This window comes from Paenarthrobacter sp. AB444 (assembly GCF_028736865.1).
GTDB classification, from domain to species: domain Bacteria; phylum Actinomycetota; class Actinomycetes; order Actinomycetales; family Micrococcaceae; genus Arthrobacter; species Arthrobacter nicotinovorans_B.
Map to the genome: position 1 here is coordinate 1 of NZ_JAQZBY010000013.1, position 115,343 is coordinate 115,343.

Here is a 115,343-nt window from a genome sequence, read left to right on the forward strand (position 1 = left end):
CCCCCCACCAAACGGGGGGGGGCCGACGTCGTTAAGCCGTGGTTGTTAGTCCTCGATGGTCGCGATGACAGCGCCGGCCGCTACCGTTTCACCGGGGGCTGCGGAGAGGCCCCGGACGGTACCGGACTTGTGTGCCGTGAGGGGCTGCTCCATCTTCATGGCTTCGAGAACCACGATCAGGTCGCCCTCGGCCACCACGTCACCGTCGGAGGCGGCCACCTTGACGATGGTGCCCTGCATCGGAGAGGTCAGGGCGTCGCCGCCGGCGGCAGCAGCTGCGGCACCGGCCGAGCGGGAGCGCTTCTTCGATTTGCCCGCCTTGGCGCCCGTACCGGTGGAGGCAGTGGCGACGCCGGCACCCAGGCCGGAGGGCAGGACCACCTCAAGGCGCTTGCCTCCAACCTCGACGACGACGCGCTGGCGCTCACCGGCGTCGGGCGTTTCAGCGTTGGCGCCGGCGGCGGACCAGGCGGGGATGCTGTTGACGAATTCCGTTTCAATCCAGCGGGTGTGGACCTGGAAGGGCCCCTCCGCAGGAGCAAATGCGGGATCCGTGACAACGGCGAGGTCGAAGGGAATGACTGTGGGGATGCCCTCAACCACCATCTCCTCAAGTGCGCGGCGGGAACGCTGGAGCGCCTGCTCGCGGGTAGCTCCGGTGACGATCAGCTTGGAGAGCATGGAGTCGAAGTTGCCGCTGATGATATCGCCCTGCTCGACGCCGGAATCGACGCGGACGCCGGGGCCGGTCGGGTTCTTCAGCGTGCTGATGGTGCCCGGTGCCGGCATGAAGTTGCGGCCCGGGTCCTCGCCGGTGATGCGGAATTCGAAGGAGTGGCCACGGACCTCGGGGTCGTCGTAGCCGAGCGCCTCACCGCGGGCGATGCGGAACTGTTCGCGGACGAGGTCGATCCCGGTGACTTCCTCGGAGACGCAGTGCTCCACCTGCAGGCGGGTGTTGACCTCGAGGAAAGAGATGGTGCCGTCCTGGCCCACCAGGAATTCGCAGGTACCGGCGCCGAGGTAGTTGGCTTCCTTCAGGATGGCCTTGGAGGACTCGTAGAGGCGCTTGTTCTGTTCTTCGCTCAAGTACGGGGCCGGAGCTTCTTCAACCAGCTTCTGGTTGCGGCGCTGCAGCGAGCAGTCGCGGGTGGACACGACCACAACGTTGCCGAAGGAGTCCGCCAAGCACTGGGTTTCGACGTGCCGGGGGGCGTCCAGGAAGCGTTCGATGAAGCATTCGCCGCGACCGAAGGCTGCTGTGGCTTCACGGACGGCGGACTCGTAAAGCTCCGGGATCTCGTCCATGGTGCGCGCCACCTTGATGCCGCGGCCACCGCCACCGAACGCGGCCTTGATGGCAACGGGGAGGCCGAATTCCTCGGCAAACTTGAGGATCTCGTCCGCGTCCTTGACGGGGTCGGCTGTGCCGGGGACCAGGGGTGCGCCGACCTTCTCGGCGATGTGGCGGGCCTGGACCTTGTCACCCAGGGCCGAGATGGCCTCGGGGGAGGGGCCGATCCAGGTGATTCCCGCGTCAATGACCTTAGCGGCGAATTCGGCATTTTCGGCCAGGAAGCCGTATCCGGGGTGGATGGCGTCAGCACCCGACTGCTTGGCGACATCGATGATCTTGTCCATCACCAGGTAGGACTCTGCGGCCGTGTTGCCGCCCAAAGCGTAGGCCTCGTCCGCGAGGCGGACGTGCAGGGCATCGCGGTCCGGGTCCGCGTACACGGCCACGGAGGCAATGCCTTCGTCCCGGGCGGCTCGGATGATGCGGACCGCGATTTCGCCGCGGTTGGCAATCAAGACCTTGGTAAGAGGGCTGGAAATGGGCTGCGCCGGGTTAGCTGACAAGTTGTTGACTCCTTCTGTCCTTCAGGGAGCCTAGCGTGATTGTGAGGGTTCCGCCCATATTGATAGGGGATTCCGTGTGTGAACGGCCGTTCCTTTGTAGGTTTGCTACAAAGTGTTCTCCTGGGTTTCCGAGGCCCACAGTTCCGTGACGCTCACCTTCGCGTGGACCAGCAGGTCCCGGAGGGTGGAGATGGAAAGCCCGACGACGGCGTGCGGGTCGCCGTCGACCTTGCGGATGAAGGCCCCGCCCAAGCCGTCGATGGTGAAGGAACCGGCACAGTGGAGCGGTTCCCCGGTGGCGATGTACGCATCGATTTCCTTTTCGGACATTTCGGCGAAGTGCACTTCCGCACTCGAGACGGCACCCAAGGTGGCGCCTGTGCCCTCGGCCGGCTCGTCGTCGTCGACCTCTGCGGCAGTCTCCCGGCAGTCCACCAGCCAGTGCCCCGTGTGGAGGATGCCCTTGGAGCCGCTCATGCGCAGCATGCGCTCCTTCGCGACGTCGGCGGTGTAGGGCTTGCCGTGGGACTCGCCGTCGAACTCGAAGACGGAATCGCAACCGATCACCAACGAGCCCTCCGCTTCGGGAAGGGCGGCAACGGCCTCTGCCTTGGCCCGGGCCAGCAGCAGCGCGGTGTCGTGTGCATCGGTGACGCCGTACCTGGCCTGGACCGCGTCCTCATCCACGTCCGAGACCACGATGTCGTGCGCGATGCCCGCTTCCATGAGGAGCTTGGTGCGGGCGGGGGACTGGGAAGCAAGGATCAATCGGGTCACGCCCTCCAGCCTAATACGGACGCCCTCTCACATCCCTACGGCTTCCGGCCAACCCTCTCTCACATCCCACCCCCAAATGCCGGACGCTCTCTCACATCCCACCCACAAACGGCCGACGCTCTCTCACTTTCGTGGAGAGAGTGAGAGAGCGTCGGTGGGTTATGCCCGGGGATGTGAGAGAGCGTCGGTGGGTTATGCCCGGGGATGTGAGAGAGCGTCTAGTGGACCAGTTCCTCGGAACCGGTCTTCGAACGGTCGCTGCGCTCCAGCTTCGCGCCCTCAACATCCACGTCCGGGAGGATCCGGCCCAGCCACTTCGGCAGCCACCAGGCCTTCTCGCCGAGCAGGTACATGATGGCGGGCACGATCGTCATGCGGACCACGAAAGCGTCGATGAGCACGCCGAACGCCATCGCGAAGCCGAGCGGCCGGACCATGGTCAGGTGGCTGAAAATGAAGCCGGAGAACACGCTGACCATGATGATCGCGGCCGCCGTCACCACTGCGGCTGCGTGGCTGAAGCCCGTGCGGACGGCGTGCTTGGCGGACTCGCCATGCATGAAGGACTCCCGCATGCCGGAGGTGATGAACACCTGGTAGTCCATGGCAAGGCCGAACAGCACGCCGATCAGGATGATGGGCAGGAAGCTCAGGACCGCGCCCGGGTTCGCGACATCGAAGACGGATCCCAGCCAACCCCACTGGTACACGGCTACCACGGCACCGAACGCGGCGGCCAGCGAGAGCAGGAACCCGCCGGTCGCCAGCAGCGGCACGACGATAGAGCGGAACACCAGCAGGAGCAGGATCAAGGAAAGCCCCACCACAATGGCCAAGTACGGCGGCAAGGCAGCGCCCAGCTTTGCGGAGACATCGATGTTGCCGGCAGTCTGTCCGGTCAGGCCGATGGTGACGCCGAGGTCGTCCTGTATGGCCTTGCCCTTGGCGCGAAGATCAGAGACTACTTGGACGGTACCGGCGCTGGCAGGGCCCTCCTTCGGAATGACCTGGAAGACGGCGGTACGGAAGTCGTCGCTGATGGCCACGGGGACCGCCGCTGTCACGTTCTGCACACTGCGGAGCTGCCCGGCGACGTCGTACTGCTTGTTCTTGGCATCGTTCTCGTTGAGGCCCTCGGGGAATTCGGCCACCACGATGATCGGGCCGGTCATGCCTTCGCCGAAGCTGCTGCGGGTGAGGTCGTAGGCCTTGTACGCCTGCGAATCTACGGGTTCCGAACCGCCGTCGGGCAGTGCCAGCCGCAACTGCGAAGCGGGCAGCGCCAAAGCGCCCAACAGCACGACGCTCGCTATGAGGGAAACCCACGGATGCCGCGTCACCAGGCCACCCCAGCCACGGCTGCTGCGCTTTTCGTCACGCTCGCGGTCCGCGGCTTCGTGCCCCGGCTCGGCGTTGTGCTTGGAGGCCTTCGCCCAAGCCCGCTTGGAGATGAGCCTGCGGCCGATCAACCCCAGGACGGCAGGCGTCAGGGTCAAAGCGACGACGACGGCGACCCCGACTGTCGCTGCGGCGGCAACACCCATGACGGCAAGGAAGGGCAAGCCCGGCACTACCAGGGCAGCCAGCGCGATGATGACCGTGAGGCCGGCGAACAGCACAGCGTTGCCCGAAGTGCCCGTTGCGAGGGCTGCGGATTCTTCCCCGTCCATCCCGGCCAGCAGTTGGGTCCGGTGACGGTTGACGATGAAGAGGGAGTAGTCGATTCCCACCGCGAGGCCGAGCATCAGCGCAAGCATGGGGGAGATGGAGCTCATATCGATCACGCTGGTGAGGGCGAAGGTCCCGCCGACACCCACAGCCACGCCGATCAGGGCCATCAGGAGAGGCAGGCCTGCGGCGATCAGAGTGCCGAGCATGAGGATCAGGACCAGGGCCGCAACCGCGACGCCGACAATTTCAGCGATGCCGAAAATCTCCGAGACGTCCTCGGTGATCTCCTTGCTCGCGTAGGCAGTGACGCCGGCCGAGGACACGCCGTGGACGATCTCCTGGACTTCTTCCCGGACCGCGGGATCCACGGCATTGATGGAGGTCTTGAACTGGACCTGGGCCACAGCGGCCTTGTTGTCGCTGGAGACGAAGCGCAGCCCTTCGGAGGCCTCGGCCTGACGCTTGCCGAGTGCGAGTTTGACGGCGCCCTCGGCAGCTTCCTTGTCTCCGGCGTCGAGCTTTTCCTTGGTCGCGGCCAGCTGGGCGCGCTGCGCACCCAACTGGGCGTCAATCTGGGCGGGCGTGAGGCCGGAAGCGGCAAGCTGCTGTTCGGCGGCGGCGAGCTGGGCTTCGCCGGCAGTGAGCTGAGCGCGTCCGGCGTCCAGCTGGGCTTTGCCTTCGGCTGCCTGGGCCTCGCCCGCGGCGATGTCACCGGCTGCCTTGTCCAGTTGTTCCTGCGTTGTGAAGGGGTTCACCGTGGACTGGACGTCGGGGATGCTCTTCAGTTTCTCGAGCGCTGCGCCGACGGCATCCTTCTTCGCCTGGTCAAAACCGGAATCTCCGGCGTCGAAGACCACACTGGCGGAACCGCCGGACGCGTCCGGCAGGGCTTCTTTGAGCTTGTCAGCCATCCGCTGCGTCTCCGTGCCGGGGATGGTGAAGTTGTTGGACATGGTGCCGTGGAAGACGGCGGCAGAGCCGCCTACGGCCACCAGCACCGCGAGCCATATGGAGATGACCAGCCAGCGGCGGCGATACGAAAATTTGCCGAGGCGGTAGAGGAACGAAGCCATGTCAGAACCGATCTGTGGTGGAAGGAACGGGTGCGGTTTGAGCGGAAGCGCCCGACGACGGCGCGAAGCCGCCTCCCAGCAGCCCCATCGCGTCGATGAGGTGCTGGCGTAGGACGGCGAGTGATTCGGGGGAGAGGTCGGGTCCGCGCTCGGCGAACCAGACGTTCATGGCTGCTTTGCCACAGGAAATGACGGAGCCCGCCAGTGCATGCAGGTAGAGTTCGCTGACGCCTGCGCCCAGCCTGTAGCGGGCGGCGTCGATGATCTGCTCGGTGCAGTGGTCCCAGGCTTCGAGCTCGGAGCGGGCCAGGGAACGGTTGTCCTGGGTCAGGCTGAACAGCTCGGCCATGGGGGCAACGGACATGGGGTCGGCGAGGGCCATCAGCGCGGCTTGGGCGGATTCAAGGATCGACTCCTCCGCTGGCCGCAGCCGGAACTGCTCCAACGCCCGGTCCATGAAGCCGTCCGCGACGGAGGCGAGGGCAGCCTCGAGGCTGGGGAAGTAGTTGAAGAAGGTGCGCCGGGAAACACCTGCGCTGGCGGCTATGTCCTCGACGGTGAAGTTCCCGGCCCCTTTGCTGCGCAGGAGATCCAGGGCTGCGCCGGCAATGGAGCTGCGGGTGGCGGCCTTGTTGAGTTCGCGCCGTGAAGGAGTGCTCTGCCCGGTTGATGGGAGCGCAGAGCCTTGCTCCTGGCTGCTTGTGGAAGTCACATACTTACACTAAGTGCAACTTTGCACTGTGCGCAAACTGATTTTTCATGCATACAAAAAATCCCGCCCTCGCCCGTTCTCCTCACCGAAGAACGGCAGGGAGAGCGGGCGAAAGCGGGACCAGCGGACGGAAGGAGGATCAGAACTGCTGCGGCGGGGCCGGAGGTGCTTGCTGGACCGGCGGCGCGGGTGCCGGCTGGGCTGCCTGCTGGCCGGCGTTCTGTCCTGCGTTCCTGGTCAGGTAGATCGACTGTCCGGTGGCACCGGGCTCGCCCTCGCCCAAAGGAAGTACGTAGACGGCCGTTCCATAGGCGCACACTTCGGTCCAGTTGGTGCCCATTTCGGAGGTGTCGAAACGCATGGCAACAATGGCGTTGGCGCCGCGCTGCTGTGCTTCGTTGACCATGCGCGCCATGACTTCCTGGCGGCTTTCGTAGAGCGCGCGGGTCATTTCGGGCAGCTCGCCGCCGCCCAGTGAGCGGAAACCGGCGAGCATCTGTGAGCCGATGTCCCGCGATCGGACGGTCAGGCCCATGACTTCGCCGAAGACGGCGTCAATACGGTGGCCCGGGATTTCATTGGAGGTGACGATCAACATGGTCAGAGCCTATCCAGCTTTCGAGCATTAACGGGGAAATCCCCCGGGGAGAACTCCCCAGGGGATCAACACCGTTCACAGTCGGCTGGAGCTAGGCTTTGGCGCCGGCCAACTCGCGCTCGTCGGCTTCGGCAGCTGCCTTGTCGGCAGCGTACTCGTCGGCGAACGCCGCACCGTTGCGCGGTGCGTTGTACAAGGACTCGTCCAGGATGCCCTGACGCTTGGCGACAATCGCAGGAACCAGTGCCTGGCCGGCCACGTTGACCGCGGTGCGGCCCATGTCCAGGATGGGGTCGATGGCCAGCAGGAGGCCGACGCCGGCCAACGGCAGTCCCAGCGTGGACAGGGTCAGCGTGAGCATGACCACGGCGCCGGTGGTGCCTGCGGTAGCGGCGGAGCCGAGGACCGAGACCAGCACGATCAGCAAGTACTGGCTGAAGTCCAGGTTGATGCCGAAGAACTGTGCCACGAAGATCGCCGCAACAGCTGGGTAGATCGCTGCGCAGCCATCCATCTTGGTGGTGGCACCCAGCGGCACGGCGAAGGAAGCGTAGCCCGAGGGAACGCCGAGGTTCCGTTCAGTGACGCGCTGCGTGAGCGGCAGCGTGCCGATGGAGGAACGGGAGACGAAGGCCAGCTGGACGGCAGGCCAGACGCCGGAGAAGTACTGCTTGATCGACAGGCCGTGAGCACGGACCAGGATCGGGTAGAGCACGAAGAGGACCAGGGCCAGGCCGATGTAGATGGCAGCCGTGAACTTGCCCAGGGAACCGATGGTGTCCCAGCCGTAGATCGCAACGGCGTTGCCGATCAGGCCGATGGTTCCCAGCGGGGCGATACGGATGATCCACCACAGGACCTTCTGGATGACGGCCAGCGCGGATGCGTTGAACGTCAGGAATGCCTCAGCCTGCTTGCCCACCTTGAGGGCGGCAATTCCGACGGCGATCGCAATCACCAGGATCTGGAGGACGTTGAAGCTGACGGACGTGCTCACCGTGGTGGCAGCGTTGGCGCTTTCCGTGACAGTGGAGCTCGCGCCCAGGCCCAGGAAGTTCTTCGGGAACAAGCCGATCAGGAAGGCCCACCAGTCACCGGTCTTGCCTGCGTATTCGGCCTTCTGGGTGATGCCGGTAGCAGCGCCCGGCTGCAGGAGCACGCCGAGGCCAATACCGATCAGCACGGAAACGAGGGAGGTGATGGCAAACCAGAGCAGGGTGTTCCATGCCAGGCGCGCTGCGTTGGAAACCTGGCGAAGGTTCGCGATGGAGCTCACCACGGCGGTGAAAATCAAAGGAACGACGGCGGTCTGCAGCAACGAGACGTAGCTGGAGCCGATCGTTTGGAGGGTTGCGCCGAGGCCGTTGGGGGCAGCCTTGGTGCTGCCCGTGTACTTGGCGATGAGGCCAAGAACCAGGCCGACAATGAGGGCAGCGATGATCTGGACGCCGAAGGAACCGGCCCACTTGGGGAGCCGGAAGCCGGTCTTTCCAGCTGAAGGTGATGTTTGGATTGAGGTGCTCACCGGAACACGGTAGGTGCTTGCCAAATAACATAGCGAACGGACGTTGAGAAATGTTACGTGCGCATATGTTATTCCCTGTGCGTTTGTGACGCTGCTCTCGGGCATACACCGGTGACGAGGGTGGGCGGCGGCGACGTTGATGTCGTCCGCACCCCGTAGCGCCGATCGCACCCGTAACCGCTGGTGCATTTCGCGGCTAGGGGTGCGAAGGCAACGCCGAAGGGGTGCGCCTGGCGGGAGTGGGCGCGCCCCCGGCCGGGGGCGCACCCAAGCGGGCTAACCCAGCAACGCCCTCCGCAGCACGTCCAGACCTACCGAGCCGATGTTCAGGGCTTTGCTGTGGAAGGACTTGAGGTCGAAGTCCTCCCGCCCCTCGAGATCTGTCCTGATCTGTTCCCAGAGACGTTGGCCTACCTTGTAGGAAGGTGCCTGTCCCGGCCAACCGAGGTAACGGGCGAATTCGAACTGAAGCTGCCCCTCGCTGATATCAAGGTTGGCTTTGAGGAAATCGAAGCCCTTCTCCGGGGTCCAGGTGCCGGAGCCCCAGCGTTCGGGGATGGGCAATTCCAAGTGGACTCCGATGTCGAAGACCACGCGCGCCGCACGCATGCGCTGGCCGTCCAGCATGCCCATGTGGTCGCCCGGGTCCTTGAGGTAGCCCAGTTCAAGCATGAGCTGTTCGGCATACAGGGCCCACCCTTCGCCGTGGCCGGAGACCCAGCAGACGTTGCGGCGCCAGTTGTTCAGCAGCTCGCGGCGATAAGTTGCCGTCGCCACCTGCAGGTGGTGTCCCGGGACGCCCTCGTGGAACACGGTGGTGGTCTCGGACCAGGTGGTGAAAGTGTCTTCGCCAGCGGGCACCGACCACCACATCCGGCCGGGCCGTGAGAAGTCGTCCGAGGGGCCGGTGTAATAGATGCCGCCCTCATCGGTGGGGGCAATCATGCATTCAAGGGTCCGCATGACGTCCGGGATGTCGAAGTGGACGTCCGCCAGTTCGGACACGGCGCGGTCGGAGAGTTCCTGCATCCAGGCCTTCAGGGCGTCGGTGCCCTTGATCTGCCGTGCGGGATCGTTGTTGAGGATGCTCTTGGCTTCCTCGATCGAAGCGCCTGGCTTGATCTGACCGGCAACCTTTTCCTGCTCGCCGATGAGCCGGTCCAGTTCCTGCACGCCCCAGGCATACGTCTCTTCCAGGTCCACCTCTGCACCGAGGAATGACCGGGAGGCAAGGGCGTAGCGCTCACGTCCAACAGAATCCTTTTCGGGGGCCACCGGGAGGAGCTCGTCCCGCAGGAAGGCGCCCAAGGCGCTGTACGCCGAACGCGCGGCGGCTGTTCCGGCGTCGAGCTTGTCCTGGACCCCGGCCGGCAGCGGCGCGTCGCCAATCCGGGCATTGGCGGCGAGCTTGGCGAAGAAGCCGTCCTCGGCGGCATAGCGGCTGGTCTGCTCGATGACGATGCGGACTTGCCGGGCAGCGGAGACTTTTCCGGAGTCGGCAGCTGCGCGCAGTGATGAAATATACCCCTCGATCGCGCCCGGTACATTGGCGGCGCGACCGGCGATGTGCTCCCACTGTTCTGCCGTGTCGGTAGGCATGAGGTCGAAAATGGCCCGGATGTCCTGGGCCGGGGAAGCGATGTTGTTCAGGTCCGCCGCGTCCCAGCCGGAGGCGTGGATCTCCAGGTCCAGGCCCAGGCGCTCGCGCATCGCATCAAGGGTCACGGCGTCGGTTTCGTCCGCGGGCGCAAGGGCAGCCAAGGACTCCAGGGCGTCCCGTGCAGCCTGGGCGTGGGCTGCCGCCCCGGCCGGGGAGTAGTCCTGGTACTCCGTTTCGTGGCCAGGCAGCCCAAGCGTCGTGGCGAAGCTGGGATTGAGTTCGATCAGCTTTTCTGTGTACGCGTCAGCGACGGCGTCGATGGCAGACTTCGGGCGTACGGGGGTGTTTGCAGTAGTCACCCACAGAGCCTAACCGTGACGAACGCCACGTGAAAGGGTTGTTGAACTTATCCGCAACGTGCCGCGGAAAATCAGCCCCGGCTGCGCCTCCATGCGCCCGGACCCGGAGTGGGGTCAAGACGCAACTGCTGGCGACGCACCCAGTGCCTGACGTTCGGCTTGGATGGCGCCGTTTCCGGCGGGGAACCAAGGGAAACCACGACGGCGGCAATCGCCGCGAGCTCTTCGGCTGTCGGTTCGCCCTTGACCACCGAGAACAGGGGCTGCGCCGGCTCGTCGGCCGGAGAAGGGGTCTGCGCGGCGGTCACAGCGGGATGTTTCCGTGCTTCTTGGTGGGCAGGCTGGCTCGCTTGTCACGCAGGGCGCGCAGGCCACGGATAATCTGCAAGCGGGTATCCGAAGGTGCAATGACAGCGTCAACATAACCGAGCTCAGCGGCCTGGTACGGGTTGAGGAGTTCTTCCTCGTAGCCCTGGATGATCTCCGCACGGCGGGCCTCGACGTCCCCGCCGGCCTCGGCCACGGCTGCCAGATCGCGGCGGTACAGGATGTTCACGGCACCCTGGGCACCCATGACGCCGATTTGGGCGGTGGGCCACGCGAGGTTGAGGTCGGCACCGAGCTTCTTGGAACCCATCACGATGTACGCTCCGCCGTAGGCCTTGCGGGTGATGACGGTGAGCTTGGGAACAGTAGCCTCGGCGTAGGCGTACAGAAGCTTGGCGCCACGGCGGATGATGCCCTGGAACTCCTGGTCCTTGCCGGGGAGGAAGCCGGGGACGTCAACCAGGGTGATGATGGGGATGTTGAAGGCGTCGCAGTGGCGGACGAAGCGGGCGGCCTTTTCCGACGCCGAGATGTCCAGCGTTCCTGCGAACTGCATGGGTTGGTTGGCCACGATGCCAACGGTGTGCCCTTCAACGCGGCCGTAGCCAATAATGACGTTGGGGGCATACAGCGACTGCATTTCCAGGAAGTGTGCGTCGTCCACGATCTGCTCAATGACCTTGCGCATGTCATAAGGCTGGTTGGCCGAATCCGGAATCAACGTATCCAGGGCGAGGTCGTCGTCGTCGAGTTCCAACTCCTGGTCGTGCTCCACGACGGGAGCCTCGGAGAGGTTGTTGGACGGCAGGAAGTCAAGGAGTTCACGGACGAACTCGATTGCATCGGCTTCATCGGATGCCAGGTACGTGGACGTGCCGGTGGTGGCGTTGTGCTGGCGTGCCCCGCCCAGGGTTTCCATGTCCACGTCTTCGCCGGTGACGGTCTTGATGACGTCCGGGCCGGTGATGAACATGTGGGAGGTCTTGTCCACCATCACCACATAGTCGGTCAGGGCGGGGGAGTAAGCGGCGCCGCCGGCACAGGGGCCCATGATGAGGGAGATCTGCGGGACCACGCCGGAGGCGTGGACATTGTTGCGGAAGATGTCCGCGAACATGGCCAAGGAGGCGACGCCTTCCTGGATTCGTGCGCCGCCGCCGTCGTTGATGCCGACAACCGGGCAGCCGTTACGGAGGGCGAATTCCTGGACCTTGACGATCTTTTCGCCGTTGACCTGGCTCAGGGAGCCGCCGTAGACGCTGAAGTCCTGGCTGTAGATGGCAACCAGGCGGCCGTCCACGGTGCCGTATCCGGAGACTACGCCATCGCCCAGGGGCTTCTTCTTTTCCATGCCGAAAGCGGTGGAACGGTGGACGGCAAGGGCGTCGAACTCGACAAACGAATCGGGGTCGACCAAGAGGTCGATGCGCTCACGGGCGGTGTTCTTTCCGCGTGCGTGCTGCTTTTCGATCGCTTCCGGGCCGGAAGGCTGCTCTGCCCGTGCCTGGCGGTCGCGGAAGTCGGCAATCTTTCCCGCTGTCGTTGTCAGATCGTGGCTCATCAAGTGTCTCCGGCTCTGTAGCTGATATTCGCTGGCGCAGTCCTGAGTGCGGACAAGTAGCTGACTTAAGTAGCTTCCGTACAAAGAACAGGCCCCGCAGGCCAGTCTAGTGACGCGTTTGCCGCGAACCGCTGTAGAAACCCTACAATTTTCCGCGTCGTAGCCAAATCGGCCGCTATGTTACCCGTCAGTAACATAGTTGGGTTAGAGTGTCCCCATGACTTCAAGCAACGATGCTTCCAGCACACTTTCCCAAAGCGGCAGCCCCTACGTCGCCAAGGGTTCGCTCAAAGGCAGGACCATCCTGATGTCAGGCGGCAGCCGCGGCATCGGCCTGGCCATCGCCACCCGCGCCGCACGCGATGGCGCCAACATTGTCCTCATGGCCAAGACCGGGGATCCGCACCCGAAACTCGAGGGGACCGTCTTCACTGCGGCAGAACAGCTGGTCGCCGCAGGCGGGCAGGCCTTGCCGCTGGTCGGGGACGTCCGCAACGACGATGACGTCGCCGCCGCGGTTGCCGCCGCCGTCGAGCGTTTCGGGGGCATCGACGTCGTGGTCAACAACGCCTCGGCCATCGACCTGTCCCGCACCGACGCCGTAGACATGAAGCGCTACGACCTCATGCAGGACATCAACGTCCGCGGCACCTTCCTGTTGTCGAAGATGTCGTTGCCGGCGCTCCGGGAGTCAGGGAATGGCCACATCCTGACGCTCTCCCCGCCGCTGAACCTCGACCCCAAGTGGGCGGGCATGCACTTGGCCTACACCATGGCCAAGTACGGGATGAGCCTGACTACCCTGGGACTCGCCGAAGAGTTGAAGGACGACGGCGTGTCGGTCAACTCGCTGTGGCCGTGTACCTTGATCGACACCGCTGCGATCCGGAACATGCCAGGTGGCCGGCAGGTGGTCCAGGCCGCACGCGGACCGGAAATCATGGCCGACGCGGCCCATGCAGTGTTGACGGGTTCAGGGGCCACAGGGAACTTCTACACCGATGAAGAAGTCCTGCGCGCGGCCGGCGTCACTGATTTCGCCCCCTACAGCCTGGGTGCTCCGGAAGACCGCCTGGTGCCGGACATCTTCCTCTAAGCCTATTAACGGGTTCTTTTCAGGGCAGCGGGCCTTTCCGGACGGCGCAACTGGATAGGATTCAGCTATGGATGCCGAACAGCCAAGCAACAGCGAACCGCAGGTACCCTCCGAGGACGTGGAACGGCCCGCGCTGGATCGCGAATTGTTGCAGCAGCCGGACTTCCTGTCCGCCACCGGCATCCCGCAGTTGGAAATCGTCGACTCGACCGGCTCCACCAATGCGGACCTCATCCGTGCCGTGACCGTTGAGCCGAAAAAGTGGGGCGATCTCGCCGTACTGACGGCCGAACACCAGACGGCGGCGCGCGGACGCCTGGACCGGCACTGGGAAGCGCCCGAACGGTCGGCAGTATCGGTCTCCATCGTGCTGCGGCCCGTCACATCCCAGGGCATGCCGGTTCCTACCCAGAGCTACTCGTGGTTGTCACTGCTGGCAGCAGTCGCCTTGCGCGAAGCGTTGCAGGAAACGGCCGGGGTGACTGCCGAGATCAAGTGGCCCAATGATGTCCTGGTCAAGGGCCGGAAGATCGCAGGCATCCTTGCCCAGATGACGCCCCTCGGGGACGGCTCCGTGCCGGCAGTGGTCCTGGGTGTCGGCCTTAACGTCTCCCTCGCCGAGGACGAGCTGCCGGTTCCGACGGCGACGTCCCTCGCCGTCGAAGGGGCCACGACGACGGACCGCACCGCGCTGCTGAAAAGCTACCTTTCGCGTTTTGCCCGGTTGTACCGCAGTTTCTGCAATTCCGAGGGAGACCCTGCCGCGGGTTTGGCCGGCGGAGCCTCGCTGCACAAACGGGTTGAATCGGCCATGGTCACCCTGGGGCGGGAAGTCCGGGCGCATCTGCCCGGCGATCTCGAGCTGGTGGGGCACGCCTCCCGCCTGGACGAGCACGGCTCCTTGCTGGTGGTTGACCATGGCGGCAGGGAGCACGTCATCACTGCCGGCGATGTGGTGCACCTGCGTGCCACAGAAAGCGGTTATGCGTAAAGAGTTGCTTCCGGGGGAGCAGGTCATCACCATCACGCGTCAACAGGCCCGCTCCCTCTTCTTTCCCGTGCTGGCCTTCATCGTTGTTCCTGCCGTCGCTGCGTATGCGTGCGCGTGGATCGTCAAAGGCAACGCGCAGCGCCTGATTCCTTTTATCTCGTCGGAGTGGACGCCTTGGCTCTTGGGTGCGTGTGTTGTGCTGGCGGTGTGGTTTCTGGCGGCGTACAGCCTCAAGCGCGTCCTGAAGTGGCGGTCCGTCCGGTACATCCTGACCAGCCGGCGCATACTTGCCAGATACGGAATGTTCCGGCGCAAAGATTGGCAGGTATCCCTGGCGTCCATCCGCAATGTGGGAGTCCACCAAAGCCTGATCCAACGGTCATTGCACTCAGGGAATATATCCTTGGATACCGGGCACTCCGGAGCAGCGTTGCTGACCGATGTCCCTGAGGCAGGCAAATTCAGGGGTTTCATTCTTGACGCGATGGACGAACTCCCGCAAGGTGAGCCTTTTGAGGGCCAAGTGCTGGACGACTATGAAGAATTGCCCTGGGAATTGAGAGAAGGTGGATGGGATGAGCGTTGAGGATCAGCAGTCCGGCGAGGACCTGGACCAGGAGTTCGACGCCGCACCCGAACCTTCGGACGCCGCAGCGGACACTCCAGAGGACGACGACACCGAGCCGGGCCCCGTCCGGACGGGCGTGCCGACCGGTCCTCCGACTGGCGTGATGTCGGCGGAGCGGCTCGCCATCAAAGCCTTGGAATCGAAACTGCTGGGCGGCGAACGCAAGCTTCGGCGCCGTGAGGTGGCTGCCGGCGCGGGCGTGTCCATCCTGTCCGCCCGCAAGGTGTGGCGGGCACTGGGTTTCCCGAACTTCAACGATGAGGACGTGGCGTTCACCGAGCGCGACCAAGCAGCGCTGTCCCGCATCCTGGACCTGGTGCGGGCGGGCCTGCTGACCGAAGAAGCCGCCATCTCCGTGACCCGGTCCATTGGCCAGATGACGGACCGCATGGTGGTCTGGCAGATCGAGGCCCTGGTGGAAGACATGGTCTCTGAGCAGGGCATTCCGGACGCCGTGGCCCGCAAGCAATTGGTGGGCCGCTTGCCGTCCCTGGTGGACTCCCTCGAAGAGATCCTCGTCTACTCCTACCGCAGACAGCTTAATGCCGGCATCCAGCGGCTGGCCGTGCGCGCCGAGGCCGGGCTGCAGGCCAGCGAAGAAGGCCGTGAAGGTGACGAGGACGATTCTCCGCTGCCCTTGGCGCGCGCCGTCGGTTTTGCCGACCTCGTCTCGTACACCAGCCTTTCGCGGCGCATGAACGAAAAAACGCTGGCCCAGCTGGTGCAGCGCTTCGAGAACAAGTGTGCCGAAATCATCTCCGTTGGCGGTGGTCGACTGGTCAAGACCGTGGGCGATGAAGTGCTGTACATTGCCGAGACCCCGGCTGCCGGGGCCGAGATTTCCCTCGCTTTGGCACAGGCCTTCACTGAAGACGAGATCCTGCCCCAGTGCCGCGTGTCCATGGTGTGGGGGCGCATCCTCTCGCGTCTTGGCGACATTTACGGACCCACGGTGAACCTGGCCGCGCGCCTGACAACGCTGGCCCAGCCGGGCACGGTCCTGGTCGACGCCATGACCGCTGCCGCCCTGGGGCAGGACGACCGCTTCGTGCTGGTGCCGCAGAAGTCGGAGAACGTGCGCGGCTTTGGCGAGATCCACCCGGTCATGCTGGCCCGGGGCCGCGGCAAGGGCCTGGTCCTGGACTAAACGGCTCAACGCCCCGGAAAGCCCAACCTCCCTTTAAGTGTTGCGCGCGTCCTGCCCCATGTTGCGCGGCCTTGGCTAATCGATGGATTAACCCGGTACTCTTAGCTTGTTTGTGTCGTGATGGCCGGAGTTCGGTGCTGGCTGCCTATTAGTGGGGAATGTGGATGGCTCTGACCGATGGGTCCGGGAATCGCCGTGTCAAGATTCGTCGGCGGAAGATCATCACGGCTACCGCTTTCACAGCCGCCGCCGCGGTCCTGGTGACCGGCGCGATCCTCTACCCAGGGTTCAAGACCACCGAAGTGGACCTCAACGACGGCGGCGTCTGGGTGGTCAGCAAGTCCAAGGGTGCGGCCGGCCGGCTCAACTATCCGTCCAAGTCCCTGGACGGCGCCGTCACCCCGGCGAGCAAAGACTTCGACATCCTGCAGCAGGCCAGCGACGTTTTCATCGACGATGCCGACGGCGCCACCATCAACCCGGTCAGCGCAGCCAACATGCGCCTGGGTGGTGACCAAAAGCTTCCGGGATCGGCCGAGGTCAGCTTCGGCAACCGGGTTTTGGCGGTCACTGACACTTCCAAAGGCAAAGTCTGGGCACTCACGGCAGGATCAGTGGGCGGGTTCAGTGACGAATCCGAACCCGTGCTGGAGCAGTCCACCGGCATCGTCTCGGTGGTTGGCGTAGACGACACCATTCACACCGTGGACCCCGAAACCGGGAGCCTGACGGACACCAAGGTCGATGCCAACGGCCAGTCGGTGGACTCGCAGGTCCGCAAGGATGACGCCTTGAAAGCTCCGGGTGAGCTGCAGCTGACGGCAGTGGGGGACAAAGCGGTGGTCCTCAACGAGGCCACGGGGAACATCGTCCTGCCCGGTGGAGCGACGGTCCATCTGGACGACGCCCGGGACGCCAACCTGCAGCAAAGTGGACCCGCTGCGGATTTCGTGGCCATTGCCACCACCAAAGCACTCTTGCTCCAGCCCCTCGATGGAAGCACAGCCAGGACCATCTCCGCCGAGGGCCAAGGTGTTCCTGCTGCACCTGTCCACTTGGGCAGCTGCACGTACGGGGCGTGGTCCGGGGCCAACAAGTATCTCCGCGAATGCAGCAACCAGGCTGACAGCCGCCGCGCCGACGTGCCCAAGGCGAGCGCGTCGCCGTCGTACGTTTTCCGGGTCAACCGCGATCTCGTGGTCCTCAACGACGTCAACTCCGGCAACGTCTGGATGGTGAACCAGAACATGCAGCTGGTCAACAACTGGGACGACGTCATCCCGCCGGAGCAAACATCGGACGACGCCGACAAGGACTCCGCCGATGAAGTCCAGCAGACGGTCCTCCCGGACCGCAGCAAACCGAACACTCCACCGGTCGCGAAACCGGACGCCTATGGCGTCCGGGCGGGCAAAACGACCCTCCTGCCGGTGCTGGACAACGACGCCGACTCCGACGGCGATGTCCTGACCGTTTCTGCCGACCAAGCGCTGAAATCCGGGGCGCTGGCGCCCGTCTACGGTGGGACGGGCTTCCAGATCACTGTTCCTCCCGGTCAGTCCGGAACGGAATCGTTCAAGTACTCGGTGGATGACGGCCGCGGGGGTACTGCTTCGACGAACGTGGACCTCAGGATCGTTCCGCCGGGTGAAAATGCCCCTCCCCAACAAAAGCCCAACAGGAACAACGCCCTGGTGGTGCAGACCGGCAAAATCGCCAACCAGTACATCCTCACCGACTGGATCGACCCCGACGGCGATGACCTCTTCGCCGTGGCGGCCAGCAGCAGCGACCCCGCGGACCAGGTCCGGATCCGGCCCGATGGGCTGTTGACGTTCCAGGACTCCGGCGCGGGCCCGGGCAAGAAAACCATCTCAGTTACGGTTTCCGACGGCACGCTGAGCACCGAAGGCCGGATCAGCGTCGACGTCCGCGCCCCGGGAGCCCTGCCGCCCATCGCGAATGCCGACCACGTGGTGGCGGTCGCCGGCCAGGACACGGTGATCGCTCCGCTGAAGAACGACTCCGACCCCCAGGGCGGCACCCTGCGTCTTGCCCAAGCACAGCCGGACGAGCAAGCGACGGCAGTGATAGGTCCGGACCAGCAGACGTTCACGTTCAACTCCACCAGCGTCGGCCCGCACTATGTCACGTACATGGTCACCAACGGCCCGGCGAGTGCGCAGCAGTTGGTACGCGTCGACGTCGTGTCCGGCAGCAACGATGGCGCTCCTGTCGCGGTCCGGGACATAGCGCTTCTGCCCAGCGGTGGCAGCACGGTGGTGGACGTGCTGGGCAATGACTCCGACCCCGCCGGCGGCGTGCTGGTGGTCCAATCCGTGACGGCAGCCGACGGACTTCCTGTCTCGGTGGCGGTCCTTGACCACTCGGTCGTCAAGATCACCGATATCCATGCCACGGGCCAGCTGTCCTTGAAGTACACGATTTCCAATGGCAAGGCCTCGGCCACGGGTGACATTTCCGTGCAAGTGGTCCCGGCCCCCAGCAAACTCCAGGCACCGCAAGCCAAGCCCGACGAAGTGTCAGTGCGGGTGGGCGACGTGGTCACCATCCCCGTGCTGGCAAATGATTCCGATCCCAACGGTGGCGAACTGAAGCTCGATCCCGTCCTGGCCCAGCAGCCGGACGCCGCCGACGGAAGGATGTTCATCGCGGGGAACTACCTGCGCTTTATCGCGGGCGAGGTGCCCAAGACGGTGTATGCGATCTACAAGGTCAGCAACTCCTCGGGACAGACCGATTCGCAGCAGGTGACCATCCGCATCCGCGCACGTGATGACGCCACCAACACCCGGCCCGAGCCCCGTAACCTGACGGCCCGGGTTGTGGCGGGCATGACCGTCAAGATCCCGGTTCCGTTGGATGGCATCGATGCCGACGGCGACTCCGTGCAGCTTATCGGCGTGGACAAGGCGCCGGCCATGGGCACCGCAGTGGTGCGGGACGGCTACATTGAGTTCACGGCCGGGGGAAAGTCCGCTGGCACGGATACCTTCAGCTACCGGGTCCGGGACCGCATTGGCGCCGAAAACACGGGAACCGTGATTGTGGGCATCGCTCCGGCAGAGGCAAACAACCAAAAGCCGATCGCCGTCGACGACGCCGTTGATGTCCGCCCTGGCCGCCGCATCGCGGTGGACGCCTTGAAGAACGACTCCGATCCCGATGGCGACCCCATCGCCCTGGTCAATTCCTTCGAAGCCAACCCCGGCCTTCAGGTGGAGGCTGCCTCCGGCAAGGTCCTGCTGACCGCACCCGGAGCAGCCGGTGTCGAGAGCATCAGTTACCGGATCCAGGACGACAAGAAGGCCGAAGCCAGCGCTGTGGTCCGGGTCCAGACAAGCCCGACGGCGCCCCTCCACGTGCCGATTGCCGTGGACGACCACGTCACGCTGGCTGAGACGCTGGGCAAGACAGCTGTCGACGTTCCGGTCCTGAAGAACGACTCGGATCCGGACGGTGTGGCTGAAGACCTCACGATCACGTTGCCGGACGCGAACCCGAACGCACGCGTCGGTACCTCGGGCAACGTAGTGGTGACCCTCGGTCCGCAGGATCAGCTCATTCCGTACACCGTCACTGACATCGATGGTCAGTCCGCGACGGCGGTGATGTGGATTCCGGGCCAGGGCCTCCAATACCCGACGTTGGCCAAGACGGACCCGGTGGAGGTCATGTCCGGCAAGGACGTCACCTTGTCGCTGCAGGAGTATGTCCGCGTCCGGGATGGCCGCCAGGCACGCATCACCGTGGCAGACAAGATCCGTGTGCAGGGTGGAGATCCCACCAACGTCATCGCCGGCGATGGAAACGCGTTGCGCTATGCTGCGCAGGCCGATTACGTCGGTCCTGGTTCCATCACCTTTGAGGTCACCGATGGTTCCGGCCCGGATGATCCCCAAGGGCTGAAATCCACGCTGACCATCATGACCAAGGTGATCCCGGACCCCAACGCCAACCACCCGCCCACCTTCAGTGGCGCTTCGGTAGAGGCACCCAAGGGGGAGACCACCGACGTCGAGCTGGCCAACCTGGCCAAGGACGTGGACGAGCGCGACCAAGGCAACCTCAAGTTCGAGCTCGACGGGGAACAACCAACTGGTTTCCAGGCCAAGGTTGAAGGCTCCGTCCTCAAGATCAGCCCCGATCTTTCCCTCAACCCCGGTGCCGTGGGTACTTTCCCGCTCAAGGTCACCGACGGCCGTTCCGACGCCGTACGGGCAACCGTGACCGCCACCGTTGTCTCGTCCAACCGGCCGCGCCCGGTGGCGAACGACGACTCCGTGGACAAAGCCAACGCAGGCCGCGCGGAAACCGTCAATGTCCTCTCCAATGACTTCAACCCCTTTAGCGATGCTCCGTTGACCATCGAAAACGCTGCTGTGGAAACGGGATCTGCCGCCGGTCAGCCGACGGTCTCCGGTGACTCGATCACCGTCACCCCGGCCGACGGTTTCAAGGGTGTGATGGTGGTCCGCTACACCGTGCTGGATAAGACCAAGGACCCCTCAAGGCAGGCCACGGGCCGTGTCCGTATCACGGTGCGTGACAAGCCGGACGCTCCGTCGGCACCGGTTGCCACGGATGTACGGAGCCGGACCGCTGTGCTGAAGTGGACACCGCCGTCGGACAATGGCGCAGCCATCACCAAGTACACGGTGAAGGCGGCAGGCTTCGAGCAGGTGTGCCCCACCACCACCTGCACCCTGTCCGGGTTGACCAACAACGTGAAATACGTGTTCACCGTGTTCGCCACGAATGAGGTAGGCGATTCGCCGGCATCAGCGGCATCCAACGAGATCAAGCCGGATGAGAAGCCGTCACCTCCCGATGCCCCCGCCGTCAAGGCGGGCGATAAGAACATGGCCATCACCTGGACTCCTGCCAAGACGGAGGGGTCCCCGGTGAAGCACTACAACCTGGAAATCTCGCCGCCTCCCGCCAACGGCATTGCCGTGAAGAACGAGGTCACAGGCCTCAGCTATACCTGGCCCGGCCTCACCAACGGCGTGAAGTACAAGGTACGGGCCCAGGCAGTGAACGACCTGGGCCCCTCGGACTGGGGCATGTACTCCCTTGAGGACAACCCGGCAGGTCTTCCGGGTGCCCCCGCTGCACCCACCACCGCTGTGGTGCAGTCCGTGGGAACCCAGAACCAGCTTCGTGCCGACTGGACCGAGCCGGACACCAACGGTGATCCGATCAAGGCGTACTACGTCACCATGAACGGCGGTAACGGTGTCACCCAAACACAGACCGTTGCCGGCAGCGTACGGTCGGCCACCTTCACCGCGAACAACTCCGAAGCCGCGTACACCTTCACAGTGCAGGCCGAGAACAAGGCAGGCAAGGGTGGCGTCAGCCCTGCCTCGGCACCTAGGCGTGCCACCGGCAAACTCGGAACAGTCAGCAACGTCACCGCAACTCCGGCCAACACCGGAGCGGCCGGCAAGCAAGTGACCATCAATTTCTCTGCGCTCACTCCGGCCCAGCGAAACGGATCCACCCAGGGCGAAGTCAGCTACCGCTACAACGCCAGCACCGGCCAGTCCGGCCCTATCACCCCGGGCCAAACGGTGGGTGGATTCGCCAACGGGCAGGCCACCTCCATCACGGTGACAGCAGTCTCGTCTGTGGCTCCCAGCTCGGATGCGAGCGCCCCGGCCAGCACCACACCGTACGGTTCTCCGGGTACGCCGTCGGCATCAGGTACCAATGGGGGCCAGAACCAGACGACCCTGACCCTGAACTGGTCCTCGCCTTCCACAGCGAGCAACGACGTTGCTGCCACCAAGATCAGGATCACCGGCGGCGGGACGGACACCGGGTGGATCAACGAATCCGCCTCCGGCAGCCGGGTGGTGAACACCGGCGGTTACAACCAGACACGCACCATTGAAGTCCAAACGTTCAACTCGGTGGGCCAGGGTGGGCCGGTTGCTTCTGCAAGTGCCCAAAGTGGACCGCAGAAGACGTCGTGGGACGCTACGCTGCCGGCCGGCAGTTTCCGTACCTGTACGGACACAGCGGCATCCGGACAGACGTCCTGGGACCCGAACACACCGGGCCACCGCTGTGACGGCGTGGTCTATGGCGCCCCGTGGCAGTACGAGTCAAACGGTTCCTTTACGGTCAATTGCTACATCAACCGCAGTACGCCGTACCTGAACTACGCTGCCTGGTACCGCCTGACCAGTGGGCCGAACGCAGGCCGCTACATCGCGCAGGGCAACACCACCCTGGGCGATCCCGGACCCCACCAGATTCCGCAATGCTGAGGCCATCAGCCGCCCGGTGCCGGGAAGTTGTCCCCATCGCGTCCCACGGCGGCAGCACTGTACGCTGCCATAGCCAATGGAGAGCCCGCTCGCGGTTTTCCTTGGCTGGCCGTGGGGCGCGTGGGATAGTCTTAGGGACTGAAAATTCCGCCGCCGTTCGGGGGTACTGCGGATTGTACGGCTGCCGGCAAGTGCCGGTCGGCTTGGAAGCCACGTGGGGGCGGCTTAAAACAAAGGGAATTCTGGGGCTGTGACAACTTTCTTCGGCAAGCTGGGGCTGAAAAAGCGTCAAAACAAGAGAATCATTACGGGCACCGCTGCGACTGCGGCTGGCGCTGTGCTGATCGCCGGGGCTGTGTTGTACCCGGGTTTCAAGACCACGGAGGTGGACTTGAACGACGGCGGTGTGTGGGTTGTGAGCAAAACCAAGAACGCCGTCGGTCGGTTGAACTATCCCTCCCGTGTCCTTGATGGCGCGGTGACGCCTGCCACCACCACGTTCGATGTCCTGCAGCACGAGGGCAACGTCTTCGTCGATGACGAGTCCGGCTCGACCATCAACCAGGTCTCTGCGGCGAACCTGAAGCTCGGTGGCGACAAGCAGCTCCCGTCGTCGTCACAAGTGAGCTACGGTTCCACCGTCCTCTCCGTGACGGACCCTGCCCGCGGCAAGGTGTGGGCGCTTTCTCCCTCGACTGTCAACGGCTTTGATGAGGAGGGAACTGAACCCGTTTTGACCGGGGACCAGGGATTGGTCTCAGCGGTCGGCACGGACAACCGCATCTACACGGCAGACCCCGGCAAGGGCGAAATCTCGGTCATCACTGTTGACGCCGACGGCCAGCGCACCAATTACGAGGTCACCAAGGTTGACGAGCTCAAAGGAGTGGGTGATCTCCAGCTTTCCGTGGTGGGGGACAAGCCTGTGGTCCTGGACGCGGCCTCCGGCAACCTGTTCCTTCCTGGTGGCCGCAGGCTGCAGCTGCAGGATGCCCGGGAAGCAAAACTCCAGCAGACCAGCGAGGACAGCAGCTACGTGGCAATCGCCACCCGCAAGGCACTGCTGAAGCAGCCGTTGGACGGCTCCACTGCCGCAACGGTCAACGCTGACGGTGAGGGCGTCCCCGCAGCTCCCGTCCAGGTCAGCAAGTGCGTCCACGCCGCCTGGGCCGGCGCCAACAAATACCTCCGCGACTGCGACAACGACGCCGACGACAAGAAGAACGACGTCCCCAAGGCCAGTGCCTCGCCGAGCTATGTCTTCCGCGTCAACCGCGACCTCGTGGTGCTCAACGACGTGAACTCGGGCAGCGTCTGGCTGGTCAACCAGAACATGCAGCTGGTCAACAACTGGGACGATGTTGTCCCGCCCAAGAACCAGTCCGATGACCAGGACCAGGAGTCCGCGGACAACAACACCATCAACGTCCTGCCGGACCGCACCAAGCCAAACCGTCCACCGGAAACCAAGCCGGACGAATTCGGTGTCCGCCCCGGCCGCACCTCCATTTTGAGCGTCCTGGACAACGATTCAGACCCCGACGGCGACGTCCTCACCGCGTCCGTGGGAGCCAACGGCCCCAAACTGGGCACTTTGGAAAACATTTACGGCGGCTCCGCCTTCCAGATCAAGGTGCCCGCCGATGCCAAACCGGGAACGGAAGTCTTCGACTACAACGCCGCGGACGGACGCAGCCTCTCCGCGGGCGGCAAGGTCACCCTCCATGTAGTGGCCCCCGAAGAGAACAAGCCTCCGTTCTTCAAACGCGGCGAGCCCACCACCATGGTCGTGGAACAGGGAAAGTCGGTCAGCCAGAACATCCTGACCGACTGGATGGACCCTGACGGCGACGACCTGGTCCTGTTGGACGCCAAGACCGACAACGACCAGGACCAGGTGAAGGTGCGCCGGGACGGCCTGCTGACGTACCAGGATTCCGGGGCCGCGCCGGGCAAGAAGAACGTCACCATCACCGTGTGGGACGGCCGCGCCACCACCACCGGACGCATTGTGGTCAACGTGCAGCCCCCGGGTGCCCTGGCGCCGGTGGTCAACGCCGACCACGTGACAGCCGTGGTGGGCCAGGACCTGGTCATCGCACCGTTGAAGAACGACGTCGATCCCAACGGCGGCGCATTGCGCGTGGCCCACGTCGAGGCCGCCGGACCGGCCGAACTCGGTCCTGTGACCGACGGCGGCACCTTCACGTTCCGGAGCACCACACCTGGGCCGATCTACTTGACGTACATCGCCAGCAACGGCCCGCAAAGCAGCCAGGGGCTCATCCGGGTCGATGTGGAATCCGGCAAGGATGCAGGGGCGCCCGTTGCCGTCCATGACGTAGCGCTGCTGCCCGTGGGTGGAAGCGTCCTGGTGGATCCGCTGGCCAATGACTCAGATCCCTCCGGCGGCGTGCTGGTACTGCAATCGGTAACTGTTCCGGATGGTTCGTCCGCTTCCGTCAGCGTGATCGACCACAGTGTCCTTCGGGTCACGGACGTGCTCGGCTCCAAGGATCCCTTCGTCTTCAGCTACACCATGTCCAATGGCCGCGCCTCAGCCACCGGCACGGTGGGCGTCGTGCCGGTGCCGGCCCCCGCCGTCGTGGAAGCTCCGCAACCGAAACCGGACGAAGTGAACGTGCGTGTCAACGACGTCGTCACCATACCGGTCCTGGACAACGACACCCATCCTCAGGGTGAAGAGTTGTCCGTGGACCCCGTCCTGGCGCAGAACATTGCCGCAGAAGACGGAAAGGCGTTCATCTCGGAGAAGACCCTGCGCTTCATCGCGGGCCCCACGCCCAAGACAGTGCGTGCCATCTACAACGCCGTTGATCCGCAGGGCCAGAAGAGCGCGGCCGCGGTGACCATCCATATCCTTCCGCTCGAAGGCACCCAGAACTCGCGGCCGCAACCGAAGAACCTGACGGCGCGCGTTGTGGCCGGCGGCAGCGTCCGGATTCCGGTTCCGCTGGACGGCATCGATCCCGACGGCGATTCCGTCCAGCTCACCGGCATCGATAGCACTCCCACCATGGGAACCGCGACGGCGGGGAGCAGCTTCATCGACTTCGTCGCCGCCGGTGACGGCGCGGGTACGGATACGTTCCGCTACAAGGTGATTGACCGCCAGGGCGCGGTCAACACCGGAACGGTGACGGTCGGCGTCGCTCCCCGCGGGGACAACAACCAGAAACCGGCTCCCGTCGATGACGAAGTGAAGGTACGGCCTGGCCGGCAGATCGCGGTCGATGCCATCGCCAACGACACCGACCCCGACGGTGACATCATCCGCATCCTCTCGGACAGCCTCGAAGCCGATGCCGGCCTGGACGCCCACGTCAGCAAGACCAGTGGACGCGTCCTGGTGACGGCGCCGGCCGCGGAAGGCACCGTGAACGTCCGCTACTCCGTGGCAGATGACCGTGACGCAGTGGGACAAGCCAGCATCCGCGTGGTGGTCAAGAACGACATCCCGCTCCAGGCACCGATTGCCCGTGACGACCGCGTGACCTCGGCCCAGACGCTCGGGAAAACCGCCGTGGATGTTCCCGTGCTCAAGAACGATGAGGACCCCGACGGCGTGGGGGAGAACCTCAAAGTCAGCACCGAGGTGACCACTGCTCGTCCCGGGCCGGACGGCAATGTGATCGTCGAGCTCACGGAACAACCGCAGCTGGTTCCTTACACGGTGGAAGACGTGGATGGCCAGAAGTCCACAGCCATCATCTGGGTTCCAGGCATCGGCCAGCAGGTCCCCACCCTTGCCAAGGACGAGGTCATTGAGCTGGTTTCGGGCCAGTCGGTAACGGTCGACCTCGCCGAATGGGTGAAGGTCCGCGACGGCCGCTCACCCCGGCTGACACAGACCGACCGCATCAAGCTCATCGGCGCCGACGGAGCAGATCCCGTGGCCAACGGCGGTACCGGTCTGAAGTACACCGCCGGAGCCGAGTACGTCGGTCCGGGCTCGATAAGTTTCGAAGTGACTGACGGCACGGGTCCGGACGATCCCAACGGACTGAAGTCCACCTTGAGCATCCGGACCAAGGTGTTGCCGGACCCCAACAAGAACAACCCGCCTGTCCTTCTCGGCAGCGATCTTGACGTTCCGAAGGGTGATTCCGCGAGCCTGGATCTGGGGAAACTGACCTCCGATCCTGACGCGGACGATGTCCAGAACATGAACTATGAGCTGACAGGGGGAGCCACGGGAGGCTTCAAGGTCTCCATCGAAGGGAAGACCCTCAAGGCCTCCGCGGACGACTCCGTCCAGATCGGACAGTCAGGCACGGTGCAGGTGAAGGCCAAGGATCGCCGCGGGCTAGAAGCCGTGGCCACCTACAAGCTTTCGCTCTCGGCCTCCAACCGTCCCAAGCCCGTGGCGAACGACGACGCCGAGCCGGACGCGCAGTCCGGCAAGCCCGTCACGGTCAACGTCCTGGCCAATGACTCGAACCCGTTCCCGGACACGCCGTTGAAGATCGTTTCGGCCGTCACGGAGACCGGCCAGGGCACGGCCGAGCCGGGTGGTGACAGCGTTACTGTCACTCCTGCTGGTGGTTTCACCGGCACCATGGTTGTCGCGTACACAGTGCAGGACAAGACGGGCGAGCTCTCCCGCTATGCCACGGCCCGTATCCGTTTGACCGTCAAGGACAAGCCGGCGGCGCCCAGTACACCCCTGGCCCAGAGTGTGGGCGACCAAACGGCATTGCTCACCTGGAACGCCCCGGCTGACCGTGGTGCGCCCATCACCAAGTACACGGTGTACGGCGAGAACGGCTTCAAGCAGGATTGCCCCGCCAACACCTGTACGCTGACTGGCCTTACCAACAACGTGAAGTACCACTTCGCCGTCACGGCAACGAACGCCATCAACGAATCAGAGCGTTCCCCGGTCTCGGCCGAGGTCCGTCCTGACGTCAAGCCGGACACCCCCGTGGCTCCCACGTTGAAGTTCGGCGACAAGCAGCTTTCCGTCGCCTGGGTTCCCCCGGCGAGCAAGGGTTCTCCCATCAAGTCCTACGATCTTGAGATTTCGCCTGCCCCGGCAGGTCAGAATCCCCAGATCCAGAACCTGACGGGCAACAGCCACGTGTGGACCGGCCTGACCAACGGCGTGGCCTACAAGGTCCGGGTCCTGGCCCGCAACGACGCCAAGGAACCGTCGGAGTGGAGCACCTACTCGGCCGCGGAGACTCCTGCCGGAGTTCCGGCGACACCTGCTGCCCCGTCCGTCGCGGGCGCCGGGTCCGTGGGCAGCCAGAGCCAGTTGCAGGTCAGCTGGGCGGCCCCGAACAACAATGGCGACGCCGTGTCCAGCTACACGCTCACCACGTACCGTGGCGGCGCGGTGGTTGGTTCCCAGGCAGTGGCAGCTACCTCCCAGAACGTGACAGTGGACAACTCGGAAGCGGACTACTCATTCACGGTCTCGGCCACCAATAAGGCCGGCGTCAGTGGCGTGAGCCAGCAGTCCAACGCCATTCGTGCCGCCGGCAAGCCTGGAATGGTGGGTGCACCCTCGGCAGCACTGGTGGAGACCAACGCCGACGGCGGCAAGATCCGTGTCGCGTTCAACCCGCTCTCCGCGGCGGAACGCAACGGTGCCAACGCCAACGAGATCAGCTACCGCTACGCCCTGACCTCCGGCTCGGGCACCGGTGCGATCCCTGCAGGTGGCGGGGTTGTGGCAGCTCCCAACGGCGCCGACACAGCGGTGGTCGTGTGGGCCATTTCCTCCCGGAACCCAACGCCCGGTGACCGGAGCCCGGCGTCGAACACCGTGAATCCCTACGGCCTTGCCTACGCTCCGACTGTTACCGGCAGCAAGAGCAGCGGGGTAGGGGACAAGACGGTGTCTTGGACCTGGAACGCTCCCAACGGCAACGGCCGGCCGGTTACCGGCTACCAGTACAGCCTCGACGGCGGGGCGTGGCAGAACACCGACCAGCGGAGTTTCTCCAAGACTGTCGGCTTCAGCGAAACGCACACCCTGCAGGTTCGCGCCGTCAGCGGGGGACAGGCAGGACGTGTGGGCAGCGACACCTCGCGCAGCGGTGCCGAGCCGCCACCGCCGCAGCCTCCGGCAGGCGAGGTCAGGGCCCACAACAACACGTGCCCCGGCCAGCCTGGAAGACCGGACACTTACAACCCGAGCGGCCCGAGCTGCGGCGTTGGCTGGGTCTCCAACTCGGAAGGGTGGTTGAACGTCAACTGCACCAAGGACATCTACAACAACGGCACGCCGTGGTACCGCGTCACCGAGGGCAGCCACCCGGGCTGGTACGTGAAGTCCACCACCGTGGATCTGCGCGGAACCAAGCCCGGCGGTTGCTAACCTCTCCGGTCGGCACCAACAACAACTTCATCCCAACACCCCAACACAAGGAACAGGATCAACCGATGACCATGACAAGCGAGCAGGCCGCGTGGTTTGCAGAAACGTTCGAGAAGCTCGTTGCCAACGTGGGCCAGGCCGTCCTGGGCAAGGAACACGTCATCCGGCTGACCTTCACCGCGATGCTGGCAGAGGGCCACGTCCTCTTCGAGGACGCACCGGGCACCGGTAAGACTTCGCTGGCCCGGGCCTTGGCCGCTACGGTCCAGGGTTCGCACAACCGCATCCAGTTCACCCCCGACCTCCTGCCGTCCGATGTCACCGGTGTGACCATCTACGACCAGAAGACGCAGAAGTTCGAGTTCCATAAGGGTCCGGTCTTCAGCAACATCGTCCTGGCCGATGAAATCAACCGAGCCTCACCGAAGACCCAGTCCGCCCTGCTGGAGGTCATGGAGGAGTCCCGCGTGACCGTGGACGGAACCACCTACGAGGCCGGACGGCCGTTCATGGTGCTGGCAACGCAGAACCCGATCGAGCAGGCCGGTACGTACCGTCTTCCGGAAGCCCAGCTGGACCGCTTCCTGATCAAGACCTCCATCGGCTACCCGGACCATGCTTCCACCGTGCGCCTGCTGGGCGGCTCCAACCTGAAGGACCGCTCAAAGGACCTTGCTGCCCTGATCACCACCCAGGCCGTGGCCGACATGGCAGATCTCGCGGCGACAACCCACGTGGACACCGCGGTGCTCGAGTACATTTCGCGGCTCTGCGAGGAGACCCGCAACGCCTCCGAAACCCGGTTGGGTGTTTCGGTTCGTGGTGCCCTTGCCATGGTCCGTGCCGCCAAGGTGTGGGCAGCCGGACAGGGCAGGAACTTCGTGCTGCCGGACGACGTCAAGGAACTGGCACCGGTGGTGTGGACGCACCGTCTGGTCATGGACCCTGAGGCTGAATTCTCGGGCGCCACACCCGAGGTCGTGCTCGCGCGTGTCCTCTCTGAAGTGGCTGCCCCGCAGCAACGCGCCACGGCCTAAGCCAACACAGTCCCGGCGTTTCCCTTCCTCGCACCAGTTCGAACAAAGGCCCCCACATGTCCTCCAGCAAACCCCTGAGCCGGGCTGCTGATTCGCTTAAGCGCGCCACGTCAGCACTTGGCGGCACCCTGCGCTCCGCGCGTGGTTCCGGCAACGACGCGGGCAGACGCCCGGGCAGCCCTAAAAGGCCCGGCAATACCAGGAAACTGCACCCCGCGGCCGTGTGGGCCGAGGCCGCCGGAGCAGCGGGGGAGATCCTCGCTCCGGCGTGGGAGAAATTCCGCGCCCTCTGGCTGCGCTATGCCTGGCCGGTCCTCTCCGTTGTCAGCCTGCTCGGCTGGGTGGTTCTGGCGGCATCGATCGGGCTCTGGTGGGCAGGACAGGCGTGGGGCTGGCAGGAAGCGAAGTCCGCGGCGTTGGTGGCATTCCTGCTGTTCCTGCTGGCCATCGGCTTTATTGTGGGCCGATCGGCGTACGGCGTGGTCCTGGACCTGGCCCGCACCCGCGTGGCCGTAGGCGATGATGCGGTGGGAAGCATTGCGGTCTCCAACGTCTCGGCACGCCCGTTGCTGCCAGCAGCGCTGGAGTTGCCTGTCGGTGCCAACACGGCCGTGTTCCACCTGCCCCGCATGAAGCCCGCACAGGTGCACGAGGACCTTTTCACCATCCCGACGGCCCGCCGCGCCGTCATCGTCGTCGGACCCGTGCGCTCGGTGCGCGCCGACCCGCTCCACCTGCTGCGCCGGCGCGTGCTCTGGACCGAACCCGTGGACCTGTTCGTGCACCCGCGGACCGTGGCGCTGGGCGGCTCAGCGGCCGGCTTCATCCGCGACCTTGAGGGCATGCCCACCACTGAACTTTCCAGTGCCGATGTTTCGTTCCACGCCCTTCGCGATTATGTGCCCGGCGATGACCGGCGGCACATCCACTGGAAGACCACGGCCCGTACCAACAAGCTCATGGTCCGCCAGTTCGAGGAAACGCGCCGGGCCCACCTCGCTATTGCCCTGTCGATCAACACCGATGAGTACGATTCCGAAGCGGAATTCGAAATGGCCATCTCGGTGGCCGGGTCCATTGGCCGCCAGGCGATCAGCGAACAGCGCGACCTCGATGTCCTGACCCAAAAAGGTCCGCTGCGCTGCGAAACCGGCCGTAACCTGCTGGACGACATGACACGGATCATCGGCGCGCCCCTGCGCAAGACCGCCGTCGACCTCGCCCGGACCTTGTCCGATACCGTCCCGAATGCCTCCGTGGTGTTCTTTGTCGTGGGCAGCCACGTCACCGCCACGCAACTGCGGTCAGCGGCGGCCTCGGTCCCGCCGGGAGTCCGCAGCCTGGCCGTCCGCGTCCAACCCGGCGCCGCGCCGTCGAGGGCCAATATCGCGGACCTGACCGTCCTCACCGTTGGCGACCTCGACGATCTGGCCATCGTTCTTCGAAAGGCGGCAGCATGAGCACCGCGCCCAACGTCCGAGTGCGTCCGCGTGCGGAGAAATCCGCGAAGGCCAATGCCCGCAAACGCGCTGCAGGCGGATCCATGTTCGCCGACGACCGCCCGTTGTGGCACTTCTTTGTCGACTGCGGCGCCCTGGTGGTGCTGCTTTTGTTGGGCGTCCTCGGATTCACGCTGAGCTTCGGCGGCGACGCGCGCTTCCTGGTCGCAGGACTCGGCGGCGTGGTCCTCGGGCTCGGCATCGCCGTCCTGAATGCCCACCTGCGCCTTGGTTTGCTCATCACGGCAGCTGCGACTTTTGGTGCCTACATGCTGTTCGGTTCCGCGCTGGCGGTTCCGGATTCTGCTGTGCTGGGCGTCCTGCCGTCCCTGGATTCCCTGCGCACGCTGCTGCTGGGCATTGTTTTCTCCTGGAAGGACATGCTCACCGTCGGTGTTCCCGTGGGCACCGCCAACGGAACGCTGATTGTGCCGTTCCTGAGCGCGCTGCTCATGGCCCTGGCCGCCGGGCTCCTGACGTGGCGGATGAAGAGCCCCTACTGGCCGCTGCTTCCGGTACTGGTCCTCTTCGTCACCGGCATCGCCTTCAGTACCAGTTCGGGCTTCCTGAACGTGGAGCGCGGCGTTTCCCTGACGATCATCTCGATCGTCTGGGCGACGTTCCGCCGTGAGGTGCTCCGCCAGCGCAGCACCAGGACCGTCTCGGCCAACAGGCCCGATTCCGACGCCGGTACGGCCCGCCGCGGCCAGCTGCGCCGCCTCGGTACTGCTGCAGCGGTCATCGCCGTCGCCGTGGGCGTGACGGCCCTTGCTTCTCCCTTGGTGACAGCCAGCGATGACCGGAAGGTGCTGCGCAACACCATCGTCCCGCCCTTCGATCCCCGGGATTACATCACTCCGCTGGCGAGCTTCCGCAACTTCGTCAAGGACGAAAAGGACACCACCCTGTTCACCGTCAAGGGCCTGCCCAAGGATGCCCGCGTCCGGCTGGCGGCGTTGGACGCGTTCAACGGCTTGAACTACACCATGGATCCGAACAGCTCCGGCAACTTCAGCAAAGTCGGCGATGCGAAGTCGCTGAACACGCTGGCCGAGTCCGGGAGCCCGGTCCAAGGCACCAACTACACATTGGACATCACGGTTGAGGACTATCAGGGCTACTTCGTTCCGGGTGGCCGCCACACCACCGGAATGAGCTTTGCGGACACCTCGGGAGCAGCGTCAGGGCTCTACTTCAATGCCGGCACCGACACCGCAGTGACCACCAAGGGCCTGGGCAAGGGGGAGAACTACACCGTCCAGGTCTCGGACCCCGGAACGTTGGAGCACGGGCAGCTGACCCAGTATGACTTCGCCAAGCTCACGCTGCCCGAAGCCGAGGAAGTACCACCGATCGTCGCATCACAGGCGAACGAATTGTCGGCGGATGCACCCACCGCCATCGACCGCGTCCGGCAGATCGAGGCGCACTTCCAAAAGAGCGGCGCCTTCAGTAACGGCCTGGTGGCAGAGGGGCAGCTTCCGAGCCTTCCCGGCCACAGCGCGGCCCGCATCCGCAACATGCTCTCGGCCAAGCAGATGCTCGGCGACGACGAGCAGTACGCAGTCTCAATGTCCCTCATGCTCCGGCATCTGGGTATTCCCTCGCGTGTTGTCATGGGCTTCTATCCGGATCCCAAGAGCCCGGAGAACGGCGCCGGCGACATCAAGATCACCGGCAAGGATGTACACGCTTGGGTGGAGGTGGCCTTCGACCGTGTCGGTTGGGTTTCCTTCGATCCCACCCCGCCCAAGGACAACGTGCCCATCCCGCCGGATCCGCAGAACAAGTCCAAGCCCAAGCCCCAGGTGCTGCAGCCGCCGCCCCCGCCGCAGGAGCCCGCGGACCTGCCGCCGGACTCCACTCCGGATGCCCTGGACGCGGATGAGAAGAAGAACAACCCGTGGCTCTTCTGGGGGCCGCTGCTTGCCGCCATCGGCGTGGCATTGATTCCGTTGGCGATTCTCGCCGTGCCGTTGCTGCTGATTCTGCTGTTGAAATCACGACGCCGGAAGGCACGTTTCCGTGATGGCCACCCCGCGCAGCGGGTCGGCGCAGGATGGAGCGAGGTATTGAGCCTCGTCACCGACATGGGTGCCTCGATCGACTCCAAGTCAACCAGGCGCGAGTCTGCCTCGGTGATCGCGGAAGCATTCCCTACCGCAGGGAATACCACCACCATGCTTGCCCATCGCGCGGACGCCGCAGTGTTCGGCGCGGGGCAGCCGAGTGAGTCGGAGGTCAAGGAGTACTGGGAGATCGTGGACACATCGCTGACCGACATCACCGGCAGTGTTGGCTTCTGGAAGCGGCAGCAGGCACGGTTCTCACCGCGTTCGTTGCTGGCGGACGCCCGGGCGGCCCTGCGTCGTCGTCAACAAGGTTCCGCCAGGAACCAAACTCCGGGTGAACCGGGGGCGCGGCGCTTGAAGTTGCCCTTCACGAAGGACAGCACCGATGAGCAGTGAGACCGAACTTTGCCCGGCCTGCCGGCATGCCGTCCGGCCCGGCGCCGCTTTCTGCAACCAGTGCGGATCGCCGCTGAACAACCGCGGAGCCCGCAAGGAGGGCAACATCAACCATGCCCAGCGGGCCGCACTGGAATCGGCTGCCCGGCAGGGCCTGTCCGATCCCGGTAGTATCTCCGTAGTGTCGGCACCAGCGTCGCCGGCACATCCGGGGACAAGCACTGTCCCGGACAGGACGCCTGGGCCAGGGGGAGGGACCACTATGACCACCAAGCTCGACCTCGTTCCCGCCTCTGCCGGCAAACGGCTGGGCGCGGCGGTGTTGGACTGGTTGGGGCCGGTGGCTGTCCTCGCCACAACGTTTGCCATCGGCATCGCGGGCATTACGCAAACGCGCCGGAACGGCTTCATTGTTTACGACACCGGGCTGCTGGTCCTCCTCGGCAGCATCGGCCTGGCCGTGACTGTGGTGTATATCTTCGTGTTGTTGGCCCTTGAGGCGAAGTCCGGGAACACCATTGGCAACCAGCTCATGGGAATCCGCAGCACTGATGCCGATGGCTACGCTCCGGGTGCCGGCGCGGTGTTTGTCCGGGGCATCCTGACCGGTGCTGTCCTGATCGTGGGGTCACTGGCTGCTGTCATCCTGTCGGCGTTGGGACTCTTGGGACTTGTTGTCTTTATCGCTTTGCCGCTGATGGTGCTGGGGGTTGCCTGGGCCATCCTGGTGGTGCTCTCCAACGCCTGGGATTCCAACGGCAAGGTGCGTGGCTGGCACGACAAGGCGGCCAAGACCTTGGTGTTCGACGTCAATGCGGGCCGCAATCCCGTCACTACCGGAGGAATCCAAGGTCCTTACAGCTTCGCTCCCATGGACCTTCCTCCGGTACAACCGGTGATCTCCCCAGTGCCGTCGGGACGCGCTTCCACCCCGTCGCTGCCCGTGCCAAGCCAATCCGCCCCCGCACAGACGACTCCCGCCCAGGCGACGTCACCGCATCAGGCGGCCCCGGCGTCGTCCGTTGCCCCGGCCGTGCAGCCCTCACATGACCCGAACCAGTGGCGGCCGCCGACGCCGCGCCAGGTGCCGGCCCCGCAGCAAGCGCCTCTCACGCAGCCAGCACCAGTTGCGCAGCAAGCTCCGGTCGTTCCGCAGCCTCACACGGTCCCGGCGCCGGGACTTCCCGCCCATCCTGACGACGACGTCGAGCGCACCCAGATGCGCCCAGGCGCGGCCCGTGCACAGGCTGTCCTTCGGATACGGATCGACGACGGCCAGGACGTCCAGCTCGGCGGAAGCGTCCTTCTTGGCCGGAATCCCGCTGCGCAGCCCGGGGAAGTCGTCGAGCAGCTGCTGCCGGTGTCGGATCCGGGCAGGTCGATTTCCAAAACCCATCTGCATCTTCGGGTGGACGGGGATGGCGTGTGGGTCACGGACCGCAATTCCACCAATGGCAGTGCCGTCACCACCCCTGACGGTTTGCAAACCAGGCTCACGCCCGGCGAGGCATCCTTCGTCCGGCCAGGTTCCACCGTTCAATTCGGGGACCGTTCCTTCCACCTAGGACAAGCATGAATTCACAGCCGGCCACCAACGCCAACGCCGACGCCGTCCCGGCCACCGGCGGGTCCTCGTTCCGCCTGAGTTACGGCTACGGAACGGACCGTGGACTGCGTCGTGAATTGAACGAGGATTCGTTCATCGCCGCCGACCCTGTGTTCGCCGTCGCTGATGGCATGGGCGGCCACGAGGCCGGTGAGATCGCCAGCGGCATGTGCGTGCGCACCCTGGGGAGCGCTCCCGAGCTCGCCTCAGGGCTGCGGAGCGCCTCTGCAGCGGACCTGCAGGCATGCCTCTTGAAAGCCGATGCTGCCATCAGGGAGGCCACCGGTGCCCGTGCCGGCACCACGCTCTCCGGCGTGGTGGTTGTGGAACAAATGGGTTTGCCGTACTGGCTGGTGATGAACATCGGCGATTCCCGGACCTATCGGCTGAGCCAAGGTGAATTCGCGCAGATCAGCGTGGACCACTCGGAGGTACAGGAGCTGGTGGATTCCGGGGACATCACCTCGGAGCAGGCCGCCGTCCACCCGCGCCGCCACGTGGTCACCCGTGCCCTGGGCACCGGGGATGAAACCGAAGCGGACTTCTGGCTCCTTCCCATCCAGGAGGGCGACCGGATCATGGTCTGCTCGGATGGTCTCAACGGTGAACTGGGCGATGACCACATGTTCCGGATCCTCAGCACAGTGGCCCACCCGCAGGACGCCGTGGATGCCCTCATCCAAGCGGCGCTCCGAAGCGGCGGACGTGACAACGTCACCGTGATTGTGGTTGACGCCAAGAACGTACTGAACGACGCCGGCATCGCCATCACAGCGCCCCGCCCGGAAGTCGGGACAGACGTGGAGGAGGACACCCTTCCCAAAGCCTGGGTAAATGGCACCGACCATGAGGAAGACGCCGATGGCAAGCAGTAACCTCCTGTCCCACACGCGGTACCGGCAGGGCGAGTGGTTTGGAGTTATCCGCAACGGAACAGCGGTACTTCTCGGTCCCGACACCCCGCACGCCCTGCTGGATACCGTGTGGGAATTGCTGTCTTCCTCTCCCGAAGCCCACGAAGTCCTGCACGAAGTGACAGAGGCTTTTGGTGTTTCGCTGAGCAGGATCCCGCCGTTCGGAATTATCGATTCCAAGGATGCGCTGCGGGTCTTCCTTCGCGGCGACCTCGAATTGTCGGTACAGCTGGCCGATCGCCAGGAACACCTGACAGGCCGTGATGTCACCACTTGGACGGAGCGCCGCATCGCCGGCGCCACGGCCTTGAGCATCCACATCGGGGCAGAAGCCACCGAAGGGATGGAACGCCCACGGTTGGATACCCTCCCGGTGAAGGACGGCGTGGTGTTGTTGGCTTCGTTGGAGGCCGGCGGGCAGGGCATTGCTGTGGACGGGCCGACGACGGCGGAACCGGCCTCGGAGCCTGCGGTTGCGGCTGCGGCACCTGCCGTGCAGGCACCGGCGGCCTCTGTCTCCGACGAAACCATGATCGGGTACCACGAAGCCGACCTTGGGCTGACGATTGCACCCGGACAAGCGCCCGTCATTGACGGTCACCTCGGCGGCGCGTCTGCTCCAGTCGACCAACCCGCGTCCGGGGACGAATCCGCATCCGGGGAACCGGGAGCAACTGAAATCAGTGCCCCCGAAGATTCCGGGGAGGAGCCCGAGGAGGAGCCTGACGGGGAGCCTGCTCCAGCCGAAAGCGACGATGACCTTGTGGTGAACGACCACGAGGTCCCGGTCCACACCAGCACCACGGATCCATTGAGTCCCTCTCTGGAAAACACCACGAACTACGATCACCTGTGGGACAAGACGGTGATGCGCAACATCGAGGACGCCGCAGTGCGCCTGGACAGCGATGCCGATGACCACGACGCTCCGGTCAGCCATGCACCTGCTCCGCAACCGCCGTCGGCTCCGCAACCGCCGTCGGAAACCGAACAACCAGCGCCGGAACCTTCGACGCCGGCACCCGCGCCGCCGTCGGAAGCCAGCCACTCAGCCGCTCCGGCCGCATCCGGTGGCCTGATCGATTCTGTGCCCTGGCTCCGCAGCGCGCCGTCGGCGCCGCCGGTGGCCCAGCCGGCACCGCAGGTTCCGGCTGCCTGGACGCCTGCACCGGCATCTTCGGGCAGCGTGGTGGACGAGGACTCGGACCACGACGGGCAGACCATCATGAAAAGCAGCCTTCCCCGGACCAGTGACACGGGGGAGGCCGGGACGTCCAGTGACGCACCCGCCGTCAACGGCCCGAGCGTCCTGGCCAGGGTCTGCCCGCAGGGGCACGCCAACCCGCCCACCTACCCACTGTGCTCGGTGTGCGGAGCTCCCATCAGCGGGGATGCCGTTCATGTTCCGCGCCCGCGTTTGGGCCGCATGCGGCTTTCCACCGGGGAACTGATCGACCTGGACCAGTCGCTCATCATTGGCCGCCAGCCCTCGGTTTCGCGTGTCCAGGGAGGCACGATGCCCCGCCTGGTCCAGGTGGAGAGCCCTGGCGGGGACATTTCCAGGTCCCACGTGGAGGTCCGGTTGGAAGGGTGGCATGTAATGCTGTGCGACCTCAAGGCCACCAATGGCACCGTGCTCATCCGCGAGGGCCAGGCACCCCGCCGGCTTGCCCAGAATGAGATGGCCATCCTGCTGGACGGCGACATTGCCGAACTCGGCGACGACATTTCATTGCGTTTTGAGGAGATTCTTTGAGTTCCAAGAGGCCCCCCGCACCGCCTCCCCCCATCCCGGGCTTCAAATACATCAGCCTGCTCGGCTCGGGTGGCTTTTCCGACGTCTACCTTTACGAGCAAGACAGGCCGCGCCGAAAAGTAGCCGTCAAGGTGCTGTTGTCAGACCTCAAGACCGAGGGTGCGCGCCGCCGCTTCGAATCCGAAGCCAACCTGATGGCGCAGCTGTCCTCGCATCCTTACATCGTGACGATCTTCGAAGCGGAGATCACCGAGACCGGACACTCGTACCTGGCCATGGAGTACTGCTCGCGGCCGAGCCTCGATGTGCGGTACAGGCGCCAGCGCTTCAGCGTCGATGAGGTCCTTGCTGTCGGCATCCAGGTGGCGTCCGCCGTCGAGACCGCCCACCGGGCCGGAATCGTGCACCGGGACATCAAGCCGGCCAACATCCTGGTCACCGACTACAACCGCCCGGCGCTGACGGACTTCGGTATTTCCGGCACCATCGGTGCCGATTCCGAGGACGACGCCGGCATGTCCATTCCGTGGTCGCCGCCCGAGCAGTTCCGCGGCGGCGCAGTGGACGGTGTGCCGGTCGACATCTGGGCCTTGGGCGCCACGCTCTATACGCTTTTGGCGGGCCGCTCACCCTTCGTGCTTCCCGGGCAGGACAATTCGCAGCGGGAATTGATTTCCCGCATCACCAACGCACCCCTTCCCAGGCTTGGCCGCGCGGATGTTCCGGAATCCCTGGAACTGGCGCTGGCAACGGCCATGGCCAAGTCTCCGGGATCCCGGTACTCCTCGGCGCACGCCTTTGCTTTGGCCCTGCAGCGCATCCAGACCGAGCTGAACCTGTCGGTGACGCCTTTCGAGGTGCTCGAGGAACCGGGGCACGGCGACGATCAACACCCTGACGACAACGTCGAGGAAACCCGGGTCCGGAGCATCGCATCGATCGATCCGGACGCCTCGGGTACTGCCGGCACCGGTTCCGCCCCTACCTTCCCGGCGCGGACTTTCCCATCCACTGTCCCGGCCACCACGTCGCAGACCGGCAACACGGCGCAAACTGCCAGCACCTCCCAGACCGCACAAAGGCCCGCCGTCTGGCAAGCGCCCGCCCAGCAGGGACCCCCGCAACAGCCGCTTCCGCAGTTCCAGACCCAGCAGGCAGCAGGGGCCGACACCGACACCGGAGAATCGACTGTCCTTCGTGGTTGGCAGCCGTCGGGCCGTACTGCGAACGTCGACGATACCGTCAGCCGCACAGCATCGCGGGCAGCATCCGAAACCTCGGAAGAGGCGCCGCTTGTTGACCACAGCAAGCGCAACCTGTGGCTCGCGGTGACTGGCGCCGCCGTCCTGGTGGTCGCGATCGTCGTCGGGGTTGTCCTCGGCGCCAACGCGCAGCCGAAGGTCGCGCCGACTGAGGCGGCGAGCGTGAAGCCGGCGGATCCCCTCGGCGATGGCGGGGTACCGGAAGTCGAAGGCCTGAGCGGCACGCGGGACCCGGTGAAGCCGGACTTCGCCGACTTCAGCTGGACAAATCCGCAGCCCAAGCCTGGAGACACGTACAAATGGCGATACCGCACCGCCCTCATCCCGGAAGGCGAATACGAGTCCGTCAAGGAGCCGAAAGTACGTGCTTATTTCGGCAAGGAAGAGAAGCTCTGTATCCAGGTCATCATTGTCCGTACTGACGGTTCGGCATCTCCGGGAGACAAGGGCTCCATCGCCTGTGTGCAGTAACCACCGGCCAACGCAACACAAACACCGCCCACTGAGGAGGCACAGATCATGGGGGATCTAGCAATAGATTTCTGTGGGGAATGGTACGAACCATCCGACGAAGACGTCTTTGATATCGGCCGCGAAGGCGATCTCGAGGTCGACGACAACCCGTACCTGCACCGCCGCTTCCTGCAGATTGCCCGCTACGACGGCATCTGGTGGCTGAGCAACGTTGGCAGCATGCTCTCCGCCACGATCGCGGACGGCTCGGGCGGCATGCAGGCGTGGCTTGCACCCGGCGCCAGGATTCCGCTCGTGTTCAGCCACACCAACGTCATCTTCACCGCCGGCCCCACCACCTATGAGTTCGCGGTGCACCTGAAGACACCCTCATTCCGGCACGAGGCCCGCGATGACGACCAGGCCGGGGACACCACCATCGGCCCCGTGGTTTTCACTGACTCGCAAAAAGCGCTCATCGTTGCCCTGGCCGAACCCATGCTGCGGCGGGAGGGCACCGGTTTCAGCGCCATTCCGTCTTCCGCCGAGGCTGCCAAGCGCCTGGGCTGGGCCCTCACCAGGTTCAACCGCAAGCTCGACAACGTCTGCGACAAACTGGACCGCGTCGGGGTTGTGGGCCTGCGTGGGGGAGCCGGAAAACTTGCCACCAACCGCCGGGCGCGCCTGGTGGAGCACGCCGTGACGTCCCATTTGGTGACTCCGGCCGACCTGCATCTTCTTGAGAAAATGAGTGGAGTCGACGAAGGATGAAGTTCCGCCTGACACTGCGGCGTGACCCTGCCGAAGCGAAGGACCTCGCCGTCACGGTGGATGGCCGCGCCACCGTGGCCGATATCGCCACTGAACTCTGGTCCGCCGACCCCGCACGCAAGGGGACCGAACCGCCGTCGAACCTGTCCATCAGCGTGGACGAAGCGTTCGTTGGCGGCGGCCTGTCCGGCCACGTGCTCAGGCCCACGGACAACCTGCTCGAATCCGGTCTTCGCCCGGGTTCGAAGGTTTCCCTGGCCCACGTCAGCGAGGAATTCGCCTCCACCGGCCACGGGAGCAACAGGGGACCCGCGGCGGCGACGTTGCGCGTCATGTCAGGGCCCGACGTCGGCCGCGAATTTTCGCTGCCCTTCGGCACCAGCTACATCGGCCGGGACCGGGACGCGGACATCCGGCTCTCGGATCCGCTTACCTCCAAGCGCCACGCCCGCATCACGGTGGGCGAGACCGTGGAAATCGTGGACACGAACTCCGCCAATGGCCTCCTGATGGACGGACTGCCTGTCACCCGGGCAACCCTTGCTTCCTCTGACACCGTGACGCTGGGCGATACGACGGTGGGAGTGGTATCCCTGTCCCGCAACCACGGCGGAGGGCCGTCCTCGCCGCTGGTCGACTTCAACCGGTCACCGCGGGTCCTGCCCCGCTTCGAATCGCCCAAGCGGGTGCCGCCGGCCGGCCCCAAGCGGCCTGAACACCAACCGTTCCCGTACATCATGCTGGTAGCGCCGCTGCTGATGGGCGCTGTGCTCTTCGCGGTGACGCAGAACCTGCTGTCCGTGCTTTTCATGGCCATGATGCCGCTGTTCATTGTGGGTCACTACGTGGACCACAAGATGCAAAGCAAGCGCCAGGTGAAGGAAGGCCACAAGCAGTTCAAAGCCTCCATGCTGGCCTTCCGCGAGGATATCGACAGGCAGCAGAACATCGAGCGCGCAGTCCGCTTGCAGGAAGCGCCGTCGGTGAGCGACACGGTGGATGCGATCTACAAGCTGGGTCCCTTGTTGTGGACCAACCGACCCGAGCACCAGCATTTCCTCGGCGTGCGCTTCGGCCTGGGCTCCGCACCTTCGCGCATCCCCTTCGATGAACCGACGGCCAACGACACAGAACCGCAGTACATGCGTGAAATCCAGGAGTGCCTGCAGCAGGTCCGCGTGATCGAGGGAGTGCCGATTGTCTCGCAGCTGCGTACTTCCGGTTCCTTCGGGGTGGCCGGCGATCGCAGCGTGGTGGATGATGTGGCCCGTGGCATGGTGCTCCAGCTGGTGGCCCTGCATTCGCCCGCGGAGGTAGTCCTCACGGCCCTGACGTCGCCGCGTTCGCGTGAGCGCTGGGACTGGCTGCAGTGGCTCCCGCATGTAGGTTCAGGCCACAGCCCCTTGTCCGGCGACCACCTTGCCGCCGGCCCGGGGGCGGGTGCTGCCTTGTTGTCCCGCCTGGAGAACCTCGTCGAAGAGCGCGAGGCCTTGTCCAAGGAGCCCGGCCCGCAGCCGCGTCCGGCCCTTAAGGACGAGAGTGCAGAGATTCCCTCCCCGGTGGTCCCGGCCGTGCTGGTGATCGTGGAGGACGATGCCCCCATCGACCGGGGCCGCCTCACGAGGTTGGTTGAGCGTGGGCCCGATTACGGCGTGCATGTCATGTGGGTGGCGGCGAATGTGCAGTCCCTGCCTGCCGCGTGCCGCGACTTCCTCTCCGTCGACGGCGACCACGGCACCACCACGGGCCAGGTCCGTTTGGGCCGCCACACCTACCCGGTGAGCTGCGAAAGCCTCGACGCCGATCTCGCCACCCAGCTGGCGCGCATGATGTCGCCACTGGTCGACGTCGGAAATCCGCTTGAGGACGACTCCGACCTTCCGCGCGCCGTCTCCTACGCCAGCCTGATCGGCAAGGAGCTCATGGACAATCCGCAGGCTGTGGCCGAGCGGTGGCAGGAAAACAACTCCGTGCACGCCACGGCGGTTCCCAACCGCAAGGACAACGGCAGCCTCCGTGCCCTGGTCGGTTCCAAAGGGGTGGAGCCCTTCTACCTTGACCTGAAGAACGAAGGACCCCACGCGCTGGTCGGTGGTACCACCGGTGCCGGTAAGTCCGAGTTCCTGCAGTCCTGGGTCATGGGCATGGCCGCCGCCTACAGCCCCGACCGCGTGAGCTTCCTCTTCGTGGACTACAAGGGCGGTGCCGCCTTCGCGGACTGCCTGCATTTGCCCCACACCGTGGGCCTGGTGACGGACCTGTCTCCGCACCTTGTGCGCAGGGCTCTGACCTCCTTGCGGGCCGAACTGCACTACCGCGAACGGCTCCTGAACAGGAAGAAGGCCAAGGACCTCTTGGCGCTCCAGCGCGAAGCCGATCCCGAGGCTCCGCCGTACCTGATCATCATCGTGGACGAATTCGCGGCCCTTGCCACCGAAGTTCCAGAGTTCGTTGACGGTGTTGTGGACGTCGCGGCCCGTGGCCGTTCCTTGGGCCTGCACCTCATCCTGGCCACCCAGCGCCCGGCCGGTGTCATCAAGGACAACCTGCGGGCCAACACCAACCTCCGTGTAGCCCTGCGCATGGCCGATGAAGTGGACGCGGTGGACATCCTGGGTGTCCCTACTGCTGCCTACTTCGATCCGTCCATTCCCGGCCGTGGTGCGGCCAAGACGGGGCCCGGGCGTATCCAGGGCTTCCAGACCGGCTACGCCGGTGGCTGGACCACGGAGAAGCCCCAGCGTCCCCGGATCGACATCGTGGAGATGGCTTTCGGCTCCGGAGCAGTGTGGGAACCGCCGCTGGAGGCACAGGTGGAAGAAGAGCCTGCCGGGCCCAACGACATCGCCCGGATGACGGCAAACATCATTCGCGCTGCCGACGTCCTGTCCATTGCACCGCCGCGGAAACCGTGGCTCAACGAGCTCGCCCTGACATACGATTTCTCCAAGCTTCCCAACCCACGCACCGACGAACGGCTGCTGCTGGGCGTCGCGGACGACCCCGCCCACCAGGACCAGCCCACTGTGTTCTATGAACCGGACAGGGACGGCAACATGGCTGTCTACGGGACGGGCGGATCCGGCAAGTCGGCAGCATTGCGGGGCATCGCCATCGCCGCGGCCGTGACTCCCCGCGGTGGTCCGGTGCACGTTTACGGCATCGACTGTGGCTCGTCGGGCCTGAAGATGCTGGACGGTCTTCCGCACGTTGGCGAAATCATTAATGGAGACGACGTCGAGCGTGTGGGCCGCCTGTTGCGCTGGCTCAAGGAAGTGGCCGACGACAGGGCGGCACGGTTCGCCGAAGTCAGGGCCTCCACCATTGTCGAGTACCGGCAACTGGCCAACCGGCCGGACGAAAAGCGCATCTTCGTCCTGGTGGACGGAATGTCCGCTTTCCGTGAAGGTTACGAGTACAGCAACCTGTCCGCGCTGTGGGACATTTTCCTGACTCTCGCCACGGATGGCCGTCCCCTCGGCATCCACCTCGTCGTCAGCGGTGACCGCACCAACTCCGTTCCGGCGTCGCTCCTTGCCTCCATCCAGAAGCGGTTGGTGCTGCGGCTGAGCTCCGAGGACGACTACATGACCATGGATGTCCCCAAGGACGTCCTCAACGCCGCCTCGCCACCGGGCCGCGGGCTGCTGGATGGACTCGAAGTCCAGCTCGCCGTGCTGGGCGGGAACTCCAACCTGGCCCTCCAGGCGCGTGAAGTGGCCAAGCTGAGCCAGGCAATGGTCCGTCAGGGCCTGGAGCAGGCGCCGCAGATCCAGCGCCTTCCCGAACTCGTGGACCTGGACATTTTGCCCACCGGGGCCCCGGACAACCCGGTGATCGGTGTCGACGACGAATCGCTGGGTTCTGCGGCCATCGCCGCCAAGGGTTCGCTTCTGTTGGCGGGGCCTCCCGGCTCCGGACGGACCGTTGCGCTGGTCACCCTGGCGTACGCCCTGCGGCGTTCGAACCCGCGTACCGACCTGATCTACATCGGATCCCGCCGCTCGGCCGTGGCGTCACTGAACATCTGGAGCCGCTCGCTGGTAGGACCAGATGAGGTCTCCGATGTCATTGACGACCTCATCGACAAAGCCTCCGACAACCCGGGCAGCATGGCGATCTTCATTGAGGGCCTGACCGAGTTCACGGACACCCTGGCGGAGTCGGGAGTGGGGCGCTTGGTAACTGCCGCCATCAAGGCAGACCAATGGGTGGTGGGCGAGTCCGAAACCTCCACCTGGTCCCAGGCTTGGTCCTTGGCGCAGCCCTTCAAGTCGGGACGCCGAGGTCTGTTGCTCAACCCCGGGGACGTGGAGGGCGACACCCTCCTCAACACCTCACTGGGCCGCATCAGCAAGGACTTCATCCCAGGTCGTGGATACATTGTGGGCCGGGGCAAGGTCCGCAAACTGCAGATCGCCATGCCACCGGAAAACCGGGGCTAGGGAGGCTCTTGGGCCAGAATGTCGGCCGCTTGCGGCAAGATAGAGCTGTGAGCACACCAGAGAATCCGGATCCGGTCGACACCACAACCCAAGAGGCGGCTGCGGCCATCGTCGCAGAGGAAGGGACCCCGCCGTCGGGGTCCCTCAGGGAGGAATACGAGGAACTGGCGGACCTCGTCCGCAAGTACCGGTATGCCTATTACCAGGAAGACGCGCCAACGGTTTCGGACGCCGAGTTCGATGAGCTTTACCGTCGACTGGAAGAGCTGGAAGCACTCCACCCGGAGCTGGTCACCAATGACTCGCCCACGCAGCAAGTAGGTGGCGAAGTCTCCTCGGCTTTCGCCGCGGTCGAACACCTGCAGCGGATGTACAGCCTGGACGATGTTTTTTCCCTGGAGGAGCTCGAGGCCTGGGTCCGCAAGGCCGAAGCGTCAGTTGCCAAGCTCGGGGATTCCGTCCCGCCTATCGCGTGGCTGACGGAGTTGAAGATCGATGGACTGGCCGTGAACCTCCTCTACCGTGACGGCAAGCTGGTCCGGGCGGCTACTCGTGGCGATGGCACCACCGGTGAAGACATCACCCACAACGTGCTCACCATCAAGGAAATCCCGCGGGAACTGAGCGGTTCCGGGTACCCCTCCGAAGTGGAAATCCGCGGGGAAGTGTTCATCCCTTCCAAGGCGTTCGTCGAGTTCAATGAGGCCCTTGTGGCTGCCGGTAAGGCACCGCTGGCGAACCCACGCAACGCCGCCGCGGGTTCGCTGCGCCAGAAGGACCCGGCTGAGACCGCAAAGCGTCCCCTGAGCATGTATGTCCATGGCATCGGAGCCCGTGAGGGACTTGAGGCCAAGAGCCAGTCCGAGACTTACAAGCTGCTGGAGCAGTGGGGTCTGCCTGTCAGCCCTTACCTCAAGGTGCTGGAAACCTTCGAGGAAGTCCTCGAGTTCATCGCCAACTACGGTGCCCACCGCCACGACCTTCAGCATGAAATTGATGGCATCGTGGTCAAGATCGATGACTTCGCCACCCAGCGCGCCCTGGGCTACACCTCGCGCGTACCTCGGTGGGCTGCTGCCTACAAGTACCCGCCGGAGGAAGTGCACACCAAACTCCTGGACATCGCCGTCAACGTTGGCCGGACGGGCCGCGTGACGCCCTTCGGCTTGATGGAGCCGGTGAAGGTCGCCGGTTCAACGGTGGGGATGGCCACCCTGCACAACCAGGACGTCGTCAAGGCCAAGGGCGTGATGATCGGCGACATCGTGATCCTCCGCAAGGCCGGCGATGTCATTCCGGAAATCGTGGGTCCTGTGCTTGCCTTGCGCGACAAACAGGATCCGCCGGTCCGCGAATTCGTGATGCCCACTGAGTGCCCCTCCTGCGGAACTCCGTTGGCACCGGCAAAGGAGAGCGACGTCGACATCCGTTGCCCCAACGCCAAATCCTGCCCGTCCCAACTCCGTGAGCGTGTGTTCCACCTGGCGGGCCGGGGTGCTTTCGACATTGAGGCCCTGGGCTGGGAAGCGGCCATTGCGCTCACCCAGCCTGCCGAGCCCGAGATCCCTCCCCTCACCAGCGAGGCCCGGCTCTTCAGCCTGACACGCGAGGACCTGCGGGATGTCCTGATCCGACGCGAAAAGCGGTCCAAGGGCGTGGGAACAGGCCAGTACGAGCTCGTGCCGTACTTCTACACCAAGGGAACGGCCAAGTCGCCTTCCAAGCCTACGGCCACCACGGAGAAGCTCTTCGTGGAACTGGAGAAGGCCAAGAAGCAGCCTCTGTGGCGGGTTCTGGTGGCATTGTCCATCCGGCACGTGGGTCCCACGGCCTCGCGGGCATTGGCGACGGCGTTCGGCACCATGGACGCCATCCGCAACGCTACCGAGGAACAGATTGCGCACGTCGACGGCGTGGGGCCAACCATTGCTGCTGCCCTCAAGGAGTGGTTCGCGGTGGATTGGCACAACGAGATCGTGGACAGCTGGGCTGCGGCAGGGGTGAGGATGGAGGACGAGCGGGACACCTCCGTGCCGCGTACCCTTGAGGGCCTCACCGTGGTCGTCACCGGCACCCTGCCCAATTTCAGCCGGGATGAAGCCAAGGAAGCCATCATTATCCGTGGTGGCAAGGCCTCCGGCTCAGTGTCCAAGAACACGAGTTATTTGGTAGCCGGTGAGAGTGCCGGCACCAAGCTGGACAAGGCCGAACAGCTCGGCATCCCGGTGTTGGACGAGGACGGTTTCCGCGAGCTTTTGGCCAACGGTCCGGGAAAGACCGAAGCAGACGCTGAGGCGGAAGCTGCGGCGGACACCGACGCGGCGCCACAGGCAGCTGCACAATGACGGATGTCACTGAGCTGCTGACTGTCGCCAAACGTGCGGCGGCCGCAGGAGCCGCGGTGCTTGCCCAACGTTCCGTCAGCGGTACCGCCGGCGATGGCCTGCAGACCACCAACAAGGGTGAGGCCGGCGATTGGGTCACTGCCTTCGACGTCGCTGCAGAGAACGCGGTGCGTGAAGCGATCCTGGCCGAACGGCCCGGAGACACCATCACGGGGGAGGAGCACGGGACCACGCGCCCCGCGAGTCCCTCGGGGTACCGCTGGTCCATTGACCCGCTCGATGGCACCACCAACTTCATCCGGAACATCGTCTACTACGCCACCTCTGTAGCCGTGGCGGATTCCGACGGCGTGTGGTTGGCCGGCGTCGTTCACGCACCAGCCCTGGGGCGCGTGTATTCGGCAGCCCGTGGCCAGGGTGCCCATCTGGAAACGGCCGGAGAAACCACTGCGCTGGTGGGCCCCGTTCCCGGGCGGACCGGGCTGATCCTGGCTACGGGCTTCAGCTATGACCCCGGCACCAGGGCCGACCAGTCAGCGGGCCTGGCCCAGCTCATGGATGGTTTTGCCGATGTGCGCCGGCTGGGTTCTGCGGCACTGGACCTTTGCCTGGTGGCTGACGGGACCTTTGACGCGTACGGGGAGCGTGGCTTGAACGAGCATGATTTCGCTGCCGGTGCCCTGATCGCGGAAGAAGCCGGCTGCTGGGTGCGGAGGCCCCGATTGACCAGTCCCTTGGATGGTGGTCCGAGCGCTGAGGATCGCCTCGCGGCCTGGATGTGTGCCGGAGCCCTGGAACTTTCCGGCAAATTCCCCCTGTGACCGGTAACCCGTGATCAGGACGCTGGCCATTGCCAATTACCGCTCCATCCGGGACCTTGCCATCGAGCTCCACGGTCTGGATGTGGTGACCGGAGCCAACGGCAGCGGAAAGTCGTCGCTGTACCGGGCGCTGCGTTTGCTCGCTGAATGCGGTGGAGGTGATTCGGGCAACGTCGTGGGCGCCTTGGCCCGGGATGGCGGTTTGGCGTCGACGCTCTGGGCTGGACCTGAGAACATCAGCCACGCCATGCGGCGCGGTGAGGTGCCTGTGCAAGGCACTGTCCGCCAGGCGTCCGTGAACCTGAAGCTGGGCTACTCCGGGGACGACTTCGGCTATCTGGTGGATCTGGGCATGCCCGTTCCGGGAGGGACAGGATTCGACCAGGAGACGGGGCGTCCACGTCCCTCCGCCTTCGCGCTTGACCCGGAAATCAAGCGGGAGCAGATCTTCTCAGGTCCGGTGGCCAGGCCTGGCTCCTTACTGGTGGACCGCAAAGGCAGTTTGGCCAAACTCCGCGATGCCGACGGCGGGTGGACAGAGCTGTCGCGGCGCCTGGATACCTTCGAAAGCATGCTCACGGAAGTTTCGGACCAGGACCGCGCGCCGGAGGTAGTGCGGGTGCGGGACTCCGTGCGTTCCTGGCGCTTTTATGACCACTTCCGCACGGACCCGGATGCTCCTGCCCGCCAGGCGCAGATCGGGACCCGCACCCCTGTCCTGCACCACAGCGGCAGGGACCTCGCGGCCGCCCTCCAGAGCTCTCCGATGGAACGTTGCGGTTCCTGCTCCTCACTGCGGCCCTCCTGACACCACGGCCCCCGGAACTCATGGTGCTGAACGAACCCGAGACCAGCCTCCATGTCGACCTGATGCCGGCGCTGGCCGGACTGATTGTCCAGGCCAGCGCCTACAGCCAGCTGATTGTTGTGACGCATTCCGAAGCCCTGCTCACGGCACTGGGGGAGACCGGATCTGCCCATGAGCACGAGCTCTACAAGGAGCTGGGGGAAACCAGGATCAAGGGCCTCGGAGCACTTGAGGGTCCATTGTGGAGCTGGCCCAAGCGCTGATCCCACCCGAGGGGTCGGCCTAGAAGGCAGAACCAATCGACGTCAGCTCCTGGGCGGCGCTTCCCGCATAACGGTTCGCGGGCCGCTCCAGCCCGTAGTGCCCGCGCAGTGTGGTGGCCGTGTACTCGGTGCGGAAGAGGCCACGCTGCTGCAGGATCGGCACTACCTGGTCCACGAAGATCTCCAGACCGGAGGGAAGAACAGGCGGCATGATGTTGAAGCCGTCAGCTGCCCCGGCTTGGAACCATTCCTGGATGGCGTCCGCCACTTGTTCCGGGGTGCCGGAGAATGTCCGGTGCCCGCGGCCTCCACCCAGCCGCCCGATCAGCTGCCTGACGGTCAGCTGCTCACGGCGTGCCAGTTCAACGATCAGCGTGTAGCGGCTCTTGGCTCCCTCGATCTCGTCCTCGGAGGGCAGGTCCGCGGGAAGCTGCCGGTCCAGGGGCAAGTCTTCGGGCGCAAGCCGCAAGGTCCGGGCCAACTGTTCGCGTGCGTACTCGGGCTTGATCAGTTCATCAAGCTCACGGTCCAGCCGAAGGGCTTCGGCCTCGGTCGAAGCGATAACAGGGACGATGCCGGGCAGGATCTTGATGCCTTCCGGGTCCCTGCCTGCGGCTGCCGTTCGTGCCTTCAAATCCGTGTAGAACTCCTGTGCACCGGCCAAGGTCTGGTGCGCAGTAAAAACGGCCTCGGCATACTGGGCCGCAAGGTTCTTTCCGTTCTCCGAGGAACCGGCCTGGACGATCAAGGGGTGGCCCTGGGGTGAGCGGGGAACGTTCAGGGGCCCGCGGACACGGAAGTGCTTCCCTTCGTGATCGATGACCCGGATCTTTGTGTCGTCTCCCCAGACGCCTTCGGCCTTGTCCGCCAGGATGGTGTCATCTTCCCAGCTGTCCCAGAGCTTCTGGGCTACCTCGATGAACTCCGCTGCCCGTTCGTAGCGGACAGCGTGCGCCGGCTGGTCATCGACGCCGAAGTTCCGCGCGGCGTCGGGGCCTGCGGTGGTCACGACGTTCCACCCCGCACGTCCTCCGCTGACCCAGTCCACGGAAGCGAAACGGCGTGCCAGGTTGAAGGGGTCGTTGTACGTTGTGGATGCAGTGGCAATCAGTCCAATCCTGTGGGTAGCGGTGGCGATCGCCGTCAGCAGCACCGTAGGCTCCAGCTTTCCGGCCGGACGACGACCCACCTCGCCAAAGAGGACGGGGGAGTCGGCGAAGAAAATGGAGTCCAGCTTCCCACGTTCCGCGGTGCGGGCAAGGTGCTGGTAGTGCTCGATCTTGGTGGAAGCAAAAGGATCGCTCTCCGGAAGGCGCCACGAAGCCTCGTGGTGTCCGGTGCTCATGAGGAAGGCGTTGAGGTGCAGTTGGCGCTTTGGCGGGGTCATGGTTTCTCCTCGGTTCGGGACGGTTCGGCGCGGGTGTGTGGCAACTTAAGCACGTCGCCGAAGACCACCGCCAGCATCCCGACATGTGGCCGAAACAGCGAGAAACCGGGGTTCACCGGACGCAACGGGACGGCATTCAACGCCACGGGAGGCAATAGAAAGCCTGCCGCCGGAGCCACCCAACCCGGCCCACCGCCGTCGGGCGTCGTGCCGGACTGGCCGCCGGGGCAGGTGATGGTCCCGCCCAGGTGATAGTTCCATCACGGAAAGGGGCATTTGGCGCCCGGGGCATCCACGCTGCGACTACCATTGGTAGGTGCTTTCGCCGATTACCGTCCGTCCCGCCCTGCCTGAAGACTACGACGCCGTTGCCCGCATCACGCAGGACTCTTACGTGACGGCGGGGTACTACGGCGACGCCGACCACCCGTACCTGCAGAAACTCCAGGACGTCGCCGGGCGCGCTGAACACGCAGAGATCCTCGTCGCGGAGCGCAACGGCGAGGTGATCGGATCTGTCACAGCCGCTCCGGCCGGGGGTGGGTTCTCCGACATCGGCCTGGCGGACGAGTTGGAACTGCGGACGCTCGTGGTAGATCCGGCCGTCCAGCGCTCAGGTGCGGGCCGCGCCTTGGTGCAGGCCGTCGTCGACCAAGCGAAGTCCATGGACGGTATCAACGCCGTATCGCTGACAACCGGGGCGACGTGGGAAAGTGCCAACGCGCTGTACAAGCGCACCGGCTTCGACCGCGCTCCGGAGCGTGACTGGTTCGTTCCCGGCACCGACATAAAACTGTTCGTTTACAGGCTCGAGCTCGGGCAGTCATAAAGTTTCCTTCGAAGCGCCGGTCACCGGGCCGGGCGCAACGACAGGAAGGCGCGGCATGCGCAAGACATTCGGCACGGGATCGGTCTGGGAACAGACCCTTGGCTACTCCCGCGCAGTCCAGGTGGACAACACTCTTTTCATTTCGGCGACGGCTGCCAGTGGTCCTGACGGGATCGTCGGTGACGACTTCTACTCCCAGACCAAGTACATCCTCGAAAAGCTCGGCACGGTCCTCGAGGACGCCGGCTTCTCCTATGACGACGTGGTGCAGTCCAAGCTGTACCTGACGGACATCAGCAAGTGGGAAGACGCAGGCCGTGCGCACGGTGAGGTCTTCGGCGAGATCCGCCCGACGCTGTCCCTGGTGCACGTGCTGCCGTTCCTGGATCCGCAGATGCTGGTGGAAATCGAGCTCGTGGCGCAGAAGTCCGCCTAACCCCTCACCACCCAACTGGGGGACAGCAGGTGCTCCACTGGCCGCTCATTGGAGCACGTGCTGTCCCCCAGTTGGGTCAGCCCGGGACGCCGTAGCGGTGTTCCGGGCGACCTGTGCTTCCGTAGCGCAGCTGGATTTCGACGGCGCCATCATCAGCAAGCGAGGACAGGTACCTTTGCGCTGTGGCGCGGGAGACGCCGACGCGTTCGGCCACTTCTGCCGCGGAGTACTGATCGCCGGGGACCAACGATTCGAGGACTGCAGCTTCGGTGGCGGAGCGCGGCTTGGCGGCGGGGGCCACGTCCCCGGGAATCAGGGAGCGCTTGGCCCGCTCTATGGTGGTCTGGTCCACGGCGCTTTGTTGCCCCAGGATCCTGCGGTAGCGCGCATAGGACCTGAGCTGCTGCGACAGGGACTCGGCGGTAAAGGGCTTGAGCAGGTAGCCCAACGCACCCCTGCGCAGCGCAACCTTGATGGACTGGGCATCGGAAGCAGCAGTGAGCATCACGGCATCGACGTCGAGTTGCCCCAGGAGATCGAGCCCGGACCCGTCCGGAAGGTAGACATCCAGCAGCACCAGGTCGGGGCGCAGGCTATGGATGGCCTGCAGCGCCTGGGACACGGAGCCGGCCGGGGCCAACGCCATGAAGCCCGCCACGGAGTCCACATACGCTGCGTGGAGCCTTGCCACGTGGAAGTCGTCATCCACGATCAGCACCCGCAAATCCTCAGCCATGGTTGTCCTCCGTCATTGTTGCCCCCGCATCCTGGGTACCGGCTCGGGCAATGTCCATCACTCCGGGAATACTTGCCATGAAGACTGCGCCCGGCCCTCCTATCGTGCCCGGCTCCAGCACACGGACGTCGCCGCCACGTCGCCGCGCCAGCTGCCGCACCAGTGCCAACCCCAATCCTTGTCCCGCACCCGGGCGTGCCGTGTGGTCCGCCGTCGTGAATCCTTCAGTGAAAACCTCTTCGGGGTCGAGCTCTCCCAAACCATCCCCGGAGTCCGCCACCACGATGTGGAGCGCGCCGCCGTCGTGGCTTTGCTCGTCCAGCAGCTCAATGTCCACCCAGCGTTCATCGCCGGAACCGGCGACGGCGGCGCTGACCGCATTGTCGATCAGGTTGCCGAGCACTGTGGTCACGTCCTGGGGATCGGCCACGTGCCCACGGACCAGGGTCTCGGGACCGACGCGCAGAGCCACGCCGCGTTCGGAAGCTTCGACTCCCTTGGCACCAATGAAGGCCTGCAGATAGGGATCCTGCAGGAGTTCGGCTTGCTCCACGGGAAACTTCAGGGGCCCGGTGGCCGAGATCCTGGCCAGGTATTCCTTGGCCGATTCGTACTGGCCGATGCTCATGAACCCGGCAATGGTGTGCAGCTGGTTGGCGAATTCGTGGCGCTGGGCCCGGAGCGCCGTGGACATGGTTCCCACGGCATCGAGCTGCTGTGTCAGTTGTTGCAACTCCGTGCGGTCCCGCAGCATGACCACCCAGCCGAGGTCTTCCCGCCGGTGCCAGGCTTTGCGTGCGCTGGCTACCAGGACCCGACCGCCGGCAACGATTTCCACGGCCTCGGCGTCCTGCGCCGCGGGTTTGGTGAGCCGCTTGAGTTGTTCGGGGACGTCCGCCGAGATCCAGTCCTGGCCCGTAGCATCAGGCATGTCCAGGAGCCGGGAAGCGGCAGCGTTGAAGACGGAGATGCGACCGTCGGCAGCGATGCCGATCACGCCGTCGTCCACGCCTTGGAGGACCGCCACCTGATCATGGACCAGGGTGCTGATTTCTTCCGGCTCCAACCCGAGGGTGAGCCGCTGGAGTCGCCGCCGGAGCAGGAAGGAGGCCAGGACGCCGGCCAGCAGCGCCCCGCCGGCGGTGAGGGCGATGGGAGCGATATCGCGGACCAGGCTTTCCGTCAGCGACTCCACGGAGTAACCAACGCTGACTTCGCCCACTATCGTCGTGGAGCCGGGGGAGTAGACCGGCACCTTGGCCCCGGCAGAAGGCCCCAGGGTGCCGGTATTGCGTGTGGTGATTTCCTCGCCCGCCAACGCAACGGACGGATCGGTGCTGACCCTTTCGCCGAGTCGTGCGAGGTCCGGATGGGCAAGCCGCAGTCCTGTTTCGTCCGTGATGACAACGAAGAGCGCGCCGGTCCGGACCCTGGCCGCCTCCGCGGCTGCCTGAAGGGGACCGGCCGCCAGGACGTCGGGTGGCGGGGTCCCTTCTTCCTTACTGATGACTTGGACGTCGGCCCGGACATCCGGGTCCGCGGCCACTGTCCTTGCCAGGGTCAAGGCTTGGTTTTCGGCTTCGTCGCCGATGCGTTCATAGACCAGCCACGCGTGGACGGCGCCACTGAGCAGCACTACCAGCAGCACCACCCCTAGCTGAAGGAGTAGGGTTTGGGTGGAAAAACGCATGCTGACTCTGCTGCTACGGGGCACCATCACTCCTTTCCTCCAGATCCATTGAAGCATTGAGCACAATGCGCAAAACGTTCGCAACGAGCAGTAGTCCGATCAATTCCCACAAACCCCTGCCCGTGACGGACGCCACCCTATTGTCTGTAGTGCGCATCACACCGACGTGGCGCCATTCACAGTAGTAAGGAGCCGGCCGTGCTGGTTTTGCTTGGATTCGCAATGATTGCGGTATTCATGGTCCTGATCATGACCAAAAAACTGACGCCAGTCCTGGCGTTGATCATCGTCCCCACCGTTTTCGGTCTCTTCGCCGGCGCCGGGCTCGGAATCGGGCCCATGGTCATGGATTCCATGAAGTCCATGACCTCCACGGCCGCGCTCCTCATGTTCGCGATCATCTACTTCGGGTTGATGATCGACGTCGGACTCTTTGATCCGCTGGTCAAGTTCATCCTCCGCAAGCTGGGCAACGACCCCGCCAAGGTTGTCCTGGGCACTGCGATCCTGGCTGCCGCTGTATCCCTCGACGGCGACGGCTCCACCACCTTCATCCTCACCACAGCCGCCATGCTTCCCGTGTACCTGCGCCTGAAGATGAGCCCTGTAGTGCTCACCTGCGTGGCGGGCCTTGCCAACGGCACCATGAACATCCTGCCGTGGGGCGGACCCACCGCACGCGCCGCTACAGCTCTGAAACTGGACGTCAATGACGTTTTCGTCCCGATGGTCCCCTCGCTCATTGTCGGCCTGATCGTTGTGCTGGTCTTCTCCTGGCTGCTCGGCCTGCAGGAACGCAACCGTCTCCGTAGCGTAGCTCCCGAGATCTGGGGCGACGTCGCCGATCCTTCCGAGGCGTTCGACGGCGGCAACGGCCGCGGCGGCGCTGTGGCAGCCGGCACCGGTGCCGGTGGGACCGGCAAGGGCGGTTCCCGTTTCGGGGCCGGCCCAAGCAAAACCGCGGGCAAGCCGGGCACCGGCGGAGGCGCCGGCGTCGTGGTCCTGGAACGCACCGAAGAGTTGGTGGACGAACACGACACCGCCATGGCAGACACCGCACTGGACCCCAACCGCGCCACGCTGCGCCCCAAGCTGTTCTGGTTCAACCTGGCCCTCACCGTCGCCGTCATGGTGACCCTCGTTGCCAACATCATTCCGTTGCCGTTCGTCTTCATGGTCGGTTCCGCCATCGCGCTCCTGGTGAACTTCCCCAAGGTCAAGGACCAGGGTGCACAGCTGATTGCACATGCGCCGTCGATCGTCGCCGTGGTCAGCATGGTCATGGCCGCCGCCGTCCTCACCGGCGTGCTGAACGGTACGGGCATGGTCAAGGCAATGTCCGAGTGGCTGGTCCAGATCATTCCTGCCGACATGGGCCCGTTCATGGCGGTCATCACCGGCCTGCTGAGCATCCCCATGACGTTCTTCATGAGCAACGATGCCTTCTACTTCGGAGTACTGCCGGTCCTCAGTGAAACTGCCGCACACTACGGTGTCGGGGCGGCGGACATGGCCCGCGCGTCCATCACCGGACAACCCTTCCACCTGCAGAGCCCGCTGGTTCCGGCCATTCTCCTGCTGGTCTCACTGGCCAAGGTTGAACTGGGCGACCACCACAAGAAGGTTCTTTGGCGCACCGCGGTCATCTCGCTCGTCATGCTCGCCGTCGGTGTCCTGACGGGCGCCATCGGTATCGGCTGACAGCCAGCCCCACCGCCGCGCGGGAACGGCCGCGCGGCGGGAACACCACAGCCCATGATCAGCCTGCCGGGTTTGTTGCCTGGCAGGTCTGGTCATTTGCTGTTTGGCTGGGAATGGTTCCCTGGGCCGGGGCAGGGGCAGGCTTGTCGCCGGTTGCGAAGTCCTCGCCGGCGTAGAGCTGCACGCCCTCGATGCCGGTGACCTCCTGGACGCTGGTCGCCGGCAAGCCAAACAGGGCCGCGATATCGCTTGCCACGTCATCGAAACCGGCCTGGTAATAGACCATCGTCTGAGTCCGGGGCTGGGCCTGCAACCGGGTTGTTTTGGTGTAACCGGCAGCAGCCAGCGTCGCAGCAATGGCGTTGCTGCGACCGGTCACGGAGGTTCCGTTCGCAACGGAGACCGGCTGGAGTGCCTTGTCGAAGGACGGCTTGGCCGGGGCGCTGGATGCATCGGCCGGGGGAGTCGTTGCGCCCTGGCTGAGGTCTGCGCTGTGCTGCAGGGCAGAGAACAGCTGGGAGGCCGCGGGTTCTGCCAACGCCAGCCGGTTGGGGTCGGACGGCGCCGGAACGGTCGGGACGGTGATGAAGTTGACCTTGGCGGGGTCGATGTTCTTGAGGCGGTCCGCGATGGTCAGCAAGGACGGAACTGAAGACAACCCTGTATCCACTGTGAGGTTGCTTGTCATGGTGTCCGCAATATCCAGCACTTTTTGCGGGTTGGTCAGTGTTCCCTCGGATTTGAGCTTCCGGACCAGGGAGCCCAGGAACGCCTGCTGGGCCTGGATCCGGCCCAGGTCGCCGCCGTCAGCGAAAGCATGGCGGGTGCGCAGGAACGCCAGAGCCTGGTCACCTTCCACCTGCGAGGTTCCCTTGGGCAGCCGAAGTCCGGAGTCGGGATCGTCGACGGCGGAGTTGACGCAGACGTCGACGCCTCCCACCTTGGTGGAGAGCTCCTTGACCGCATTGAAATCCGCCATCATGAAGTGGTCGATCTCCAGGCCCGTCAGTTTGTTCACGGTATCCACGGCACAGCCGATCCCGGCTTCGGCCATAGCGCTGTTGATCATGGCGTCCTCGCGGGCCGCATGTTGCTGGTTGGTGGCTTGGTCCTTGCATTCGGGTACGTCGACCATGAGGTCCCGGGGGAAGCTGATCACGTTGACGTTGTTGTTGTCCGCGGAAATATCCACCAGCATCATGACGTCAGATTGGCCGTAGCCCGATGACTGATCGGCAGTACCGTACTGGCTGTTCTTGCCGCTGCGGGTGTCACTTCCCAGGACCAGGATCTGGAGCCTGTCCTTACGGTCATCCACCGGGCCCTCGGTACGGGAACCTCCGGCACCCAAGGCGCTCGTGGAAATGTTTGACTGCAACCGCCACAGCCAATAGCCACCAAAACACAGGACACCGAGCAAAACCGCTGCCACCACAATGACTGCCAATCTCAGCCAGCGGCGACGTTTGCGCGGGGGTGAAGCGAGGCTGCCATCAACCAGCTTCCCCTGCCCGGGGTATGCGGCAGCAGCTGGATCGGGTCGGTTGGGGTCGGGACTCTCGTGACGACCTTGCACAGGGCCGGCCTTTCCTAGGGGTCAGAAGCGGCTCATATTACTGAGCGAATCTGGGAACTTCCCCTATCAGCTTGCTCCAATATCATGGCCGGGTGCCGCCCTTTGAACTTCTTGGCAGTGCCTGGCGAATCGACTGGGCAGCCCTCGCGATGATCGTTACTTTCGGCGTGCTCTACGGCCTTGGGATCAGTGCCGCTGCCAGGAACGGCCATCGATGGCCAGTCTGGCGCGCGATTGCCTTCTACGGTCCGGGCCTTGGATCCATGGCAGTTCTCACCTGTGGATTCACGGGTGTCTACAGCGCAGACCTGCGGTGGGCGTTCACCGTGAAGGTCTCGCTGCTCCTGTTTGTTGTGCCCCTTCTGTTGGGACTCGGCCGGCCCATCACGCTGGCCCGCGCAGCCTTCTCCGGCAGGGGCGCGGAAGTGCTCGACGCCGTGCTGGCTCACCGCGTTGTGCGCTTCTTCAGCAATTCCCTGGCCGCCCCGCTGCTGGGGCTGGCGCTCTTTTCCACTTTCCTGACACCGGCGTTCCACGCATTGCGGGCCGATCCCTGGGCCGAGGCCCTGGTGACGGTCTGTGTTCCGTTGCTCGGCCTCCTGATGGCCTTGCCGATCATCGAAGAAGGCGATTTCCAGCGCTCCAGCGCCTACATCACCCTTGAGTTCGTCTTTGTTTTCATCGAGCTCCTGCTCGATGCCGTCCCGGGCATCCTGCTCCGTCTCAGTGGCCAGGTGCTGGACCACGCCACGACCACGCAGGCCATGGCGCCATGGTTCCCGGACCCACTGCGCGACCAACAGCTGGCAGGAGATGCACTGTGGTTCGTCTGCGAAATCGTGGACCTGCCCCTGATCATCTTGATGTTCGTCCGGTTCGCCCGCAGCGACAAACGCGAAGCCCGCAGTTTCGATGAACTGACCGACGCGGAACTGGACGAACTGAATGCACAACACCTGCACCGGCGCTGAAGCCGGCGCGCAGCCAAGTAGACTGGTTCGGAAAACCAATTGAACTTTGCAGGGGAGATCCATGGCTGCGATCAACCGTGACGACGTCGCGCATCTTGCGCGTCTGGCTCACATTGAAATGAGTGCCGAAGAACTGGACAGGATGGCTGTTGAGCTTGCCGTCATCGTGGATTCGGTGAAGAGCGTGAGCGAGGCTGCCGGGGACGACGTCCCGGCCACATCGCACCCGATTCCGTTGACCAACGTGTTCCGTGAGGACGTCGTGGGGCACACATTCACGGCAGAGCAGGCATTGTCCGGCGCACCGGACGCCTACGAGAACCGTTTCAAAGTCCCGGCAATCCTGGATGAGGACTGATCACCATGACTGAGCTGAAAAACGAACTCATCCACCACTCAGCTGCCGACCTCGCAGCCAAGCTGGCCGCCCGCGAAGTTTCCGCCGTCGAGGTTACGCAGGCGCACCTTGACCGGATCGCCGACGTCGACGGCCAGGTCAATGCCTTCCTGCACGTCAACAGCGAAGAGGCTTTGGCGGTTGCCGCCGAAGTGGACGCCGCCCGCGCCGCCGGCGGCGAAGAGTTGCACGCCCTTGCCGGTGTCCCGATCGCGGTGAAGGACCTCATCGTCACCATCGGCCAGCCGACCACCGCCGGTTCGAAGATCCTCGAGGGCTGGCACAGCCCTTACGACGCCACCGTGGTGAAGAAGCTCCGCGCAGCAAAGATGCCGATCCTGGGCAAGACCAACCTGGACGAATTCGCCATGGGTTCCTCCACGGAACACTCGGCCTTCGGACCTACCCGCAACCCGTGGGACCTGGAGCGCATCCCCGGCGGTTCGGGCGGTGGCTCCGCTGCCGCCGTCGCCGCTTTCGAAGCGCCGCTGGCGCTCGGCACGGATACCGGTGGATCCATCCGCCAGCCCGGCGCCGTCACCGGAACCGTGGGCATGAAGCCGACGTACGGTGCTGTTTCGCGCTACGGTGCCATCGCCATGGCCTCGTCGCTGGACCAGATCGGCCCGGTATCCCGTACGGTGCTGGACTCCGCCCTGCTCCAGGAAGTCATCGGCGGCCACGATCCCTTTGATTCGACGTCCCTGACGGACCCGTTCAACAACCTGGTCGCTGCTGCCCGCCTGGGCAACGTTGCCGGCATGAAGATCGGCATCATCAAGGAACTGCACGGCGAGGGCTACCAGGCCGGTGTCGAGAACCGCTTCAACGAGTCTCTTCAGCTCCTGAAGGACGCCGGCGCCGAAATCGTCGAGGTTTCCTGCCCCAACCTCAAGTACGCCCTGGGCGCGTACTACCTCATCATGCCGTCCGAGGTCTCCAGCAACCTGGCCAAGTTCGACGGCGTCCGCTTCGGTCTGCGCGTCCTGCCCAAGGACGGCCCCATGACCATCGAACGCGTCATGGGCGCCACCCGTGCCGCAGGCTTCGGCGACGAGGTCAAGCGGCGCATCATCCTGGGTACCTACGCACTGAGCGCCGGCTATTACGACGCCTACTACGGTTCGGCGCAGAAGGTCCGCACCCTGATCCAGCGCGACTTCGACGCCGCCTTCGCCCAGGCGGACGTCCTCATTTCTCCGACGGCGCCCACCACGGCGTTCAAGCTGGGGGAGAAGCTGGATGACCCCCTGGCCATGTACCTGAACGACGTCGCCACGATTCCTGCGAACCTCGCAGGCATCCCGGGCCTGTCCCTGCCGGGCGGCCTTGCCGATGAGGACGGCCTGCCCGTCGGCATCCAGTTGCTGGCTCCTGCCCGCGAGGATGCCCAGCTGTACCGCGTGGGTGCGGTCCTCGAATCCATCCTTGAAGAGAAGTGGGGCGGCCCGATGCTGGCACAGGCACCTGTCCTTGGCTCCGCTTCCACCACCGCCGGAGGTTCCAACTAATGTCCGTCGACGCAATCCTGAGCTTCGAAGAGGCCATGGAGAAGTACGATCCCGTCCTGGGGTTCGAGGTCCACGTGGAACTCAACACCAAGACCAAGATGTTCTCCTCTGCACCCAACGTCTTCGGCGATGAGCCCAACACCAACGTCAACGAGGTTGACCTCGGCATGCCCGGCGTCCTCCCCGTGGTGAACAAGGCCGCCGTCGAATCCTCCATCAAGATCGGCCTTGCCCTGAACTGCAAGATTGCCGAATCGTGCCGCTTTGCCCGGAAGAACTACTTCTACCCGGACACTCCGAAGAACTTCCAGACCTCGCAGTACGACGAACCGATTGCCTACGACGGTTACCTCGACATCGAGCTCGAGGACGGAACGGTCTTCCGCGTCGAAATCGAACGTGCCCACATGGAAGAGGACGCGGGCAAGCTGACCCACATGGGCGGCGCTGCAGGCCGTATCCAGGGTGCGGACTACTCGCTGGTGGACTACAACCGCTCCGGTGTGCCGCTGGTGGAAATCGTCACCAAGCCGATTGAGGGCGCCGGAAGCCGGGCACCCGAACTGGCCAAGGCCTACGTCGCCGCCGTCCGCGAAATCGTGAAGAACCTGGGCGTTTCCGATGCCCGCATGGAGCGCGGGAACGTCCGTTGCGACGCCAACGTCTCACTGCGCCCGCATGGCCGGGAACGCTTTGGCATCCGTTCGGAGACCAAGAACGTGAACTCGCTGCGCGCCGTCGAGCACGCTGTCCGTTACGAAATCCAGCGCCACGCCGCCGTCCTCGAGTCCGGCGAACCGGTCATCCAGGAGACGCGCCACTGGCACGAGGACACGCGTTCGACGACGTCGGGCCGGCCAAAGTCCGACGCCGACGATTACCGCTACTTCCCTGAGCCCGACCTGGTTCCGGTTGTAGCGTCCCGTGAGTGGGTGGAGGAATTGCGCGCTACGCTTCCCGAGCCCCCGGCCGAGCGCCGCAAGCGGCTCAAGGAAGCCTGGGGATATTCGGACCTGGAGTTCCGCGATGTCGTGAACGCCGGTGTCATGGACTCGATCGAGGAAACCATCGCAGCCGGTGCCTCCGCCGACGTCGCCCGCAAGTGGTGGATGGGTGAGATCGTGGGCCGCGCCAAGGTCGCCGACGTCGAGCCCGCCGAACTCGGTGTGACGCCGCAGCTTATTGTCGAGCTCAACAAGCTCGTCGAAGGCGGCAAGATCAACAACAAGATGGCCTCGCAGGTCCTGGACGGCGTTCTTGCCGGCGAAGGAACGCCTGAGGAGATCATCGAAAAGCGCGGCCTTGCCGTGGTTTCGGATGACGGTCCGCTCCTGGAGGCCATTGACGCTGCTCTGGCTGCCCAGCCGGACGTGGCCGAGAAGATCCGCGGCGGTAAGGTGCAGGCCATCGGCGCCATTGTCGGTGGCGTCATGAAGGCCACCCGTGGCCAGGCTGATGCAGGACGCGTACGCGAACTCATCCTCGAGAAGCTCGGGGTGGAGGGCTAAGTACCCGCACACCCAACCGGGTCGCAGTTGTTGCATTTCTGAGCCCTCAGAAAGGCAGCAACTGCGGCCCACTTTTCGTTGGTCCGGGCGCACAATTAAGCCATGGCCACTCTTTCGCCGGGCCTTCGCAAGGCCCTTCTCGCCGGCGGGATTGCCGTCGCTGTGACTGGTGCCGGGGGCGCCGCCGTGTGGGCCGGCACCCAGCCCAACCCCACGCCGTCGGACACGTCCTCCAGCACCCCCGCGCCAAGTCCCTCCGCGTCAGCCAAAGCCGGGCACCAGCAGGTCCGCGGCCAAGGGATCCACGGAGAGCACGTGCTCAAGCAGCCGGACGGGAGCTTCCGCACCGTTGTGACACAGGCGGGAACCATCGAGTCAGTCAGCGGCTCTGACATCACCGTTAAGAGCGAAGACGGCTTCACTCAGCGCTACACCATCAACGGCGACACGAAGATCAGCAAAGTCCCGGCAGACGCGGCTCAACTACGGAACGGCAAGGGCAAGCCCACGTTGCCGTCGGCCACTGCGGCCGAGCTGAAGACCGGAGATACCGTGCACATCAGCGGCACGAGGGCCGGAGATGCGGTCACCGCCGACAGGATCGTCTCCGGAGAACTGCCGGCCGGCGTCAAGGGCCACGGCATGAAGCGCGGCCACGGCTCCGCGTAACCAGCGCTGACACGCTGAACCGCGGGCGGGCTGCGCCCTCGTCACCTCCTTTCGAGCTGCGACCACGCTGCTAAACGGCCTCCGCGCGCCTTCAGAAGTGATGAAAACTGATTTCTGCAAGCAGTTTCAATCATCTTCTTGCAAAAGTCTGGTAGCTCCTTTATGGTTTGTTAAACGGTTAACGAGCGTGGCGCGAATCACAAAGACGGATTTGCGCTCAGCACTTGAGGAGACAGCATGAACTCGACGACGGAACAAGCTCCGGCATTGCCCGAAGCCCGCCGAGTCCCACCCATCGCAGGTGGAAACGCCCTCGGAGCCGGTGCGAAGAAACGTAAGAAGAACAAAGCTCCGCAGAAGAGCTTCCGGTCCCGGCTGCGGCGCGACAAGCAGATGCTCCTCATGATGGTGCCGGGCGTGGTGTTCCTTCTGCTGTTCTTCTACATCCCGATCCTGGGCAACGTCATCGCTTTCCAGGACTATCAGCCGTACCTCGGCATCGGAGACAGCCTCTGGGTGGGCTGGCAGAACTTCGTGGACTTGTTCGGCAACCCCGACTTCATCCATGCTTTCTGGAACACCCTGTACCTGGCCGCGTGGCAGTTGGTCTTCCTCTTTCCCGTGCCACTGGTACTGGCTTTGATCGTGGACTCCCTGATCAGCACCCGGGTCCGGAAGATCTTCCAGAGCATCGCCTATTTGCCGCACTTCCTGTCGTGGGTGCTGGTGATCGCGTTCTTCCAGCAGATGCTCGGCGGGGCCGGTTTCGTCAACAACCTGCTCCGGGATTGGGGCATGGAACCCATTCCCTTCATGACCAACCCGGAAACGTTTCCGGTGATGGTAGTGGTCCAGATGATCTGGAAGGACGCCGGCTGGGCCATGATCATCTTCCTTGCGGCCCTGGCCAGCATCGACGCCTCGCTCTATGAGGCCGCGGCTGCCGACGGCGCCGGGCGGTGGCGGAGGATGTGGCACATCACCCTCCCCGGGCTGCGTCCAGTGATTGTCCTGCTCCTCATCCTCCGCATCGGAGACATCCTTTCGGTCGGCTTCGAGCAGTTCATCCTGCAACGGGACGCTGTCGGAGCAGGAGCTGCCGAAGTCCTGGACACCTTCACGTACTACACCGGTGTGGTGGGAGGCGGGTGGAGCTCGGGAGCTGCCGCCGGCCTGGCGAAGGGCGTGGTCAGCGCGCTGCTGATCTACGGTGCCAACAAACTTGCCCACCGCTTCGGCGAAGACGGAATCTTCGCAAAACAAGTGCGCTGACAGCCACGCCAACCCGCGCGCCCGCCGCACAAGGAGAAACCCATGGCAACAACACTCTTTGCAAGAAAACCCCGGGAGCTGACGTACAACCCCAAGCGCCCGGTGTGGAAGGAAAAGCCTTCCGCTCTCTACCAAACGGTCAAAGCAGTAGTCCTGATCGTCTTCAGCTTGTCCATCCTCACGCCGATCCTCCTGGTCGTATCGACGTCCCTGGCTGACACGGAGCAACTGGTCAAAGCCGGCGGTTTCGTGCTGTGGCCCGAGCGGCCAACACTGGAGGCCTACGCCACCATCTTCAAGGGCCCCATGGTCCTGCAGTCACTCGGGGTGAGCATTCTGATCACCGCCGTTGGCACCATCCTGGCGCTCTTCGTGACCATCACCATGGCTTATGCCACCAGCCGTCAGGTGTTGTTCGGCAGGCCCGTGATCCTGGCGGTGCTCTTCACCCTGCTCTTCGCGCCCGGGCTGATCCCGTCGTTCCTGATGATCCGTCAACTGGGGCTGCTGGACTCCCTGTGGTCGTTGATCCTTCCCGGAATCTTTGGAGCCTTCAACTTCGTGGTCATGCGCTCGTTCTTCATGAACATTCCGGGCGAACTCATCGAAAGCGCCAGGATCGACGGCGCCAACGACTGGCAAATCCTGTGGCGCATCGTGATGCCGCTGTCCAAAGCCGTGATCGCCGTCGTGGGCCTGTTCTATGCGGTGGGCTTCTGGAACTCGTTCTTCAACGCGCTTCTCTACATCAACGACCACAGCAAATGGCCCATCCAGTTGTTGCTGAGGAACTTCGTGGTCCAGGGGAGCGGGGCCGCAGACCAGCTCGGCATCACCACAACGCCCCCGCCGCAATCCATCCAGATGGCCGTCGTCGTGGTGGCCTTGGTCCCCATCCTGATGGTCTACCCCTTCCTCCAAAAGCACTTCGCCAAGGGCGTCATCACCGGCGCCGTCAAGGGCTAAGCCCAACAACCACCTCCACACCAAAGCACGTAACCAGAAAGGGTTATGCCATGACGAGCACTACCTCACAGGCTGGATTCAGCCGCCGCGGTTTCCTTGGCCTTGCAGGCTTGGCCGTGACCGCCGTCGGCCTGTCCGCCTGCGGTGGTGGCGGCGCCGGAAGCAACGGAGGCGCCGCCGCCTCCGCCTCGGTGAAGTTGCCCACCTATAAGGAATTCACCGGCGTCACTCCTGACATTGCAGGCAACGCCCAGGGCCTCCAGGCCGGCTATTTCAAACTGCCCACTCCTGTGCAGTCCGTGAAGACGCCCCCGCTGAAGGGGAAAGTCACGGGCCTGACCGAAACGTTCGACACCATGAGCCCGGGCCTGAAGGACAACCCTTTCTGGCAGCGCCTCAATGCCAAGCTAGGCGGAGACCTGGAACTGCAGATCGCCGAGGACATAGGCGATGGCTATCCAGCCAAGTTCGCCACGGTCCTTGCCAGCAACGACCTGCCGGACATGATGTGGGTACCGCCGAACCAGGGCATCCCCAACGTGGGTCCGATGCTGGAGGCCAAATTCCAGGACCTCACGCCGTACCTTTCCGGTGACGCCGTCCTTGAGTACCCCAACCTGGCCGCGCTCAAGCCCGATTCCTGGAAGACCGCCGTCGTCAACGGGAAAATCTGGGGAGCGCCCATCCCGAGTACCCCGTTCGGCCAGGTGTACCTGGGCAACCACGACATGTGGGCCAAGGTGGGCGGCTTCGAGGCTTCCAGCGCTGATGAATTCCTGGACAAAGCCAAGGAACTGACACGTCCTGGTGACCAGCAATACGCCCTGGAACCTGCCTACATCAACGCTCTCCATATGGTGACCGAGTGGTTTGGAGCCCCGAACAGCTGGGCCGTCAACAAGGACCGCACGCTGACCCACCTTTATGAGACCGACGAGTACATGGCCGGCGTGGAGTTCACGGCAAAGATGTTCGCTGCGGGTGTGTTCTATCCGGACTCCAAAGCCACGGACATCCGTTCCCGTGTAGCCAACGGCAGCGTTGCGGCCCAGGTAGTGGTGGGCCCTCACGACCTCCGCAGCTACCGTGCCCTGAACAAGACCGCCCGCTTTGACGTTCTCATTCCTTTCAGTGCCGACGGCAAGGTCAAGCCCACCTACGACATGGGCTACGGCACCGTGGGCTTCACACCGTTCAAGAAGGCCGAAGAAGGCAAGATCCGCGAGCTGCTGGCACTCATCAACTACCTGTCCGCGCCGTTCGGCACGGTGGAGTACATGCAGAAGAACTTCGGCGAGCTCGGGCAGGACTACACCATCGACGCAGCCGGCAACCCGGCCCGCACCGACACAGGAAGCACCAACGCCCCGGGCCTGGTCTCGGCGCTGAACATCATGGCCAGCCCCGAAAACGTCATCTTCAACCCAGGATTCGACGACGACACACGCTACGTCAGCGAGCAGGAGAAGAAACTCCTGGAGATCGCCTGGCGCAACCCCACCAACGGCTCCTACTCGGACACCAACGCCAAGGTGGGCGCCAAGATCACCAAGCAGCTCCGGGACAAGGTAGTGGACATCATCACCGGCCGCGCCAAGATCGACGAACTCAAGGACGCCGTCAAGCGCTGGAAGAGCGAAGGCGGGGACAAGATGCGCGATGAGTACCAGGCCGCGCTGGACCCCAACGCGCCAGTCTTCCGGAGCTAAGTCTCTCGTTGTGAGGCCCGCTTTGCGCACTTTGGCCCGCCGAAAACACGCAAAGCAGGCCCCGCAACGCAATACGATCGAGCAAAAGAACGCGTCGCGCACACCAACAGCAGGGGGAACCATGGCAAAAGCAGGCAGCACCGGAGTCCGGCCCACCATCCGAATGGTGGCCGAACTGGCGGGCGTGTCGACGGCCACGGTTTCATATGTGTTGTCAGGCCGCAGGGGCGATGGCGGACCGGGCGTTTCGGATCCGACGGCGGAGAAGGTCAAGGCTGCTGCGGAGCGGCTCGGCTACCGCCCCAACCAGGCTGCCAGGGCCATACGGACGGGACGGACCAACACCGTGATCCTGTCGTTGACCATGCTCTCCGATCCCTGGTCGTTGTCAGTGATCGAGGCCGTGCAGAAGGCTGCGGTACCACTCGGGATCACCCCGATGATCCTCGGCGATGCGGACTGGGTCAAAGTGCTCGGAACGCACAACGCGGACGCCGTGTTCGTCGATGCTGTCCGCCATGACCAGCGGGAGGACCTGCGGAAATTGGCGGAACGTGGGACCACCTTGGTGGTCTTCGACGAAGAGGTGGAACCCGACGGTTTCGATGTGGTCCGTTCCATTGCCGGCCCCGGTTGCCGCATGGCCGTGGAGCATCTGCTTCACGGCCATGCAAAGGTGGCCTGCCTGACGCCTGCCACCGCTGCCGGCACTTCCGGCGGCACGCGCTACCGGGCTTATTCGGAGGCGTTGGCAGCGGCGGGCATCACGGAGCGGCCGGATTACGTAGGACTGTTCGACGGTACGAGCGCCGGCGCCTATGCCGCTGCCACCCGGCTCCTCAGCATGCAGGACAGGCCCACCGCCATCTACGCCACCACGGATTATGCCGCTGTCAGCGCCATCAACGCGGCCCAACGCCTGGGCCTTGGGGTCGGCTCAGACGTGGACATCATCGGTGTGGGCAACACCGTCGAAGGCGAACGGATGTCGCCTTCGCTGAGCACCGTGGGTCCCGTGGATTTCTTCGACAAGCTCGCCCGGCGGCTCCTGAAACGGGCAACCGGCCATGCAGACCCTGCCGTCCTCGACTTCCCCTGGCACCTGTTCGTGCGCGAATCCGCGCCGCACCGCAGCGCCGCCACCAGACTTAGATAAGAACCAGCAAAGGAACATGCACACCATGGAAAAGGATTTGAAGGTCGGCATCGTAGGTTTTGGCCTGCGTGCGGGGTTGTGGAAGCACGCCCACAAGCCTGGCCAGGGCTCGGAGGTCACCATTATCTGCGACCTCAGTGAACGCGGGCGCGCCGATGCCGCCGAGCGCGTTCCGACGGCCCGCATCACGGACAACCTCGAGGAGCTGCTGGAAAGCGGCCTGGACGCCGTACTGGTCCTGACCCCCGACAGCCAGCACGCCGCCGTCGCCGTGCGGACCCTGCAGGCAGGCATTCCGACATTTTGCGAGAAACCCCTGGACATCACTGTCGAGGCCGCGGACCTGATCCTGAAAACCGCCTACGAAACCGGTACGCGCCTGTACGTGGGCCACAACATGCGCCACATGCCCGTCGTAGTACAGATGCGCCAACTCATCGAAGAGGGCACCATCGGCGAGGTCAAAGCGATCTGGTGCCGGCATTTCGTGGGCCACGGCGGCGATTACTACTTCAAGGACTGGCACGCGCAGCGGGCCAATGTCACTTCCCTTTTGCTCCAAAAAGGTGCCCACGACATCGATGTCATCCACTGGCTGGCGGGCGGCTATACCAAGCGGGTTGCCGCCGTCGGCGATCTTGCCGTCTACGGTGACGTAGCCAACCGTTCCGACAACACCGGCAAGCGCATGGGGGACTGGTTCTCCCTGGACAACTGGCCGCCGACTGAGCAGAAGGACTTGGCGGAGGTGATCGACGTCGAGGACATCTCCATGATGAACATGGTGCTGGACAACGGGGTGCTGGCCTCTTACCAGCAGTGCCATTTCACTCCGGATTACTGGCGGAACTACACCATCATCGGCACCAAGGGCCGGATCGAGAACGTCGGCGACGGGCCGGGGGAGGCCATCCATGTCTGGACCTCACGGACGTCGGGGCGCGGGGAACCTGACCGGATCATCACTATTCTGGACGGCGAGGGCGGCCACGGCGGCGCGGATCCGAGGCTGATCGAGGAGTTCCTTCGTTTCGCTTCGGAGGGCGGCGTAACCCAGACCAGTCCCGTTGCGGCGCGGCAGGCTGTGGTGGCGGGAATCCTGGCCGCGGAATCGCTGCGCGGAGACGGTTCGGCGCGTGAAGTGCCGGAACTGCCCGCGGACTTGGTGGAGTACTTCGACGCCGGACAGCCCGCCCTGGTCCGCGACTGACCCCGGCCGGCCGCGCCCCCGCCGCCGCTGACCCGACTGGGGGACAGATAACGCTCCATTGAGCCCTCAGTAGAGCATGTGCTGTCCTCTAGTTGGGTGAGGTAAGCCCGGTCATGACGGTTTGAAGTGACTCGCAAACCGTCATGACCGATTTCCGTTTCAAGGTCTCGGGCCGGGCCAGGATGTCGATCTTGCGCACGGAGTTCACGCCCGACAACGGACGCAGCACTACGCCTGCGTCCAGCACCCGCCGCGCCGTAAAGCGTGGCAGCAGGCCGATCGCGCCGCCGGCCGACACCAACGCCGCCACCGTCGAATAGTCGTTGATGCGGTGCAGCACTTCGGCCGGTCGCCCGCTGACGGCGACGACGGCGGCCAGGACGTCCGCGGGGGAGTAGCCATCGCGGCTGGTCACCCAGGGTTCATCCACGACGTCGTCCGGCTCCAGTTCGGCGCGGGAAGCCAACGGGTGCGCCGCGGGCAATGCGATGTCCAGGGGCTCATCCGCCAGGGGTATCACCGCGACTTTGTCCTCCGGCCAGGGCGGGCTGTTGTCCATCCGGTGCGCCAAAACGAGATCGTAGCGCGCCACCAACCCGGGGAAATCCTCCTGTGCCACGTCCTCATCGGAGAGCCTAAGCCCCGGCGACGTGCCGCCGTCGGACGCCTTCCCGGAAGCCAGGAGCGCCGCCAAGGGGGCGAACAGTGCCTGTCCAGCGCTGTGGAAGGCGCTGACGCTGACCGGCGCGTCCGGCGCGTCGTGATAGGCACCAATTGCTGCGCGAGCATCGGCCATGGCATTGACGACGGCGGCACCGGCCTCGGCGAGTACGCGGCCGGCATCGGTCAGCACCAGGGCGCGGCCCTCTTTTCGCGTCAAGGGAACATCCACTGATTTCTGCAGGAGTGCGAGCTGTTGTGAAACGGCCGACGGGGTGACCATGAGGGTCTCGGCCACGGCCTTGACGCTGCCGAGGTCGCCGAGCTCCCGCAGCATCTGCAATTGGTGGATTTCCATTAGCAAATCCTAAATCGTTGATTGAGAAGAATCTAGTTGTGCTAAATCGTGAGCGGGCTTTCAATGGAAGTCAGCAGCAGCGAAGCAGCATCAAGCCAGTGAGGAACCCCATGAAGGCTCTCTACAAATCCGGACCACACGCAGGGTTCGAACTCGTCGACCGTCCCGAGCCGGAAACAGGCCCGTCCGACGTCAAGATCCGTGTCATGACCACCGGTATCTGCGGTACGGACCTCCACATCCAGAGCTGGGATGCCTGGGCCCAGAGCATTATCGAAACCCCGCTCATCGCCGGGCACGAGTTTTACGGCGAAGTGGTGGAAATCGGCGAAGACGTTCGCGACGTCAAGGTGGGGGACCGCGTCTCCGGTGAAGGCCACGTGGTCTGCGGGATCTGCCGCAACTGCCGGGCCGGCCGCCGCCAGATGTGCATCCACACGGTCTCCGTCGGCGTGCAGCGCGATGGTGCGTTCGCCGAATACGTCGTCATCCCTGAGACCAACGTCTGGGTCCACCACGACGAATCCGTTACGCCGGAACTGGGCGCCATCTTCGATCCGTTCGGAAATGCGGTACACACTGCGCTGAGCTTCCCGCTGGTGGGCGAGGACGTGCTGATCACGGGCGCGGGTCCGATCGGATTGATGGCCATCGCCGTCGCCCGTCACGCCGGTGCCCGCAAGATCGCCATTACGGATGTTTCCGCGCCCCGTCTGGAACTGGCCAAGCAGATGGGTGTGGATCTCGCCGTCGACGTTTCCAAGATGCGCGTACGTGAGGCGCAGCAGGAACTGGGCATGCGTGAAGGCTTCGACATCGGCCTGGAAATGTCGGGACACCCCACAGCACTGCCTGAGATGATCGAGAACATGAACCACGGCGGACGTATCGCCATGCTCGGGCTGCCCAGCCAGTCCATCGACATCGACTGGGGCAAAGTAGTCACGCACATGCTCACGCTCAAGGGTATTTATGGGCGTGAGATGTTCGAGACCTGGTACGCCATGAGCGCCATGCTTTCTTCGAACCCCGTGCTGCACCGCAACATTTCCGCGGTCGTCACCGACAAGCTGCCCGCCACTGAGTGGGAGAAGGGCTTCGAGATCGCCCGCAACGGCGTGGGCGGCAAAGTGGTCCTTGACTGGACTGAACTCTAGGAACCTCAGGAGCAATTCAATGTACTCAGCCATCAAAGACCAACTCCAGGGCGAACTCGAGGAGATCCGCAGCGCCGGGCTCTTCAAGACCGAACGCCACATCGATTCCCCGCAGGCAAGCCACATCGCCGCAGGCCAGCTCGGGCAGCCGGCCAACCAGGTATTGAACTTCTGCGCCAACAACTACCTTGGCCTGGCCGACCACCAGGAGATCATCGCCGCTGCGAAGTCCGCCATGGACGAGCGCGGCTTCGGCATGGCCTCGGTTCGGTTTATCTGCGGCACCCAGGACCTCCACCTGGAACTTGAGTCCCGCGTTTCGGCGTTCCTCGGCACCGAGGACACCATCCTTTTCTCCAGCTGCTTCGACGCCAACGGCGGGGTGTTCGAGTCCCTCTTCGGCCCGGATGACGCCATCATCTCCGACTCCCTCAACCACGCCTCGATCATCGACGGCATCCGGCTGAGCAAGGCCAAGCGCTTCCGCTACGCCAACCAGGACATGGCCGACCTCGAAGCCAAGCTCGTTGAGGCTTCCGGTTCGCGGCGAAAGATCATCGTCACCGACGGCGTCTTCTCCATGGACGGCTACCTCGCACCCTTGGAAGCGATCTGCGACCTCGCCGAAAAGCACGACGCACTGGTGATGGTGGACGACTCCCACGCCGTCGGCTTTATGGGCCCCACGGGTGCCGGAACTCCCGAGCACGCCGGAGTCTCCGACCGGGTGGACATCTACACCGGTACCTTTGGCAAGGCGTTGGGCGGCGCGTCCGGTGGCTATGTTTCCGGCCGCGGCGAGATCGTCGCGATGCTGCGCCAGAAGGCCCGCCCGTACCTGTTCTCCAACTCCCTGGCTCCGGCGATCGTGGCAGCCACCATCAAGGCACTGGAACTGGTGCAGGGATCCGGTGAACTGCGCACCCGGCTCTTTGAGAACGCCGCGCTGTTCCGTCGCCGCATGAGCGAGGAAGGCTTCGAACTGCTCGACGGCGAACACGCCATCATCCCGGTCATGTTTGGTGACGCCGTTGTTGCGGCGAAGGTTGCCGACGAGATGCTCTCGCACGGCGTCTTCGTCACGGCGTTCAGCTACCCCGTGGTGCCCAAGGGTGCCGCGCGCATCCGCGTACAGCTCTCGGCCGCGCACAGCACGGACGACGTCGAAGCGTGCGTCCAGGCGTTCGTCAAGAGCCGCGCCGCGGTCGCCTAAGCCGGACGCTCGCTCACGTCCCGCGTGCTTGAGCCCGACGCTCGCTCACATCCCGCGTGCTTGGGCCGGACGCTCGCTCACGTCCCGCGTGCTTGAGCCCGGCGCTCGCTCACTATCCCTGGGATAGTGAGCGAGCGTTTGCGTTGAACGGTTGGGATGTGAGCGAGCGACGCGGGGAAGGGGCTGTTTGGTGAGAGAGCGTCTGGAAGGATGGACCCATGGCTTCGAATTATGACGTAGTAATCGTTGGCGGCGGCATAGCAGGGCTGTCCTTGGCGGCGGCATTGGCCGGCAAATGCACCGTGGCCTTGGTCGAGGCCGAGCAGTCGTTGGCTTTCCATACCTCCTCGAGGTCGGCCCGGCAGCTGATCCCCAGCTATGGACCACCCGTGGTGCAGGAGCTCACCGTAAGGACGTTGGAATTGCTGGCTGCCCGCGACGCCCAAGCATCAGAGCCGATTCTCACTCCGCGCGGCTTCATGCTGGTGGGCGATGAGGAATCTGTCCGGGCCGAAGCCAGCGGAAACATGCACCTCATCAGCCACGCAGAAGCCATGGAGCTCTGCCCCGCCCTCGACCCCGGTTCCTTCACGGCAGCAGGCCTCGATAACGGTTCCTTCGGCTGCAACGCACCGCTCTTGTTGGAGGAACATCGTCAGAGCGCCGCAGCTGCGGGCGTGGACATCATCACCGGTGCGAAGGTGCACTCTGCCCAGCGCTTGGGAAGCGGCTGGCAGGTGGGGGCAGGCACCGAAGGCTTCCAGTCCGGCGTCGTGGTTAATGCTGCAGGTGCGTGGGCGGACGAACTGGCCGTCATCAGCGGCGTGGAAAAGCTTGGGCTCCAGCCCTACCGCCGCACGGCGGCGATCGTCAACGTCGCCAACCCGCTCCAGCCGCAAACCCCCATGGTGTGCGCGGCTGACGATTCCTTCTATTTCCGGCCAGAAGGCAACCAGGTCCTCATCTCGCCGTCGGAACATGTGCCCAGCGGGGCCGAGGACGCCAAGCCCCACCCTGGGGACATCGACGCACTGATCGGAAACCTCAACCACCTCACCACGCTGGGCATCCGCTCCGTGGACCGGGCCTGGACCGGACTGCGGACCGAGGCAGCGGACGGGATCCCCGTGGCGGGATTCGACGCCGAAGCACCCGGCTTCTTCTGGCTGGCCGGACAGGGCGGCTACGGATTCCAGACATCCTCGGCCATTGCGGAGTTGGCGGCGGCCCTCATTCTGGGGACCGTCGATGCCGAGAGTCCGGAATCCCGGACAGCGGAGCAGCTGGCGGCCACCCGCTGGTCCATCCGGCGCTGAACAATAGCCTTATGAGCGGAATCACACCACCCAGCACACTCATCACCAACATCGGCGAGCTGATGACCCAGGACCTGGAGCACCGGGTCCTCAAGGATGCGGCGATTGTCCTTGAGGGCGAGCGTATCTCCTGGATCGGGTCGAGTGCAGAGGCGCCGGCAGCAGACAACCGGGTCGACGCCGAAGGCCGCGCCGTCCTGCCCGGCTGGGTTGATTCGCATTCCCACCTCGTTTTCGCCGGTGATCGCACCGCCGAGTTTGAGGCCCGGATGGCCGGGCAGAGCTACAGTGCCGGTGGCATTGCCGTCACCACCGGGGCAACCAGGAGCGTCAGCGACGACGAGCTGGCCCGACTCGTCCGGGACCGGGTGGCTGAAGCTGTTTCGCAGGGAACCACCTACCTCGAGAGCAAGACCGGCTATGGGCTGGATGTGGAGAACGAAGCCCGCAGTGCCCGCATTGCAGCAGCCGAGGTGGACGAGGTCACCTACCTCGGCGCGCACCTGGTCCCCGCAGGCTCCGATCCGGAAGAGTACACAGACCTGGTGTGCGGCGCCATGCTCGATGCCGTCCTCCCGCACGTCCGCTGGGCAGATGTCTTCTGTGAGCGGGGTGCGTTTACCGAGGACCAGTCACGCCGTGTCCTGACGGCAGCCCGTGACGCTGGATTGGGCCTGAGGGTTCATGGGAACCAGTTGGGTGAAGGTCCGGGCGTGGCGCTTGCCGTGGAGTTCGCCGCTGCAAGCGTGGATCACGTGAACTACCTTTCGGACAAGGACGTCGCGGCGCTCGCCGAAACGTGGGACGGTTGGGATCCCGCCACGGGCTCAGGCGCGCGCGGAACGGTAGCTACGTGCCTGCCTGCCTGCGACCTCTCCACCCGCCAGCCGCTGGCACCCGGCCGCGAACTGATCGACGCAGGCGTCCAGATCGCGCTGGCAGCCAACTGCAATCCGGGCACTTCATACACCAGCTCCATGGCCTTTTGCGTGACCACGGCCGTGCTCCAGATGCATCTGAGCGTGCACGAAGCCGTTCGGGCGGCGACCTACGGCGGCGCCCTGGCGTTGGGCCGTGAGTCCGGGAACGACGTCGACGGCGAACGGGCGGTGGGTTCGCTCGCCGTCGGACATCGCGCTGACCTCCACATGCTGAAGGCGCCGTCGGCCACCCACCTGGCGTACCGCCCCGGGATCCCGTTGACGCATTCCGTCTGGCGGGCCGGCGTGCGCGCGGTCTAGTTGACGCAACGCGGGGTCACTTATGGCCGGAAATCCCTCATGGGATGGGCCATAAGTGACCCCGCGTTGCTTTATGCGCAGGTGAATTTGGCGCCGGCCCAGTCTGCGTGGTCGTTGCCGTTGGAGTCGCCCGCGTCATCTGCCATGAGCTCCACGTACTGGGCGCCGGTGACATCAACGGTGAGCGGCAGGGGAGCGCTGGTGGCTCCCAGTACCGGGGTTGTGAGCTTGGTGGTGCCGTCAGCCACCACGGAGAACTTCACGCTGCCCCGCGTCGGCTGGGCGTCGTCGATTCCAACGGTGGCGTTGAAGGCGGTGCAGCGGCCTCCCAGGAAGTAACGGATGGTGCTGTTGGCATGGGCGCCGAGTCCCTTGGCGAAGACTGTTCCGTTCAGCGTCAGCGGCTTGCCGTCGCCGGCGCCCTGCTCTCCGTTCGACATGTCTTTCTCCACCGGTCCCCAGCCATTCGTTGCGCTCACCCAGGGGTGGTCGCTCGCGTAGACGCTTGCCTGCGGCGGTTTGGGGAGTGTCCGGACAGTGGTGGTGGTGCTGATGGTACGGCTGCCTGCGGGGTCCGTGGTGGTGGTGTACTTTGCCGTCGCCGTGAGCGGGTAGTCGCCGTCCGCCGAAGCGGGTGCAGTGACTTTCCAGGTGGTGGCGAGACTTCCACCGGCGGGCAGGGTTGCTGCCGTTGCCGGTGTGGCCGGCGTCGCCGTCCAGCCCTCGGGGAGGGCGAGTTCAACGGACACATCCTTGATGGCCGCCGGTTCGTCGGAGACAAACGTCGTGACCAAGTCCTGCGCCTTGCCCTGCTGGACCACGTCGCCTTGAAGTTCCGCGGAGAGTTGCGCGCAGGCCGGGACGGCGTCCGAGGCACCGAGGTCCTCCACCAGGACATTGTCCAGGGTGAAGTCGGAGCCGTTCGCGCTTCCTGTCCGCTGCAGCCCCACGAAATAGTCCCCGCAGAATCCGGTATCGAGGATCTGCTCGAACCGGGTGGTGGTGGTTTTTGCATCAATCGGCTGGCTGCCCGTGACAGCGGGGCCCGCCTGAGAGTCATAACCGGAAACCCAGGCGTATTGACCGGCTTTCGAGTTCTGGTAATCGAAGGACACCTTGTATTTGTGTCCTGCCAGGAAGGGCACTGTGGCTTCGGTGGTGCGGTACACCATGCCCGGTCCGCCGTCGGGGGCAGTGTTTTCGTCGTGGGCGATCAGGGACCACCTGCCATCCAGGACCTCGTCGATCACATTGGTGTCCCAGCCCTTCTGCGTGAAAGGCTCGTTGCGCTCGGTGACGTGGGTCCGGGGGTCCGTGGAGCCACCGGCATTGCCCTTGACGAAGGGTCCCCAGCCTTGGTCGACGTTCTCGAAGTCTTCGCTGAGCACACCGGTGGTGGGAACGCGGGTGGTCTTCACCGCCCTGAAGTCGTCCACGCGTACGGTGCCTTCGCCGTCGGCTGTTGTGACCGAAACGGTGGCTTTGGTGTTGTTCCGTGGCACGTCCACCAACACGCGAACGCGCTGGAAGGCTGTCCCGTGCTTCTCGTCGCCGGCCACGTAGTTTTCTGCGTTCGACGAATCGACGGTGATGCTTTCGGTCTTGCCGTTGATGTCGACGGTCAGGGTAGTGGGCCGGACCTTGCCGGGTTGGATTTCAAGCCACGCACTGACCGATTGGGTTCCGGCGTCGAGTTTTACTTCCTGGCTGATCGACGACGGCGACGCGCCCAATTGTGCGTAGCGGCGGCCCTTGTCGTCACGCACCTGGGTGACGGTTCCGGTGGGGTTCCACGCAGTGAGGTCGGCGCCGTTGAAGCCGGGATCGTTGAACAGGGTTCCGGAACCGAAGGAAGCCTTCTTGGGAAGTGCGTTGTTCTTCGCAGTGAGCACATACGGCTGTTTGGCGTCCGCCGCGAGGCTGACCTGTCCGTTGATGACAGGCACGTCGGCGACCTTCACCCGTCCGTTGTCCGTCAGCTTGAACTGTTCCAGGGACTTGGCGTTGGCAAAGTCTTTGCTGAGCGTCCAGGTGCTGGCGCCACCTGCAGGGTTGTAGTGGTAGAGCTTGTCGACCTTGCCGTCTTCTTTTGACGACCACGGCAGGAGGTAGGTGCCGCCGGAGAGGACGGTTGCTCCAGCTACGGTGATGTTGCGTGCTTCGGCGGTGTTGCCTGTCACCGACACGCCATCGGCAAGGTCGATCCGGTCCGGTGTCCATTTGGTGATCGGGTGGTGCTGCAGGAACTTGGCCGGGAGGTTGGCTGTCCAGACATTCTCGCTGAAGGCGTTGAAGTCGTTCTGCCCTGTCCAGCCCTCGAACTCCACGATGTGGCTGACGCCGAGCTTGGGGTCCGGGTTCCACACATCCGATTGGCTGTTGTTGATGAATCGCAGGATCTGGGAATTGACGCCCTTGTTGGTGGAACCGCCGTACTTCTCATCGTTGGCCCAGTGCGACCACGTGTTGTTGCGGGACAGATGGTCGGCCCACTCCGATCCCACGCGGAAGCCGTTCTTGACCAGTTCCTGCTGCAGCCGCTCGGCGAGCCAGCCGAATTCGTAGTAGACGTCCACGTAGACGAAGTCCAGGTTCTTGTCCGTGGCTTCGCGGAGTTCTTTGATGCGCTGGGCGAGCTTGCGGGAGTTAATGTCCTGGCGCTGGTTGATGTAGTAAGACTGGTCCAGCCAGTTCCAGCCGAGACCCTTGTCGGCCCGCAGCAGGTCTTCGCTGAAGGACTTTGCTTCGGGATAGATCTCCGTGGCGTTGATGTGGACGCCGAAACTGGCGTTCCAGTCCTTGCCCTCCTTCACCAAAGTGTTGAGGTCCTCCAGCCCGCCTGCGCGGGTGTTGAAGTTGTTCCCGTAATCGGTGTTGGCCGAGTCGTGGCCTTCGCTGGTGTAGCCCTTGAGCATGGCCACCTGGCCCAGCCCATCCGTTGCGAGGGAGATGCGCTTGACGTCATCGAGCGTGCGGAGAAACGGGTGGGTTGCCTGTGAGGCAAAGTTGAAGGGGATGTGGGTGATGACGTTGTCCGGGGTCTGTTCGCCCTTGTTGGCGGACACCTGGATGGATCTCATGGCTATCGCTGCGTCCTGCCAATCCACGCCGCCGTCGGCGTTCGCGTCGGCGGTGATGGCAACCCTGGTCCAGGGAAGTTCCTCCGTGGTGGTGGAACCATCGGCCCGGTACAGCCACTGGCCACTGGCAATGCCCATGGAAACCCCGCCCGCGCCGTCGCTGACGGCTTGGCGCCAGAACCGGCCCCGGTCCTTGGCGCCCGGTCCGGACGAGGTGTCGTAAAGGGCGTTGGATTCGACGGCGGCACCCAACGCAGTGGTGTTGGCCAGCGCGTACGCGGAGCTCTTGGGTGCAGTATCCAGGGGCGTCGCGGCAGTAATTGGCGTGAATTCGTCGCCACTGACGCTGCGGTCAACTGACAGATTGGCCGTGGAGACCTGGGCGCCTGGCTGTGCGGAGCCGACAGTGACCAGGTTCAGGCGGGGCAGTTGCAAGGTCTTGACGCGGTGTTCTGCGGAGTCGTTGATCTCCGTGACGTTGAAGGAGACCACATTCTTTGTGACGGAAAGCCGGGCCTTGATGACGGCGTTGCCAAAGTCGGGCACGGTGAGGACGTAGTCACGTGCGTCCTTTCCGTTGGCAGTGGACGATCCCGTGACGCCGTACTCCACGCCGTTGAGGGTAACGGTCTTCAGCCGGCTCGTGGTGCCGTCGAGGCGGGATGAGGAAGTGGTGTCGGTGTAGCCAAGGACCTGGGGGAAGGTAGTGGCGACGTCTACGCGGAGGGCGGCGGAGGTGAGAGTGGCGGTGTCACCGGCGTTGACGACATCTGTGGGCAGGGACAACGGGACTGCACTGGCGGGCTCGATGGCCAGCAGCCCCAGCGAGGAGGAAGCGACGACGCATGCCATGCTCAGCGAGGCAAGGCGTCCAGGGGATGTAGAGCGGGGCATGATGCTCCTTATTGATTATTTTGACGGAGTAATAATCACTTTCTTGCGGACTCATCCAACACTGATGCACGAACAAGAAGATGACAAGAGTTAACAGAGACTTAACTTAAAAGCACAGACCGGAACACCAAGGCACCGTGATCGTTATGCCGCGCTCCCGAAGGTGCCAATGCGCGATCTTCTCCAGTAGATGATCCTTGTGAGATCGAAAATGATCGTTTAGTGTTTCTATAGATCAAAAAACGTCATTACATGAGCGGGAGCGAAACACACGATGAGCGAGAACATTCTGGGCGCCTTCATGGAGGAAGAGCTGCTCTCCCAGCCGGTGGTGTGGCAGCGCGCCGTGGAGCAGGCCAACGCCGAACAACTGCTTCCCGCGGACGGAAAGCGCATCGCAGTCATCGGCTGCGGCACGTCCTGGTTCATGGCCCAGAGCTACGCCGCCGCCCGCGAGTCTGCCGGCAAGGGCGTCACTGATGCTTTTGCCGCTTCCGAGGCTTTCCTCAACAGCAACAGCGCCGACCGCCAGTACGACGCCGTCGTGGCCATCACGCGCTCAGGCACCACCACTGAGGTACTTGAGATCCTGGCCGGGTTGAAGGGAATCGTTCCCACGGTCGCCATTATCGGCGACACAAGTTCCCCGATCGTCGGGCTGGCCGACACCGTCATTGGCCTGCAGTACGCGGACGAGCGCTCCGTGGTGCAGACCCGTTTTGCCACAACGGCCTTGGTCTACCTGTTGGCGAGCCTTGGCATCGACGTGCACCAGGCCATCGAAGACGCCCGTGAAGCCGTGAGCGCCCCGGTGTCGCAGGAACTCCTGGATGCCGAGCAGTTCACCTTCCTCGGAACAGGATGGACCGTTGGCCTGGCCCATGAAGCCGGATTGAAGATGCGCGAAGCTGTCCAAGGCTGGACCGAGTCGTACCCCGCCATGGAGTACCGCCACGGGCCGATTTCCATTGCTGCCCCCGGCCGGGTCACCTGGTTGTTCGGCACCCAGCCCGAGGGCCTGGACCAGGACATGGCGGCCACCGGAGCCCTGTACATCCACACGGACAAGCACCCGCTGGCCGAACTGGCCCGGGTCCATAAAGTGACGCTTGAGCGTGCACGGGTCCGCGGTTTGAATCCGGATCTGCCACGCAACCTGACCCGTTCGGTCATTCTCGACGCCTCCGCCTAGGTCCCCGCCATGGTTCTCGGAGCCGCAGAATCACCGGTCCTGTCCTTCGATGTTGGCGGGACGGACATCAAAGCGGGCCTGGTGGATGCCAAAGGAGTCGTCCTGGGCATGCGCCGGGTTCCCACGCCCCTGGACCCGGCGCGGCCCGGCGAAGCCGTCGTCGAACGGCTGGCCGAACTCGCCCTCGAGCTGGCCGTCGAATTCCCGGGCACCCCTGCCAAAGCCGCCGGTATCATCGTCCCCGGCATAGTCGACTCGGTGGCAGGGGTGGGCGTCTACTCGGCCAACCTCGGATGGCGGAACTTTCCTTTCACGGCCGAAGCTGAAAAACGCCTCGGCATTGCGGTCGCCTTCGACCACGACGTACGCTCCGCCGCTGCCGTTGAGCACACACTGGGTGGCTCGAAAGAGTTCAGCGAAGTGGTGGTCATGGTGGTGGGCACCGGAATCGCGGCCGCGGTCTTCTCCGGGGGCAAGGCCGTGACGGCGGGTGGTTTCGCCGGCGAACTCGGCCATGCACAGGTTCCGGACCCCGACGCCGGTCCCGGCACCACCGCTGCCACCATCCTGGAAGCTGTCGGTTCGGCCGGCGCCATAGCCAAGCGCTACCAGCGGGCCACAGGCAACCCCGTACAGGGTGCCCGCGATGTCCTGGCCCGCGCCGATTCCGGGGACACAACCGCGCAACGCATCTGGGCGGAAGCGGTTGATGCGCTCGCATTCACCATCTGCCAGTGCGTCAACATCATCGGCACCGAAGCCGTGGTCATCGGCGGCGGACTCGCTGAGTCCGGCGACAAGCTCCTGGAGCCACTGCGGGCACGGGTGGACCAGATCCTGGATTTCCAACGCCGCCCCCGGCTGATCCGCGCCCAGCTGGGTCAGGATGCCGGCCTCCTCGGCGCCGCGCTGAACGCCCGGATGCTGTTGGGAGCCGGACAATGAACCGGGCCAAACTCAACCGCATCATCACTGTGACGCCAAACCCCGCCATCGACATGACCTACACGGTCCGAGGCATCACCGAGGGGGCGAGCCATCGTGTTCCCACCCCCATCAGCCGCGCTGGGGGTAAAGGGATCAACGTTGCGCGGGTTACCCACCAACTCGGATACCCCGTCCTGGCCATTGCGCCGACGGGAGGTGCCGCCGGCCAGACGCTGGCTGCCGAGCTCTGGACCAGCGGCGTCCCGCACCTCCTGGTGGGCGTTGCGGCGGAGACGCGGCGCAGCATCGCCCTGGTGGACACGCTGGCCGGGGAAACCTCCATATTCAACGAGGAAGGCCAAGCCCTGCTTCCTGACGAATGGCGTTCGCTCAGGACCGCCGTGAGCGAGGCAGTCACCGGCAACCGGAACCTGCCCGCCTCAGTGGTGGTGGGATCGGGAAGTTTGCCCCAGGGCGCACCCGGGGACTTCTACCCGGAGCTCGTCCGGATGGCCCACGACGCCGGTGTCCCCGCCATCATCGATACTTCCGGTCCCGGGATCGTCGCTGCGGCCAAAGCAGGCGCCGACATCCTCAAACCGAACCATCATGAACTGGCTGAAGCAACGGGGGAGTCCAGCCTTGAAGCGGCAGCTCTCTCCTTGATCGACATGGGTGCCCGCACGATCCTGGTCAGCGCCGGGGCCGACGGCATGCTCGCCTTCGACCACGCCGCTCCTGGCGGCTACTGGAGCGCGCGCCTGCCGGAGGCTCTCAGCGGCAACCCCACAGGGGCGGGCGACGCCGGTGTGGCGGCTGCCGCCGTCGCACTCGCCGAAGGCATCACCGAACCCCGAGAGATTCTGCGCAGGGCCACCGCCTGGTCCGCTGCTGCCGTGCTCATGCCGGCCGCGGGCGAGATTTCGCCGCGGTACCAGGAGCTCCAGGACCAACTGATAGTTACATGGAAGGAGACCCGGTGACCCTGGTCAATACGCGGGAACTCATGGACAAGGCCGCCGCCGCGGGCATCGGCCAAGGCGCGTTCAACGTCATCCATATCGAAACTGCCGAGGGCCTGGTAGCCGGGGCTGAGGCCGCGGGCGTTCCACTGATCCTGCAGGTTTCCGAGAACTGCGCGAAGTACCACGGCGGCCTGGAACCGATTGCGTCGGCGGCACTGGCCATTGCGCGGGCCTCCTCGGTTCCTGTCGCACTGCACCTTGACCATGCCGAGTCCGAAGACCTGGCGCTCGCCGCAGTGGATCTGGGGTTCGGCTCGGTGATGTACGACGGCGCGCACCTGCCGTATGACTGGAACGTTGAGGTCACCCGACGCGTGGCGGCCTACGCCCACCAACGCGGCGTCTACGTCGAAGCCGAACTGGGGAAGGTTGGTGGCAAGGACGGAGCCCACGCGCCGGGAGTCCGCACCGACCCGGCTGAAGCGAAGGCATTCGTGGAAGCGACAGGAGTGGACGCACTGGCGGTGGCTGTTGGGTCCTCCCACGCCATGACCGAACGCAGCGCCGCGTTGGACCTGCACCTGATCACCCGGCTGAAATCCGCCGTCGGTAAACCACTGGTCCTCCATGGCTCCTCCGGTGTCACAGACGACATGCTCGTAGCTGCTATCGGCGCTGGTATGACTAAGATCAACGTATCCACACATTTGAACGGGTTCTTTACCCGCGCCGTCCGTGAGTACCTCGATGCCAACCCTGAAGTGGTGGATTCCCGGAAGTACATCAAGGCCGGCCGGGAGGCCCTGGTGTTGGAGTCGGCACGTATGCTGACGCTGTTCGCCAAAGCGAAATAGCGTCGAAACCGCGAAAGGCTAGTCATGACCCGCACCGATCGGCTGACCGCCATCCTCGATCTCCTGGCTGAGTCCGGCCATGTGGAAGTAGAGGACATCGTGACGCGCTTGGGTGTGTCCCCTGCCACGGCCCGCAGGGACCTGGACAGCCTGGCCAAGCAGCGGTTGCTCAGCCGGACCCGGGGCGGCGCCACGACAGGATCGGTGGCCTACGATCTTCCCGGGCGGTACAACCGGGACGACCACGCGGAGGCCAAGCAGGACATCGCCGTGGCGGCGTCGGCGCTCATCCGTCCCGGTGCGGTCATCGGGCTGAGCGGAGGGACCACCAACACGGCTCTCGCCCAGCTGTTGTCCACCCGTGAAGACCTCAACGCGCCCTCGAACAGGCCCACACTGACCGTGGTGACCAACGCGATCAACATTGCGTCCCAACTGGCTGTCCGCCCCAACATCAAGATCATGGTCACCGGCGGCATCCTGAACCCCCGCTCCTACGAACTCGTCGGACCCTACACAGACGTCATCATGCAGAAGGTTGCTTTGGATATCGCCTTCATCGGTGTCAACGGCGTGGATCCGGACCTCGGCCCCACCATCACGGACGAAGGCGAGGCCATGGTCAACACGGTCATGGCGCGCCGGGCAACCGAATCCTATGTTGTGGCCGACTCCTCCAAAGTGCGCCGGCGGTCCTTTGCTGCCATGGCCGGATACGATTTCAGGCACCTCATCACGGATTCCGGGATCAGCCCGGGCGACAAGGCCGCGTTTGAAGCCAAGGGGACCGAGGTTATCGTCGCGCCCGCAAGCTGACGGCGGGCTAGAAGCGCATCCTCGGCGCGTGGAGGACGGAATCGTCAATATCCCTGGGCACCCACTGGCTGAACGGCAGATCCAGGCTGTACTGGCCGTCGTCGTTCTTGATCAACGTGCGCAACTCGGCGTTGTCCGGGTTGTTCAGCGACTCGAAGTACTCCACCGTCCAGTGGAACCAGCGCATGCAGAACAGGCGCATCGTCAGCCCGTGCGTCACCAGCAACGTGTTGGGCGCGTACGTGGGCTTCTGCCAGTGCCGGTACAGCGTCTCCATGAACGAGGACACCCGGTCGTAGACATCGGATCCTGACTCGCCCTCGCGGAACCGGTAAAAGAAATGGCCGTAAAGGTTCCGCAGCTCCTTCTGGTCCTCAATGTCTCCGGCGATTTGGAAGTTTGCCCAGTCCTGTTCGCGGAGCCTCGGTTCTTCGATGACCCGCTCGATCAAGGTCCCCAGGTTGAGGGCCTCAAGAGTCTGGTAGGCGCGCAGGTAGGGGGACACGTACACGCAGACTTGCTGCCCGTCGAGCTTCCGCCGCAGGTCCTCTCCGGCGATCCTGGCCTGCTCCACGCCCTGCTCCGTCAACGGAATCCGGTAGTCCGGCACGCGGTTGTAAATGGACGTATCTGCGTTCGCGGCGGACTGTCCGTGCCGGATCATGAATATTCTCTCTGGGGCACCCATCCCACCAAGCATAGGGTGGGTACATGTTCCTTGCTTCCCGTCGGCGCCTGCGTGCCGAAGTGCTCATCGTGCTGGGCCTGTCACTGGGCCAATCGGCTGTCTACTCCGTGGTGCAACTGCTCGACAAGCTGAGCCGTGCACCGCTGTCTGAAGCCACCTCCACGTTGAATAGATCCCAGAGCACGCGGGAGTATTTCGATCTCACATACCAGCTCCTGGACATCTTCTTCGCCTTGGTTCCGGTGGCCCTGGTGTTCTATTTCCTCTCGCTTCACACCTACGCGAACCGTGATGGCGAGGCTGGTTCGGCCTTCACCCGGCTGGGCTTCAACCTTGCCCGGCCAGGCAGGGACCTGCTCCAAGGTCTGGGACTTGCGGCCCTGATCGGTATTCCTTCCCTGGGCCTCTACGCCGCCGGACGGGCACTGGGAATCACCACGGCCATTGTGCCCAGCGGCTTGGACGCCTATTGGTGGACCGTGCCCGTCCTGATCCTCTCCGCGATACGTCACGCGATCGTGGAAGAAGTGATCGTGGTGGGCTACCTCATGGACCGCTTCGGGAAGTTTGGCTGGAGCACTCCGGTCGCGATCCTGGTCAGTGCGGTCCTGCGCGGGAGCTACCACCTGTACCAAGGCTTCGGGCCATTCGTGGGCAACGTGGTCATGGGGCTGGTGTTTGCCTGGCTCTATACCAAGACCAAGCGGGTGATGCCCCTGGTCATCGCGCACGCCCTGCTGGACATTGTGGCCTTCGTCGGATTCAGCTTGTTTGGCAAGGCCGTCGGACTCGGCTGAGTGGGTGTTTAAAAGTATTCGGCCGCCATCGGTGGGTGACGTCGTTGGCACCCGCTGATGGCGGCCGAAGCTTTGTCCGGACAACGATGTCCGACGCCGGGATCTCCCCGGATCAAGGGAACGGTCAGATGGTGACTGCTCCGGAGGCGGTTTCGAACGTGACGGCCAGGATGCCGGGCGTGCCATGGGGAGCCATCCACTGGACCGCGACATCCTCCAGTGGCTTCTCCACCGGTTCACCCAGCCATTCGGTGACGCGTTCGGCCGAGCCCGCAATGGTGAGGCTGGACATCTTGACGTCGCTCTCGTAGACCTTGGACGGGTGCAGGGAGGGGTCGCCTTCCCACTTGAGCAGGTAGGGCACCTGGGGGTCGGCGATCAGGCCGAGGATGCCGATCTGCTGCCACACCAGTTCGCGGCCGTCTGGGAACTTGCGGTTGCCGGGAACCGCGGCGCGGCCGAGGCGGTCCTCGAAAGGTGCGAGGTCGTCAACGGCCACGCACCAGCCCATCCAACCGCCGCCGGCTGCTGAGCGCGCACGGACTGCTTGGCCAAAGGGTGCTTTGTCGGAGGCGGGGTGGTCAAGGACCTCCACAACTTCCAAGTACTTGTTGTCCGCCAGGGGAATGATCATGTTCCGGGTGCCGAAGCGGGGGTGAACTCCACCCCGGACTGCGTCCACTCCCAGAGCCGCGGAAATTCGTTCGGTAGTGGCCAGAAGGCCATCTCGTTCACAGGCGTAAGAGACGTGATCCATGCGCATGGCTTCATCTTGGCACTTTGTGATCGGTGTCTCAGCTAAGTCAAGCCTTACCAAGGTGGGATCTTACGCCGGGCGTCATGAAAGGCCGCAAAAGACCCCAAAAATTCAGGTGGCGTCACAAAGCTGTCCAACCGTCCGCGCACTTCCTAGACTGGCCGCAGTTTGCTTCCCACTGATAGTCCCGCCGATCACATGCGTCACGAAGAGGAGAACTCCATGTCCCAAGGATGGTCTTTCGAAACCCGTCAGATCCACGCAGGCCAAGAGCCCGATGCCGCCACGGGGGCGCGTTCGCTGCCGATCTACCAGACCACGTCCTTCGTCTTCCCGAGTGCCGAGAGCGCCGCCAACCGTTTCGCCCTGGCAGAGCTCGCGCCGATCTACACCCGCATCGGCAACCCAACCCAGGACGCGGTGGAACAGCGGATCGCCAGCCTTGAAGGCGGCCTGGGCGCGCTGCTGCTCAGCTCGGGCCAGGCGGCAGAGACCTTTGCCATCCTGAACATCGCGGAAGCCGGGGACCACATCGTGGCAAGCCCGAGCCTCTACGGCGGCACCTACAACCTGTTTGCCCACACCTTGAAGAAGTTCGGGATTTCGGTGACCTTCGTCGAGGACCCGGACAACCTTCAGCAGTGGCGCGATGCCGTGCAGCCGAACACCAAACTCTTCTTCGGCGAGGTTGTATCCAACCCCCGCCAGGACGTTCTGGACATCGAAGGCGTTGCCGGCGTGGCCCATGAAGCAGGCGTGCCGCTGATCGTCGACAACACCCTCTCCACCCCCTATCTGATCCGTCCCATCGAGTGGGGCGCGGACATCGTGGTCCACTCGGCAACCAAGTACTTGGGTGGACACGGGGCAGCCATTGCAGGAGTGATCGTGGACTCCGGGAACTTCGACTTTGGCAAGGACCCGGAGCGCTTCCCGGGCTTCAACACGCCGGATCCCAGCTACAACGGACTGGTCTACGCCCGGGACCTTGGCAAGGACGGGGCGCTCGGCGCAAACCTCTCCTACATCCTCAAGGCCCGCGTCCAGCTGCTCCGCGACCTTGGATCCGCCGTGGCGCCGTTCAACGCCTTCCTCATCGCCCAGGGTCTGGAGACCTTGAGCCTGCGCGTGGAACGCCATGTCGCCAACGCCACCAAAGTGGCGCAGTGGCTGGAAGCCCACGACGACGTCGAATCGGTCGCCTACGCTGGCCTGCCGTCCAGCCCTTGGTACGAACGGGGACAAAAGTACGGTCCCCAGGGCACGGGTGCAATCGTCGCGTTCAACATCAAAGGTGGCGTCGAAGCCGGCAAGCGCTTTGTGGACGGTCTGGAGCTCCACTCCCACGTCGCCAACATCGGTGACGTCCGCTCCCTGGTCATCCACCCGGCGTCGACGACGCACAGCCAGCTGACTCCCGAACAGCAGCTCGTCGCAGGCGTCAATCCGGGCCTCGTCCGCTTGTCCGTCGGCATTGAGCACGTCGACGACATCATCGCCGACCTTGAGGCGGGTTTCCGGGCAGCCAAGGGCGCCTGAGGACGTGTTCCCAGTAGCAGGTTGATACATCGCCGACTGCCGTCCGGACCGACGATTATTCGCCGGACGGCAGTACCGGGTGCTGTTTGGTGAATCAAAACGGCACCTAACGTCACACTGATGTCACATTCTTCGCCAGAACAGTGGAGTTTTTCCTAGACTCTACTTATTAGGTCATGAGTGCCAGCAGACAGCCCCGGCTTGCTGGCCGGCAACCCTCCTTCCGCGGTGGGGTGCCCCGGGTGAGGACCTGGCCTGTTCGCATGCAAGGCGACAGGCAAGCGCGAGGTTAGGTATCAAAGGAATGACCATCACTGCTACAGCCCTTCCCAAATCCGGTGAAGCCGACGGAACAGTCAAGTACGCGGGCGTAGGACCACTGGCCCTGGAAGCCGGCGGCTATCTTCCCGACGTCGTGCTGGCGTACGAAACGTGGGGCCGGCTCAATGCGGATCGCTCAAACGCTGTCCTCATCCAGCACGCTTTGACCGGCAGCACTCACGTTGCCCGCGGGGCCACCGAGGAGGATGGCTGGTGGGAGCAGCTCGTTGGGCCTGGTGCCACCATCGACACCAACCGGTACTTTGTGGTCTCCATCAACATCGTGGGCGGCTGCTACGGCAGCACCGGTCCCTCGACGAAGGCGCCCGATGGAAAGCCGTGGGGTTCCCGGTTCCCACTGATCACACTGCGGGACAGCACGGAGGCCGAAGCCCGGCTCGCGGACCTCCTGGGGATTGACGCCTGGCACGCTGTACTGGGCGGCTCCATGGGAGGAGCCAGGGCACTTGAATGGGCCGTCACTTTCCCGGAACGGGTCAACCGGTGTGCGGTCATCTCGGTCGGGGCTTACAGCACTGCCGAACAGATCGCGTTCGCCCAGGCCCAGACCCTCGCCATCCGACAGGACCCACACTTCAACAACGGTAATTACTACGACGGCCAGGCACCGGAGCATGGACTGGCCCTTGCCCGCAGGATCGCCCACATCACCTACCGTTCCGCGCTGGAACTGGATGTGCGCTTCGGCAGGGAGGCGCAGCAGCAGGAGAGCCCGCTCGCCGCTGCGGTGCTGGGGGAGCGCGGACGCTACCAAGTGGAAAGCTACCTTGACCACCAAGGCACAAAGCTTGTCCGCCGCTTCGACGCCAACAGCTACATCGCCATTACGGAAGCCCTGATGTCCCATGACATCACCCGTGGGCGGGGCACGCTGCAGGAGGCTCTTTCCCGCGCCACCGCCGACTTCTTTGTGGCTGCCGTGAATACGGACAGGCTGTATTTCCCGGCCCAGTCACAAGAACTCGCGGCTGCACTTCCGGGCGATGTTCCCGTCCACACCATCGAAGCTCCCATCGGCCACGACGGCTTCCTCACCGAAATCGGCCAGCTGTCAGGGCAGCTGCGGGAGGCTTTCTTCGCCTGACGATCCGGTGCCGATGATACGGCTGATCGTTTGCGTGGCTGATCAGCCGTTCATGATCTCCTGGCGCTGCTTCATGTAGTCCTCCATGGCGATCTGGCCATTGGTGAACTTCGCGTCCAGTTCGGCAAGTTTCTTCGCCCGGTAGCCCTGGGGCTCCGGGCCTGCGTTGGGGAAAGAAGCGTTGGGTGACGGGTTCGACGGCGGAGCGGCCTGCGGTGCCTCGTCCGCGGGGCGGATGACGGCTGGCCCGGACGGATACCCGGGGTAGTTCCGGGCAGGGTAGCCCTGTGGCGGGTAACCCGGGCCGGGGAGGTTATGCTGCCGATAGTCCGGACCCGGGAAATTCCCGTTCTGCAGGCGGCGCGCCTTGGAACGGTTGTACATGCGGATTCCCATGGGAATCAGCCACGAGCAGACGATGATCCAAAAGAACAGATTGTTCACAGTGCAGGCCTCCCAGGTCTCAACCCCAGCTTAGACCCGCCGCGTCACAGCAGCTTTACCGTCGTCTCCAGCCCCAGGAAAGTGCCGTATCGCGCTGCCTCCGCTTCCAGTGCGGCCTGTTCTTCCTTCGTGGCCGGCGTGTTCATCCGCACGTCCAGCTCGCAGGCGCCGCCAGTGAAGCTGTGCCGCCACCAGCCGGCCAATCTGCCGTCCAGGAGGACCACGTGCATGGGCCCGTTGTCTTCAGGAAGATACGGAGCGGTACCGCCGAGGTAGTGGCGCGACTGCGAGTAGCCCATCACGTATTCGTCGAAGCACTGGATGAGGTCGACGCGGGGCGGTGTGGATCCGTTAGGGACAGGGAGTGCCCCAAGGGCCTCCGCATCGGCTGAAGGCAGGTAAAAGTCCAGGTCGTCTACGGATACGGCGGCCAAAGCGCCGGGTGCGAGGTCCGCGGCGACGTGCAGGCCCAACTTCACGTCCTTCATGGTCAACCCGGACCAGGCCGAACAGTCCTTCACGGTGGCAGGTCCACGGCTGCCGAAGTACCGCAGGGCCAGCTGTCCCAAGGCATGCTCCCGCTCTGGGCCGGTGAGTGGCCCGGCAAACCTCCCTGTCACCCGCTCCTCGAACAACGCGTAGGTCTGTTTCAAGGCACCTCCAGCTGAACGCACGGGAGCGCCGCTGACCAGGATGCCGCTGATTTCGGCGTGCATGAGGTGGTAGACGAAGCCCAAGCCCTTGCTGGGCAAGCCCGCCTGGTCCAGTGACGCTGCCAACTCTTCCCGGGTCTTATGCGCGCCGCCCGCTACGGCCGCAGCGAGGATCCTGCCGCTGCGGGCCGCAGCCTCTTCATCCACTCCGGTCCGCCGGTACATTCCTTGATTGCCCTGATGGAGCCGGTCATGGGAGAGTCCCATCAGCCAGCCAAGATCCTCCTTGTGAACAAAATGCCAGGTGGGCCGAAGGATGTGCGTTCGCAGGATGGTTCCGTCCGCCACGTCCTGCTCAACGACGGCGGCAGTGCTCCCGGATGTCCGCTGCGCCACGGTCCACCGGGCGTAGGGGAATTCCTGCGCTTGGACGGCGAGGAGATGGCGAACGGCGTCACCTGGGCTGCCGGCAAGGGGCGGCCTTAACTGCTGGCGGCTGAGGCGCAGCTGACGGATGCCGGGTGCAAGCAGGGAAGGACTATTCGCCACGGCGGCCTGCCGTACCAGTCTTTTCCACGCTAGCTGCGCGGGATCAAGGTGCCGCCGGCGCCGAAGACGGGTCCCGGCGTCGGGCGCTTTGGCGTGATGCCATCGCCGGAAGACTGGTGCCTCAACCGCCGGATGACCCACGGAACGAAGTACTCACGGGCCCAGACGAGATCCGAGGAACGGGCTTCACGCCAGGTACGGGGAGGCAGCGGCTTGGGCATCAGCGGCTCGAGGGTGTGCTGGACGTTCAGTGCGTCCAGGACCATCATGGCGATGGTGTGATGGCCCAGGGGCGAAAAGTGCAAGCGGTCCGCATCCCACATCTGGGGATCGGACAACTGCCGCAGGGACCACATGTCGGCAATGATGGCGTCGTGGCGGGCCGCGACAGTCCGCAGGTTCTCGTTGTAGATGGCGACCTTGCCCCGGATCCGACCCAGGACGGAAGACGCTGTGTCGGGGCCGTTGAACAGAACCACCGTGGCGCCGCCGGAACTCAGCTCGCCCACAGCGGCGTCGAGTTTTTCGGCCAGGAGGTCCGGATCGCCGCCGGGGCGGATGAGGTCGTTGCCGCCGGCCGAAATGGAGATGAGGTCAGGCTGCAGCTCCAGGCAGGGGCCTACTTGCTCATCCACGATCTGTTGCAGCAGACGGCCGCGGATCGCCAGGTTGGCGTAGGCGAAATCCTCGTGTCCACGACCCAGCTCTTCGGCCACACGGTCTGCCCAGCCACGGTGGCCGCCGGGATTTGCAGGTTCGGGATCGCCGATGCCTTCTGTGAACGAATCACCCAGTGCCACGTAACGGCTCCAAGGGTGCGTTTGAACAGGTTCGCCAGGTTCCACTAAATGATTGTTCTCACTCACGCTCATATCCTGCCCCCTGACGCCCGACCTACGCCACCGTAGGTTGTTACCCGGGGGTAACTGCAAGAATGGAGGCATGACTGAAGCCCCCGTTTTTCCCGCACCCGTAGTCCTGTGGTCCCACAACGAAGCCGAGCGCGCCGGCAAGCCCTTGCTGGTCCTGCTGCACGGCTACGGATCCAATGAGGAGGACCTCTTCAGCCTGGCAGGGCTTCTCCCGGACGGCTTCGTGGTGGCTGCCCTTCGCGCGCCGATGCCCACGGGCCCGGGATTCACGTGGTTCCCGTTGACGGCATCGATCGATTACTCCCTGGACGCGGTCAAGCTCGCCGCCGGGTATGCCCTGGACTGGCTGGACACCGTTAAGGCGAACCACTCCTCGGTGACGTTGCTTGGATTCTCCATGGGCATGGCCATGGCGACCACCATGCTCCGCTACCGACCCGCGGACTTCGCGGCCGTCGTCGGGCTTTCAGGCTTTGTGGTCGACGCCGGTGCTGACGCAGCGTTCCACGACGACGAACTGGACGGTTCGGTGCCGATGTTCTGGGGCCGTGACCAGCAGGATCCCGTGATCACCCCGGACAAGATCGAATACACGATGGGCTGGGTCCGGAAGCATGTGGACCTCACCAAGGTGCTCTACACGGGCATGTGGCATGGCATCAACCAGCAGGAAATCGGCCACGTAGGGGAGTTCCTCACCCACAAAGTCCTCAACGGCTGAGTTTTTGTACCCATAACGCGCCTAAAAGGGGCTCGTAAGCGCGTTATGTGTACAAAAGCTCCGGAGGAGTCAGGCGGTGGTGATCCGGACCGTCTGTCCGTTGACGGTCACGGTATCGCCGGCGTGGAGTTGGCGGCCGCGTCGCTCGTCGATCTCTCCATTGACCTTGACCAGGCCGTTCTTGATGAGCTCCGTAGCCTCCACGCCGTCCTCCACCAGGTTGGCGAGCTTGAGCAGCTGGCCCAGGCGGATCATGTCGTCGCGGATGGGGATCTCTTCGATGTCGGGGTTGCTCATACAGCAATGATGCCTGAAGTAGTGTGGTGACGGTGCCGCAGCCTTCTTCCCGTCCCGCCCTTCCTTTGGCCGTCGGCCTCATCCTCGCCCTTGTCACCGGCTTGGTGCTTCCGATTCAAGGACGCATCAACGGGGCACTGAGCGCTGTCCTGGACGACGGCATAGCCGCCTCCGTAGTGAGCTTCACCACGGGCCTGGCAGTGATTGCCATGATTTCCCTGAGCACGCCAAAGGGCAGGGCCGGGCTGCGGAGCATCGTGCCTGCCGTCCGCAGCCGCAGCTTCCCGCCGTTCTATGTGATGGCCGGCGGCGTCGGAGCCTTCTTCGTTTTCGCACAGTCGTACACCGTGGGCCTTTTGGGCGTGGCCGTGTTCACCGTGGCCTCGGTGACCGGCCAGACCCTCAGCGGTCTGTTGGTGGACCGGCTGGGCATTGCCCCGGGCGGCAAACGCTCCATCACGGGACTCCGGGTGCTGGGCAGTGTCCTCACTGTCGCGGCGGTCGCGTGGGCGGTGTCGCCGCATTTCGGCGTCTCCACCGACGTCGGCATGATGGTGTTGCCGGTCCTGCTGCCGCTGGTGGCAGGCTTCCTGATGAGCTTCCAGCAGGCCATGAACGGAACGGCCACCGTGCACTACGGCACGCCGCTGGCCACCACCGTGGTCAACTTCCTGGCAGGCTCCGTGGTGCTGTGGATTGCCTTGCTGGTCAAGACCGTGGTCGCGGGAACCGGCAATCCCTTGCCCGCACAGTTGTGGTACTACCTTGGCGGCCCACTGGGCTGCATTGCTATCGGACTGGCGGCCTTGCTGGTCCGCAGCCTCGGCGTGCTGATCACTGGCCTGGGCATGATTGCCGGTCAACTGCTGGGGTCTTTGATGCTCGACGTCGTGATCCCCACGTCCGGTACGGTGGTCGCCTTGCCCACGGTGCTGGGCACGCTGCTGACCCTTGCCGCGATCATCGTTGCCACTTTGCCGTGGCCAAAGGGAGCATTCGCACGGAGAGGTGCGGCGAAAGGCCGGTAGGGTAGGAGTCAGCAAATTCCCCCAACACCCCGCCGGACGACCCTGTCCGGAACCGGGGCCAACCACCCGCGGACCGCACCCAGCGGCCCTGTAGAACAAATGGAGTTACCCATGGCAGCAAAATCCGTCCTTGACCAGGTCATTTCCCTCTCCAAGCGGAGGGGCTTTGTCTTCCAGGCCGGTGAAATCTATGGTGGCTCCCGCTCTGCATGGGATTACGGTCCTCTCGGTGCGGAACTGAAGGAAAACATCAAGCGCCAGTGGTGGCAGAGCATGGTCCGCGGCCGCGAAGACGTCGTTGGCCTTGACTCCTCGGTCATCCTGCCCCGCCAGGTATGGGAAGCTTCCGGCCACGTCGAGGTCTTCTCGGACCCCCTGGTTGAGTGCCTCTCGTGCCACAAGCGCTACCGTGCGGACCACCTCGAAGAGGAATATGAGGAAAAGAAGGGCCGCCCCGCCGAAAACGGCCTGGCTGACATCGTCTGCGCCAATTGCGGTACCCGCGGACAGTGGACCGAGCCCCAGGAATTCTCCGGCCTCCTGAAGACCTTCCTCGGCCCTGTGGCCAGCGAAGAGGGCCTGCACTACCTCCGTCCGGAAACGGCGCAGGGCATCTTCGTCAACTTCAACAACGTGCTCACCACCTCGCGGAAGAAGCCCCCGTTCGGCATCGGCCAGATCGGCAAGTCCTTCCGTAACGAAATCACGCCCGGTAACTTCATTTTCCGCACCCGTGAGTTCGAGCAGATGGAGATGGAGTTCTTCGTCGAGCCGGGAACGGATGAAGAGTGGCACCAGTACTGGATGAAGGAGCGCATGTCCTGGTACCGGGACCTGGGCATCCGCGAAGAGAACCTCCGCTTCTTCGAGCACCCGCTGGAGAAGCTCAGCCACTACTCCAAGGGCACCACGGACATTGAGTACCGCTTCGGTTTCCAGGGCTCCGAGTGGGGTGAATTGGAAGGCATCGCCAACCGCACGGACTTCGATCTCTCCACGCACGCCAAGGCTTCCGGCACGGACCTGAGCTACTTCAACCAGGCCACCAACGAGCGCTACACACCGTACGTGATCGAACCCGCCGCCGGTTTGACGCGCTCCTTCATGGCGTTCCTGATCGATGCCTACACCGAAGACGAGGCACCCAACGCCAAGGGCGGCGTCGACGTCCGGACTGTCCTGAAGCTCGACCCGCGGCTGGCCCCGGTCAAGGCCGCCGTCCTGCCGCTGAGCCGCAACGAGGACCTCTCGCCGAAAGCCAAGGCGCTGGGCGCCCAGCTGCGCAAGAACTGGAACATCGACTTTGACGACGCCGGTGCCATCGGCCGCCGCTACCGTCGCCAGGACGAAATCGGCACCCCGTTCTGCATCACCGTTGACTTCGACACCCTCGAAGACCAGGCCGTGACCATCCGTGAGCGCGACACCATGAGCCAGGAACGCGTGTCCCTGGACAAGGTCGAGGGCTACCTGGCTGCACGCTTGATCGGCGCCTAGCCGTGGCACTGGAATACCGCGAATGGAAGGAAGGCGACGATCTCGCCCTCCTGGAGATCTGGGGTGGTCCTGAGACCCTTCCGGCGGAGCAGTTCCGTGCGGCCTTTGCGCCGTCGAGCAACCAGCCTTGGCGGCGGTGCATCGTTGCTGAGGACGTAGTGGACGGCGTGCGGATTCCTGTTGCGGCGGGCGTGGTGCATGAGGCTTCGCTTCACCCGGAACGGCTCTGGGCCTACATCGAGGTTGCCAAGGACCACCGCCGTGAAGGCGTCGGCGCCACCCTGTTGACCATGCTTCGCGCCGAAGCCGGCAACTCGCCGTCGGGCGTTTCCAAGCTGCGCAGCAAGGTGGAACCGGACACGGCCGGTGCGGCGTTCGCTGCCGCTGCCGGGCTTTCGCCCATCCAGCGCTCGCAGCTGGTGGTAGTGGATCCGGAGCCGCTCCCGCTTCCGCGCTTTGGCGATGGCTCTGAAGAAGCTGCGTCCGAACGCGTGGAAGACCTGGCAACCGGTTCCGTTGAGTTGAGCGAGGTCGTGGGCAAGTACTACACCCACGTCCACCACTGGGACAGCCCTGGGGAGCTCAGCATAGCCACCGTCCAGCGCTTGTTCCTGCATGACCTGACCGGCGCCCATGGTGCCATCGTGCTGCGCGCGCCCAAGGCCAGTGCCTTTGGCCAGGGTGTTCCGGCCAGCCGCAAGGGCAGGATCCAGGCCTTCGCCATCAGCTACGCGCAGGGTGACTCCGAGGAGCCATCGGACGTCTTCCTGGGCCACGATCCCAACCTGTCGGCCGAGGAAGCCGCTTTTGCCGTTCGGGACCTGTTGGCCCTTATTGCCTACCAGCACCCTGTACTGCTGGAAGTTGACGGGTCCATGACAGCCCTGCGGACAGTCCTTGAGCCTTTGCTGGAGTCCGGTAAAGCCCACGTCCGGGGCGCAGATACGGTGATTGTCAGCGACTGACCGGTTCTCCACCGAGGTCATTGGAGCACTGCTAATCCTGTCCGATCCATGGTTCATGGGCCGGGCAGGATTCGCTGTTTCCTGGGCTTTATCAAAGGTTCTTGACGCGGCCAAGGCGCAGGAGTAGTCCTATCGAAGTAAGCCCCCACGCCGTCACGAACAGGGGGAGCAGCGTGAGGAAAGTCCGGTCTCACGGCTGAATCGATGGTGAGCACTATGAACCCAATCGCCCTCGACGGACTGCGGGAACAGTTGCGCGGGCAACTCGTCACTCCCGAAGATCCCGACTACGACGCAGCACGCGCCGTCTTCAATGCAATGGTGGACAAACGTCCCGCCGGTGTTATTCGCGTAGCGCAGGTTTCCGATGTCATCGCCGGCGTCAACTTCGCCCGCGAAAACTCCATGCCCTTGGCCATCAGGGGAGGTGGGCACAGTGCTCCCGGATTTGGCACTTGGGACGACGCCCTGGTGTTGGATTTCGTGAACCGTACCGGCGTCCGGGTGGATCCCCAGCGTTCCAGGGCCCGGGCCGAGGGCGGTACGACGTGGGCCGACTTCAACTACGCCACCCACGCTTTCGGGCTCGCGACCACAGGCGGCATCGTCGGGTCCACCGGTGTCGCTGGCCTGACGCTGGGCGGGGGGATCGGGTACCTCGCCAGGAAGTACGGGTTGTCCTGCGACAACCTTGTCTCGGCAGATGTCGTCACCGCGGACGGCAACTTCCTGATCGCCAGTGACGAACAGAACGAGGACCTGTTCTGGGCCATCCGGGGCGGCGGGGGCAACTTCGGTGTGGTGACGTCGCTGGAGTTCGAACTGCATCCCGTGGACGTGATCCATGCCGGGATCATCATTTACGGTGCGGAGAACATCCCCGCAGTGGCCAGGTTCTATCGTGACTACATAGCCTCCGCACCCGAAGAGTTCGGGGCGTTCCTGGGCTTCCACCAGGGCCCGCCCGTTCCTTTCCTCCCCGAGGAATGGCACGGAAAGGCAGTGTGCGTGGTGGTGGGAATGTGGACGGGTGATCCTGCTGAGGGGGATGCACGCTGGCAACCGTTCCTGGAGGCCGCTCCTGTGGCCGGGTCCATGGTGGGGCCCATGCCCTATCCGGCGCTGAACGTGGCCTTTGATGGACTTAATCCCAAGGGCATGCAGGGGTATTGGAAGGCCAACTTCCTGCGCGAACTCAACGATGGGGCAATTGCCGCCCACGCCCAATTCGGGGCCACCGTGACCAGCATGAACACCGCGGTCCATGTCTACCCCATCGATGGAGCAGTGTCGCGGGTAGGCGTCCAGGACACTGCCTTCGCCCACCGCGACATGAAGTTCTCGCCGGTCATAGCAGCGCAATGGCCCGATCCTGCAGACAACGAAGCCAACATCGCCTGGACACGTGGGTACGCGGCGGCACTGGCACCGCACTCGGAAGCGGGCGGCTACATCAATTTCATGGACTCGGAGGACCAAAACCGCATCGCGGACAATTACGGACCCAACTGGGAGAGGTTGGTGGCCGTCAAAGCGAAATACGACCCCGACAACCTCTTCCGCGTGAACCAGAACATCCCGCCGGCCTGAGTCAGGAGCGCCCTGCCGTCCACGTAGGCTTAACCCATGAGGTTTTGCAGCTGATGGGCCACAGTCACTCCCACGGTCATTCTGAAGGTTTGGAACCAAGCCCGCAGGCAGTCGCTTCCCGTAAACGGGCCAACTGGCTGCTGGCGGCGGTGCTGGTGCCACTGGGCGTGCTGACGCTTGTGGCGATGCTGCTGATGTGGCCTTCGGGCAGCAGGGAAGGGATCAATTTTTCAAGTCCCTACCAGGCAGCCCCGGGCGTAACTTTCGATACCGGCAGGATCCAGAGCGTGGTGGTGGAAAGCTGCACCCAGACAGGCCAAAACAGCAGTGCCCAAAGCCAAACCGGCCAAAGCCAAACGGGCCAAAACCAGAACCAGGCAGGCGGCTCCCAGTGCACCTTCGCTTTCACGGTTCCGGACAAGGGCGGGGAAGCGGTAAAGGTGGTCATCAACCCCGATGTGGCCATGTCACACGGTGTGGATGTGGGCGACTCGATCCGTTACTTGAACCTTTCCGGGGTCCAGGGCAGCAACGCGGGCAACGGGGCGCCGGCGTACGTCTTCGTGGATTTCGTTCGCAACATCCCGATTGCCGCCCTGGCTGTGTTGTACGCCGTGGTGGTGATTGCAGTAGCCCGTTGGCGAGGGTTCCGCGCACTGCTGGGTTTGGTGGGTGCCTACTTCGTCCTGGTCAGCTTCATCCTGCCGGGCCTGGTTGAGGGCAAGCCGCCGCTGTTGCTGGCGCTGGTGGGCTCCACTGTGATCATGATCGGTGTCCTCTACTTCGCCCACGGGTTCTCGGCGCGAACCTCCACGGCGTTGCTCGGGACCATTTTCGGGCTCGGTATCACTGCATTGCTTGCCGCCTGGGCCACCGACGCGGCCAACCTCGCCGGTGTAGGAAACCACGACGCCGCGACGCTGGTGAACATGTCGCCCCAAATCTCCATCTCGGGGATCATCCTTTGTGGTCTCATCATTTCCGGGCTTGGTGTCCTGAACGACGTCACCATCACCCAGTCCTCGGCAGTGTGGGAGCTCTACGAACTCGCACCGAACACCAGCGCCCGGAAGCTCTTCTCTTCGGCCATGCGGATTGGTCGGGACCACATCGCGTCCACGGTGTACACCATCGCGTTCGCGTACGCGGGCGCAGCACTTCCGATCCTGATCATCGTGATGCTGTACGACCGCCCCCTGGCCGAGGCCCTCACCAGCGCCGAGCTGTCCGAGGAAGTCATCCGCACCCTGGTGGGCTCCATCGGCTTGGTCCTCGCCATTCCGGTCACGACCCTCATCGCCGTCCTGGTGGTCAAGGCCACCGGCATGAAGCGCCTTGCTGCCGCCGGCGGACCGACCGTAAGCGCCGACGACCTGGACGACACCGGCGCGCTGGCCGCGGCCGCCGTCGTCGTGGGTTCTGAACAGGACGACAGGAACGACGCCGGTGCGCGGCCGGGTGCCGACAGCAGCCAAGGCACCGGTCACACGCCGGCGCGGCCGGGAAGCCGCCGGGCGCAGCGCGAAGCCGAGCGCCGGGGCAGCGATTGACCTGATGACATTTGTCATGTCCAACTGATGACACCCGCTAGGGGTGCGCGGAGGAGCCTCCGGCTTGAATGGGTGTACAAGACCTATTCCAGGGAGAGCAATGACAACACGGGGAGTGCCGGCCGTTCACGCGGTCGGACTGCATAAGAGCTTCGGGAAGGTCCAGGCTGTGCGTGGCCTGGACCTGACCGTGCAGCAAGGGGAGGTGGTGGCTTTCCTCGGCCCCAACGGGGCCGGCAAGACCACCACCATCGACATGATCCTGGGCCTGGGCACCCCGGACCAGGGCGAGGTTTCCATTTTCGGGCACACCCCCAGGGGTGCCATAGCCCGCGGCCAGGTAGCGGCCGTCATGCAGACAGGCGGGTTGCTGCGGGACATCAGTGTCCGCGAGACCGTGCAGCTCACCGCGGCCATGTTCGAATCGTCACGTCCCGTGGAAGAGGTACTTAAGCGCGCCGGCACCGAGGACATCGCGGATCGACGGGTGGAAAAGTGCTCTGGCGGACAACAGCAACGCCTGCGGTTCGCCATGGCGTTGGTCTCGGACCCGGGTCTGTTGATCCTGGATGAGCCAACCACCGGCATGGACGTGGCCGGCCGCCGCGATTTCTGGTCCGCCATCCGCGCGGATGCCACCAAGGGCCGGACCGTCATTTTCGCGACTCATTACCTGGAGGAAGCAGACGCCTACGCGGACCGCATCGTCCTGGTCCGGCAGGGAACCATCGTGGCCGACGGAACCGCGGCCCAGATCAAGAATCTGGCCTCCGGCCGGACGGTCCGGGCTTCTCTGCCACCGGAGGACCGGGAGCTGCTTGCCGCGCTGCCGCCGGCCGACGCCGTTGAGTACGACGGCGGCCGCGTCACCGTCCGCACGTCCGACTCGGATTCCGTGGTCCGGTTCCTCCTGAACAACACCCGCGCCCACGACCTTGAAGTGGTGGCCCACAACCTCGAGGAAGCTTTCGTGGCACTGACCGGCGAAGCGTCAGCCCCTGCCGCAACCCCGGCATTCGAAGGAGGCCGGGCATGAGCCAGGCAACAGCAATCCAGGACCGGAAACCGTCCGCTGGCGGTGTAAATGCCACGTTCCTGTGGATCGAAATCAAGCGCATGCTCCGGAACCGACGGACAGTCATGTTCACCGTCCTGATGCCGGCCATCTTCTTCTTCATCTTCGGTCTGTCCAACAAGAACCAGCAGTTGCCCAATGGCCACAGCTACGGCCAGTACATCCTGATCAGCCTCACCGTCTACGCGGCCATGACGGCAGCCACAGGAGCCGGCAGCCAGGTGGCTGTGGAACGGGCCCAAGGCTGGAGCAGGCAGCTTCGGCTGACCCCGCTGCTTCCGGGGGCCTACATCGCCGTGAAAGCAGCGGCCGCCCTTACGCTGTCCCTGGTGGCCGTGATTGCGCAGTTCGTCATCGGTGCCATCTCCGGTGTCACCATGGACCTGCAGACCTGGCTTACCGCGGGCATCGTCGCGTGGTTGGGCTCCTTGGTGTTCGCTGCCTTGGGGCTTTTCGTTGGGTACCTGATGCCCAGCCAGAACGTCATGCAGGTCCTTGGCCCAGTGCTGGCGATCCTGGCGATGCTTGGCGGCCTGTTCATGCCGATCGAGATCATGGGCGACACCTTTGGCCAGATCGCCAAGTACACGCCGGCATACGGCATTGGACAGTTGGCACGCAGCCCCATCACGGGGGAGTTCGATGCCATGTGGATCGCGAACGTCCTGGTATGGCTGGCGATCTTCGTCGGTGGAGCAGCCATGGCGTTCCGTCGCGACACCCACCGCGTCTGAGCTTTCCGCGTGACTAAGGTGGGATCCATGAGCAGCCCGTCACTGTGGGAAACCCTCCGTGGTCCTGGTCCCCGGCGTTGGTTCCTCGGGGCAGGCTTGTCCATCATGCTGTGGGCGTGGCCCACCTGGAACCTCGTTTGGTCGGTGGATGAGCCCACAACCTGGAAGGTGTTGGCTTCGGCGTCATTGGTTGCCTTCTTCGCAGCCTACGCGGTCCTGCCCATGATCAGCCGCAGACGGGATGCCCGGACGGGCTTGGTGTGCGTTGCGATCCTCTTGGCCTTGAACGGATTGGTGATCCTGCTGATAGGCAGGGAGGCATTGTGGACGTGGCCGTTCCTGGCCTGCGCCATTGGGATGACCACACTGCCACCGCGCGTGGATTTCGCCCTGATCATAGGGCTTTCCGGGATCTCCCTGGCCTCGGAGCTGGCTGAGGGAAATCCGGAGCAGGCATTCTTCCAGCCGGCGCTCATCTTGTCCCTCGGGTTCATGATGTCCTCGTTCGCCCGGATGATCCGCCAAACGGTTGCACTCCGGGCCGCCCAAACCGAGTTGGCCGATGCCGCCGTCGCAGCTGAACGAAGCCGTGTAGCCCGGGATATGCACGACATCCTGGGCCACTCGCTCACAGTCATAGCCGTCAAGGCGGAATTGGCGGGGCGTCTGATGGAAGGCGTGCCGGCGGGACCAGCCAGGGACAAGACGGCGGTCGAGATTGCAGAGGTCCAGGAGTTGGCCCGCGGCGCGCTCGCCGATGTCAGGGCTACGGTGGCCGGCTATCGCGGGGTCAACGTCCTGGCTGAACTGGCGACGGCCCGCACAGCCTTGGAATCGGCCGGAATCGACGCGGACCTTCCGCGGACGGTGGAGCAGGTGCCTGCCAAGCACCGCGAGTTGTTCGGCTGGGTCCTGCGCGAGGGCGTGACGAACGTCGTGCGGCATTCAGGCGCCGGACACTGCCGGGTCCGTTTGACTGCCTCCAAAGTCCTGGTGGAGGACGACGGCGTGGGCCCGGGTTCCGGTGCCACCGGCAACGGTTTGGCCGGAATACGTGAGCGTGTTGCTTCGGCCGGCGGGACCGTAAGCATTGGACCAAGTGACCTGGGAGGGTTCAGATTGGCTGTCGAAGTATGACGATCCGGTTGGTCATAGCAGATGACCAAGCACTGGTCAGGGGTGCGCTCGCAGCCCTGCTGGGACTCGAAACGGACATCGAAGTGGTGGCCGAACTGGGAGATGGTACCGGCGTGGTGTCCGCTGTTCTGGAGCATTCCGCGGACGTGGCCATGCTAGACGTCGAGATGCCGGGCCTGGACGGCATCTCAGCGGCGGCGGCCGTCCGCAGCGCGGCTCCTTCCTGCCGGGTCCTAATGGTCACCACGTTCGGCAGGCCGGGGTACCTCCGGAGGGCCATGCAGGCGGGTGCCTCCGGTTTTGTCGTCAAGGACACGCCCGCACGTCAGCTGGCCGAGGCCGTTCGGCGCGTGCACAACGGCTTGCGGGTGGTGGACCCCTTGCTCGCAGAAGAATCGTTGATGTCCGGCGACAGTCCGTTAACAGAGCGCGAGACGGAGGTGCTGAAGGCTGCGTCCGACGGCGGCACTGTGGCCGACATTGCCAAAGCGGCGGCGCTTTCGGAAGGGACAGTCCGGAACTACCTCTCGGCGGCGATGGCCAAGACGGGTGCACGGACGCGGGCCGAAGCGGTGCGCCTGGCAGAGGATTACGGCTGGCTGCTTTGAGGGCCCTGGCCACCGATTTGCCCTGATTTGCAACAATGGATAGGTGACTGTAGTAGCAACGCCCCCCACCCCAAAGCTCGAGCTTCCGCCCTTGCAGCTCGGCGGGATCACCGTGGACACCCCGGTGATCCTTGCTCCCATGGCCGGAATCACCAACTCCGCCTTCCGCAGGCTCTGCCGTGAGTATGGTGGCGGCCTGTACGTGGCCGAGATGGTCACCTCCCGTGCCTTGGTGGAGCGGACGCCGGAGTCGCTGCGCATCATTTCGCACGACGACGACGAGAAGGTCCGCTCGGTGCAGCTCTACGGCGTCGACCCTGTGACGGTGGGCGCCGCTGTCCGCATGCTTGTGGAGGAAGACCGCGCCGATCACATCGACCTCAACTTCGGTTGCCCGGTCCCCAAGGTCACTCGCCGCGGGGGCGGCTCAGCGCTGCCGTGGAAGATCGATCTCTTCACCTCGATCGTCCAGACCGCAGTCAAGGAAGCGTCCAAAGGCGGAATCCCGCTGACCATCAAGATGCGCAAGGGCATCGACGAGGACCACCTGACGTACCTCGACGCCGGCCGGATTGCCCGCGACTCCGGAGTCGCCGCCGTCGCGCTGCACGGCCGCACTGCCGCACAGTTCTATTCCGGCCAGGCCGACTGGTCCGCCATTGCCCGCCTTCGTGAGGCCCTCCCGGACATCCCGGTGTTGGGGAACGGCGATATCTGGTCCGCCGAGGACGCCGTCCGCATGGTCCGGGAGACCGGCGTCGACGGCGTGGTGGTGGGCCGCGGCTGCCAGGGCCGTCCTTGGCTCTTTGGCGACCTGCAGGCTGCCTTCGAGGGCAAGGATGAACGGCACCGTCCCGGACTGCGCGAGGTTGCCGAGGGCGTCTACCGTCACGCCGAATTGATGGTGGAGACGTTCGGCAACGACGAATACAAGGCGCTCCGCGAGATCCGCAAGCACATGGCCTGGTACTTCAAGGGTTATGTGGTCGGCGGGGAGCTGCGCGCCAAGCTCGCCACCGTACCCACCCTGGAAGTGCTGCGTGAGTTGCTCGACCAACTGGACCTGGATCTTCCGTATCCGGGTGTCGATTCCGAAGGCCCCCGGGGCCGTGCGGGCTCCCCGAAGAGGCCTGCCCTGCCGAAGGACTGGCTGGAAAGCCGTCAGCTGAACGCGGAACAGAGCGCGGATATCTCGGCTGCAGAGCTGGACGTTTCGGGCGGCTAGCCTCACACGTGTAAGACTGGCTCAAGAAGCTCCACACCCGGCGCTTGAAGGAGGCAGATACCCATGGGAACCGAAGCAATGCTTGGCCGCGGCGAAACAAGCCACGATTATGTGCTGGCCATCCCCGGATACTCCGAGGCAGATTCTGCACGGTGGGTTGAAGAGCCACGGAAGAGCAACTACCGCTCGGATTTTGAGCGGGACCGCGCCAGGGTCCTGCATTCATCGGCATTGCGCCGGCTGGGTGCCAAGACGCAGGTCGTGGCTCCGGACACGGACGACTTTGTCCGGACCCGGTTGACGCACAGCCTGGAAGTGGCCCAGGTCGGCCGCGAATTGGGCCGGGCCCTGGGATGTGACCCTGACGTTGTGGATACTGCCTGCCTGAGCCACGACCTCGGCCACCCGCCTTTTGGCCACAATGGGGAATCTGCCCTGAACGAGGTGGCGCACACGATCGGCGGGTTCGAGGGCAACGCCCAAACGCTCCGCCTGCTGACCCGTCTCGAGCCCAAGGTGCTCGCCGCCGACGGCAGGCCGGCAGGACTGAACCTGACCCGCGCCAGCCTGGACGCTGCGTCCAAATACCCGTGGTCCGCCGTCGACGCCCCCGTCATCCATGGCCACCGCACGAGCAAATTCGGAGCTTATGAGGATGATCTGCCCGTGTTCGAGTGGTTGCGCGAAGGCGCGCCGGGAAACCGGTCATGCATCGAGGCCCAAGTGATGGACCTGGCCGATGACATCTCGTACTCGGTCCATGACGTGGAAGACGCGATCGTTGCCGGGCATTTCCAGCTGAAATGGATGGAGAATCCGGATCACCGTGCCCGGGTGGTGGGTTACACCAGGCAGTGGTACCTCCCGCACAACGACCCCGCGGAAATCGATGCCGCCCTTGCCCGCCTGGAAGCCACCAACGTCTGGGTCCGCGAAGCCGATGGAAGCCGTAAATCCATGGCAGCGTTGAAGGACATGACCAGCCAGTTGATCGGCCGTTTCTGCCAAAGCGCCATGGAAACCACCCGCGAGCACTTCGGCCCTGCCAACCTCACACGCTATGACGCCGAACTCATGGTGCCCGAGGAAACCGTCACCGAAATCGCGGTGCTCAAGGGCTTGGCCACCACGTTCGTCATCTCCACCGACCACCGCCAACCGGTGTACGAGCGCCAGCGCGAAGTGCTGCACGCGTTGGTGGGAGTTCTGAACGCCACCGGCGACCGTCACCTGGAGCCGATGTTCGCCGCCGACTGGCGGGACGCCGTCGACGACGGTGCGCGCCTGCGCGTCGTTATCGACCAGGTGGCGTCGCTGACGGACGCCTCTGCCCTGGCCATGTACGAACGTTTGGTGGGCAGCCTCCCGTCGCTGTGGTAGGACCTCCGGGCGGACAGACTAGGATGGACTGGTGGCTGGCCTGATCAAACGTGAAGATATCGACGAAGTACGCCAGCGCACGGACATCAAGGAAGTTGTTGACGGTTACGTCACGCTCAAGGGCGCCGGATTGGGCAGCTTCAAGGGATTATGTCCCTTCCACGACGAACGGTCGCCCTCCTTCACCGTCCGGCCGCAAGTAGGCAGGTACCACTGCTTCGGTTGCGGCGAGGACGGCGACGCCATCTCCTTCATCCAGAAGATGGATCACAGCTCCTTCCATGAAGCCGTGGAGAAGCTCGCGGCGCGCATTGGCTACGAGCTCCGCTACGAGGACGGCGGCACGGGCCCAAGCCGCGAGGAAGTGGGCAAGCGTCAGCGGCTGCTGGATGCCCACAAAATCGCCGATGAGTACTTCCGGGCCCAGCTTCTGACTCCCGGCGCCGCAGAGGCCCGCAACTTCCTGGATGGACGCGGCTTTGACCGCGCTGCAGCGGAGCACTTCTCTGTGGGCTACGCACCGCAGGGCTGGGATTCCTTGCTCAAGCACCTGCGGGGCCGCGGCTTCACAGATGCCGAGCTGAAACTCACGGGCATGTTTTCAGAAGGCAACAGGGGTATCTACGACCGGTTCCGCGGCCGCCTCATTTGGCCCATCCGCGACATCGCCGGCGACACCATCGGCTTCGGTGCGCGCAAGCTCTACGAGGACGACCAAGGCCCCAAATACCTGAACACTCCGGAAACCACGCTCTACAAAAAATCCCAGGTCCTCTATGGCATCGACCTCGCCAAGCGGAACATCGCCAAGGACCGCCAGTTGGTGGTGGTTGAGGGGTACACGGACGTCATGGCGTGTCACCTCGCAGGAGTCACGACGGCGGTGGCCACTTGCGGTACTGCCTTCGGTACCGAACACATCAAGGTTGCCCGGAGGCTGCTTTCGGACGACGGCAGCGGGGGAGAAGTCATCTTCACCTTCGACGGTGACGCGGCAGGCCAGAAAGCCGCGTTGAGGGCTTTCGAGGAGGACCAGCGCTTCACGGCCCAAACCTATGTGGCGGTGGAACCGTCTGGAGCCGATCCGTGCGACCTTCGCCAGCTCAAGGGCGATGCCGCAGTCCGCGAACTTATCGGCACGAGGAAACCGCTCTTCGAATTTGCCATCAGGGCGACCCTGAGGCGGCACAACCTGGACACCGTGGAAGGGCGCGTGGCAGCACTGCGGGAGGCGTCTCCGGTGGTTGCCCAGATCAGGGACTCAGCGGCGAGACCGGAATATACGCGCAAACTTGCCGGCTGGCTGGGGATGCCCATCGAGGAGGTCAGCCGGTACGTTGGCGCGGCCGCGAAGCGCGGAACCGGCGGCAACGGCGCCGGTCCGGCCGGGCAGGCGCCAGCGGCGGCAGCACCGCCGTCGGGCATGCCGGTCTTTCAGCGCCCCAACCCCGGTGACCCCGTGGCGGGGATGGAACGACAGGCCCTCGAAGTGGTGCTGCAGGATCCTGCTGTCCTGGGAGGAATGGCGTGGGACCGCTTCGCGGCCTCCCTCTTCTCCACTCCGGCCTACGCGGCCATCCATGCTGCCATCCGCGCCACTGGACTTGCCCACGCGGCCGACGCTGTCTCCTGGGTGGAGCAGATCCGGCAGGAAGTACCTGAACCCTTGCGGAACCTGGTGTCCGAGCTCGCTGTGACTCCGCTGCCGGCCAGCACTCCCGAAGCCATGCAACGGTACTGCCGCGATATCCTGGCCCGCCTTTTCGAACTCCAGATCACCCGCATCAAGGCCGACAAGATGGGGCAGCTCCAGCGGCTCGATGCCGCAGCGTTCCCGGAGGAATTCCAGCGGCTGAACCGGGAGCTGATGCAGCTCGAAATGGAGCGAAGGGCCTTGCGTTCGGAGGGCTGAGAACCTCGATTTCGTTTTCCGGCAGCCCCCTGTTAAGCTAGTAACCGCTTCATTCCTCCGTAGCTCAATTGGCAGAGCATTCGACTGTTAATCGAAGGGTTACTGGTTCAAGTCCAGTCGGAGGAGCGCAAAATACCCCCGTTCCTGTCAGTCGGAACGGGGGTATTTTTATACCCCCAGGGGGTATCTCCGCTCGATTTCACATCCCGTAAAACCTTTGCTAAAGTCATAACCGCTTCATTCCTCCGTAGCTCAATTGGCAGAGCATTCGACTGTTAATCGAAGGGTTACTGGTTCAAGTCCAGTCGGAGGAGCGAAAGGACCCCGTACCGGCTTCGCTGCTGGTGCGGGGTCCGCTGTTTAAACGAAATCCATCTCCACCTGCAGGAAGCGGGAGGCCTCGGCAACGGCCGCCATGAACGAATCGTGCTCGGTTGGAGGAGTCCTTGGTTCGCGTGGGTGCCATTCATGGGGTGCTGAATAGACCCTGGTGAAGCCTCCGCCGGGAGGGGCGTAGAAGATCCCGAACCGCTGCACCGGCCACTCCGGTGATGTTTCAGGGGCCACCAGAAGCGCCGCGTCCGTTTCCGGGTTGTACCACTGGGCAATGGGCCTGCGCCGGTCGTCCGTGAAGAGGCCGCCGGCATACAAAGCGGCCGACGGCGGACTGGTCACCGAGCACAGGCGGTCCCACCACAGCGGAAGGATGCGGTCATCCTTGCGCTGCCAGGGTGCCGGAAACGGCTTGACCTCTTGCCCATGTGGCACATCTCAACTTTATCGCCGGTGGGTTGCCGCGAAAAGGGCAGCAATCAGCGGGAGAGCCCCAGACGCGGGTACAGCACGTCAAAGCCCTTCTCGAGGCCCGCATTCAAGGCAAGGCCCACGTGTCCGCCGTTGGGTACCTCGTAGTACGTCACCGTCATCCCGGCCTTCTGCGCCGCCGCTGACACTGCTTGTGCGGCAGCGACGTAGACGAGGTCGTCCGACCCCGCGGTGAACACTGCCGTGGTATCCGGGAAGTGCCTGCCCTTCATGATGTTGATGGGCTTTTGGGCATCGTACGCCGCCTGGTTGCCGGCGAAGATTTCTTCCAGGTTCCCTGCCGGGTCTTCGGCCCCGGGGAATTCCTCGCCTGAGATGTCCACCACGTTGCCCCACATCTGCGGATACTTCACCGCGAACGAAATGGCGCATTGGCCGCCGTTGGAATAACCGGCGATGGTCCAGTGGTCCCTGTCGGGCAGGATGTTCAAGTTGGCGCGGGCCCAGTTCACCACGTCCTGGTTGATGTACTTCTCCACGTTTCCGTACTTGGCGGTGTCCAGGCAGAGGGTGTCATCCTGGTCCGGACCGATCTGGTCGGCCACGATGGCGATGGGTGCCAGGCCGTTGTTCCTGGCCGCGAAGTCATCGAGGGCGGCTGAGACGTATTGCGGGTCGGGGAGGCCTGGCTGGCCCATCATGAGGACGAACAGGGGCAGCCGTGGCGGATTCGCCGTCAGCGCAGCCGGTGGGAGATAGATTCCTGCGGGGCGGGCATTGAAACCGGAAGCTGTAGCCGGGATGACCTGTGTTCCCACCTTGCCGTGGGCCGGCATGTCTGCCGGAGGAGACCAGTGCTGCCACAGTGGTCCGGTGGGGATGGCGCTGTCCGGGTTCGGTTTGTTCAAATCGATGGCATCCTGGGTGGAGATCCCGAGGGCTGATCCCAAGGTGTTGTTCAGGCCGAATTCCGCGTTGATGCCCAGGGCTGCCGCAATGACGAAGACGGGTACCGAGACGCCGGCAACCACCTTGCGCCAGGGCCTGCTGCGGACCAAACTGACAGCGGCCAAACCCAGGGCAGCGAAACAGCTGATGGACCAGAACCATACCCGTGGCGTCAGGCCCACGTGAAAGACGTCCATCACGTCCTCCACGATCCACACGGTAAACCACCCCAGCAGCCCGGCCACCACGATGGCGGACATTGCCGTGCGCACCCATCGTGCGGACGGCCTCAGGAACAGCACCAGGAAAAAAGCCAAGGCAACGATCCCGGCTGCGGCCAGGACAAGGGGACTGGTGATCTCCAGTTTCAAGACGTCGTTCATGGGCGCGCTGCCCGGTCAGGCTTCATGCGGCAGGCTCCTTGGCGACCATCTGCCGCAACAGGCCGGCACTTTGGGCCGGAGACAGCCCGGGCAGGTAGGCCGAACCAACGGCCAGTCCAATCGAAGGCAATGCAAGAGGATCCTGGTAGTACATGTACAAGGTGCGGTGCTCGGGCTGGAAGCGTGATTTGAAGGCCGCCAAGGATTTGAAGCCATACATCGGCTCCAAAGCGTTCCCCAGGAGCGCCAGGACCCGGTCCAGGGAGCTGCGGTCACCTTCGTCACTCCCGGTCCCGGCATTTGCCAGGGGAGAGCCGGAGAGGGAGATACGCGGAACCTGTTCCTTGAAGTGCGTTACTGCGGAGGCAATGAGGAATTCCATGACGCCTTTGAAACCCGTGGTCCGGCGCCTCATGAAGTCCAGGGTCCAACCGGAGATGCTGCCATCGCGGAACACAGGAAGCCAACTGGTCACGCCGTGGACCAAACCGTCGTCGTCCACCGCCACACAGCAGAGGACTTCGGGATCCTTGAGTTCGTTCAGGCCTCCCAGGGTGAATCCCATCTCCGGAAGGGCTTTGTCGGACACCCACTCTTCAGAGATCTCAGCCAACTGTGCCCTGATCCCAGGCGGCATGGCTCCGTAGTGGTACCAGAGATCCTTGATGGACAACTTGTCCGCGCGGTTGAGGGCGGTGCGGACGTTTTGCCATTCCTTGCCCTTGAACGTCATGGCCTGGACATTGAGCAGCGTTTCTTCGGCAACCTCCAGTTTCCTGAAACCGAGGGGGAGCAGCGGAGCATCCAGGCTGGAATCAGCGGAGTAGAAGCAGGGGACCAGGCCCAGCGCGGAACAGTGCGACACGAAACCCAGGGCTGCCTCGTCATGGCGGCTGGCAGCACCGTAGGGGCCGGCCACAGTCAGGGCTACTCCGTTATGGACCTGGTAGGCGACCCCCGCCTCCCTGCCAGGGGTGAACCAGTACTGGTTGTTGTCCCACAGCGCCATCCAGGACAGGGTGCCGCCACCTTGATGCAGCAGCTCGCGGGTGTGCCCCAGATCGGCTGCGGGGTCGGTGGTGATCAACTTGAAGCGGCGGTAGTTCTTCAGGACCAGGACCAGGATCACGAGCCAGATGACCACCCCGCCCAGGCCGTACAGAACTGTGCTCACCAGCCCCTGCGGCAGGGCCACGACAAACGGAACAGGGAAGGGTACCAGGATGTGCGTCAGTTGACCGGCAAGGTCCCACAGCGAAGATTGGCCGGCGTTGCCCTCCAGGAACCAAAACGCTGCGTACAGGGCCACGGCAGTGAGGGCCAGAACCAGTGCGGCCCTGCCCAAGGTACGGTATCCGGCGTCGCTGGACTCCACCCTGAACCGGTGCCTGTTGGCCAGCAACAGCGCCACGATGATGATGGGGGCCAGGACCGCGGGGACGACATACAGCAGCAGGTAGCCGAAGTCCTCATCGCCGAGGGTAACGTCGGGGTCGGAGACGTACTGGACAATGGCCAGGATCGTCACCGCCACCAAGTACAACTGGATGATCAACGTCAGGCGATAAGCGAGGCGACGACCACGGCGAAGTCCCTCTGCACAGACCAGCAGCAGGAGAACCGGAATTGTCGTCAGAACAGCCGCGCCCCAGCTGCGGACACCCACCACGTTTTGCAAGGCCACGCAGTTCGCTTCGTTTCTGCAGGCTTCCTGAACCTCATCGACGTCGGGACTGGCTTGCAGCATCACCTCCGAGACCACCGACAGTGGCCCAACTTCCCAAGTGCCGGTGAGCTGCGTCAGCAGCGGTCCCAGAGCGAACACGCCCACCACCGTCCCCACCAGGAACCGCGTTTCCCGCAGGCTCGAGGAACGGAAGGACCCTCCGCTCCGGTGGAACACGACAGACTGGATTGCCCACCCGGCGACGACGCCAATGACAGCGCCGGCCAACGCCTGCAAAGTCTGGGCAACACCAACGAACAAGGCGAACATCAACGCCGCGGCAAGCAACCACGTGCGCAGCCGGCGACGCCACAGCGAGTCGAGTGCCGCCGTCGAAAATCCCAACGCCGCCGCAGCACCACCGTAGGCGCCTACAGCGTATTCGCCGCCCAGGAAGCTCAGCCATTGGTCGCTGTTGTCGGTGCCGAAAGCTACCATCGCCACCAACACAAGTGCGCTCAGGGCAGAGCCCCCAATGAAGGCAGCGAGAGCCGCCCACGGACCGATGACCCTTTCCGCAATGCCTGCCCCCAGCAGGATCGACGCGGTGCAAGCTACGTAGTCAAGAAGGGAAGAACCGAAAAACGTCGATGTGAACACAGACCACCACGGCCCGGGCTCCACCGCCAGTCCCAGCCCCACCTGATCCAGGAGGGCGTCGTTCGGGCCGTTAAGGACACTTCCAGTGGCCAATCCCACGATCCAGAAAACAGCCACCAGGGCCAGCGTTACCGGCTGGCTCCGTAGGGCGGCCAGCCCCCGCATGCTGCTTCGAAATCCGACGGCCGTGCTCATGTGATGTCCCCTTCACCGATTAGGCGCCGTTAAGACCGGCTGGCCACCATTCTGCCCTGCGGCCAGGCACTAAGGGGAGGGTATGGAACGTTCGACGCCGGAAGGTTGGCTCACGCTGGACGCTTAGTCCCGCTCCCAGGGGCCAGGGTTGACGCGGTAGAGGACAGCGGCGCCGATCACGGCGCCCACCAGCGCACCGAAAACCGCGCTTCCGGCGGCACGACCAATCAGCGCCCCGGCCACGGCGCCCAACAGGGCACCAAGGAAGAGGCCCCTGCCGTTGCGGTGCGGTTTCTTGCTCATGGAGACAGCCTACGTGGGGGTTAGTGGATTGACGGCACGGTACGGGGCCGTACCACCAGCCATAGGGCAGTCATCGACCCTGTAATGCAGACCGCCATCACAGCGCCCATCGGGACGGCGGAGGTGACCCCCAGCCAGCCGACCACCGGGGGAACGATCCCGGCCATCATGAATTGCGAGGCACCGAGGAGGGACGCAGCCGTTCCCGCCTGGGCTCCGTGGTTGGCCAGGGACAACACCTGGACGCAGGGAAACATGAAACCAGTGGCGCAGATGTAGAACCACAACGGAACCAGCGTGCCCCACAGGCCGACGTGGAAGAGGTCCAGCACGATGATAAGGCCTGACATGCACAGCATGAACAGGGTTGCCCCGGCCACGATCCACTGCGGGGCTATGCGCTTGATCAACCGGGAACTGATTTGGACACCGGCTACGATGCCCAGCGAGTTGATGCCGAAGAGGACGCCGTATTCCTGGGGCGAGAAACCGTAGACCTTCTGGAAGAGGAAGGTGGATGCGGAGAGGTAGGCAAAAAGGCCGCCGAAGTTCAGGCTTCCCACCAACACCATGCCAACGAAGATCCGGTCGGTGAGGACCTTTTTGTATCGTTGCCCCACCGTCACTGCGGATTTACCACGTTGTTCAGCCGGCAGGGTCTCCCGGATGAAGAAGATCGAGGCGACGATGACCAAAAGTCCATAGGCTGCGAGGAAATAGAAAATGCCGGGCCACGGGAAAACAAGGAGCAATTGTGACCCGATGACCGGGGCCAGGATGGGAGCGAGCCCGTTGACCAGGGACATCCGGGAGAACATCCGGACCATGGCGTAGCCGTGGAAGAGGTCCCTGACCATGGCCATGGCCACCACGCCACCCCCGGCTGCGCCGATGCCCATGAGGACACGGAAAACGGAGAGCATGCCGATGTCGGTAGCCAGTGCCGCCCCCAGCGACGAGCTGATGTGCAGTGCCGTGGCAAGGATCAGCGGCAGCCTGCGGCCCACCTTGTCACTGAAGGGCCCCACCACCAGCTGGCCAACCCCGAAGCCTACTGTTGTTCCGGTCAGGGTGAGCTGGATTGCCGCTTCCGAGACGTTGAAACTGGACTCAAGGGCCGGGAACGCGGGGAGGTAGAGGTCGATGGTGAAGGGGCCAAGCGCCGTCAGGGCGCCCAGCAGCAGAATGTAGACAAGTTTTTCGCGTCGGCTCAGGGAATCGCCCGGAGCAGTGGGAGGGGTCACGATCATCTATCCTATGGCCCAGATCATATTTATTGGTGGTATGACGGGCGCGCCACAGCGTGGCCCCGAAAGTTCAGCCGGAGCCTGAATGATAGCTTTGAGGACAGGTGTCCGCAGCGGTCCTTCCGAAGCGTTCGCCCGACACGATGCCCAGAGGAAGCAGTTAGGCGGAACCCATGAGTGGACGTCACACCGGCCGGACCAGTCAAGGACCAGCCATACGTACTTTGCCGAAGACCCTCAAGCTCGTTGCACGCTTGGCCCCACGGCAAATCAACGATGAGATCGCCCTTGCCAAGGTCGAACTAAAACGCAAGGCAAAACAGCTCGGTGTGGCCGGTGCGTTCTTCGGCGTCGCCCTCGTTTTTCTTGCGCTGCTGGTCATCGCGCTGGTGGTCGCAGCGATTTTGGCCCTGGCGACCATCCTGCCCGGTTGGCTCGCGGCCCTGATTGTTTCAGCCTTCTTCCTGGTGGTTGCCGCCATTGCCTCCTTGATCGGCATCGCCAAGTTCAAGAAGGCCATGCCATTGGCTCCCGAGGACACGATTCGTGGCGTCAAGCACGACCTCGGTATCGCCAAGGAGGGATCAGCCTTCGATGAGTCGATCCTGGACCCGAATTCACCGGCTGCCAAGGCCGCCAAGGCCGAGAAGGAAGCGGCCGCCCAGAAGGCAAAGGCCGAAAAGGCGGCGAAGGAAGCTGCCAAGGAAGCCGACGCCGTCAAGGCGCCCACTGAGGCCGAACTTCGCTCCCGCCTGCGGAAGCGCCGCGAGCACCTGACCGGTGTGCGGGACGAACTTGGCGAACAGCTCGACGTCAAGAAGCAGGGCCAGGCGCTGCTGGAAAGCGCCAACATCAGGTTCCAGGAAGGCAAGGAGTTCGCCGCCGCCAAGTTTGCCGACTTGGGAGACTCCGTCCCCGAAAGCGTCAGCGAGCGGATGGCTGCCCACTGGAAGGACCTTGCAGCGTTCGCTGCCGCCGCCGTCGTCTTCGTGGTCGCACTCAGGAAGCTGCTGAAGAAGTAGCAGTCTCCGGCGGCACCGGAAACTGAAGGCAAGGAAGGGGGACATATGAAGCTGATTGGTGCTGGTTCGCACCCTGATCGTCCGCAAGTCGATCACGACCTCATCTTCACAGTCCCCAACATCCTCACTGTCCTGCGGTTCATGGGCGTACCCCTGTTTGTGTGGCTGGTCCTCTCTGAACAGGAATACGGGTTCGCCGTCCTGGTCCTGGTTGTCATGGGCAGCACGGACTGGGTTGATGGCTACATCGCCCGGCGGTTCGACCAGACTTCCAAATTGGGCAGGATCCTGGACCCGATGGCCGACCGGGCCGCCCTCCTGGCTGTCGCGTTCACCCTGGTGATTGCCGGCGTCGTGCAGTGGTGGTACCTGGCCGCCTTGCTGGTGCCGGACGCTATCCTGGCGGTAGCTTCGTGGGTCTACTTCCGGGGCCATCCTGACCTTCCCGTGAGCATCATTGGGAAGATCCGCACCGCGCTGTTGCTGGTGGGAACGCCACTGCTGGTCCTGTCTAAACTTCCGGTTCCCCTCACCGGGGTATATTTCGTGGCAGCCTGGACGTTCCTGGGACTCGGCCTGGTGGGACACTGGATCGCGGCATACAACTACTTCTGGGCCATCCTGCGTAAAGGAAAAGAATTGAAAACCGACGACGGCGGACACGGCTGATGGTCTTGCTTGCGGTTTTCCTCGCAGTAATGGGCGCTTTCTTCCTCGCCATAGGAGCCCAGCGGCAAGGCAGCGCCGTGAAGGCGGACACCGGGGGCCTGGCGCTGAGCTCGAACGGTTTTTTGCGGCTGTTGCGGAACCCACGCTGGATGCTGGGGCTTTTGTTCCTTGTCATGGGAATGGCGATGAACGCCATCGCTTTGGTGTCGGCGCCATTGACGGTGGTGCAACCAATCGGTGCCATTGCGCTAGTCATCACCACGGTGGTCAACGCGAAGGACCAGGGGCTCAGCATCAACCGGGCAACGGTGGTCGCCATCAGTGCCTGCGTTACCGGTTCGGCGCTGTTCGTCCTGCTGGCAGTGTTCGTGACCCAGGAAAACCACCACGTCAGCGGTGAGGACGAACTGACGATCGTCCTGCTCCTGGCACTGGCGGTGGGGGTGTTTGGCACCTTGGCTGTCTTGTTCAAACACCGGATGAGCGCTTTCATCTATATCCTCGGCGCCGGTGTCCTGTTCGGCTTTGTCGCGGTCCTGACCCGCATCATCGGAAAGCATCTGCTGGATCCGAACGGCATGTTCCTGCTCAATGTGCAGTGGTACACACTGATCGCCATCGCGGCA

At 64.3% G+C, this 115,343-nt stretch carries 84 protein-coding genes, 2 tRNA genes, 1 pseudogene and 1 riboswitch (1 of these 88 running past the window's edge); of the genes and pseudogenes, 61 read left to right on the forward strand and 26 right to left on the reverse strand.

The window, feature by feature from the left end; all coding sequences use genetic code 11:
* Positions 1-45: 45 nt before the first annotated feature.
* From PQ627_RS15530 to PQ627_RS15570, 9 genes are all read right to left on the reverse strand, one after another.
* Positions 46-1,860, reverse strand: a complete 1,815-nt coding sequence (locus tag PQ627_RS15530; RefSeq protein WP_144661987.1) for an acetyl/propionyl/methylcrotonyl-CoA carboxylase subunit alpha — start codon at positions 1,858-1,860, stop codon at positions 46-48.
* 105 nt (positions 1,861-1,965) lie between these two features.
* Complete coding sequence (locus PQ627_RS15535) at positions 1,966-2,637, reverse strand: Maf family protein (protein WP_274262398.1); 672 nt, start codon at positions 2,635-2,637, stop codon at positions 1,966-1,968.
* Positions 2,638-2,855: 218 nt separating this feature from the next.
* Positions 2,856-5,381 carry an MMPL family transporter gene (locus PQ627_RS15540; protein ID WP_274262399.1) on the reverse strand — a complete coding sequence of 842 codons (2,526 nt, stop codon included), beginning with the start codon at positions 5,379-5,381 and terminating at the stop codon, positions 2,856-2,858.
* A gap of 1 nt (position 5,382) precedes the next feature.
* Entirely contained in the window at positions 5,383-6,093 is a 711-nt protein-coding gene (locus PQ627_RS15545; RefSeq protein ID WP_274262400.1) for a TetR/AcrR family transcriptional regulator, read from the reverse strand.
* A gap of 139 nt (positions 6,094-6,232) precedes the next feature.
* Entirely contained in the window at positions 6,233-6,691 is a 459-nt protein-coding gene (locus PQ627_RS15550) for a YbjQ family protein (RefSeq protein WP_274262401.1), read from the reverse strand.
* Between the two features lie 91 nt (positions 6,692-6,782).
* Positions 6,783-8,216, reverse strand: a complete 1,434-nt coding sequence (locus tag PQ627_RS15555; RefSeq protein ID WP_144661992.1) for a dicarboxylate/amino acid:cation symporter — start codon at positions 8,214-8,216, stop codon at positions 6,783-6,785.
* Positions 8,217-8,492: 276 nt separating this feature from the next.
* Positions 8,493-10,175: a DUF885 domain-containing protein gene (locus PQ627_RS15560; protein ID WP_274262402.1), complete on the reverse strand. Its 1,683-nt coding sequence runs from the start codon at positions 10,173-10,175 to the stop codon at positions 8,493-8,495.
* 71 nt (positions 10,176-10,246) lie between these two features.
* Positions 10,247-10,483, reverse strand: coding sequence for an acyl-CoA carboxylase subunit epsilon (locus PQ627_RS15565; protein WP_274262403.1), 237 nt, complete (start codon positions 10,481-10,483; stop codon positions 10,247-10,249).
* Positions 10,480-12,063 carry an acyl-CoA carboxylase subunit beta gene (locus tag PQ627_RS15570; RefSeq protein ID WP_262277908.1) on the reverse strand — a complete coding sequence of 528 codons (1,584 nt, stop codon included), beginning with the start codon at positions 12,061-12,063 and terminating at the stop codon, positions 10,480-10,482. Before PQ627_RS15570 ends, PQ627_RS15565 begins: the two co-directional genes overlap by 4 nt.
* Before the next feature lie 217 nt (positions 12,064-12,280).
* Between PQ627_RS15570 and PQ627_RS15575 the strand changes: the two genes are divergently transcribed.
* The 18 genes and pseudogenes from PQ627_RS15575 to PQ627_RS15660 all read left to right on the forward strand — a co-directional run bounded on the left by PQ627_RS15575 (position 12,281) and on the right by PQ627_RS15660 (position 49,018).
* On the forward strand, positions 12,281-13,159 hold the full coding sequence (locus PQ627_RS15575; protein WP_274262404.1) for an SDR family oxidoreductase: 879 nt from the start codon (positions 12,281-12,283) through the stop codon (positions 13,157-13,159).
* Between the two features lie 67 nt (positions 13,160-13,226).
* The gene (locus tag PQ627_RS15580) at positions 13,227-14,150 is read left to right on the forward strand and encodes a biotin--[acetyl-CoA-carboxylase] ligase (RefSeq protein WP_274262405.1); all 924 of its coding nucleotides are present in this window, start codon (positions 13,227-13,229) and stop codon (positions 14,148-14,150) included.
* Positions 14,143-14,736, forward strand: coding sequence for a PH domain-containing protein (locus PQ627_RS15585; RefSeq protein WP_274262406.1), 594 nt, complete (start codon positions 14,143-14,145; stop codon positions 14,734-14,736). The genes PQ627_RS15580 and PQ627_RS15585 overlap by 8 nt, the downstream gene beginning before the upstream one ends.
* The gene (locus PQ627_RS15590) at positions 14,726-15,925 is read left to right on the forward strand and encodes an adenylate/guanylate cyclase domain-containing protein (RefSeq protein WP_274262407.1); all 1,200 of its coding nucleotides are present in this window, start codon (positions 14,726-14,728) and stop codon (positions 15,923-15,925) included. The genes PQ627_RS15585 and PQ627_RS15590 overlap by 11 nt, the downstream gene beginning before the upstream one ends.
* Positions 15,926-16,089: 164 nt before the next feature.
* The gene (locus PQ627_RS15595) at positions 16,090-22,224 is read left to right on the forward strand and encodes an Ig-like domain-containing protein (RefSeq protein WP_274262408.1); all 6,135 of its coding nucleotides are present in this window, start codon (positions 16,090-16,092) and stop codon (positions 22,222-22,224) included.
* 250 nt (positions 22,225-22,474) lie between these two features.
* A complete protein-coding gene (locus tag PQ627_RS15600) occupies positions 22,475-28,570 on the forward strand; it encodes an Ig-like domain-containing protein (protein WP_274262409.1) in 6,096 nt (2,031 codons plus the stop codon).
* Between the two features lie 65 nt (positions 28,571-28,635).
* Positions 28,636-29,607: an AAA family ATPase gene (locus tag PQ627_RS15605; protein ID WP_144662001.1), complete on the forward strand. Its 972-nt coding sequence runs from the start codon at positions 28,636-28,638 to the stop codon at positions 29,605-29,607.
* Between the two features lie 56 nt (positions 29,608-29,663).
* Complete coding sequence (locus PQ627_RS15610; protein WP_274262410.1) at positions 29,664-31,067, forward strand: DUF58 domain-containing protein; 1,404 nt, start codon at positions 29,664-29,666, stop codon at positions 31,065-31,067.
* The gene (locus PQ627_RS15615; RefSeq protein WP_274262411.1) at positions 31,064-33,574 is read left to right on the forward strand and encodes a transglutaminase-like domain-containing protein; all 2,511 of its coding nucleotides are present in this window, start codon (positions 31,064-31,066) and stop codon (positions 33,572-33,574) included. Before PQ627_RS15610 ends, PQ627_RS15615 begins: the two co-directional genes overlap by 4 nt.
* Positions 33,564-35,150, forward strand: a complete 1,587-nt coding sequence (locus PQ627_RS15620) for an RDD family protein (RefSeq protein WP_274262412.1) — start codon at positions 33,564-33,566, stop codon at positions 35,148-35,150. The genes PQ627_RS15615 and PQ627_RS15620 overlap by 11 nt, the downstream gene beginning before the upstream one ends.
* Complete coding sequence (locus PQ627_RS15625) at positions 35,147-36,055, forward strand: PP2C family protein-serine/threonine phosphatase (RefSeq protein WP_274262413.1); 909 nt, start codon at positions 35,147-35,149, stop codon at positions 36,053-36,055. The genes PQ627_RS15620 and PQ627_RS15625 overlap by 4 nt, the downstream gene beginning before the upstream one ends.
* Positions 36,042-37,850 carry an FHA domain-containing protein gene (locus PQ627_RS15630; protein WP_274262414.1) on the forward strand — a complete coding sequence of 603 codons (1,809 nt, stop codon included), beginning with the start codon at positions 36,042-36,044 and terminating at the stop codon, positions 37,848-37,850. The genes PQ627_RS15625 and PQ627_RS15630 overlap by 14 nt, the downstream gene beginning before the upstream one ends.
* A complete protein-coding gene (locus PQ627_RS15635; RefSeq protein WP_274262415.1) occupies positions 37,847-39,583 on the forward strand; it encodes a serine/threonine-protein kinase in 1,737 nt (578 codons plus the stop codon). The genes PQ627_RS15630 and PQ627_RS15635 overlap by 4 nt, the downstream gene beginning before the upstream one ends.
* Positions 39,584-39,631: 48 nt before the next feature.
* Positions 39,632-40,336, forward strand: coding sequence for a hypothetical protein (locus PQ627_RS15640; protein WP_262277921.1), 705 nt, complete (start codon positions 39,632-39,634; stop codon positions 40,334-40,336).
* Entirely contained in the window at positions 40,333-44,781 is a 4,449-nt protein-coding gene (locus PQ627_RS15645; protein WP_274262416.1) for an FtsK/SpoIIIE domain-containing protein, read from the forward strand. The genes PQ627_RS15640 and PQ627_RS15645 overlap by 4 nt, the downstream gene beginning before the upstream one ends.
* A 47-nt stretch (positions 44,782-44,828) precedes the next feature.
* On the forward strand, positions 44,829-47,126 hold the full coding sequence (gene ligA / locus PQ627_RS15650; protein ID WP_274262417.1) for an NAD-dependent DNA ligase LigA: 2,298 nt from the start codon (positions 44,829-44,831) through the stop codon (positions 47,124-47,126).
* Positions 47,123-47,947 carry an inositol monophosphatase family protein gene (locus tag PQ627_RS15655; RefSeq protein ID WP_274262418.1) on the forward strand — a complete coding sequence of 275 codons (825 nt, stop codon included), beginning with the start codon at positions 47,123-47,125 and terminating at the stop codon, positions 47,945-47,947. Before ligA ends, PQ627_RS15655 begins: the two co-directional genes overlap by 4 nt.
* 10 nt (positions 47,948-47,957) lie before the next feature.
* Positions 47,958-49,018 (forward strand): annotated as a pseudogene (locus PQ627_RS15660) (AAA family ATPase).
* Between the two features lie 19 nt (positions 49,019-49,037).
* On the opposite strand, the gene PQ627_RS15665 reads toward PQ627_RS15660, so the two are convergent.
* Entirely contained in the window at positions 49,038-50,405 is a 1,368-nt protein-coding gene (locus PQ627_RS15665) for an LLM class flavin-dependent oxidoreductase (protein ID WP_274262419.1), read from the reverse strand.
* A 316-nt stretch (positions 50,406-50,721) separates the two neighbouring features.
* Between PQ627_RS15665 and PQ627_RS15670 the strand changes: the two genes are divergently transcribed.
* Both PQ627_RS15670 and PQ627_RS15675 read left to right on the forward strand, forming a co-directional pair.
* The gene (locus PQ627_RS15670) at positions 50,722-51,234 is read left to right on the forward strand and encodes a GNAT family N-acetyltransferase (RefSeq protein WP_144662014.1); all 513 of its coding nucleotides are present in this window, start codon (positions 50,722-50,724) and stop codon (positions 51,232-51,234) included.
* A 55-nt stretch (positions 51,235-51,289) separates the two neighbouring features.
* Complete coding sequence (locus PQ627_RS15675; RefSeq protein ID WP_144662015.1) at positions 51,290-51,670, forward strand: RidA family protein; 381 nt, start codon at positions 51,290-51,292, stop codon at positions 51,668-51,670.
* Positions 51,671-51,746: 76 nt separating this feature from the next.
* Here PQ627_RS15675 and PQ627_RS15680 read toward each other — a convergent pair whose 3' ends face one another.
* Entirely contained in the window at positions 51,747-52,406 is a 660-nt protein-coding gene (locus tag PQ627_RS15680; protein WP_144662016.1) for a response regulator, read from the reverse strand.
* The gene (locus PQ627_RS15685; RefSeq protein WP_274262420.1) at positions 52,399-54,096 is read right to left on the reverse strand and encodes a sensor histidine kinase; all 1,698 of its coding nucleotides are present in this window, start codon (positions 54,094-54,096) and stop codon (positions 52,399-52,401) included. The genes PQ627_RS15680 and PQ627_RS15685 overlap by 8 nt, the downstream gene beginning before the upstream one ends.
* A gap of 198 nt (positions 54,097-54,294) precedes the next feature.
* Here PQ627_RS15685 and PQ627_RS15690 point away from each other — a divergent pair, with 198 nt between their 5' ends.
* Positions 54,295-55,797, forward strand: coding sequence for a CitMHS family transporter (locus tag PQ627_RS15690; RefSeq protein ID WP_274262421.1), 1,503 nt, complete (start codon positions 54,295-54,297; stop codon positions 55,795-55,797).
* Positions 55,798-55,855: 58 nt separating this feature from the next.
* Here the strand turns inward: PQ627_RS15690 and PQ627_RS15695 are convergent, their stop codons facing one another.
* On the reverse strand, positions 55,856-57,373 hold the full coding sequence (locus tag PQ627_RS15695) for an LCP family glycopolymer transferase (RefSeq protein ID WP_274262422.1): 1,518 nt from the start codon (positions 57,371-57,373) through the stop codon (positions 55,856-55,858).
* Positions 57,374-57,465: 92 nt separating this feature from the next.
* Between PQ627_RS15695 and PQ627_RS15700 the strand changes: the two genes are divergently transcribed.
* The 10 genes from PQ627_RS15700 to PQ627_RS15745 all read left to right on the forward strand — a co-directional run bounded on the left by PQ627_RS15700 (position 57,466) and on the right by PQ627_RS15745 (position 68,742).
* A complete protein-coding gene (locus tag PQ627_RS15700) occupies positions 57,466-58,344 on the forward strand; it encodes a cytochrome c oxidase assembly protein (RefSeq protein WP_274262423.1) in 879 nt (292 codons plus the stop codon).
* 61 nt (positions 58,345-58,405) lie between these two features.
* Complete coding sequence (gene gatC, locus PQ627_RS15705) at positions 58,406-58,702, forward strand: Asp-tRNA(Asn)/Glu-tRNA(Gln) amidotransferase subunit GatC (RefSeq protein WP_144662020.1); 297 nt, start codon at positions 58,406-58,408, stop codon at positions 58,700-58,702.
* A gap of 5 nt (positions 58,703-58,707) precedes the next feature.
* A complete protein-coding gene (gene gatA / locus PQ627_RS15710; RefSeq protein ID WP_274262424.1) occupies positions 58,708-60,252 on the forward strand; it encodes an Asp-tRNA(Asn)/Glu-tRNA(Gln) amidotransferase subunit GatA in 1,545 nt (514 codons plus the stop codon).
* Positions 60,252-61,760: an Asp-tRNA(Asn)/Glu-tRNA(Gln) amidotransferase subunit GatB gene (gene gatB, locus PQ627_RS15715; protein WP_144662022.1), complete on the forward strand. Its 1,509-nt coding sequence runs from the start codon at positions 60,252-60,254 to the stop codon at positions 61,758-61,760. The genes gatA and gatB overlap by 1 nt, the downstream gene beginning before the upstream one ends.
* 102 nt (positions 61,761-61,862) lie before the next feature.
* Positions 61,863-62,429 (forward strand): DUF5666 domain-containing protein, encoded by a 567-nt coding sequence (locus PQ627_RS15720; RefSeq protein WP_274262425.1) that lies wholly within the window; start codon positions 61,863-61,865, stop codon positions 62,427-62,429.
* Between the two features lie 237 nt (positions 62,430-62,666).
* Positions 62,667-63,701, forward strand: a complete 1,035-nt coding sequence (locus PQ627_RS15725; RefSeq protein ID WP_144662024.1) for an ABC transporter permease — start codon at positions 62,667-62,669, stop codon at positions 63,699-63,701.
* A gap of 42 nt (positions 63,702-63,743) precedes the next feature.
* A complete protein-coding gene (locus PQ627_RS15730; protein ID WP_274262426.1) occupies positions 63,744-64,667 on the forward strand; it encodes a carbohydrate ABC transporter permease in 924 nt (307 codons plus the stop codon).
* 50 nt (positions 64,668-64,717) lie between these two features.
* Positions 64,718-66,376 (forward strand): sugar ABC transporter substrate-binding protein, encoded by a 1,659-nt coding sequence (locus PQ627_RS15735; protein WP_144662026.1) that lies wholly within the window; start codon positions 64,718-64,720, stop codon positions 66,374-66,376.
* Positions 66,377-66,497: 121 nt separating this feature from the next.
* The gene (locus tag PQ627_RS15740; protein ID WP_274262427.1) at positions 66,498-67,532 is read left to right on the forward strand and encodes a LacI family DNA-binding transcriptional regulator; all 1,035 of its coding nucleotides are present in this window, start codon (positions 66,498-66,500) and stop codon (positions 67,530-67,532) included.
* 16 nt (positions 67,533-67,548) lie between these two features.
* On the forward strand, positions 67,549-68,742 hold the full coding sequence (locus PQ627_RS15745) for a Gfo/Idh/MocA family protein (protein ID WP_274262428.1): 1,194 nt from the start codon (positions 67,549-67,551) through the stop codon (positions 68,740-68,742).
* Positions 68,743-68,830: 88 nt separating this feature from the next.
* On the opposite strand, the gene PQ627_RS15750 is transcribed toward PQ627_RS15745, so the two are convergent.
* Positions 68,831-69,760, reverse strand: a complete 930-nt coding sequence (locus tag PQ627_RS15750; RefSeq protein WP_274262429.1) for a LysR family transcriptional regulator — start codon at positions 69,758-69,760, stop codon at positions 68,831-68,833.
* A 110-nt stretch (positions 69,761-69,870) separates the two neighbouring features.
* On the opposite strand from PQ627_RS15750, the gene tdh reads away from it, so the two are divergent.
* From tdh to hutI, 4 genes are all read left to right on the forward strand, one after another.
* Positions 69,871-70,917, forward strand: a complete 1,047-nt coding sequence (gene tdh / locus PQ627_RS15755) for an L-threonine 3-dehydrogenase (RefSeq protein WP_274262505.1) — start codon at positions 69,871-69,873, stop codon at positions 70,915-70,917.
* 19 nt (positions 70,918-70,936) lie between these two features.
* On the forward strand, positions 70,937-72,130 hold the full coding sequence (locus PQ627_RS15760; RefSeq protein ID WP_274262430.1) for a glycine C-acetyltransferase: 1,194 nt from the start codon (positions 70,937-70,939) through the stop codon (positions 72,128-72,130).
* Between the two features lie 218 nt (positions 72,131-72,348).
* Entirely contained in the window at positions 72,349-73,446 is a 1,098-nt protein-coding gene (locus PQ627_RS15765; RefSeq protein WP_274262431.1) for an NAD(P)/FAD-dependent oxidoreductase, read from the forward strand.
* Positions 73,447-73,457: 11 nt separating this feature from the next.
* A complete protein-coding gene (hutI, locus tag PQ627_RS15770; protein WP_274262433.1) occupies positions 73,458-74,687 on the forward strand; it encodes an imidazolonepropionase in 1,230 nt (409 codons plus the stop codon).
* Between the two features lie 71 nt (positions 74,688-74,758).
* Here the strand turns inward: hutI and PQ627_RS15775 are convergent, their stop codons facing one another.
* The gene (locus PQ627_RS15775) at positions 74,759-78,661 is read right to left on the reverse strand and encodes an endo-alpha-N-acetylgalactosaminidase family protein (protein WP_274262434.1); all 3,903 of its coding nucleotides are present in this window, start codon (positions 78,659-78,661) and stop codon (positions 74,759-74,761) included.
* A 274-nt stretch (positions 78,662-78,935) separates the two neighbouring features.
* Between PQ627_RS15775 and PQ627_RS15780 the strand changes: the two genes are divergently transcribed.
* From PQ627_RS15780 to PQ627_RS15800, 5 genes are read left to right on the forward strand one after another with little or no spacing between them, the layout of a single operon-like run.
* A complete protein-coding gene (locus tag PQ627_RS15780) occupies positions 78,936-79,853 on the forward strand; it encodes an SIS domain-containing protein (protein WP_274262436.1) in 918 nt (305 codons plus the stop codon).
* Positions 79,854-79,862: 9 nt separating this feature from the next.
* Complete coding sequence (locus PQ627_RS15785; protein WP_274262438.1) at positions 79,863-80,798, forward strand: ROK family protein; 936 nt, start codon at positions 79,863-79,865, stop codon at positions 80,796-80,798.
* Positions 80,795-81,763: a 1-phosphofructokinase family hexose kinase gene (locus PQ627_RS15790; protein WP_274262439.1), complete on the forward strand. Its 969-nt coding sequence runs from the start codon at positions 80,795-80,797 to the stop codon at positions 81,761-81,763. The genes PQ627_RS15785 and PQ627_RS15790 overlap by 4 nt, the downstream gene beginning before the upstream one ends.
* Complete coding sequence (locus PQ627_RS15795) at positions 81,745-82,599, forward strand: class II fructose-bisphosphate aldolase (RefSeq protein WP_274262440.1); 855 nt, start codon at positions 81,745-81,747, stop codon at positions 82,597-82,599. The genes PQ627_RS15790 and PQ627_RS15795 overlap by 19 nt, the downstream gene beginning before the upstream one ends.
* A 24-nt stretch (positions 82,600-82,623) precedes the next feature.
* Positions 82,624-83,415: a DeoR/GlpR family DNA-binding transcription regulator gene (locus tag PQ627_RS15800; RefSeq protein WP_274262442.1), complete on the forward strand. Its 792-nt coding sequence runs from the start codon at positions 82,624-82,626 to the stop codon at positions 83,413-83,415.
* Positions 83,416-83,422: 7 nt separating this feature from the next.
* Here the strand turns inward: PQ627_RS15800 and PQ627_RS15805 are convergent, their stop codons facing one another.
* Positions 83,423-84,079 carry a histidine phosphatase family protein gene (locus tag PQ627_RS15805; protein ID WP_274262443.1) on the reverse strand — a complete coding sequence of 219 codons (657 nt, stop codon included), beginning with the start codon at positions 84,077-84,079 and terminating at the stop codon, positions 83,423-83,425.
* Positions 84,080-84,126: 47 nt separating this feature from the next.
* On the opposite strand from PQ627_RS15805, the gene PQ627_RS15810 reads away from it, so the two are divergent.
* A complete protein-coding gene (locus tag PQ627_RS15810; protein ID WP_274262445.1) occupies positions 84,127-84,900 on the forward strand; it encodes a CPBP family intramembrane glutamic endopeptidase in 774 nt (257 codons plus the stop codon).
* 124 nt (positions 84,901-85,024) lie between these two features.
* Here the strand turns inward: PQ627_RS15810 and PQ627_RS15815 are convergent, their stop codons facing one another.
* Positions 85,025-85,663 (reverse strand): VOC family protein, encoded by a 639-nt coding sequence (locus PQ627_RS15815; protein WP_144652092.1) that lies wholly within the window; start codon positions 85,661-85,663, stop codon positions 85,025-85,027.
* A 192-nt stretch (positions 85,664-85,855) separates the two neighbouring features.
* Between PQ627_RS15815 and PQ627_RS15820 the strand changes: the two genes are divergently transcribed.
* Together PQ627_RS15820 and metX are read left to right on the forward strand one after the other, a co-directional pair.
* Positions 85,856-87,196: a bifunctional o-acetylhomoserine/o-acetylserine sulfhydrylase gene (locus PQ627_RS15820; RefSeq protein ID WP_274262447.1), complete on the forward strand. Its 1,341-nt coding sequence runs from the start codon at positions 85,856-85,858 to the stop codon at positions 87,194-87,196.
* 172 nt (positions 87,197-87,368) lie between these two features.
* Positions 87,369-87,486, forward strand: a riboswitch (SAM riboswitch).
* A 14-nt stretch (positions 87,487-87,500) separates the two neighbouring features.
* Complete coding sequence (gene metX / locus PQ627_RS15825; RefSeq protein WP_274262450.1) at positions 87,501-88,622, forward strand: homoserine O-acetyltransferase MetX; 1,122 nt, start codon at positions 87,501-87,503, stop codon at positions 88,620-88,622.
* Between the two features lie 42 nt (positions 88,623-88,664).
* On the opposite strand, the gene PQ627_RS15830 is transcribed toward metX, so the two are convergent.
* From PQ627_RS15830 to PQ627_RS15840, 3 genes are read right to left on the reverse strand one after another with little or no spacing between them, the layout of a single operon-like run.
* Complete coding sequence (locus PQ627_RS15830) at positions 88,665-89,066, reverse strand: hypothetical protein (RefSeq protein ID WP_274262451.1); 402 nt, start codon at positions 89,064-89,066, stop codon at positions 88,665-88,667.
* Positions 89,067-89,110: 44 nt separating this feature from the next.
* Positions 89,111-90,268, reverse strand: coding sequence for a winged helix DNA-binding domain-containing protein (locus PQ627_RS15835; RefSeq protein ID WP_274262453.1), 1,158 nt, complete (start codon positions 90,266-90,268; stop codon positions 89,111-89,113).
* 29 nt (positions 90,269-90,297) lie between these two features.
* The gene (locus PQ627_RS15840; protein WP_274262455.1) at positions 90,298-91,140 is read right to left on the reverse strand and encodes an SGNH/GDSL hydrolase family protein; all 843 of its coding nucleotides are present in this window, start codon (positions 91,138-91,140) and stop codon (positions 90,298-90,300) included.
* A 70-nt stretch (positions 91,141-91,210) separates the two neighbouring features.
* Between PQ627_RS15840 and PQ627_RS15845 the strand changes: the two genes are divergently transcribed.
* Positions 91,211-91,861, forward strand: a complete 651-nt coding sequence (locus PQ627_RS15845) for an alpha/beta hydrolase (protein ID WP_274262456.1) — start codon at positions 91,211-91,213, stop codon at positions 91,859-91,861.
* Positions 91,862-91,930: 69 nt separating this feature from the next.
* On the opposite strand, the gene PQ627_RS15850 is transcribed toward PQ627_RS15845, so the two are convergent.
* The gene (locus PQ627_RS15850) at positions 91,931-92,158 is read right to left on the reverse strand and encodes an RNA-binding S4 domain-containing protein (RefSeq protein ID WP_274262457.1); all 228 of its coding nucleotides are present in this window, start codon (positions 92,156-92,158) and stop codon (positions 91,931-91,933) included.
* Between the two features lie 23 nt (positions 92,159-92,181).
* On the opposite strand from PQ627_RS15850, the gene PQ627_RS15855 reads away from it, so the two are divergent.
* The 14 genes from PQ627_RS15855 (at position 92,182) to PQ627_RS15920 (ending at position 107,173) form a co-directional block, all read left to right on the forward strand.
* A complete protein-coding gene (locus tag PQ627_RS15855; RefSeq protein WP_274262459.1) occupies positions 92,182-93,186 on the forward strand; it encodes a DMT family transporter in 1,005 nt (334 codons plus the stop codon).
* Between the two features lie 111 nt (positions 93,187-93,297).
* Positions 93,298-94,683 carry a glycine--tRNA ligase gene (locus tag PQ627_RS15860; RefSeq protein ID WP_274262461.1) on the forward strand — a complete coding sequence of 462 codons (1,386 nt, stop codon included), beginning with the start codon at positions 93,298-93,300 and terminating at the stop codon, positions 94,681-94,683.
* Positions 94,684-94,685: 2 nt separating this feature from the next.
* Positions 94,686-95,648, forward strand: coding sequence for a GNAT family N-acetyltransferase (locus PQ627_RS15865; protein WP_274262462.1), 963 nt, complete (start codon positions 94,686-94,688; stop codon positions 95,646-95,648).
* A 216-nt stretch (positions 95,649-95,864) separates the two neighbouring features.
* Positions 95,865-97,238, forward strand: a complete 1,374-nt coding sequence (locus PQ627_RS15870) for an FAD-binding oxidoreductase (RefSeq protein WP_274262464.1) — start codon at positions 95,865-95,867, stop codon at positions 97,236-97,238.
* 53 nt (positions 97,239-97,291) lie between these two features.
* Positions 97,292-98,788, forward strand: a complete 1,497-nt coding sequence (locus PQ627_RS15875; RefSeq protein WP_274262465.1) for a YibE/F family protein — start codon at positions 97,292-97,294, stop codon at positions 98,786-98,788.
* A 100-nt stretch (positions 98,789-98,888) separates the two neighbouring features.
* On the forward strand, positions 98,889-99,824 hold the full coding sequence (locus tag PQ627_RS15880) for an ABC transporter ATP-binding protein (protein WP_274262466.1): 936 nt from the start codon (positions 98,889-98,891) through the stop codon (positions 99,822-99,824).
* Positions 99,821-100,597 (forward strand): ABC transporter permease, encoded by a 777-nt coding sequence (locus tag PQ627_RS15885; protein WP_274262467.1) that lies wholly within the window; start codon positions 99,821-99,823, stop codon positions 100,595-100,597. The genes PQ627_RS15880 and PQ627_RS15885 overlap by 4 nt, the downstream gene beginning before the upstream one ends.
* Before the next feature lie 27 nt (positions 100,598-100,624).
* Positions 100,625-101,734 carry a sensor histidine kinase gene (locus PQ627_RS15890; protein WP_274262468.1) on the forward strand — a complete coding sequence of 370 codons (1,110 nt, stop codon included), beginning with the start codon at positions 100,625-100,627 and terminating at the stop codon, positions 101,732-101,734.
* Positions 101,731-102,342 carry a response regulator transcription factor gene (locus PQ627_RS15895; RefSeq protein ID WP_274262469.1) on the forward strand — a complete coding sequence of 204 codons (612 nt, stop codon included), beginning with the start codon at positions 101,731-101,733 and terminating at the stop codon, positions 102,340-102,342. Before PQ627_RS15890 ends, PQ627_RS15895 begins: the two co-directional genes overlap by 4 nt.
* 43 nt (positions 102,343-102,385) lie before the next feature.
* Positions 102,386-103,567, forward strand: coding sequence for a tRNA dihydrouridine synthase DusB (dusB, locus tag PQ627_RS15900; protein WP_262277969.1), 1,182 nt, complete (start codon positions 102,386-102,388; stop codon positions 103,565-103,567).
* 63 nt (positions 103,568-103,630) lie between these two features.
* Complete coding sequence (locus PQ627_RS15905; protein WP_274262470.1) at positions 103,631-104,947, forward strand: deoxyguanosinetriphosphate triphosphohydrolase; 1,317 nt, start codon at positions 103,631-103,633, stop codon at positions 104,945-104,947.
* Positions 104,948-104,978: 31 nt separating this feature from the next.
* A complete protein-coding gene (dnaG, locus tag PQ627_RS15910) occupies positions 104,979-106,859 on the forward strand; it encodes a DNA primase (protein WP_274262471.1) in 1,881 nt (626 codons plus the stop codon).
* Between the two features lie 53 nt (positions 106,860-106,912).
* A tRNA-Asn gene (locus tag PQ627_RS15915) sits at positions 106,913-106,985 on the forward strand.
* A 115-nt stretch (positions 106,986-107,100) separates the two neighbouring features.
* Positions 107,101-107,173 (forward strand) — tRNA-Asn (locus PQ627_RS15920).
* Positions 107,174-107,219: 46 nt separating this feature from the next.
* Here the strand turns inward: PQ627_RS15920 and PQ627_RS15925 are convergent.
* From PQ627_RS15925 to PQ627_RS15945, 5 genes are all read right to left on the reverse strand, one after another.
* Positions 107,220-107,627 carry a hypothetical protein gene (locus PQ627_RS15925; RefSeq protein ID WP_274262472.1) on the reverse strand — a complete coding sequence of 136 codons (408 nt, stop codon included), beginning with the start codon at positions 107,625-107,627 and terminating at the stop codon, positions 107,220-107,222.
* A gap of 44 nt (positions 107,628-107,671) precedes the next feature.
* Positions 107,672-108,955, reverse strand: coding sequence for an alpha/beta hydrolase (locus tag PQ627_RS15930; protein WP_274262473.1), 1,284 nt, complete (start codon positions 108,953-108,955; stop codon positions 107,672-107,674).
* Positions 108,956-108,977: 22 nt separating this feature from the next.
* Complete coding sequence (locus PQ627_RS15935; protein WP_274262474.1) at positions 108,978-111,476, reverse strand: bifunctional lysylphosphatidylglycerol flippase/synthetase MprF; 2,499 nt, start codon at positions 111,474-111,476, stop codon at positions 108,978-108,980.
* A 123-nt stretch (positions 111,477-111,599) separates the two neighbouring features.
* Positions 111,600-111,779, reverse strand: a complete 180-nt coding sequence (locus PQ627_RS15940; RefSeq protein WP_274262475.1) for a glycine zipper domain-containing protein — start codon at positions 111,777-111,779, stop codon at positions 111,600-111,602.
* Positions 111,780-111,799: 20 nt separating this feature from the next.
* Complete coding sequence (locus tag PQ627_RS15945; RefSeq protein ID WP_274262476.1) at positions 111,800-113,029, reverse strand: multidrug effflux MFS transporter; 1,230 nt, start codon at positions 113,027-113,029, stop codon at positions 111,800-111,802.
* Positions 113,030-113,199: 170 nt separating this feature from the next.
* On the opposite strand from PQ627_RS15945, the gene PQ627_RS15950 reads away from it, so the two are divergent.
* The 3 genes in view from PQ627_RS15950 to PQ627_RS15960 are tightly spaced (at most 45 nt apart) and all read left to right on the forward strand, a layout consistent with a single transcriptional unit that may run on beyond the window.
* Positions 113,200-114,048, forward strand: a complete 849-nt coding sequence (locus PQ627_RS15950) for a phage holin family protein (RefSeq protein WP_274262477.1) — start codon at positions 113,200-113,202, stop codon at positions 114,046-114,048.
* A 45-nt stretch (positions 114,049-114,093) separates the two neighbouring features.
* On the forward strand, positions 114,094-114,717 hold the full coding sequence (locus PQ627_RS15955; protein WP_274262478.1) for a CDP-alcohol phosphatidyltransferase family protein: 624 nt from the start codon (positions 114,094-114,096) through the stop codon (positions 114,715-114,717).
* Positions 114,717-115,343: the 5' portion of a DMT family transporter gene (locus PQ627_RS15960; protein ID WP_274262479.1), read on the forward strand. 279 nt of this gene lie beyond the right edge of the window; the window shows 627 of its 906 coding nt (coding positions 1-627); its start codon is at positions 114,717-114,719; the stop codon falls past the right edge of the window. Before PQ627_RS15955 ends, PQ627_RS15960 begins: the two co-directional genes overlap by 1 nt.

Excerpts from the sequence above, each read along its gene's own strand:
- PQ627_RS15790 (WP_274262439.1), top strand. The coding sequence starts at position 80,795 with ATGAACCGGGCCAAACTCAACCGCATCATCACTGTGACGCCAAACCCC.
- PQ627_RS15640 (WP_262277921.1), top strand. The coding sequence starts at position 39,632 with ATGGGGGATCTAGCAATAGATTTCTGTGGGGAATGGTACGAACCATCC.
- PQ627_RS15880 (WP_274262466.1), top strand. The coding sequence starts at position 98,889 with ATGACAACACGGGGAGTGCCGGCCGTTCACGCGGTCGGACTGCATAAG.
- PQ627_RS15570 (WP_262277908.1), bottom strand. The coding sequence starts at position 12,063 with ATGAGCCACGATCTGACAACGACAGCGGGAAAGATTGCCGACTTCCGC.
- PQ627_RS15875 (WP_274262465.1), top strand. The coding sequence starts at position 97,292 with ATGGGCCACAGTCACTCCCACGGTCATTCTGAAGGTTTGGAACCAAGC.
- PQ627_RS15845 (WP_274262456.1), top strand. The coding sequence starts at position 91,211 with ATGACTGAAGCCCCCGTTTTTCCCGCACCCGTAGTCCTGTGGTCCCAC.
- PQ627_RS15890 (WP_274262468.1), top strand. The coding sequence starts at position 100,625 with ATGAGCAGCCCGTCACTGTGGGAAACCCTCCGTGGTCCTGGTCCCCGG.
- PQ627_RS15680 (WP_144662016.1), bottom strand. The coding sequence starts at position 52,406 with ATGGCTGAGGATTTGCGGGTGCTGATCGTGGATGACGACTTCCACGTG.
- PQ627_RS15735 (WP_144662026.1), top strand. The coding sequence starts at position 64,718 with ATGACGAGCACTACCTCACAGGCTGGATTCAGCCGCCGCGGTTTCCTT.
- PQ627_RS15605 (WP_144662001.1), top strand. The coding sequence starts at position 28,636 with ATGACCATGACAAGCGAGCAGGCCGCGTGGTTTGCAGAAACGTTCGAG.
- PQ627_RS15655 (WP_274262418.1), top strand. The coding sequence starts at position 47,123 with ATGACGGATGTCACTGAGCTGCTGACTGTCGCCAAACGTGCGGCGGCC.
- PQ627_RS15820 (WP_274262447.1), top strand. The coding sequence starts at position 85,856 with ATGCGTCACGAAGAGGAGAACTCCATGTCCCAAGGATGGTCTTTCGAA.
- PQ627_RS15785 (WP_274262438.1), top strand. The coding sequence starts at position 79,863 with ATGGTTCTCGGAGCCGCAGAATCACCGGTCCTGTCCTTCGATGTTGGC.
- PQ627_RS15645 (WP_274262416.1), top strand. The coding sequence starts at position 40,333 with ATGAAGTTCCGCCTGACACTGCGGCGTGACCCTGCCGAAGCGAAGGAC.
- PQ627_RS15675 (WP_144662015.1), top strand. The coding sequence starts at position 51,290 with ATGCGCAAGACATTCGGCACGGGATCGGTCTGGGAACAGACCCTTGGC.
- PQ627_RS15575 (WP_274262404.1), top strand. The coding sequence starts at position 12,281 with ATGACTTCAAGCAACGATGCTTCCAGCACACTTTCCCAAAGCGGCAGC.
- PQ627_RS15745 (WP_274262428.1), top strand. The coding sequence starts at position 67,549 with ATGCACACCATGGAAAAGGATTTGAAGGTCGGCATCGTAGGTTTTGGC.
- PQ627_RS15630 (WP_274262414.1), top strand. The coding sequence starts at position 36,042 with ATGGCAAGCAGTAACCTCCTGTCCCACACGCGGTACCGGCAGGGCGAG.
- PQ627_RS15810 (WP_274262445.1), top strand. The coding sequence starts at position 84,127 with ATGTTCCTTGCTTCCCGTCGGCGCCTGCGTGCCGAAGTGCTCATCGTG.
- PQ627_RS15870 (WP_274262464.1), top strand. The coding sequence starts at position 95,865 with ATGAACCCAATCGCCCTCGACGGACTGCGGGAACAGTTGCGCGGGCAA.
- PQ627_RS15615 (WP_274262411.1), top strand. The coding sequence starts at position 31,064 with ATGAGCACCGCGCCCAACGTCCGAGTGCGTCCGCGTGCGGAGAAATCC.
- PQ627_RS15720 (WP_274262425.1), top strand. The coding sequence starts at position 61,863 with ATGGCCACTCTTTCGCCGGGCCTTCGCAAGGCCCTTCTCGCCGGCGGG.
- PQ627_RS15760 (WP_274262430.1), top strand. The coding sequence starts at position 70,937 with ATGTACTCAGCCATCAAAGACCAACTCCAGGGCGAACTCGAGGAGATC.
- gatA (WP_274262424.1), top strand. The coding sequence starts at position 58,708 with ATGACTGAGCTGAAAAACGAACTCATCCACCACTCAGCTGCCGACCTC.
- PQ627_RS15540 (WP_274262399.1), bottom strand. The coding sequence starts at position 5,381 with ATGGCTTCGTTCCTCTACCGCCTCGGCAAATTTTCGTATCGCCGCCGC.
- PQ627_RS15895 (WP_274262469.1), top strand. The coding sequence starts at position 101,731 with ATGACGATCCGGTTGGTCATAGCAGATGACCAAGCACTGGTCAGGGGT.
- PQ627_RS15780 (WP_274262436.1), top strand. The coding sequence starts at position 78,936 with ATGAGCGAGAACATTCTGGGCGCCTTCATGGAGGAAGAGCTGCTCTCC.
- tdh (WP_274262505.1), top strand. The coding sequence starts at position 69,871 with ATGAAGGCTCTCTACAAATCCGGACCACACGCAGGGTTCGAACTCGTC.
- PQ627_RS15805 (WP_274262443.1), bottom strand. The coding sequence starts at position 84,079 with ATGATCCGGCACGGACAGTCCGCCGCGAACGCAGATACGTCCATTTAC.
- PQ627_RS15775 (WP_274262434.1), bottom strand. The coding sequence starts at position 78,661 with ATGCCCCGCTCTACATCCCCTGGACGCCTTGCCTCGCTGAGCATGGCA.
- PQ627_RS15930 (WP_274262473.1), bottom strand. The coding sequence starts at position 108,955 with ATGAACGACGTCTTGAAACTGGAGATCACCAGTCCCCTTGTCCTGGCC.
- PQ627_RS15665 (WP_274262419.1), bottom strand. The coding sequence starts at position 50,405 with ATGACCCCGCCAAAGCGCCAACTGCACCTCAACGCCTTCCTCATGAGC.
- PQ627_RS15620 (WP_274262412.1), top strand. The coding sequence starts at position 33,564 with ATGAGCAGTGAGACCGAACTTTGCCCGGCCTGCCGGCATGCCGTCCGG.
- metX (WP_274262450.1), top strand. The coding sequence starts at position 87,501 with ATGACCATCACTGCTACAGCCCTTCCCAAATCCGGTGAAGCCGACGGA.
- PQ627_RS15940 (WP_274262475.1), bottom strand. The coding sequence starts at position 111,779 with ATGAGCAAGAAACCGCACCGCAACGGCAGGGGCCTCTTCCTTGGTGCC.
- PQ627_RS15765 (WP_274262431.1), top strand. The coding sequence starts at position 72,349 with ATGGCTTCGAATTATGACGTAGTAATCGTTGGCGGCGGCATAGCAGGG.
- PQ627_RS15950 (WP_274262477.1), top strand. The coding sequence starts at position 113,200 with ATGAGTGGACGTCACACCGGCCGGACCAGTCAAGGACCAGCCATACGT.
- PQ627_RS15590 (WP_274262407.1), top strand. The coding sequence starts at position 14,726 with ATGAGCGTTGAGGATCAGCAGTCCGGCGAGGACCTGGACCAGGAGTTC.
- gatB (WP_144662022.1), top strand. The coding sequence starts at position 60,252 with ATGTCCGTCGACGCAATCCTGAGCTTCGAAGAGGCCATGGAGAAGTAC.
- PQ627_RS15750 (WP_274262429.1), bottom strand. The coding sequence starts at position 69,760 with ATGGAAATCCACCAATTGCAGATGCTGCGGGAGCTCGGCGACCTCGGC.
- PQ627_RS15730 (WP_274262426.1), top strand. The coding sequence starts at position 63,744 with ATGGCAACAACACTCTTTGCAAGAAAACCCCGGGAGCTGACGTACAAC.
- PQ627_RS15885 (WP_274262467.1), top strand. The coding sequence starts at position 99,821 with ATGAGCCAGGCAACAGCAATCCAGGACCGGAAACCGTCCGCTGGCGGT.
- PQ627_RS15850 (WP_274262457.1), bottom strand. The coding sequence starts at position 92,158 with ATGAGCAACCCCGACATCGAAGAGATCCCCATCCGCGACGACATGATC.
- PQ627_RS15800 (WP_274262442.1), top strand. The coding sequence starts at position 82,624 with ATGACCCGCACCGATCGGCTGACCGCCATCCTCGATCTCCTGGCTGAG.
- PQ627_RS15945 (WP_274262476.1), bottom strand. The coding sequence starts at position 113,029 with ATGATCGTGACCCCTCCCACTGCTCCGGGCGATTCCCTGAGCCGACGC.
- PQ627_RS15580 (WP_274262405.1), top strand. The coding sequence starts at position 13,227 with ATGGATGCCGAACAGCCAAGCAACAGCGAACCGCAGGTACCCTCCGAG.
- PQ627_RS15740 (WP_274262427.1), top strand. The coding sequence starts at position 66,498 with ATGGCAAAAGCAGGCAGCACCGGAGTCCGGCCCACCATCCGAATGGTG.
- PQ627_RS15840 (WP_274262455.1), bottom strand. The coding sequence starts at position 91,140 with ATGAGCGTGAGTGAGAACAATCATTTAGTGGAACCTGGCGAACCTGTT.
- PQ627_RS15685 (WP_274262420.1), bottom strand. The coding sequence starts at position 54,096 with ATGCGTTTTTCCACCCAAACCCTACTCCTTCAGCTAGGGGTGGTGCTG.
- gatC (WP_144662020.1), top strand. The coding sequence starts at position 58,406 with ATGGCTGCGATCAACCGTGACGACGTCGCGCATCTTGCGCGTCTGGCT.
- PQ627_RS15595 (WP_274262408.1), top strand. The coding sequence starts at position 16,090 with ATGGCTCTGACCGATGGGTCCGGGAATCGCCGTGTCAAGATTCGTCGG.
- PQ627_RS15585 (WP_274262406.1), top strand. The coding sequence starts at position 14,143 with ATGCGTAAAGAGTTGCTTCCGGGGGAGCAGGTCATCACCATCACGCGT.
- PQ627_RS15550 (WP_274262401.1), bottom strand. The coding sequence starts at position 6,691 with ATGTTGATCGTCACCTCCAATGAAATCCCGGGCCACCGTATTGACGCC.
- PQ627_RS15860 (WP_274262461.1), top strand. The coding sequence starts at position 93,298 with ATGGCAGCAAAATCCGTCCTTGACCAGGTCATTTCCCTCTCCAAGCGG.
- PQ627_RS15795 (WP_274262440.1), top strand. The coding sequence starts at position 81,745 with ATGGAAGGAGACCCGGTGACCCTGGTCAATACGCGGGAACTCATGGAC.
- hutI (WP_274262433.1), top strand. The coding sequence starts at position 73,458 with ATGAGCGGAATCACACCACCCAGCACACTCATCACCAACATCGGCGAG.
- PQ627_RS15955 (WP_274262478.1), top strand. The coding sequence starts at position 114,094 with ATGAAGCTGATTGGTGCTGGTTCGCACCCTGATCGTCCGCAAGTCGAT.
- PQ627_RS15725 (WP_144662024.1), top strand. The coding sequence starts at position 62,667 with ATGAACTCGACGACGGAACAAGCTCCGGCATTGCCCGAAGCCCGCCGA.
- PQ627_RS15625 (WP_274262413.1), top strand. The coding sequence starts at position 35,147 with ATGAATTCACAGCCGGCCACCAACGCCAACGCCGACGCCGTCCCGGCC.
- PQ627_RS15935 (WP_274262474.1), bottom strand. The coding sequence starts at position 111,476 with ATGAGCACGGCCGTCGGATTTCGAAGCAGCATGCGGGGGCTGGCCGCC.
- PQ627_RS15815 (WP_144652092.1), bottom strand. The coding sequence starts at position 85,663 with ATGCGCATGGATCACGTCTCTTACGCCTGTGAACGAGATGGCCTTCTG.
- PQ627_RS15905 (WP_274262470.1), top strand. The coding sequence starts at position 103,631 with ATGGGAACCGAAGCAATGCTTGGCCGCGGCGAAACAAGCCACGATTAT.
- PQ627_RS15610 (WP_274262410.1), top strand. The coding sequence starts at position 29,664 with ATGTCCTCCAGCAAACCCCTGAGCCGGGCTGCTGATTCGCTTAAGCGC.